At 52.6% G+C, this 115,343-nt stretch carries 106 protein-coding genes (2 of these 106 running past the window's edge); 49 read left to right on the top strand and 57 right to left on the bottom strand.

Going from position 1 to position 115,343, the window contains the following annotated elements:
- The 4 genes in view from secD to efp are tightly spaced (at most 57 nt apart) and all read right to left on the bottom strand, a layout consistent with a single transcriptional unit that may run on beyond the window.
- Positions 1-147, bottom strand: the 5' end (the start) of a protein-coding gene (gene secD / locus L3K52_12605) for a protein translocase subunit SecD (protein UOG91037.1). Its footprint begins 1,707 nt before the window's first position; only the first 147 of its 1,854 coding nucleotides appear in the window; its start codon is at positions 145-147; the stop codon falls past the left edge of the window.
- Positions 148-204: 57 nt separating this feature from the next.
- Positions 205-504 (bottom strand): preprotein translocase subunit YajC, encoded by a 300-nt coding sequence (gene yajC, locus L3K52_12600; protein ID UOG91036.1) that lies wholly within the window; start codon positions 502-504, stop codon positions 205-207.
- 39 nt (positions 505-543) lie between these two features.
- Positions 544-1,464 (bottom strand): EF-P lysine aminoacylase GenX, encoded by a 921-nt coding sequence (genX, locus tag L3K52_12595; protein UOG91035.1) that lies wholly within the window; start codon positions 1,462-1,464, stop codon positions 544-546.
- The gene (efp, locus tag L3K52_12590) at positions 1,461-2,030 is read right to left on the bottom strand and encodes an elongation factor P (protein ID UOG91034.1); all 570 of its coding nucleotides are present in this window, start codon (positions 2,028-2,030) and stop codon (positions 1,461-1,463) included. Before efp ends, genX begins: the two co-directional genes overlap by 4 nt.
- A gap of 146 nt (positions 2,031-2,176) precedes the next feature.
- Between efp and L3K52_12585 the strand changes: the two genes are divergently transcribed.
- The 3 genes from L3K52_12585 to epmB are packed head-to-tail and all read left to right on the top strand — an operon-like array spanning position 2,177 to position 3,808.
- On the top strand, positions 2,177-2,437 hold the full coding sequence (locus L3K52_12585) for a type II toxin-antitoxin system VapB family antitoxin (protein UOG91033.1): 261 nt from the start codon (positions 2,177-2,179) through the stop codon (positions 2,435-2,437).
- Positions 2,431-2,823, top strand: a complete 393-nt coding sequence (locus tag L3K52_12580) for a type II toxin-antitoxin system VapC family toxin (protein UOG91032.1) — start codon at positions 2,431-2,433, stop codon at positions 2,821-2,823. Before L3K52_12585 ends, L3K52_12580 begins: the two co-directional genes overlap by 7 nt.
- Positions 2,810-3,808: an EF-P beta-lysylation protein EpmB gene (gene epmB, locus L3K52_12575; GenBank protein UOG91031.1), complete on the top strand. Its 999-nt coding sequence runs from the start codon at positions 2,810-2,812 to the stop codon at positions 3,806-3,808. Before L3K52_12580 ends, epmB begins: the two co-directional genes overlap by 14 nt.
- Before the next feature lie 6 nt (positions 3,809-3,814).
- Here epmB and L3K52_12570 read toward each other — a convergent pair whose 3' ends face one another.
- Positions 3,815-4,372 carry a thermonuclease family protein gene (locus L3K52_12570; protein ID UOG91030.1) on the bottom strand — a complete coding sequence of 186 codons (558 nt, stop codon included), beginning with the start codon at positions 4,370-4,372 and terminating at the stop codon, positions 3,815-3,817.
- Positions 4,373-4,420: 48 nt separating this feature from the next.
- Here L3K52_12570 and L3K52_12565 point away from each other — a divergent pair, with 48 nt between their 5' ends.
- Entirely contained in the window at positions 4,421-5,029 is a 609-nt protein-coding gene (locus L3K52_12565; GenBank protein UOG91029.1) for a class I SAM-dependent methyltransferase, read from the top strand.
- The gene (locus tag L3K52_12560) at positions 5,026-6,033 is read left to right on the top strand and encodes a hypothetical protein (GenBank protein UOG91028.1); all 1,008 of its coding nucleotides are present in this window, start codon (positions 5,026-5,028) and stop codon (positions 6,031-6,033) included. Before L3K52_12565 ends, L3K52_12560 begins: the two co-directional genes overlap by 4 nt.
- Here L3K52_12560 and xseA read toward each other — a convergent pair.
- Together xseA and L3K52_12550 are read right to left on the bottom strand one after the other, a co-directional pair.
- Entirely contained in the window at positions 6,017-7,354 is a 1,338-nt protein-coding gene (xseA, locus tag L3K52_12555; protein UOG91027.1) for an exodeoxyribonuclease VII large subunit, read from the bottom strand. The genes L3K52_12560 and xseA overlap by 17 nt on opposite strands.
- A 69-nt stretch (positions 7,355-7,423) precedes the next feature.
- Positions 7,424-7,834 (bottom strand): hypothetical protein, encoded by a 411-nt coding sequence (locus L3K52_12550; GenBank protein ID UOG91026.1) that lies wholly within the window; start codon positions 7,832-7,834, stop codon positions 7,424-7,426.
- A gap of 146 nt (positions 7,835-7,980) precedes the next feature.
- Here L3K52_12550 and guaB point away from each other — a divergent pair, with 146 nt between their 5' ends.
- The 4 genes from guaB (at position 7,981) to L3K52_12530 (ending at position 12,136) form a co-directional block, all read left to right on the top strand.
- Positions 7,981-9,441: an IMP dehydrogenase gene (gene guaB / locus L3K52_12545; GenBank protein UOG91025.1), complete on the top strand. Its 1,461-nt coding sequence runs from the start codon at positions 7,981-7,983 to the stop codon at positions 9,439-9,441.
- Positions 9,442-9,444: 3 nt separating this feature from the next.
- Positions 9,445-11,022 (top strand): glutamine-hydrolyzing GMP synthase, encoded by a 1,578-nt coding sequence (guaA, locus tag L3K52_12540; GenBank protein ID UOG91024.1) that lies wholly within the window; start codon positions 9,445-9,447, stop codon positions 11,020-11,022.
- 163 nt (positions 11,023-11,185) lie between these two features.
- Entirely contained in the window at positions 11,186-11,518 is a 333-nt protein-coding gene (locus tag L3K52_12535; GenBank protein ID UOG91023.1) for a hypothetical protein, read from the top strand.
- A 15-nt stretch (positions 11,519-11,533) separates the two neighbouring features.
- Positions 11,534-12,136 (top strand): serine protease, encoded by a 603-nt coding sequence (locus tag L3K52_12530; protein UOG91022.1) that lies wholly within the window; start codon positions 11,534-11,536, stop codon positions 12,134-12,136.
- Between the two features lie 26 nt (positions 12,137-12,162).
- On the opposite strand, the gene L3K52_12525 is transcribed toward L3K52_12530, so the two are convergent.
- Positions 12,163-12,540, bottom strand: a complete 378-nt coding sequence (locus tag L3K52_12525; GenBank protein ID UOG94005.1) for a transposase family protein — start codon at positions 12,538-12,540, stop codon at positions 12,163-12,165.
- Entirely contained in the window at positions 12,528-13,073 is a 546-nt protein-coding gene (locus L3K52_12520; GenBank protein UOG91021.1) for a transposase, read from the bottom strand. The genes L3K52_12525 and L3K52_12520 overlap by 13 nt, the downstream gene beginning before the upstream one ends.
- 175 nt (positions 13,074-13,248) lie before the next feature.
- Between L3K52_12520 and L3K52_12515 the strand changes: the two genes are divergently transcribed.
- The 7 genes from L3K52_12515 (at position 13,249) to L3K52_12485 (ending at position 25,617) form a co-directional block, all read left to right on the top strand.
- A complete protein-coding gene (locus L3K52_12515) occupies positions 13,249-14,103 on the top strand; it encodes a hypothetical protein (protein UOG91020.1) in 855 nt (284 codons plus the stop codon).
- Positions 14,096-15,172, top strand: a complete 1,077-nt coding sequence (locus L3K52_12510) for an AAA family ATPase (protein ID UOG91019.1) — start codon at positions 14,096-14,098, stop codon at positions 15,170-15,172. Before L3K52_12515 ends, L3K52_12510 begins: the two co-directional genes overlap by 8 nt.
- Positions 15,173-15,175: 3 nt before the next feature.
- A complete protein-coding gene (locus L3K52_12505; protein UOG91018.1) occupies positions 15,176-18,115 on the top strand; it encodes a formylglycine-generating enzyme family protein in 2,940 nt (979 codons plus the stop codon).
- 84 nt (positions 18,116-18,199) lie between these two features.
- Positions 18,200-18,658 (top strand): endonuclease domain-containing protein, encoded by a 459-nt coding sequence (locus L3K52_12500; protein UOG91017.1) that lies wholly within the window; start codon positions 18,200-18,202, stop codon positions 18,656-18,658.
- The gene (locus L3K52_12495; GenBank protein UOG91016.1) at positions 18,655-19,545 is read left to right on the top strand and encodes a formylglycine-generating enzyme family protein; all 891 of its coding nucleotides are present in this window, start codon (positions 18,655-18,657) and stop codon (positions 19,543-19,545) included. The genes L3K52_12500 and L3K52_12495 overlap by 4 nt, the downstream gene beginning before the upstream one ends.
- Before the next feature lie 126 nt (positions 19,546-19,671).
- Positions 19,672-21,360: an ATP-binding protein gene (locus L3K52_12490; GenBank protein UOG91015.1), complete on the top strand. Its 1,689-nt coding sequence runs from the start codon at positions 19,672-19,674 to the stop codon at positions 21,358-21,360.
- A 42-nt stretch (positions 21,361-21,402) separates the two neighbouring features.
- Complete coding sequence (locus L3K52_12485; protein ID UOG91014.1) at positions 21,403-25,617, top strand: hypothetical protein; 4,215 nt, start codon at positions 21,403-21,405, stop codon at positions 25,615-25,617.
- Here the strand turns inward: L3K52_12485 and L3K52_12480 are convergent.
- A complete protein-coding gene (locus L3K52_12480) occupies positions 25,527-26,375 on the bottom strand; it encodes a transglutaminase family protein (protein ID UOG91013.1) in 849 nt (282 codons plus the stop codon). The genes L3K52_12485 and L3K52_12480 overlap by 91 nt on opposite strands.
- A gap of 264 nt (positions 26,376-26,639) precedes the next feature.
- On the opposite strand from L3K52_12480, the gene L3K52_12475 reads away from it, so the two are divergent.
- Positions 26,640-26,984 (top strand): hypothetical protein, encoded by a 345-nt coding sequence (locus tag L3K52_12475; GenBank protein ID UOG91012.1) that lies wholly within the window; start codon positions 26,640-26,642, stop codon positions 26,982-26,984.
- A gap of 28 nt (positions 26,985-27,012) precedes the next feature.
- On the opposite strand, the gene L3K52_12470 is transcribed toward L3K52_12475, so the two are convergent.
- A protein-coding gene (locus tag L3K52_12470; protein UOG91011.1) for an IS3 family transposase occupies positions 27,013-28,181 on the bottom strand; the annotation gives its coding sequence in 2 pieces (ribosomal slippage) (positions 27,013-27,906 and positions 27,909-28,181; 1,167 coding nt in all).
- Positions 28,182-28,244: 63 nt separating this feature from the next.
- Between L3K52_12470 and L3K52_12465 the strand changes: the two genes are divergently transcribed.
- Positions 28,245-28,841 carry a toll/interleukin-1 receptor domain-containing protein gene (locus tag L3K52_12465; GenBank protein UOG91010.1) on the top strand — a complete coding sequence of 199 codons (597 nt, stop codon included), beginning with the start codon at positions 28,245-28,247 and terminating at the stop codon, positions 28,839-28,841.
- Between the two features lie 50 nt (positions 28,842-28,891).
- Here L3K52_12465 and L3K52_12460 read toward each other — a convergent pair whose 3' ends face one another.
- The 3 genes from L3K52_12460 to L3K52_12450 are packed head-to-tail and all read right to left on the bottom strand — an operon-like array spanning position 28,892 to position 32,725.
- Positions 28,892-31,258 (bottom strand): phosphoketolase family protein, encoded by a 2,367-nt coding sequence (locus L3K52_12460; GenBank protein ID UOG91009.1) that lies wholly within the window; start codon positions 31,256-31,258, stop codon positions 28,892-28,894.
- Positions 31,259-31,271: 13 nt separating this feature from the next.
- The gene (gene tal, locus L3K52_12455; GenBank protein ID UOG91008.1) at positions 31,272-32,363 is read right to left on the bottom strand and encodes a transaldolase; all 1,092 of its coding nucleotides are present in this window, start codon (positions 32,361-32,363) and stop codon (positions 31,272-31,274) included.
- Complete coding sequence (locus L3K52_12450) at positions 32,360-32,725, bottom strand: TusE/DsrC/DsvC family sulfur relay protein (protein UOG91007.1); 366 nt, start codon at positions 32,723-32,725, stop codon at positions 32,360-32,362. The genes tal and L3K52_12450 overlap by 4 nt, the downstream gene beginning before the upstream one ends.
- Before the next feature lie 241 nt (positions 32,726-32,966).
- Between L3K52_12450 and L3K52_12445 the strand changes: the two genes are divergently transcribed.
- From L3K52_12445 to L3K52_12435, 3 genes are all read left to right on the top strand, one after another.
- Positions 32,967-33,542 carry a hypothetical protein gene (locus L3K52_12445; protein UOG91006.1) on the top strand — a complete coding sequence of 192 codons (576 nt, stop codon included), beginning with the start codon at positions 32,967-32,969 and terminating at the stop codon, positions 33,540-33,542.
- 68 nt (positions 33,543-33,610) lie between these two features.
- On the top strand, positions 33,611-34,498 hold the full coding sequence (locus L3K52_12440; GenBank protein UOG91005.1) for a DnaJ domain-containing protein: 888 nt from the start codon (positions 33,611-33,613) through the stop codon (positions 34,496-34,498).
- A 3-nt stretch (positions 34,499-34,501) separates the two neighbouring features.
- Positions 34,502-34,813: a chaperone modulator CbpM gene (locus L3K52_12435; protein UOG91004.1), complete on the top strand. Its 312-nt coding sequence runs from the start codon at positions 34,502-34,504 to the stop codon at positions 34,811-34,813.
- Here the strand turns inward: L3K52_12435 and L3K52_12430 are convergent.
- A complete protein-coding gene (locus L3K52_12430) occupies positions 34,779-37,289 on the bottom strand; it encodes a cation-translocating P-type ATPase (GenBank protein ID UOG91003.1) in 2,511 nt (836 codons plus the stop codon). The two genes, L3K52_12435 and L3K52_12430, sit on opposite strands and share 35 nt — an antisense overlap.
- Positions 37,290-37,428: 139 nt before the next feature.
- Here L3K52_12430 and L3K52_12425 point away from each other — a divergent pair, with 139 nt between their 5' ends.
- Positions 37,429-39,216 (top strand): ATP-binding protein, encoded by a 1,788-nt coding sequence (locus L3K52_12425; GenBank protein ID UOG91002.1) that lies wholly within the window; start codon positions 37,429-37,431, stop codon positions 39,214-39,216.
- On the opposite strand, the gene L3K52_12420 is transcribed toward L3K52_12425, so the two are convergent.
- From L3K52_12420 to L3K52_12330, 19 genes are all read right to left on the bottom strand, one after another.
- A complete protein-coding gene (locus L3K52_12420; GenBank protein ID UOG91001.1) occupies positions 39,213-39,929 on the bottom strand; it encodes an ABC transporter ATP-binding protein in 717 nt (238 codons plus the stop codon). The genes L3K52_12425 and L3K52_12420 overlap by 4 nt on opposite strands.
- A complete protein-coding gene (locus L3K52_12415; GenBank protein ID UOG91000.1) occupies positions 39,922-41,136 on the bottom strand; it encodes an ABC transporter permease in 1,215 nt (404 codons plus the stop codon). The genes L3K52_12420 and L3K52_12415 overlap by 8 nt, the downstream gene beginning before the upstream one ends.
- A gap of 8 nt (positions 41,137-41,144) precedes the next feature.
- Complete coding sequence (locus tag L3K52_12410; protein ID UOG90999.1) at positions 41,145-42,350, bottom strand: efflux RND transporter periplasmic adaptor subunit; 1,206 nt, start codon at positions 42,348-42,350, stop codon at positions 41,145-41,147.
- 222 nt (positions 42,351-42,572) lie between these two features.
- Positions 42,573-42,785 (bottom strand): glycine zipper 2TM domain-containing protein, encoded by a 213-nt coding sequence (locus tag L3K52_12405; GenBank protein UOG90998.1) that lies wholly within the window; start codon positions 42,783-42,785, stop codon positions 42,573-42,575.
- Between the two features lie 58 nt (positions 42,786-42,843).
- A complete protein-coding gene (locus tag L3K52_12400) occupies positions 42,844-44,016 on the bottom strand; it encodes a DUF481 domain-containing protein (protein ID UOG90997.1) in 1,173 nt (390 codons plus the stop codon).
- Between the two features lie 68 nt (positions 44,017-44,084).
- Positions 44,085-44,372, bottom strand: coding sequence for a hypothetical protein (locus L3K52_12395; protein ID UOG90996.1), 288 nt, complete (start codon positions 44,370-44,372; stop codon positions 44,085-44,087).
- Between the two features lie 17 nt (positions 44,373-44,389).
- Positions 44,390-44,614: a CsbD family protein gene (locus L3K52_12390; GenBank protein ID UOG90995.1), complete on the bottom strand. Its 225-nt coding sequence runs from the start codon at positions 44,612-44,614 to the stop codon at positions 44,390-44,392.
- A gap of 149 nt (positions 44,615-44,763) precedes the next feature.
- Positions 44,764-45,054, bottom strand: a complete 291-nt coding sequence (locus L3K52_12385) for a hypothetical protein (protein UOG90994.1) — start codon at positions 45,052-45,054, stop codon at positions 44,764-44,766.
- Positions 45,055-45,218: 164 nt separating this feature from the next.
- A complete protein-coding gene (locus L3K52_12380; GenBank protein ID UOG90993.1) occupies positions 45,219-53,873 on the bottom strand; it encodes a hypothetical protein in 8,655 nt (2,884 codons plus the stop codon).
- Positions 53,870-54,901 carry an AI-2E family transporter gene (locus tag L3K52_12375; protein UOG90992.1) on the bottom strand — a complete coding sequence of 344 codons (1,032 nt, stop codon included), beginning with the start codon at positions 54,899-54,901 and terminating at the stop codon, positions 53,870-53,872. Before L3K52_12375 ends, L3K52_12380 begins: the two co-directional genes overlap by 4 nt.
- Positions 54,902-54,916: 15 nt before the next feature.
- Positions 54,917-55,135 carry a hypothetical protein gene (locus L3K52_12370; GenBank protein ID UOG90991.1) on the bottom strand — a complete coding sequence of 73 codons (219 nt, stop codon included), beginning with the start codon at positions 55,133-55,135 and terminating at the stop codon, positions 54,917-54,919.
- Positions 55,102-55,383 (bottom strand): hypothetical protein, encoded by a 282-nt coding sequence (locus L3K52_12365; protein UOG90990.1) that lies wholly within the window; start codon positions 55,381-55,383, stop codon positions 55,102-55,104. Before L3K52_12365 ends, L3K52_12370 begins: the two co-directional genes overlap by 34 nt.
- A 4-nt stretch (positions 55,384-55,387) precedes the next feature.
- On the bottom strand, positions 55,388-55,708 hold the full coding sequence (locus tag L3K52_12360) for a hypothetical protein (protein ID UOG90989.1): 321 nt from the start codon (positions 55,706-55,708) through the stop codon (positions 55,388-55,390).
- Positions 55,709-55,745: 37 nt separating this feature from the next.
- Positions 55,746-55,892, bottom strand: a complete 147-nt coding sequence (locus L3K52_12355) for a lmo0937 family membrane protein (protein UOG90988.1) — start codon at positions 55,890-55,892, stop codon at positions 55,746-55,748.
- Between the two features lie 246 nt (positions 55,893-56,138).
- Positions 56,139-57,317 (bottom strand): glutathionylspermidine synthase family protein, encoded by a 1,179-nt coding sequence (locus L3K52_12350; GenBank protein ID UOG90987.1) that lies wholly within the window; start codon positions 57,315-57,317, stop codon positions 56,139-56,141.
- Positions 57,318-57,320: 3 nt separating this feature from the next.
- Positions 57,321-57,992 carry a hypothetical protein gene (locus tag L3K52_12345; protein UOG90986.1) on the bottom strand — a complete coding sequence of 224 codons (672 nt, stop codon included), beginning with the start codon at positions 57,990-57,992 and terminating at the stop codon, positions 57,321-57,323.
- A gap of 65 nt (positions 57,993-58,057) precedes the next feature.
- Positions 58,058-59,311, bottom strand: coding sequence for a DASH family cryptochrome (locus L3K52_12340; GenBank protein UOG90985.1), 1,254 nt, complete (start codon positions 59,309-59,311; stop codon positions 58,058-58,060).
- Positions 59,308-60,042: an SDR family NAD(P)-dependent oxidoreductase gene (locus tag L3K52_12335; GenBank protein UOG90984.1), complete on the bottom strand. Its 735-nt coding sequence runs from the start codon at positions 60,040-60,042 to the stop codon at positions 59,308-59,310. Before L3K52_12335 ends, L3K52_12340 begins: the two co-directional genes overlap by 4 nt.
- Position 60,043: 1 nt before the next feature.
- Positions 60,044-60,262, bottom strand: a complete 219-nt coding sequence (locus L3K52_12330; protein UOG90983.1) for a hypothetical protein — start codon at positions 60,260-60,262, stop codon at positions 60,044-60,046.
- Between the two features lie 155 nt (positions 60,263-60,417).
- On the opposite strand from L3K52_12330, the gene L3K52_12325 reads away from it, so the two are divergent.
- Positions 60,418-61,341, top strand: a complete 924-nt coding sequence (locus L3K52_12325; protein UOG90982.1) for an NAD(P)H-binding protein — start codon at positions 60,418-60,420, stop codon at positions 61,339-61,341.
- Positions 61,342-61,346: 5 nt separating this feature from the next.
- Here the strand turns inward: L3K52_12325 and L3K52_12320 are convergent, their stop codons facing one another.
- The 3 genes from L3K52_12320 to L3K52_12310 are packed head-to-tail and all read right to left on the bottom strand — an operon-like array spanning position 61,347 to position 63,203.
- Positions 61,347-61,688 (bottom strand): alkylphosphonate utilization protein, encoded by a 342-nt coding sequence (locus L3K52_12320; GenBank protein UOG90981.1) that lies wholly within the window; start codon positions 61,686-61,688, stop codon positions 61,347-61,349.
- 12 nt (positions 61,689-61,700) lie between these two features.
- On the bottom strand, positions 61,701-63,017 hold the full coding sequence (locus L3K52_12315; protein ID UOG90980.1) for a hypothetical protein: 1,317 nt from the start codon (positions 63,015-63,017) through the stop codon (positions 61,701-61,703).
- A gap of 24 nt (positions 63,018-63,041) precedes the next feature.
- Positions 63,042-63,203: a hypothetical protein gene (locus L3K52_12310; protein ID UOG90979.1), complete on the bottom strand. Its 162-nt coding sequence runs from the start codon at positions 63,201-63,203 to the stop codon at positions 63,042-63,044.
- A gap of 15 nt (positions 63,204-63,218) precedes the next feature.
- On the opposite strand from L3K52_12310, the gene L3K52_12305 reads away from it, so the two are divergent.
- Positions 63,219-64,919, top strand: coding sequence for an AAA family ATPase (locus tag L3K52_12305; protein UOG90978.1), 1,701 nt, complete (start codon positions 63,219-63,221; stop codon positions 64,917-64,919).
- Positions 64,912-65,274 carry a dinitrogenase iron-molybdenum cofactor biosynthesis protein gene (locus L3K52_12300; protein UOG90977.1) on the top strand — a complete coding sequence of 121 codons (363 nt, stop codon included), beginning with the start codon at positions 64,912-64,914 and terminating at the stop codon, positions 65,272-65,274. The genes L3K52_12305 and L3K52_12300 overlap by 8 nt, the downstream gene beginning before the upstream one ends.
- On the opposite strand, the gene L3K52_12295 is transcribed toward L3K52_12300, so the two are convergent.
- Positions 65,232-66,680 (bottom strand): McrC family protein, encoded by a 1,449-nt coding sequence (locus L3K52_12295; GenBank protein ID UOG90976.1) that lies wholly within the window; start codon positions 66,678-66,680, stop codon positions 65,232-65,234. The genes L3K52_12300 and L3K52_12295 overlap by 43 nt on opposite strands.
- A 6-nt stretch (positions 66,681-66,686) precedes the next feature.
- Positions 66,687-68,810: an AAA family ATPase gene (locus tag L3K52_12290; GenBank protein ID UOG90975.1), complete on the bottom strand. Its 2,124-nt coding sequence runs from the start codon at positions 68,808-68,810 to the stop codon at positions 66,687-66,689.
- 190 nt (positions 68,811-69,000) lie between these two features.
- Here L3K52_12290 and L3K52_12285 point away from each other — a divergent pair, with 190 nt between their 5' ends.
- The 8 genes from L3K52_12285 (at position 69,001) to atzF (ending at position 79,669) form a co-directional block, all read left to right on the top strand.
- Entirely contained in the window at positions 69,001-69,783 is a 783-nt protein-coding gene (locus L3K52_12285; protein UOG90974.1) for an ankyrin repeat domain-containing protein, read from the top strand.
- A gap of 341 nt (positions 69,784-70,124) precedes the next feature.
- Complete coding sequence (locus L3K52_12280; protein UOG90973.1) at positions 70,125-71,189, top strand: putative urea ABC transporter substrate-binding protein; 1,065 nt, start codon at positions 70,125-70,127, stop codon at positions 71,187-71,189.
- Between the two features lie 24 nt (positions 71,190-71,213).
- Positions 71,214-72,035 (top strand): ABC transporter permease, encoded by an 822-nt coding sequence (locus L3K52_12275; GenBank protein UOG90972.1) that lies wholly within the window; start codon positions 71,214-71,216, stop codon positions 72,033-72,035.
- A complete protein-coding gene (locus tag L3K52_12270; protein UOG90971.1) occupies positions 72,032-72,805 on the top strand; it encodes an ABC transporter ATP-binding protein in 774 nt (257 codons plus the stop codon). Before L3K52_12275 ends, L3K52_12270 begins: the two co-directional genes overlap by 4 nt.
- On the top strand, positions 72,798-73,553 hold the full coding sequence (locus L3K52_12265) for an urea carboxylase-associated family protein (protein ID UOG90970.1): 756 nt from the start codon (positions 72,798-72,800) through the stop codon (positions 73,551-73,553). Before L3K52_12270 ends, L3K52_12265 begins: the two co-directional genes overlap by 8 nt.
- A 10-nt stretch (positions 73,554-73,563) precedes the next feature.
- Positions 73,564-74,202: an urea carboxylase-associated family protein gene (locus tag L3K52_12260; protein ID UOG90969.1), complete on the top strand. Its 639-nt coding sequence runs from the start codon at positions 73,564-73,566 to the stop codon at positions 74,200-74,202.
- A gap of 18 nt (positions 74,203-74,220) precedes the next feature.
- Complete coding sequence (gene uca / locus L3K52_12255; GenBank protein UOG90968.1) at positions 74,221-77,865, top strand: urea carboxylase; 3,645 nt, start codon at positions 74,221-74,223, stop codon at positions 77,863-77,865.
- Between the two features lies 1 nt (position 77,866).
- Complete coding sequence (atzF, locus tag L3K52_12250; GenBank protein UOG90967.1) at positions 77,867-79,669, top strand: allophanate hydrolase; 1,803 nt, start codon at positions 77,867-77,869, stop codon at positions 79,667-79,669.
- Here the strand turns inward: atzF and L3K52_12245 are convergent, their stop codons facing one another.
- Positions 79,670-80,632, bottom strand: a complete 963-nt coding sequence (locus L3K52_12245) for a PDC sensor domain-containing protein (protein UOG90966.1) — start codon at positions 80,630-80,632, stop codon at positions 79,670-79,672. It abuts the gene before it with no gap.
- A 92-nt stretch (positions 80,633-80,724) separates the two neighbouring features.
- On the opposite strand from L3K52_12245, the gene L3K52_12240 reads away from it, so the two are divergent.
- From L3K52_12240 to modC, 9 genes are all read left to right on the top strand, one after another.
- The gene (locus L3K52_12240) at positions 80,725-81,075 is read left to right on the top strand and encodes a LysR family transcriptional regulator (GenBank protein UOG90965.1); all 351 of its coding nucleotides are present in this window, start codon (positions 80,725-80,727) and stop codon (positions 81,073-81,075) included.
- Between the two features lie 40 nt (positions 81,076-81,115).
- Positions 81,116-81,574 (top strand): hypothetical protein, encoded by a 459-nt coding sequence (locus L3K52_12235; protein ID UOG90964.1) that lies wholly within the window; start codon positions 81,116-81,118, stop codon positions 81,572-81,574.
- Positions 81,571-82,827 carry a molybdopterin molybdotransferase MoeA gene (locus tag L3K52_12230; GenBank protein ID UOG90963.1) on the top strand — a complete coding sequence of 419 codons (1,257 nt, stop codon included), beginning with the start codon at positions 81,571-81,573 and terminating at the stop codon, positions 82,825-82,827. The genes L3K52_12235 and L3K52_12230 overlap by 4 nt, the downstream gene beginning before the upstream one ends.
- Positions 82,828-83,064: 237 nt before the next feature.
- Positions 83,065-83,502 (top strand): hypothetical protein, encoded by a 438-nt coding sequence (locus tag L3K52_12225; protein ID UOG90962.1) that lies wholly within the window; start codon positions 83,065-83,067, stop codon positions 83,500-83,502.
- The gene (gene modD, locus L3K52_12220; protein UOG90961.1) at positions 83,499-84,347 is read left to right on the top strand and encodes a ModD protein; all 849 of its coding nucleotides are present in this window, start codon (positions 83,499-83,501) and stop codon (positions 84,345-84,347) included. Before L3K52_12225 ends, modD begins: the two co-directional genes overlap by 4 nt.
- Positions 84,348-84,355: 8 nt before the next feature.
- Complete coding sequence (locus tag L3K52_12215) at positions 84,356-85,156, top strand: TOBE domain-containing protein (protein ID UOG90960.1); 801 nt, start codon at positions 84,356-84,358, stop codon at positions 85,154-85,156.
- 43 nt (positions 85,157-85,199) lie between these two features.
- Complete coding sequence (gene modA / locus L3K52_12210) at positions 85,200-85,973, top strand: molybdate ABC transporter substrate-binding protein (GenBank protein UOG90959.1); 774 nt, start codon at positions 85,200-85,202, stop codon at positions 85,971-85,973.
- 3 nt (positions 85,974-85,976) lie between these two features.
- Complete coding sequence (modB, locus tag L3K52_12205) at positions 85,977-86,657, top strand: molybdate ABC transporter permease subunit (GenBank protein UOG90958.1); 681 nt, start codon at positions 85,977-85,979, stop codon at positions 86,655-86,657.
- Positions 86,654-87,745 carry a molybdenum ABC transporter ATP-binding protein gene (modC, locus tag L3K52_12200; GenBank protein UOG90957.1) on the top strand — a complete coding sequence of 364 codons (1,092 nt, stop codon included), beginning with the start codon at positions 86,654-86,656 and terminating at the stop codon, positions 87,743-87,745. The genes modB and modC overlap by 4 nt, the downstream gene beginning before the upstream one ends.
- Positions 87,746-87,765: 20 nt before the next feature.
- On the opposite strand, the gene L3K52_12195 is transcribed toward modC, so the two are convergent.
- Both L3K52_12195 and L3K52_12190 read right to left on the bottom strand, forming a co-directional pair.
- Complete coding sequence (locus L3K52_12195; protein ID UOG90956.1) at positions 87,766-90,084, bottom strand: hypothetical protein; 2,319 nt, start codon at positions 90,082-90,084, stop codon at positions 87,766-87,768.
- 81 nt (positions 90,085-90,165) lie between these two features.
- On the bottom strand, positions 90,166-90,456 hold the full coding sequence (locus tag L3K52_12190) for a DUF333 domain-containing protein (GenBank protein UOG90955.1): 291 nt from the start codon (positions 90,454-90,456) through the stop codon (positions 90,166-90,168).
- Positions 90,457-90,544: 88 nt separating this feature from the next.
- Here L3K52_12190 and L3K52_12185 point away from each other — a divergent pair, with 88 nt between their 5' ends.
- On the top strand, positions 90,545-90,979 hold the full coding sequence (locus L3K52_12185) for a hypothetical protein (protein ID UOG90954.1): 435 nt from the start codon (positions 90,545-90,547) through the stop codon (positions 90,977-90,979).
- On the opposite strand, the gene L3K52_12180 is transcribed toward L3K52_12185, so the two are convergent.
- Positions 90,957-92,324, bottom strand: a complete 1,368-nt coding sequence (locus tag L3K52_12180; protein ID UOG90953.1) for a HAMP domain-containing histidine kinase — start codon at positions 92,322-92,324, stop codon at positions 90,957-90,959. The two genes, L3K52_12185 and L3K52_12180, sit on opposite strands and share 23 nt — an antisense overlap.
- The gene (locus L3K52_12175; protein ID UOG94004.1) at positions 92,305-92,988 is read right to left on the bottom strand and encodes a response regulator transcription factor; all 684 of its coding nucleotides are present in this window, start codon (positions 92,986-92,988) and stop codon (positions 92,305-92,307) included. Before L3K52_12175 ends, L3K52_12180 begins: the two co-directional genes overlap by 20 nt.
- Positions 92,989-93,115: 127 nt before the next feature.
- Here L3K52_12175 and L3K52_12170 point away from each other — a divergent pair, with 127 nt between their 5' ends.
- Both L3K52_12170 and L3K52_12165 read left to right on the top strand, forming a co-directional pair.
- Positions 93,116-94,600 carry a DegQ family serine endoprotease gene (locus L3K52_12170; GenBank protein UOG90952.1) on the top strand — a complete coding sequence of 495 codons (1,485 nt, stop codon included), beginning with the start codon at positions 93,116-93,118 and terminating at the stop codon, positions 94,598-94,600.
- 181 nt (positions 94,601-94,781) lie between these two features.
- On the top strand, positions 94,782-95,366 hold the full coding sequence (locus L3K52_12165) for a hypothetical protein (protein ID UOG90951.1): 585 nt from the start codon (positions 94,782-94,784) through the stop codon (positions 95,364-95,366).
- Here the strand turns inward: L3K52_12165 and L3K52_12160 are convergent.
- From L3K52_12160 to L3K52_12150, 3 genes are all read right to left on the bottom strand, one after another.
- Positions 95,356-96,801 carry an FAD-binding oxidoreductase gene (locus tag L3K52_12160; protein ID UOG90950.1) on the bottom strand — a complete coding sequence of 482 codons (1,446 nt, stop codon included), beginning with the start codon at positions 96,799-96,801 and terminating at the stop codon, positions 95,356-95,358. The genes L3K52_12165 and L3K52_12160 overlap by 11 nt on opposite strands.
- Positions 96,798-96,932 carry a heavy metal-binding domain-containing protein gene (locus tag L3K52_12155; protein ID UOG90949.1) on the bottom strand — a complete coding sequence of 45 codons (135 nt, stop codon included), beginning with the start codon at positions 96,930-96,932 and terminating at the stop codon, positions 96,798-96,800. The genes L3K52_12160 and L3K52_12155 overlap by 4 nt, the downstream gene beginning before the upstream one ends.
- Positions 96,933-97,041: 109 nt before the next feature.
- Entirely contained in the window at positions 97,042-98,037 is a 996-nt protein-coding gene (locus L3K52_12150; GenBank protein UOG90948.1) for an IS30 family transposase, read from the bottom strand.
- Positions 98,038-98,189: 152 nt separating this feature from the next.
- On the opposite strand from L3K52_12150, the gene L3K52_12145 reads away from it, so the two are divergent.
- Positions 98,190-98,411, top strand: a complete 222-nt coding sequence (locus tag L3K52_12145) for a DUF2281 domain-containing protein (protein UOG90947.1) — start codon at positions 98,190-98,192, stop codon at positions 98,409-98,411.
- Between the two features lie 195 nt (positions 98,412-98,606).
- Here L3K52_12145 and L3K52_12140 read toward each other — a convergent pair whose 3' ends face one another.
- Positions 98,607-98,861: a hypothetical protein gene (locus L3K52_12140; protein UOG90946.1), complete on the bottom strand. Its 255-nt coding sequence runs from the start codon at positions 98,859-98,861 to the stop codon at positions 98,607-98,609.
- A gap of 158 nt (positions 98,862-99,019) precedes the next feature.
- On the opposite strand from L3K52_12140, the gene L3K52_12135 reads away from it, so the two are divergent.
- A complete protein-coding gene (locus L3K52_12135; protein ID UOG90945.1) occupies positions 99,020-99,358 on the top strand; it encodes a helix-turn-helix domain-containing protein in 339 nt (112 codons plus the stop codon).
- 14 nt (positions 99,359-99,372) lie between these two features.
- Here L3K52_12135 and L3K52_12130 read toward each other — a convergent pair whose 3' ends face one another.
- The 3 genes from L3K52_12130 to L3K52_12120 all read right to left on the bottom strand — a co-directional run bounded on the left by L3K52_12130 (position 99,373) and on the right by L3K52_12120 (position 103,885).
- Positions 99,373-101,616: a VWA domain-containing protein gene (locus tag L3K52_12130; protein UOG90944.1), complete on the bottom strand. Its 2,244-nt coding sequence runs from the start codon at positions 101,614-101,616 to the stop codon at positions 99,373-99,375.
- A gap of 5 nt (positions 101,617-101,621) precedes the next feature.
- Positions 101,622-102,425: a CbbQ/NirQ/NorQ/GpvN family protein gene (locus L3K52_12125; protein ID UOG90943.1), complete on the bottom strand. Its 804-nt coding sequence runs from the start codon at positions 102,423-102,425 to the stop codon at positions 101,622-101,624.
- 80 nt (positions 102,426-102,505) lie between these two features.
- A complete protein-coding gene (locus L3K52_12120) occupies positions 102,506-103,885 on the bottom strand; it encodes a ribulose-bisphosphate carboxylase (protein UOG90942.1) in 1,380 nt (459 codons plus the stop codon).
- A 120-nt stretch (positions 103,886-104,005) separates the two neighbouring features.
- Here L3K52_12120 and L3K52_12115 point away from each other — a divergent pair, with 120 nt between their 5' ends.
- Positions 104,006-104,977, top strand: a complete 972-nt coding sequence (locus L3K52_12115) for a LysR family transcriptional regulator (GenBank protein UOG90941.1) — start codon at positions 104,006-104,008, stop codon at positions 104,975-104,977.
- 29 nt (positions 104,978-105,006) lie between these two features.
- Positions 105,007-105,888 carry an SH3 domain-containing protein gene (locus L3K52_12110; protein ID UOG90940.1) on the top strand — a complete coding sequence of 294 codons (882 nt, stop codon included), beginning with the start codon at positions 105,007-105,009 and terminating at the stop codon, positions 105,886-105,888.
- 299 nt (positions 105,889-106,187) lie between these two features.
- Here L3K52_12110 and metH read toward each other — a convergent pair whose 3' ends face one another.
- From metH to L3K52_12080, 6 genes are all read right to left on the bottom strand, one after another.
- Complete coding sequence (gene metH / locus L3K52_12105) at positions 106,188-109,913, bottom strand: methionine synthase (protein ID UOG90939.1); 3,726 nt, start codon at positions 109,911-109,913, stop codon at positions 106,188-106,190.
- 72 nt (positions 109,914-109,985) lie between these two features.
- Entirely contained in the window at positions 109,986-111,293 is a 1,308-nt protein-coding gene (locus L3K52_12100; GenBank protein ID UOG90938.1) for a DUF58 domain-containing protein, read from the bottom strand.
- Positions 111,290-112,264, bottom strand: a complete 975-nt coding sequence (locus tag L3K52_12095) for a MoxR family ATPase (GenBank protein UOG90937.1) — start codon at positions 112,262-112,264, stop codon at positions 111,290-111,292. The genes L3K52_12100 and L3K52_12095 overlap by 4 nt, the downstream gene beginning before the upstream one ends.
- A complete protein-coding gene (locus L3K52_12090; GenBank protein UOG90936.1) occupies positions 112,239-113,264 on the bottom strand; it encodes a DUF4350 domain-containing protein in 1,026 nt (341 codons plus the stop codon). The genes L3K52_12095 and L3K52_12090 overlap by 26 nt, the downstream gene beginning before the upstream one ends.
- Positions 113,261-114,784, bottom strand: coding sequence for a hypothetical protein (locus L3K52_12085; protein ID UOG90935.1), 1,524 nt, complete (start codon positions 114,782-114,784; stop codon positions 113,261-113,263). The genes L3K52_12090 and L3K52_12085 overlap by 4 nt, the downstream gene beginning before the upstream one ends.
- Positions 114,774-115,343, bottom strand: partial view of a stage II sporulation protein M gene (locus L3K52_12080; protein UOG90934.1) — the 3' portion only. 429 nt of this gene lie beyond the right edge of the window; 570 of the gene's 999 nt are visible here — the last part of the coding sequence; the start codon falls outside the window, past its right edge; it ends in the stop codon at positions 114,774-114,776. Before L3K52_12080 ends, L3K52_12085 begins: the two co-directional genes overlap by 11 nt.

Genomic DNA, 115,343 nt, shown 5'->3' with positions numbered 1-115,343 from the left:
CATGGTTGCCGGGTCGATAGCCTGTTCGGTTTTAGGGCTTAATTGCACCGCCAGTTCGGAGGGAAAAAAGTTGGGAACAGAGTAGATAACCCCGATCAGCAGCACGGCTGCGATCATGAGGTACTTCCAGAGTGGATAGCGATTCATTGTTATAGGATTCCGTGTGGGGTTGGAGGTGAGGGGGAAAATCCCCCCACTTACCGTTTACGCGCCTTTCATCGTGCCTTTGGGCAGGACAGAAGCAACAGCCTGTTTTTGTACCTTAATGGTTACATTGTCAGCAATAGTCAGTTCGACAAAGTTATCATTAATGCCAGCAACTTTACCGAGTACGCCGCCGCCGGTGACGATTTCATCGCCTTTGCTCAAAGCTTCCAGCATCAACTTGTGTTCTTTGGCGCGCTTTTGCTGCGGGCGAATAATCATGAAATACATAATGGCGAAAAATACGCCCATCATCAGCAGCATTTCAATGCCACTACCGGATTGTGCATTAGCACCCATAGCAATCTCCTAAAAATATAATCCATTAAATGGCAGCTATTATGCCACCTCCCATGAAAAAGCGATAACCTGTTTCAGGTCATTCACTTGCATCCTGCACATCAGAATCCGGTCAATGCCGAGAGCAACGCCTGCGCATTCTGGCAAGCCGTGTTCGAGTGCCGCAAGAAAACGTTCATCCACGGGAATGTCATGCCCGCGCGTGTGCGCATCTTGTACCAGAATTAAGCGATTCTGCGCTGAATCGGTTTGTTCCTGATAACCGTTGCCAAGCTCCAAGGTACCCAAATACACCTCGAAGCGTTCCGCCACTGCCTGCCCAGCCACCTGCTGTATCGTTGCCAGCGCAGATTGACTCGCAGGGTAATGGTACAGAAACGTCAATTGGTCGGTAGGAAATTGCGGTTCCACACAATGGGTTAGTAGCAAATCCCGCCAAGCTTGCACCGGCATGTCACCGCTGATGGCGATGCCGTGAGCCTTGGCACAAGCCGACAATTCAGCTTCTGTGGCAAGATGGGGATCAAGCTGCACGCTTTCAAGGAATGCCTCACGATAACTGCAAAAACGCGGGGGTTTTTGCAGGTGCGGAATCAGCGTGTGCAATAAATCAGCGACTTCGTGCATCAATTGTTGCCAAGTGAAACCGAGCCGATACCATTCTAACAGCGTGAATTCGGGGTTATGGCGTTTGCCGCTTTCATCACGCCGCCACACTTTGCAGAGTTGGTAAATATCACCCGCACCTTCCACCAGCAAGCGTTTCATCGGGTATTCCGGGGAGGTATGTAAATAACGCAAACCGTGTGGTGTGTTGACGCTGAAGCTGTCAATGAACGGGTCGGTATTACCCGCTTGCGAGAGTGCTGGCGTTTCGACTTCCAGCACATCGCGTTCGGCAAAAAAAACGCGCACCTGCTGGTTCAGGGATGCGCGTTCGTGCAAAGCCGTTAGATTCACGCTTTGACGCGGGAAACGTATTCGCCAGTGCGGGTGTCGATTTTGAGGATTTCGCCTTCTTCCATGTAAAGCGGTACTTTCACGACTGCGCCGGTTTCCAGCGTGGCAGGTTTGGTGCCGCCAGTCGCCGTATCACCACGGACACCTGGGTCGGTTTGGGTGATTTTCAATTCGGCAAAGTTAGGGGTGGTAACTTGAAGCGGCACGCCGTTCCACAAGGTGACGACGCATTTTTCATTGCCTTTCAGCCATTTGACGGCATCAGCCATCGCTGCTTCACCGGCTTCGAGCTGTTCAAAAGAGCTGCTATCCATGAATGTCCACACACTGCCGTCGGTGTAGAGGTATTCCATGTCGCGGTCTTCCACATCAGCGCCTTCGTGGGTTTCGGTGGATTTGAAGGTTTGTTCAATGGTACGCCCGGTTTTGAGGTTGCGGACGCGGGCGCGGGTGAAGGCTTGACCTTTACCGGGTTTTACAAAGTCGCTGTCCACGACAGTGTAAGGGTCGCCATTGAGGATAATCTTCACACCAACTCTTAAATCATTGCTACCATAGGTGGCCATTAGTCCGTCTCCAAAATCATCTAAACGTAAATAGCCCGCTATGATAACCGGAATCCAAGTAAAAAATCAGGTAGAAATTGGCATGAAGTCGCATAATGCCGTATTGTATATATAATTATTCATATTCAATACAACGGTGGTGTGACATGGCACTCAGCATTCGCAACGAACGCGCCGAACAGTTAGCCCGCGAAATCGCGCAATTGACGGGTTACAACATGACTTCCGCGATTATTATAGCTTTAGAAGAAAAATTAGAGCGTCTGCAACGTTTCCGCCGAGTGAACAGCAAGCTGGATGAAATTATGGTCATTTCGCGGCGGTGTAGTGCCTTGCCCGATCTGGATACGCGCAGTGCTGACGACATCCTCGGTTATGACGAACACGGGGTAAATACCCTGTGGTAATTGATACGTCTGCCATTATCGCTATTTTATTGGGCGAACCAGAAGCTGAAGCCCTTTCCAATGCCATTTTAGATGACCCCAAGCGTTTGATGAGTGCTTTTTCCTTGTTGGAATGCAGCATTGTGATTGAGAGTCGCAAAGGCGAAGCGGGCGGGCGCGAGTTGGATCTGCTGCTGTACCGCTTGCAGATTGACATTGTGGACATGAACGAGGAACAGACGCAACTTGTCCGCGCAGGCTGGCGGCAGTTTGGTAAAGGTCGTCATCGTGCCGCATTGAATATCGGTGATTGTTGTTCGTATGCGCTGGCAAAGTACGCGGGTGAGCCGCTGTTGTTCAAATGTGATGATTTCAACCATTCGGATATTCCCTATGTTGCTTTATAAACAAACGCCGGTAGCGGTTTGGCAGCGTGAATTGGCGGGTGCAGTGCGCGATCCGTTGGTGTTGATGCAAGCGTTGAAGCTGGAAGGGGGAGGTGTGAGCACGGATGCTGCTCGGCAGTTTCGCCTGCTAGTTCCTCACAGTTACGTCGCTCGGATGAAACACGGTGATTGGAACGACCCGCTGTTACGCCAAGTGCTACCTTTGGATGATGAGTTGCAAATGGTGGAAGGTTTCAACCACGATCCGGTCGGCGATCAGCACGCGCTGGTAGCGGATGGGGTGTTGCACAAGTATCACGGGCGGGTATTGCTGGTAACGACGGGCGCGTGTGCGGTGCATTGCCGTTATTGTTTCCGGCGGCATTTTCCGTACAGTGAGTCGAATCCGGTGAAGGGCGAGTGGGAAGGGGCGTTGGCGTATATCCGTGCCAATCCCGATGTGTGCGAAGTGATTTTGAGTGGCGGTGATCCGCTAACGCTTGCTGATGAGCGTTTGGAGTTGTTTTTCAGGCAGTTGAACGGTATTTCTCATGTGAAACGGGTGCGTTTTCATACCCGTTTGCCGGTGGTGTTGCCCTCGCGGATTGATGCGGGATTCTTGCAGATGTTGGCAACTATTCGTCAGCAAGTGGCGATGGTGATTCACGCCAATCACGCGCAAGAGTTGGCGGCGGACGATGTGCGTCACGCTTTAGCCGCTTTGCATTCGGCGGGTGTGACGTTGTTGAATCAGGCGGTGTTATTGCGCGGGGTGAATGACAGTGTGCAGGCACAGGTGGCGTTGAGCGAAGCGTTGTTTGCCGCGCGCGTTTTGCCGTATTACTTGCACGTATTGGATCGGGTGGCAGGGGCGGCACATTTTGAGGTGGCAGAAGCCGAGGCAATCCGCATGGTGGATGACATGCGTCAACAATTGCCCGGTTTCCTGATGCCAAAATTGGTGCGCGAAGTGGCGGGGGAAAAAGCCAAAACGCCGCTTTTCTAGCTGCACTTACTGTTGTTTGCGGAAATCCCACGGGGCTTGCGGTTGTTTGTCGCGCCATAAGCCGCGTTTGGCTTTGCGGGCTTGTTTTTCCGCAGCGGCATACGCGGCTTGATCGTCAGCGCTTTGTTCTTTGGCATAGGCGGTATAATGCCAGCCGCAACCGGCGTTGATTTGTTCCAACGCCACATCCTTGCCTTCTACCGTGACTTTGCCGATGACGCGCCCGTAACGGTCGAGTTTGTACGCTTCGACTTCGGCGGTGAGGTTGACAGCGCGGGTCATGAGCATTTCTTTGCATTTTTGCCCGTGTGCTTGCTTGGTTTCGGGCGCGTCAATCCCTTGCAAGCGAATTTTGTAAGTGCGCTTGTTGCTGGCTAACACGGTCAAGGTGTCGCCATCGCTAACGCCGACTACGCGCCCTTGCGCCAACATTGTGCCGTCGTTGGTAATGCGTGCGCCCGGTGGCAATTGCGCTTGCAGTTTGTCGTCGGGCTGCGCGTCGAAACGGTCGAGACAGCCTGTCAATAGTAGGGTAGTTAGGATAACGGGTAGGTATTTTTTCATAATGGTTACGCCATGGATAAGCGCGTAATTCTAACCTGAGGATGTCCGATGATGACAGCAAAACCCTTTTCTGAAGCTTGTGAAGAAAATAAAGCGCCGATTTTAGCCGTGATTCAGCCGTTATTGCAGGATTGCGCTGCGGTGTTGGAAATCGGCAGTGGCACGGGGCAACACGCGGTGCATTTTGCTGCACAGATGCCGCATTTGCTTTGGCACACCAGCGATGTACGCGAGCATCATGCGGGTATTCAGTGTTGGTTGGATGAGGCGAATTTGCCGAATACCCGCAACCCCGTGTCGCTGGATGTGACGCATGACCCTTGGCCTGAAGTAAACGTGCAGGCGGTGTATTCCGCGAATACCGTGCATATTATGGAGTGGGATGCAGTTGAGGCATTGTTTGCCGGAGTCGGTAAGTTATTGCCGAATAAAGGTTTGTTTATGCTCTACGGCCCGTTTAATTATAATGGGCAATATACCAGCGAGAGCAATGCGCGATTTGATCAATGGTTGCAGATGCGTGACCCGCGCAGTGGAATTCGCGATTTTGCCGATTTGAATCGGTTAGCAGAACAGGCGGGAATGTACCTGCAACAGGATTACACGATGCCGGTGAATAACCGTTTATTGGTGTGGCAGCGGCGTATGCAGGCATGATTAAGCTGCATTTTTACCTGCCCGGTTTATTCCAGCCGCTGAATTTGTGGTGCAAAGACTTTGCCTTTCAACCCGCCGCCAGCAATCTATTACGTTTGTGTGCTAATAGCAGCATCACCACCGCGCCGGTGCAGGGTTTGGAAGCGACGCTGTTTCACGATTGCGGGCAAGCTTCGGCTGGTGAAATTCCGTTCGCTTATCACCGTTATTGCGCCGATTTTGGTGTGCTACCGCCAACCGCGTTGTTGTGTGCGGATCCGGTATGGCTGAAAAGCGGGTTGGATAGCGTGGTGATGCAACCGCAATTGCCATCATTGACGCCGGGTGAGGTGACGCGCTTACTGGCGGTGCTGAATAGGCATTTGCAGGAAGACGGTTTGCAATTGGTCGCCAAACATCCGCAGCGTTGGTACTTGCTGGGGGAACGGGTGCAAGCTGATGCAACCTTGCGTACCGTGCCGCTGTCGCAAGCCTTGGGGCAAAGCATTTTTGCGTTGCTGCCACAAGGCGATAAACGTTATTGGCATCGTCTACTCAATGAAATTCAGATGTTATTGCATACGTGTGAAAGTCCTGCGGTGAATGCGTTGTGGCTGTGGGGGGCGGCAAATCCTGCTTCTATTGTTCCCGTGCCCGCAAACGCATTCGACGGATTTATTGGTACAACGCTGACCAGTCAGGTGATGGCATTGGCAAGCAATACGCCACATCAAGCGCCAACCACACTGTCGGAAGCTGGGTTGGAAACTGGCAAAACTTACGCGCTGATTCTGGATGCTTTGCACGTACCGAGTGTGAGTGATGACATGCAAAGCTGGCAACAAACACTTGATTTAATGGATGAACACTGGTTTGCACCGGCATTGGCGGGGCTGCAATCCGGTAAGTTTTCAGTCAGCTTGACGGCTTGCGATGGGCGTACCTTGCATTGCCAGCCCACGCCTGCTTGGAAGTTTTGGCAAACCCGCAGGGCTACGTGGGAACAGCTTAGGGAACGCGGGTAACGATGCTTTCAAAACTGCCGTCGGGCAGTTGCGTGGCAACGGTTTGCCCTAAACGTAGAGCGGTGGTGCTACGCACGACTTGTCCGGTTTCTTGATGGCGCACAATGCCATAGCCGCGTTCCAGCGTTGCTAATGGACTCAGGGCGTGTAATTGCCCCGCTTGCATTTGCAGTCGGTTACGCGCTTTTTCCAAACGTTGTTGGATTAACACGTGCAGATACTGTTGCCAGCGTGACAATTGCACTTGCTGCTGTTGTATTTGGCGTTGCGGGGATTGCAACTGTAAGCGCGAGGATAGATTTGTCACGCGCCGTTGCTGGCTTTGCAAATAACGTTGGAGGGCGGTTTGTAAGCGCATGTCGAGTTCATCCAATCGCTGCACTTTCTGTTGTAAGCGATTGGTCGGGCGTTGGTTTTCTAAGCGTTGTTGCAAACGTTTTAGGTGTTCGCTGGCAATCTGTAAGCGGCGTTGCTGATGGCGTTGGAGTTGGAATAGCAGCCGTTGTACGTGGGTTTGCAGCGCTGCCATGTCGGGGCTGACCAATTCAGCGGCTGCTGATGGCGTAGGTGCGCGGACATCTGCCACGAAATCTGCAATCGTGAAGTCGATTTCATGCCCCACCCCGCTGATAATGGGCAGGGAACAGGCGTAAATCGCGTGTGCCACCACTTCCTCATTAAACGACCACAAGTCTTCGATCGAGCCGCCGCCGCGCGTCAAAATCAGCACATCGCAACGGTGTTCGCGGTCAGCTTGACGGATGGCGTTGACAATTTGGTCTTTAGCACCTTCGCCTTGTACCAGTACCGGATAAACCATCACTGGAATTTGCGGGCAACGCCGTTTCAATACGTTGAGGATGTCGCGAATCGCCGCCCCTGTCGGTGAGGTAATTACCCCAATACAACGCGGAAACGCGGGCAGGGTTTGTTTGTGTTCGGGGGCGAATAAGCCTTGTGCCTGCAAGCGCTGTTTGAGTTCTTCAAATTGGCGTTGCAATGCGCCAACCCCGGCATCTTCCATGTGCTCGATAATGAATTGGTATTCGCCGCGTGGTTCGTACAGGCCAACTTTGCCGCGCACCAACACTTTCAAACCGTTTTTGGGAATAAGTTTCAGGCTGGAGGTGCGCCCTTTGAACATGGCGCAGCGCACTTGCGCTCCGGCATCTTTCAGGCTGAGGTACAAATGCCCAGAGCTCGCACGGGTAAAGTTGGAAATTTCGCCTTCCACCCACAGAGCAGGGAAGCCTTGGGACAGGCGTTGCCCGACTTCGGCGTTGAGTTGAGAGACACTGAAAGTGATTCGTTCGGTTTGCATCGGCTAACTGTATAAAAAAAGCCGAGACATTGCTCGGCTTTTTCAAGATTGGCTGGTTGCAATCAGCGTTTAGCTTTTTGCACCGGGAGCCGCAGGACCAGCCGTTTTAGCTTTTTCTGCTTGTTCTTGACCTTGTACGCCAGCGGTTTCAACGGCTTTAGCAATCTTCATGGCGTCGTCGTTTTTACCATCGTTGGCTGCTTTGATAGCCGCCTCTAGATGCTTACTGGCAGCTTTTCCATCCCAGTACCATTCAAAACCGGCTTTTTTCGCTGCATCATTGGCCGTTTTCGCGGTTTCGATGGCGGTTTTGACTTTGGCGTCAACGCTGTCTTTCAGCGTAACGGTCTCTTCTTTTTTCGCGGCGGCTGGCTTTGCGTCTTTTGCTTCGGCAGCTTCTGCTTTTTTGTCTTCAGCGGCGAAAGCAACCGATGCCATCAGGGACAGTGCGAGTGCTGCGAATAATGTTTTTACGTTCATCAATGAGTTCCTCCTCTCCTAAAAAATACGTCAATGAGATATATCAAATTACGTGAAATATTTCAGTGCGTATTGATAGCAGTTTACCGACTGGAGGTCAAACCCTATAATGAGGTGCTTCTTTCCCACAGACGGACATAAGCCCCATGCGTATCCTTCAGGAAGCCCTTACCTTCGACGACGTTCTATTAGTACCTGCTCATTCCACGGTATTGCCTGCCGATGCTAACCTCCAAACCCCGCTGACCCGTGCGATTACTTTAAACATTCCATTGCTGTCAGCGGCGATGGATACGGTAACAGAAGCACGTTTGGCGATTGCCCTTGCCCAAGAAGGTGGCATGGGAATTATTCATAAAAACATGAGCATCCAAGCGCAAGCGGATCAAGTGCGTAATGTAAAAAAATACGAAAGTGGCATTATTAAAAATCCCATTACAGTATCGCCGGAGGCAACGATTCGTGATGTATTGGCGCTAACGCGTGCCAACAATATCTCTGGCGTGCCGGTCGTGAATGGCGAAGATTTGGTCGGCATTGTGACCGGACGCGACTTGCGTTTTGAAACACAACTGGATCAGCCGGTTAGCACCATCATGACGCCGAAAGAGCGGCTGGTGACGGTGGAAGAGGGCGCGAGCAAAGGCCAAATCCGCAAATTGTTGCACATTCACCGCATTGAAAAAGTGTTGGTGATTAACGATAAATTCCAGTTGCGCGGTTTGATTACGGTAAAAGACATTCAAAAATCCACCGATTTCCCGAATGCGTGCAAAGACGATCAAGGGCAATTATTGGTCGGTGCTGCCATCGGTGTCGGTTACGGTACCGAAGAGCGGGTACGGGCGCTGGTGGAAGCTGGCGTGGACGTGATTATTGTCGATACCGCGCACGGGCATTCGCAAGGCGTGTTGGATCGGGTGAAATGGGTTAAGGACAACTTCCCGCAAGTGCAGGTCATCGGCGGCAATATTGCCACGGGTGAAGCGGCACTGGCGCTGGTGGCAGCGGGTGCGGATGGCGTGAAAGTGGGGATCGGCCCCGGTTCGATTTGCACGACTCGTATTGTTGCGGGTGTCGGTGTGCCGCAAATTTCGGCGGTGATGAATATCGCCAAAGCACTGGAAGGTACGGGCGTGCCGTTGATTGCGGACGGCGGTATCCGTTATTCCGGCGACATTGCCAAAGCGTTGGCAGCGGGGGCGCATACCGTGATGTTGGGCGGGATGTTCGCGGGGACGGAAGAAGCACCGGGTGAGGTGGAATTGTTCCAAGGGCGTTCGTACAAGTCTTACCGTGGCATGGGTTCACTGGGGGCGATGGCGAAGGGTTCTAGCGACCGTTACTTCCAGGATGGTTCGGAAAATGCGGCGGATAAGCTCGTGCCAGAAGGGATTGAGGGACGTGTGCCGTACAAAGGGCCGCTTGCACCGATTATTCACCAGATGATGGGCGGTTTGCGTTCCAGCATGGGGTATGTGGGCTGCAAGGATTTGGAAGAAATGCGTACCAAGCCGCAATTTGTGCGGATTTCCAGCGCGGGTATGCGTGAATCGCACGTTCATGACGTGACTATTACGAAAGAATCGCCAAACTACCGGGTGTAATTGATGACACAGAATATTCATGCGGATCGTGTACTGATCCTCGATTTCGGTTCGCAATATACGCAGTTGATTGCACGGCGTGTGCGCGAGGTTGGGGTTTATTGTGAGATTTACCCGTGGGATGTGGAGGCTGAAGCGGTTGCTGCATTCGGTGCGAAGGGCATTATTTTGTCCGGTGGCCCTGAATCGGTGACGGATGCTGAACCGCCGAAAGCGCCTGAGAATGTGTTTACGCTGGGTGTGCCGGTGCTGGGCATTTGCTACGGGATGCAGACGATGGCGGTGCAACTTGGTGGGGCGGTGGAATCGTCCAGCCATTGCGAGTTTGGCTATGCGCAAGTGCGGGCGCGTGGGCACACCGAATTGTTGCGTGAAATCGAAGACCATGTGACCGCTGACGGTTTCGGCTTGCTGGATGTGTGGATGTCGCATGGCGATAAAGTCACCGCGATGCCGGAAGGCTTTAAGCTAATGGCAAGCACCGATTCCGCGCCGATTGCGGGGATGGCGGATGAAGCGCGGCATTTCTACGCGCTGCAATTCCACCCGGAAGTGACCCATACCAAGCAAGGCAAGCGCATTTTGCAACGCTTTGTGCAGGGCATTTGCGGTTGTGCAGGGTTGTGGACGACGGCGAATATTATTGACGAAAACATTCGTACCGTTCGTGAGAAAGTGGGTTCGGATGAAGTCATCCTCGGTTTGTCCGGCGGGGTAGATTCGTCGGTGGTGGCGGCGTTGTTGCACAAGGCGATTGGTACGCAATTGACCTGCGTATTCGTGGACACTGGCTTGTTACGTTATCGTGAAGGCGATCAGGTGATGGCGATGTTCGCCGAACACATGGGCGTGAAAGTGATCCGGGTGGATGCGGAGGAACGCTTCCTGTCAGCCCTTGCGGGTGTGACTGACCCGGAGAAGAAGCGCAAGATCATTGGCGGGTTGTTCATTGATATTTTCGATGAGGAATCCTCCAAGCTGACTTCGGCGAAATGGTTGGCGCAAGGCACGATTTATCCCGATGTGATTGAATCGGCGGGGGCGAAAACGGGCAAGGCGCATTTGATCAAGTCACACCATAACGTCGGCGGTTTGCCGGAAAATATGAAGATGGGGCTGGTTGAGCCGTTACGCGAATTGTTTAAGGACGAAGTGCGCGTGATGGGGGTGGAACTGGGTTTGCCGCCGGAAATGGTGTATCGCCATCCGTTCCCAGGTCCCGGTTTGGGTGTGCGGATTTTGGGTGAGGTGAAGAAGGAATACGCGGATTTGTTGCGTTTGGCTGATCACATTTTCATTGAAGAACTGCGCAAACATGATTTGTATGACAAGACCTCGCAGGCGTTTGCGGTGTTTTTGCCGGTGAAATCGGTAGGCGTGACCGGCGATGGGCGGCGTTACGATTACGTGATTGCGTTGCGGGCGGTGGAGACGATTGACTTTATGACCGCGCGTTGGGCGCATTTGCCGTATGAGTTGTTGGATCTGTTGTCGCGGCGGATTATCAATGAGATACGCGGGGTTTCTCGTGTGGTTTATGATATTTCGGGGAAACCTCCGGCTACGATTGAGTGGGAGTGAAGACCCTCACCCCCCAGCCCCCTCTCCCGGAGGCAGAGGGGGAGTAGGAATGTAGTCGTGAGCTTCTGTTGTAGGAGCTTGCCCTGCAAGCGATTCTTTCCTTGCGCATCCTTTGTTCAGCCGCTATAAAGAAAAATAATTTTTACGGGCTGGAGAAATCAAAATGGCACAGAAATTGGAACTGGCAGAGGTCATTAAGGCGTTGCGCGAGGAGTTAAATCTTGCCAAGCGTGATGGAGAAGGGCAAGGCATCCGTTTTAACATCAACAATGTAGACATCGAACTGCAAACCGTGGTTGAACGTAAAGTGGATGCTGGTGTGTCTGGCAAAGTGCGCTTCTGGGTGATTGATGCGGATGCGAAAGCCAACGGTGAACTGAAAGATGCAGTGACCCAGAAAATCAAACTCAGTTTGCAGGTGGTCGATACGACCAAAACGGCTGAAGAAATCGCAGCAACAGGTTCTAATGCGATGACAATCAACGATAAAGCCTGACCATGAGGGTGCATTATGCTCAATGCCGATTGGTTGGTGCAGGTTTATGCTCACGATAAAGACGGTGATCCTTGCATTGGTACGGGATATTCCATTGGAAATGGGTTAGTTCTAACTGCTCGTCATGTGGTGCGTTTTGACAAGCGTGCAGACAATCCCCAATTGAAACTGGTATGGCCTGAACAAGACAAACATGAAATGCTGTTTGCGGATGCGGATATTGTGTTTGATGGATTTGCTTGTGAGCCAAATATCGACGTTGCAGTTATTCGTTGCCCCCAAGCAACACCATTCAAACCACCTCAGGTAGACTGGTTGCTTACTGCTCCTGTGCCAACTACTGCGTGGTCAGGTCGGGGTTTTCCACGAGCAGCTAAAGAGCCAACGATTCGCGATGATTTGGGCATGTCGGGCACAGTGGCAGGTTTGAAAAAGCATGTGGTCGAATTGGCAACGGATGTTGATGCGATAGAAGCCAATGGTTGGGCTGGCTTTTCAGGCTCTCCGGTGTTTATTGGTCAGCAATTGGCTGCGGTGATTACCCATGACTATTCGTCGTTAGAAGGCTACTTCAAAGCCGTTTCAATTCCGTGGCTATTAGACATTATCTATAAATAATTTTTATCTAAAAGTTTTTAAAACTTTCAATAGATGGGATTTCTCATGGAGTTTCTCAGGTTGTGTAGTCCGCAAGCAATTTCCATAATCTGGTCATCAAAGTCATCTTTTAAATTACGGTACACATCTTTCAGGCATCGGCAGCGTTTAATACCACTGATGATATGTTCAACGACTACCCTGCGGGCAGAAATTTGACGGTTTTCTTCTTTTTCTTGCGGGGTCAGGCATTTATTCCGTGGCTTCTTTTTTGGCTCAATGACGGTGACACCTTTTCCCATGTCAGCCCCCTTGAAGCCTAAATCACGTAAAATCACAGAACCCTCCGGTAATCGGGTCTGCTCCTCATCGGCAATTTTCTTGTCATGCTTCTTGCCTGAGTGGGTATTCCCTAAGTATTTGATATGTCTGTCAGCACAGCCAACGATGACATTGTTTTTAACCGTATGGGATTTTTTTTACCACTATAGTATTCACGCTGGACATCATTATCCACGGGGCGCTGGATTCTCCGCTCTGTTCCGTCAATAACCAATTCCTGTTGCCCTTCTTCTGCTAGCCGTCCCATTAATTCTGAGCATAGTCGAATGGGCTTATGTCCCATCTTATCCAATGCACTTTGTAATACCGGGCATAAGCGGTGTATCCAGTGGTTTGCCACACTTTGGGGAAGATCAAATGAATGCGCCAGCACTTCTTGTAAAGGATAGGTCTTCAGGTAAAACAGAATGAAAAACAGTTTGTCTTCTATTAATGCCAGTTTCCCATCAGAACGACCCCGCGTCTCATCAACACGTTTGCCCCGTGCGTGTAGGTCAGTTTGGTAAGCTGCGCTGAACAGTTCGAGCAAACCCAAAAACTCCTTGACGTTGAGACTGGTCATGGCAACAAATGCCTTTTCATTGGATTTCAATGCGTTAAAGCTGTACTCCGCCATGCCGTTAGTCCCTACTCTAGGCTGTTATTACTGTTAGGAATTTACGCTCTGGATGTGCATTTTGCCATTTATAATTATTATCTATATATTTTATTTTTTTTATAGATAATGTCTATTGCACAATGAAAAATTATTTCGTGAAATCGTTAAGCCTGCCAGGCAGGTAACAGCTCAATTGCACACCAAGGTAAAAGCCGAAGCAACGCGCATTCTGGATGGACAACTCGTGCTGCGCGAGAAATTGAAAGCCGTCTTGAAGCTGGATTCCTGTGCTATCGCGGCTGACATCGCAGCACACCTTGTTGAAAAGCAAGAGGTTAGTCAGGCAGTTGGAGTACTCGCTCAAATCTCGTTGGAGCTAGATAAGAAAAAGCCGGAGTCACTCAAGGAGCGCTGGGAAGATTATCTAACCCATGTTGAGCAATTGTGCGGCTGGTTGTTGATCAATAGCGTTGACCCTGAATGGTGGCTTCAACACGAAGCCAGTTTGCAAAGCACCGCGCAAGACAGCGTTACCCGTAGTCTATCTCTGGATACGCAAGCCTATGTGGAAGTCATCATTTCGCGCAGTTTATTACAGCAAGCCCGCTATGATCTTGATGAATACGGTGATCCCATACCCGCCAGCAGCATTCATGACCCGATGGTGTTTGATGGGCATACGGCGGGCGCATCCGATATTCAGATATTGAGTGAGATTTTTAAGCAATTGCGACGAGTCGACAGCGCACCGCAAGATGTTGATAGGCTTCTGGCTGATATACAAAAAACTGCCCGTGCCTTATCGAAACGCCAAGGTGGTAAACCGATCTATTACATCGTTTCTAATGCTTATTTGGAGATGTTAGAGGATTTGGCTTGTTACCCGAAGCTGAAAGAAAAACTAGCAGGATGTGTACAGTTCATCTGTTGTGTGCAAACGAGTCTTGATGAGTTGTCGCCTTGTCGTGAAGATCAAAGTTCGTTGCTGGAAGATCTAGCCGTTATACTCCGACTCAAGAACCCCAAGCGAGTAGCTGCCCATGTCTAAACAAGAAGTGCCTAAGCTCAAAGATTTTATCCCTCCCAATTTTACCGTTTCCAATTCGGGGCGGAGGTTACACCACGTTTTCAACGAAGAGGATTGCTACGCACTGTGGGCGGCGTATTCCGCAGGGCGACCTTTGTTGGTGAGGGGAAAACCGGGGACGGGTAAGAGCCAGATGGCAAAAGCGATAGCCGAACAATTGGGCTGGGCATTTGTTAGTGAAGTCATACACGGCAGTACCGAACTTAGCGATTTGCATTGCCACTTTGATGCGATAGGGCGTTTAGGTGAAGCGCAAGCACGTAGTATGGGTAACGCTTCACCCTCAGCATCAGGTTGCAGCGCGATCCAAGATAGGCTTAATCCGCTGAACTTCCTTTCGCCCGGTGTATTCTGGTGGGCTTATGATTGGCAGGCTGCCGCGTATCAGTATCAAGCCTGTTATACTCGCTTACGCCCTGAACCGTTAAAGCCCGACAGCACAACCCCGCAAGGTAAAACATGGCAGCCACCAACAGGCGGTGTTGTGTTGCTCTTGGATGAAATTGATAAAGCCGAGCCTGATTTGCCTAATGGTTTATTGGAAACTTTAGGGCAATACCGTTTTAGTGTTCCTTACCTACATGATACCCAGCAGGCAGATGCGAACAGTGTATTGAATAACCCTGTACAGGCTGATCCTGTGCGGGTGCTGGTGGTGATTACCACGAATGAGGAGCGTGAATTGCCCTCTGCCTTCGTGCGCCGCTGTTTTGTACACACCTTGAAAATGGAAGAGTCCCCCGAAAAAATAACGGTGACATGGCATGATGAGACTGTTGAAAAACGTCATGCGTGGTTGGTGGAACGCGGTCAATTGCATTTTGGTAGCCGTATTGCGGATGCTGTCTATTTGCAGGCGGCTAAACAGCTATGGGCAGATAGGGAAGGGGATAGCCAAAACCGTTATCCACCGGGATTAGCGGAATACATCGACTTGCTGAGTGCTTTGCAATCGTTAGAGAAAACGGAACAACAAACCCGGCTTGATAAAATAGCCCGTTATGCCCTGAAAAAAGAAGTGGACGGTTAAACAATGGCATGGGGGCGGTTGGCACTGCTACAAGCGGCGGGGGAAGAGGATGCCAATCTGCAAAAAATGGCGACTGTGTTTGGTTATGTCAAACAGTCTGCGCCAGAACCGCTTACCGTTGATGATGCCGATACCGCTTCACACCACACCACTTCAACATTGATACCGTTTGAAACGACACCAGACGTAGCCATTCCACAACGCCCGCCAGCCCGTTTTTTGCGGGTCAATAAAATCACCCGTGTAACAGAGCCTGACAAACAAGCGTCGGACTATCTGCATGACCCCGCCATGCGTTTATTGCCTAATGCAAACAGCACGGATTCATACCATTTTGCACCGCCACCACCCTTATTGCCGCTCTCACGCCTTATTCCGTTTTTGTTGAATAGCCTTGGGGTGTCTCGTACCAGCAAACGTTTGGATCAGCAACGACTGGCACGCCAAGTGGCATTGGGTAAAGCGTTGCAGCGTTTACCGCAGATGTCGCGCCAACATTGGGCGCAACGTTTGCATATTATTGTGGATGCAGGGCTGCATTTAGAACCGTATTGGGGCGATTTTGCGCGTGTCATCCAACAATTCAAGGCGTTGTTGGGTGAGGATGCCGTTGAAGCTATCCGTTTTGAGGATACGGCTTGGTCTGGGGAAATACCTGATTGCATCCCGTGGCCGGGGCAGGCGGATGACGAGTGGCAACAGTGGCAACTCCCACCAGCGGATGTGCCGATTTTGGTCTTGGGGGATTTGGGGGTAACAGCCGATAACGTCAATGCCAGTGCCAACTGGTCACGCTTGCTCAAGGCATTGCGTTCGCATCCTGCACCACTATTGACGCTCAGCCCGGTGATGCGCTCCCCGCGCCAGCGGTGGCTATGCCGCACATTCAAGCCGCACCCCTTAAATGATGCTTATCGGTTGCCGCGTCATCCGGGGCAAAGTGGCTTTGCGTTGACGGCAGCTTCGCCTGTTCCCATTAGTGAGATTCTGGCTTTATTATCATGTTTGCCTGTGGTGGATGCAGGGTTATTGCGGCGTTTGCGTATGGCATTGCATTGGGGCGGTAGTGAGCGGGAAGGCGAAATCTGGAATCACCCTGACATCCGCCGGATTGGGTTGGGTATCCGTTTAGATGAGCGGGTAGCGGAACGTTACCGCCAAGACTATCAAGCGCATTTCGCCGGTTCGCAGCAAGCAGAAACATTGTGGCAGCTTGTGCAGGCGCATCATGTCGGTGCTTTTGAGGGGTTGCGGCAACTGGAAAAACTGAATCAGTGTGTGTTGGAGCAACGTGATGATGCCGCGTTACGCGATTATCTCCAACGCTTGTGTGCCACTGTTATCCAAGAAGTGCAAGGTTCAACACGGCATAAAACCTTGGTGATGCAATGCCGCACTATTCTGGCTTCTAAACCAGAAAGTATCTGGCGCAGTGAGCATAATGAGTTGGCGTATCACTTGTTTGGGGTGGCTTATGCAGAAGAAATTCGGGCGGGTAAGTGGCCTGAGCAATTGGAAAAAGACTTTGATCTGGCACGATTTCAGTGGGTGCTGGATGCAAAAGCGCGGGGAGAATGGGTTCAGTGGCAGGTAGTGCAAGTCGGTGATCAGGGTCAATTTAAGCTACAACAAGCACAACGGGCAGATTGGTTGGCAATAACACCTGTTGCGGAATTCAGTGCGTTGCGTGGTTTGCCGCCGACGGTATTGTTTGCTCCTATTGATGGTGGTCAGCATTCTATCGCAGTGGACGGGGCTGTTTATCAAGCCGAACAGGGATTGGTTGGAATCGAATCAGCTACCCATTGGATTGAATTGCAAAATATCACTAAGCCGAGTTGGACAAATAAAATTTGGCGTGACCAAACAGGATTGCAAGCAGAAGTTGTTTTTGTGGGTAAGGTATATACCGTCCTATGGAAGGAGGCAACCGATGCAATTATCAGTCATTGGGAATGGCCTAAACCTTTTGGGCAAGAGGTACTGAGTGATATTAATAGCTATCAGAATGGTTTGGGTCTTTATGCTGACCTTGAGATAAAAGGCATCCCTCAACGCTTCCGCTGGATCGAACCCGGCACATTCCTCATGGGTTCACCCGAATCCGAAGCAGGACGCTACGACGATGAAGTTCAACACCAAGTCACCCTAACCCAAGGCTTCTGGTTGGCAGATACCACCGTTACCCAATCGCTATGGCAAGCGGTTATGGGCAACAACCCCAGCCGTTTCAACGACAACCCTAACAACCCCGTTGAGCGAGTAAGCTGGAATGACATTCAGGACTTCATCAAAAAACTCAATGCCCTTATTCCCAATCTACAAGCCAAACTCCCCACCGAAGCCCAATGGGAATATGCCTGTCGCTCTGGCACGACCACGCCGTTTTCGTTCGGTGATAACATTACCCCAGAACAGGTGAATTACAACGGTAATAATCCCTACGCAGGTGGCAAAAAAGGTCTATATAGAGAAAAGACTGTTCCTGTCAAATCCCTTCCAGCCAACCCGTGGGGTTTGTATGAAATGCACGGCAACGTGTGGGAATGGTGTCAGGATGTGTGGCAAGAAAAATTACTGGCTTCGCCGGTTACAGACCCGGAGGGTGTCGCCGGAGGCGACCAAGCAGGCGTTGAGCGCGTCGTTCGCGGCGGCGCTTGGCTCTACGACGGCGTGTTCTGCCGTTCTGCCTACCGTTACAGGTACGAGCCTGATGACCGTTACAACGACCTTGGTTTCCGTTTGCTTTTAGGTCATTTTGAGCTAAGGTCAGGGCAGGGCGGCGGAGCCGCAGGGAGCAGAGCGACCAACGATAGAGCGGACGGGAATGACGCGGACAGACGTGGCGCGGGCGACACGGCAGGTCGTGGCAGTGCCGGGAGCGGTGGTTTAGTAGAGAAAATTTTCAAAGGATTGAAAAACCCTTTCAGGAAGAAAAAATGAAACAGAAATTTTTCAAAATCCCCGCCGAAGAGCCCTCACCCCAACCCCTCTCCCAGAGGTAGAGGGGCTGAGAAGTAGAGTGCCATGACAATAATAAATCGTGAGAAATCGCGTCTGCTTCGGCAACAGCAAACACCCGCAGAGCAGTGCTTGTGGCAGCAATTGCGCAATCGCCAACTGGATGGTTACAAGTTTCATCGCCAGTATGCTATCGGTCACTACATCGTGGATTTTGTCTGCCGAGCGGAAAAGCTTATTGTGGAACTGGACGGTATCCATCATGCAGAAGTCGATCAGGCAGAATATGACCAAATCCGTACCCAATTTCTCATCGCACAGGGCTACCATGTCTTACGTTTCTGGAACCGTGACATTGAAGCATCCATGCCAAGTGTTTTAGATAAAATTCATTCAGTGTTGAAGACCCTCACCCCCCAGCCCCCTCTCCCGGAGGTAGAGGGGGAGCAAGATGCCGACCCAAATTCTTCCCTCTTAAGCCCCTCTACCTCTGGGAGAGGGGTTGGGGTGAGGGTCTTCCCATGACCTACCGCAATCACCTCTCCCCACCCACATTCCCCTACGCTTGGGCATCCGACTGGGGCGAAGACCGCTACGGCCTGTGGCAAGCCTTCACCTACAAAGACGTGCGCCACGCCTTCCGTTGGATACAACCCGGCACGTTCATGATGGGTTCACCCGACGGGAGTGGAGAAGAAGGCGCTGAAGAAGGCCGTTGGGAAGATGAAACCTTACACCAAGTCACCCTCAGTAAAGGCTTCTGGCTTGCCGAAACCACCGTCCCCCAACGCTTGTGGCAAACTACTATGGGCGAAAATCCCAGCCACTTTAAAGGCGATAATCGTCCTGTCGAAACCGTAAACTGGGACGACGCTCAAGCCTTCATCGACAAACTCAACCAAATCCACCCCGATTTAACTGTGCGCCTGCCGTGGGAAGCCGAATGGGAATACGCCTGCCGCGCCGGAACACAAACCCCGTTCAACTTCGGCACAGAATTGACGCTGGACAACGTGAACTATTCGGGTAAATGGAGTGAGTCTGGCTATGATGATAAAGCTAAAAAATCAACGGCTGACGTAAAAACTTACCCCTGCAACGCTTGGGGCTTATACGAAATGCACGGTAACGTCTGGGAATGGTGTCAGGATGTGTGGCAAGAAAAATTACCGGCTTCGCCGGTTATAGACCCGGAGGGTATCGCCGGAGGCGATAAAGCAGGCGTCAAGCGCGTCGTTCGCGGTGGTTCGTGGCGCTACTACGGCAGGTACGTGCGTTCTGCCATCCGTTACAGGTACGTTCCCGGCGACCGTTACGACTTCATTGGCTTCCGGCTTGCCCTAGGTCTTGAGCTCAGGCCAAGTCAGGGCGGCGGAGCCGCAGGGCGCGGTGCGCCCCAAAGGAAGAAGTAAGCGCACGGCTCTGACGCGGGCAGGCGTGGCGGGACGCCGCGACAGACCGTGGCAGTGCCGGGAGCGGGCAAGTCATTTCACGCTTGTGCTAAACTCCCCCTAACCGCGCAACCCCATGAGTACCCGATGAAAATCCCCTACGGCCTGAGCAATTTCAAACAAGTCATCACCGATGGCTACGCCTACGTAGACAAAACCGACTACATCGCCAAGCTGGAAGACAGCGGTCGCCACATTATCCTGTTACGCCCCCGCCGTTTCGGTAAAAGCCTACTGCTTTCCGCGATGGAATATTACTACGACACCCAACACGCGGCTGAATTCGATACCCTATTCGGTAACTTGTACCTCGGCAAGCACCCAACCCCGCTCAAAAACAGTTACCAAGTGCTGTTCATGGAATTCAGCGGTATTGGCATTGAAGGCGGTCACGCGCAGGTTTATCAAGACTTTGACCGTGAAGTGGCGAATGCCCTGAAACGTTTTTTGCAGCGTTATGCTTACCCTGCCGAAACACTAGCCGTCATTGAGGCAGAACCCTCTCCCCACAGCAAAATGAAAGCCTTTTGGCGCTTGGTGGAAGGGCAAAAACTCCTACTACTGATCGACGAATACGACCACTTCGCCAACGCCATCCTCGCCGCAGACATGCAACTGTTCCAACGTGTCGTTGGTAAAGGTGGTTTCGTGCGCAGCTTCTACGAAACCCTTAAAACCGCCACCCAACGCGGCACAGTAGACCGTTTGTTTGTCACAGGCGTAACTCCCATTATGCTCGATAGCATGACCAGCGGTTTCAATATTGGCGAAAACCTATCATTTCACGAAGACTTCAACGAAGCCGTCGGTTTCACCAAAACAGAAGTCGCGAGCTTGCTCCAGCCTTTGGTGGAAATCTGCAACCTTCACCCTGATGCTTTATTGGCAGACGTAACCCGCTGGTACAACGGCTACCGTTTCGCGTCAGCGGCGGACACCGTGTACAACGCGAACATGGTGTTGTATTTTATCAAAAATTTCCGCAGCAAAGACTGTTCCTATCCCAAGCCCATGCTGGATGAAAACATTGCCTCCGATTACGGCAAAATTCTCGGCATGTTCAGCATCGGCAACCGCGACGAAAACTTCGCCGTGTTGGATGAACTGATCAGCATGGGGGAAGTGACCGCCCAACAACGCCGTAAATTCGATTTTGAAAAAGGCTTTGACCGCGACGACTTCATCAGCTTGTTGGCGTATATGGGCTTTGTGTCTTTGGTACGCACTAGTTTGTCGGGGGAAGTGTTCGGTATCCCTAACTACGTGGTGCGTGAACTCTATTTCCAGTATTTCAAAGTGGAATTGGAACGCCGCAACCAAATGACGATTTCCAACCGTGCGATTGCGTTGGCGGTGGAAGTGTTGGCGTTACAAGACGACATCCAACCATTGATCACCGAAATGGAACGGGCGCTGCAATTGCTCTCCAACCGCGATGCAATGGGGATGGATGAAAAGCACGTTAAAGTGCTGTTACTCACTTTGCTATACCAAACCTCGGTGTATTTCATTCAGAGTGAGCGGGAAATGAACCGTAAATACCCCGACATCATGCTGCTGGAACGTAGCCCGATTGTGGTGGATCACCAACATTTGATCGAACTGAAATACAGCAAACAATCCGATGGTGAGACGGGTTGGGTAGCTAAACGCCAAGCCGGTATTACCCAAGTAGAGGGATATTTGCAGTTACCTGATATTGCCGTACTTCCCAAACTGAGTGCGTGGCTACTCGTCAGCGATGGTGTGCGTGTGGAAGTGGTGAAGTTAAAATGATACAGGTATAATTCAAAACAATAAAAATCCAAAGGCACTGCCATGTTACATTTTCTGCGCCTCCTCTCCCTCTGGCTATTCTTGCTAACCACCGCACACGCCAACCCGCTTGCCCCCGAACAAGTCCCCGACCCGCTTAAACCGTGGATAGGCTGGGTGTTAGATGGGTACAAAGACCTGCAATGCCCCTACCTCTTCAACGCCGAAGAACGCCAATGCGCTTGGCCGGGACGCTTAGATTTGCAACTCACCACCACCGGCGGCACGTTCACCCAACACTGGGAAGTCTACGGCGAAACCCAAGTACGCCTGCCCGGTGATGCGCAACACTGGCCGCAGCAAGTGCAAAACAGCACCAACACCCTCTTGGCAGTGCTGGAAAAAGACGGCTATCCGGTTGTCACCCTCCCCGCAGGCAGCCACGATCTCAGCGGGCAATTCGTCTGGGATAAACTCCCCGAAGCGCTCTTCGTTGCCCCGACCAGCGGCTTGGTGCAACTCAGTGTCAATGGCGCAAACATCGCCACTCCCGAATTCAACGCCGCTGGCAGTTTATGGCTCAGCCAAACCAACCAAGAAGCCAGCGAAGACAACCTCGAAGTGCAAGTATTCCGCAAAGTGTTGGATTCGCACCCGCTCGAAGTCACTACCCACATTCAATTGCGTGTCGCAGGCAAGCAACGCTACGCCGAATTCACCCCGGTATTGCTGGACGGTTTTATCCCGCTGCACCTCGATAGTCCCTTACCCACGCGCATGGGGCAGGATGGCAAGCTGCAAGTGCAACTGCGCCCCGGCGAATGGACGCTCAAACTCACCGGACGCGCCCTCGCCAATGTCACCGAATTAGCCTTGCCCGCGAGTTCTACCCCCTGGCCCAGCGAAGAGGTTTGGGTATTTGAAGCCGACCCGACGATGCGCCAAGTGCAGGTCGAAGGCGTGAATAGCGTTGACCCCAGCCAAACCCGCTTGCCGGATACTTGGGCAAGTTTGCCAGCCTATCTGCTCACCAGTGGCAGCAAAATGACCTTGGCAGAACAACATCGCGGCATGGCAGACAGCCCCGCACAACTCAATTTAACCCGCCAATTGTGGCTGGATTTCGACGGCAACGGTTACACCCTGCAAGACCAGTTGACGGGAACATTGGCGCAACAGTCACGGCTGGAAGTGCTGCCCGATATTCACCTTGGCAGAGTCAGCATTGACGGCACACCGCAATTGATTACCCAACAAGCCGCCGGGCAAGCCGCTGGTGTGGAAGTGCGCCAGCGCAATCTGGCACTCGAAGCCGATAGCCGTTACGTCGCTGCGCGTTCCAGCCCGCCAGTCAGCGGTTGGCAACAGGAATTGCAGCAAGTCAGCACCACCTTGCACTTGCCGCCCGGCTGGTTGCTGTTTGCGGCGAGTGGCACGGATAATTTGCCGATGACCTGGTTGCAGCAATGGAGCTTGCTGGATTTGTTTCTGGTATTGCTGACCACGGTGGCAACCGGCTATTTATTCGGCTGGCAATGGGGCGCGGTGGCAGGGCTTGCATTGTTGCTGACTTGGCATCAACCGGATGCGCCGCGCTTGCTGTGGTTGAATCTGTTGGCGGTCACAGCGTTGCTGCGTTCCGTGCCGGAAGGGGCGATTCAGCGTTGGTTGGGGCGTTACCGCTGGCTGAGCTTGCTGGGATTGGTGCTGGTGATTTTGCCATATACCATTGATACGGTGCGTTTGGCGCTGTACCCGCAGTTGGAATACAGCACCAGTGGCGGTATGAGTGGCGTGGTCTATACCTCAGCCGCCGCACCTGCCGCTGAGGAAGCGATGGGTGCAGATGCGGCAATGATGGCAGAACAAGCCGCTATGCCTGCCGCTCCAGCGCCTGCTCCCATGATGAAATCGGAGAATTATGCGCGTGAGAAAATGAGTAGCTTGGCAAACATTGGCACGTATCCTGAGGCGCGACCCGCCCCAAAGCAGGTCAATCTGCGTGAAATCGACCCGAATAGCATGATTCAAACCGGCCCCGGTTTACCCACATGGCAATGGAATCAAGTGCGTCTGGAATGGTCAGGCGTGATTCAACCCGACGAACGCATGGGCTTGTGGCTGATTTCGCCGGTAGCGCATTCGCTGCTCAAAGTGTTAGGGGTGATTATTATGCTGATTTTGGCGGCACGTTTGGCGCTGGTTTCCGGCAAATTGATGGCACTGTGGCAAGCGGCACAATCCGCCAAACGCAGTTTGTCCGTGGCGTTGTTACTGGCGATGACCGTACCGTGGGTAATAGTAACACTGCCGCAAACTGCCTTGGCAGAATCGCCTGCTATTGCCGCCATGCCCGTTGCACCCGCCAGCAATACACCCGACCCCAGCTTGTTGGAAACCTTGCAAGAGCGTTTGCTGCGTGCGCCGGAGTGTTTGCCGAACTGTGCGCAAATCGAGCAAATGAACCTCAATGTGGGGAATGATGGTTTGCAAATTCGGTTGCGGGTACACACGGCTACCGCCGTTGCCGTGCCATTGCCGGGCAGCCAAAGCACGTGGTTGCCACAAACCGTCTTGGTGGATACGCAACCGACGCAAGCCTTGCGCCGTGATGCTGAGCAACAATTGTGGGTGGTCTTGGCGCAAGGTCAGCACGAGGTATTGTTGCAAGGTGCAATTCCCACGCGCAGCAGCATCGCGTTGCCTTTGCCGCTGAAACCGCATCGTGTGACCTGGCAGGGCGAAGGCTGGCAGGTGGACGGTATCCGCGACAACGGTGTACCCGAAGCGCAGCTTCAACTGAACCGCACCACCGCCAGCAGCGATAACACCGTGCAAGACATGCCGACCTTGCCTGCGTTTGTCAAAATTTCGCGGCGCTTGGATTTGGGGCTGGATTGGTATGTCACCACCACCGTCAGCCGCGTGTCTGACAGTGCCGCGCCGATCAGCTTGGCGATTCCGTTGCTGGCGGGCGAACAGCCGTTGAGTGAGCAATTCACCCTCAAAGATCAGGCGCTGCAAATCAATCTCAAACCGCAGCAAAACACGCTGGAATGGACATCGCGGCTGCCGCAGACCGCAGCATTGCAGCTTACTGCCAGTCAAAACAACGCTTGGTTGGAAGAATGGCGCATTGCTGCCAGCCCGGTATGGCACGTCGATACCACCGGTTTGCCTGCCAATGCTTATGAAGAAGCCGACGCACAAGGCACGTTATTGTGGAAACCGTGGGCAGGCGAAACCCTGAGCTTGGCGATTAACCGTCCGCAAGGCACTGCCGGACAAACCGTGACGCTGCTCGCCAGCCAGATGCAGGTCGAGATTGGCAAACGCGCCCGTGATGTCAGCTTGCGCCTGAATTTGCACAGTAGCCGTGGTTCGCAACACAGCATTAGCCTGCCGGAAAACGCGGTGGTGCAAAGCTTGACGATTGATGGCACCAAACAAGCGATTCAACAGCAAGCGGGCAAGGTGATCCTGCCGTTATTGCCGCGCAAACAAGAGGCGGTGCTGGAATGGCAGGAAAACGGCGCATTGCCTTTGCATTACACCTTCCCGGCGGTGGATTTGGGTTTGCCGAGTGTTAATAGCGAATCACGTTTGCAAGTGCCGCAAGACCGTTGGGTATTGTGGGCGCATGGACCATTGCTGGGGCCTGCGGTGCTGTTCTGGGGCATGGTCGTGGTGTTGCTGGTGTTTGCGCTGGTGTTGGGGCGTTCAAAAATCACCCCGTTGAAAAGCTGGCAATGGTTCTTGCTGGGCATTGGTTTGAGCCAGAGTACGCCGTTTTTGATGGTGTTAATGGCATTTTGGCTGATTGCTTTGGCGTTGCGCAGCAAAGTGTCACGCGCTGACTGGGCGCGACCGTACTGGCAATTTAATCTGATGCAAGTGGGCTTGGCAGGCTTGACCGTGGTGGCGTTAGCGACCTTGGTGGGGGCGGTTGCCAATGGCTTGCTGGGGTCGCCGGATATGCAAATCACTGGCAACGGTTCATGGGCGCAACAATTGCAATGGTATCAAGATCGCGTGGCAGGGTTATTGCCACAGGCAGGCGTGATTAGTGTGCCGATTTTGTATTACCGCTTGCTGATGTTGGCTTGGGCGTTGTGGTTAGCTGTCGCGCTGCTCGGTTGGTTGCGTTGGGGCTGGACTGCCATTAACCATGGCGGTTTGTGGCAGCCTCATATTTCTGTTACCCAAACGCCTACCGTCAGCGTTGCGCCCGCAGGCCCGATGAATGCGCCTGCCACGGGCGGTACGGATTCGGGTTGACGGGCGACGGCGACGGCAATGTGGTCGGTTCCCACGATCGTGCCGATGGTGGGGTCGAAGCCTTTCCAGCCTGCGCCGGGTAGGAACACTTCTGCCCAGGCATGGGTTGCGCCGAAATCGGTGGGGGCAAGTTGTGCGTGCAGGTAGCCGCTCACAAAACGGGCGGCGAAACCTAAACGCCGTGCCGTTTCCATGAACAGATACGCCGAGTCACGGCACGACCCCGTGCCACGGGTGAGCGTGTCGGTCACGGATTGCACACCCGGCTCTTCACGTAATTGATACTTCAAGGTTTGCTGGATGCGTTCGGCGAGGCGTTGCAGCAAGCTGTACGTCTGAATTTTTTCGCCCGGTTGCCAGAGGCTTGCTACCCAGCGTTCCAGCAAGGCACTGGGTGGATCGCCTGCTTGTCGGTAGGGGGCTAATACGGCTTGATCATCCGGCAGGTAGGCAAATGGGTAATAGGTGGCGTAATCGGCGACCAGAAAATCCAGCGGGGCTTCGTTGTATTGCTGGATGATGATGGTGCTTTCGATCACCAGTTGTGTGGTCGGGGTTTTGAAGGTGGCGATGGCGACCGAATTGTCTTCCACGTCACGATGCCAGCGCAGGGTGGCGGCAGGCGTGATGTTTAAGCTGGAGGATTCGATGCGCAGTTCGTAGCCTTCGCGGGGGCGCAGGCGCAAGACGTGCGGTTCAAGGCGCACAATGCCGGGGAAGTTGTAGTAGGTGCGGTGTAGGATTTTATAGCGTTGCATAAAGGTGATGCTCTAACTGATGATTCAGAAGTGAAATGACACAATGCAGCATAACACTTACGATCTTGTTGAGGGTGCACACAATTTAATGTCATGGCACATGATCCACGCGCTGTCGGCAGATTTTGCTAGAATGAATCAATATCGTAGAAAAACTACAGTGTGTTAATGCTGAATTTGTCGATGGATGAACTGGAGGCAGACCTCGCCAATGCTTGAAATGTCGTCGAATTCGCACGTAAACATAACGCTTGATGGTTACTGATGAAAGCTTTAGATCGAATTGATTTAATTGATAAAATTGGACGTTCCTTACAAGCTCGAATGGGGTATGAAGATATTTCAGCATATCTCAAGGCTCATGGTGTCAATAAATTCACACGAAGAGTTAATAGTAAGTGGATCTACACGAAAGCCTTGCTTACAGGTGAACCTGATGCGGTTGTGCTGAAAATTGCCGATGAGCTAGGCATACCTCACACCTATACTGTCATCGCAGATAAAAATACTGCGGAAGCAACTTTTTGGGAGGCTGGTCACTTCCGACTTTTTCTAAGCCATCTTTCGACATTCAAGGATACAACAGAAACTTTGAAGACGGCTCTATAAGGTACTCCCCATTGTCAAGACCACAATCTCAAGAAATTAAGATAACCGCTGGTTGATAAAAATCTGTCTTCCTTTGCCTATCCTGCCGTCCTGCAAAATACACAGTAGCCGGTGTGCGGTAGTCGAGGGACTGATGCAAGCGTTGGTGGTTGTAGAACTGGAAGTAGTCCCGCAAGCCTGTTCTTGCCTCCTGTACCGTTTGTATATCCTGCAAATAAACATGTTCATATTTGACTGTCCGCCACAGCCGTTCAATAAAAATATTGTGCAGTGCGCGTCCTCGCCCGTCCATACTGACACGGATGCCTTTGTTGAGCAGCGGTGCAGTGAAACGTGGTGTCGTGAACTGTGCGCCTTGGTCGGTATTGAAGATTTCACACGACCCGCTGTCCAGTAACTCACCAACTGCTTCAATGCAAAAATCAGCTTCCAACGTGGTACTGATTGCCCAACCCAGTACATAACGGCTATACCAGTCAATCACTGCCATCAGGTAGACAAAGCCGTGTGCCAGCCTGATGTACGTGATGTCAGTACTCCACACTTGATCGCAGCGGTCAATCACCAAACCCCGTAGCAAGTAAGGGAAAATCTCATGTTCAGGGTTGGGTTTGCTGGTGTTGGGCTTTTGGTAAACCGCTTCCAGACCCATCGTGCGCAATAGCCGCCTCACCCGCTTTTCGTTCACCCTATGCCCCAAGGTACGCAAATGCGCTGTCATTTTGAGTACCCCATAGTACGGTGTTTGGGTGTATTGCTCATCCAATAAGCGCATCAACAACAGGTTTTCCTCGCTTTCACCTTGCGGCTGGTAGTACAAACTGGAGCGGTTGATGCCCAGCAATCCACACTGCTGCCGTAAGCTAAACGCCGCATTTGCGGGTTCAACCAACGCTTTCCTGATGGCTAACGGATACCCGATGACTTTTTTTTCAGCCAATCACGCTCGGCAACGACTTGCCCCAGTTGGCGGTATAACTCGTCAATCTCCGCTTGCTGGTTATGTTGCTCACGGTCTCTTTTACTGGAAAAAGCCAACGGGATGGCGGCTAGTGCCTGTTTTTTCCAAGTGCTGATTTGAGCCGCTTGGATAGCGTATGCAGCGATCAGTTCGTTTGTGGTTTTCTGTTGCCGAATGGCCTCCAGTGCTACTTTTGCTTTGAACTCCGCTGTATGATGTTTGCGCACATTTGCCATGTAATGCCTCCTTTCGCTGCTATCCTCTTATCTTAGTCAGTGGTCTAGAATATGGGGAGTATCATGCTAAAGCGATTTGGCATTTCAGCTTTTGTGGCACACGTTGACATTGAACCTACCAAAGAATGGCAAGATGAAATTGAAGCAGGCTTATTTTCTATGGATGCCTTGGCTGCGATCTTGATGCAGGGTTTCAAGGAAAGTAATTGGACAGACCAAGAAGTTGGTATCGCTATTGGGCGCGGTGTTTTGGTTATCCCTATCGTTAAAGGCGTAACCCCTTACGGATTTATTGAAAAATACCAAGGCTTAAATGTAGGGAATGGTAATAAAACAATCATGCAGGTCGCCAAGGAAATTTTTGGAATCTTGGTTGCTTCGCCGAAAAGTCGAACCAAAATGCTGACATGCTTCGTTGACACTATCTTGCAAACCAATGAAGAAAAGGAAGTGTTGGTAAAACTAACGTATTTGAACGACATACGTGATTTGCCCATAGCTTATCTTGAAAAGTTGAGAGAAGGGGCTGCTTCAGCAACGGTGTTTGCTGAAGGGCAGAGTTTGGTTAAACTAAATCAGCTTTTGGTGAAGAATGGGTTACAAAAAGTTGTCCATAAATCCCATGATGCCTTTGATTTTGAAGACGATATTCCGTTTTAGAAATTGGGTGTAATGTTAAAGCGTCCTTCACTGATTGTAGATACTTCCGGTTAGGTCTTTTCCCACACCCAATTCCGAATTTCCGGCATATCCCGCCCATACTGGTTAATATATTGCCGATGTTCCACTAATTTGTCCTTAAGCTGCTGCTTCAAGTAGCTACCTTGGTCAGCCGTTTGCGGCAAGCGGTCAATGGCATCCATCACCAAATGGAAGCGGTCGAGATCATTCACCACCGTCATGTCGAACGGCGTACTAATCGTGCCTTCTTCCTTGTAGCCACGCACATAGAAATTCTCATGGTTGGTACGCCGATAAGTGAGCCGATGGATTAGCCACGGGTAGGCATGAAAAGCGAAAATCACCGGCTTGTCCTTGGTGAAAATCGTGTCGAAATCGGCATCGCTCAAGCCGTGCGGATGCTCGCTTTGCGGTTGCAGTTTCATCAAATCGACGATATTGACCACGCGGACTTTCAAATCGGGCAAATGTTCACGCAAGATCGACACCGCCGCCAACGTTTCCAGCGTCGGCACATCGCCACAACACGCCATGACTACATCAGTTTCCGCCTCTTGGTCGTTACTTGCCCATTGCCAGATGCTGATACCTTGGGTGCAATGCTTGACGGCGGCATCCATCGACAACCATTGCGGGGCAGGGTGTTTGCCCGCAATCACCACGTTGACGTAGTGGCAGCTGCGTAAGCAATGATCCATCACCGACAGCAAGCAATTGGCATCCGGCGGAAAATACACCCGCACGACTTCGGCTTTCTTGTTCACCACATGGTCGATGAAACCGGGGTCTTGGTGGGTAAAACCGTTGGCAGTTTGCCGCCAGACGTGCGAAGTCAGCAGGTAATTCAACGAGGCAATCTTGCGCCGCCAGGGTAGATGCGCGGTGACTTTCAGCCACTTGGCGTGCTGGTTGAACATCGAATCAATGATGTGGATGAAAGCTTCGTAGCAAGTGAATAGCCCGTGCCGCCCGGTTAGCAAATAACCTTCCAGCCAGCCTTCGCATTGATGTTCGCTGAGCATCGAATCCAGCACTCGCCCGCTGGGGGCGAGAAATTCGTCATTTGCTACCGTTGCAGCATCCCATTGACGTTGGGTGACTTCAAACAGGGCTTCGAGGCCGTTGGACAGTGTTTCATCGGGAGCGAAGATGCGAAAATTGCGTTGTTCATCGTTTAGCGTTACCACATCGCGTAAAAAACGTCCCAGTACGCGGGTATCGCCGATGCCGCGCACACCGGGCGTGGTTACGTCCACCGCGTAATCTTGGAAATCCGGCATCCGCAAATCGCGCAGCAACATGCCGCCGTTGGCGTGAGGATTTGCACCCATACGCCGCTCACCCGTGGGCGCAAGTTCTGCCAGTTCTGCTAGCAATCGTCCGTGTTTATCGAAAAGCTCATCGGGGCGATAGCTTTTGAGCCAATCTTCCAGCAATTGGAGGTGTTCGGGATGGGCAGCGGGGTTGGAAAGTGGCACTTGATGCGCCCGGAACGTGCCTTCGATTTGCACGCCATCGACGATCTTTGGCCCCGTCCAGCCTTTGGGGGATACCAGCACGATCATCGGCCAGCGAGGACGGGTCAAATCGCCGTGGACACGCGCTGCTTGCTGGATGGCTTTAATTTGCGCCATCACCGTGTCGAGCGTTGCTGCCATTGCGGCGTGCATCAGCTCCGGTTCGTGACCTTCGACGAAATAGGGTGTCCAGCCGTAGCCGCGCAATAACTGTTCCAGTTCCTCGCGGCTGATGCGGGCAAGCACGGTCGGGTTGGCAATCTTGTAGCCGTTGAGGTGCAGGATCGGCAACACCACCCCATCCGTCACCGGATCAAGGAACTTGTTGGAATGCCATGACGTTGCCAGCGGCCCCGTTTCAGCCTCGCCATCGCCGACCACGCACGCCACCACCAGATCGGGATTGTCGAATACTGCGCCGAACGCATGGCTCAGTGAATAGCCCAGTTCGCCGCCTTCGTGGATTGAGCCGGGGCATTCCGGCGATGCATGGCTGGGAATGCCGCCGGGAAACGAAAATTGCAGGAACAGCTTTTGCAACCCAGCCTCATCTTGGCTGATGTCGGGGTAGATTTCGCTGTACGTGCCTTCGAGGTAGGTATTGCTCACCACCGCTGGCCCGCCGTGTCCGGGGCCGGAGATGTAGAGCATACTGAGGTCGTATTGTTTGATAATGCGATTTAAATGCACGTAAATGAAGTTCTGTCCCGGCGTTGTACCCCAATGCCCCAGCAGAGTGTGTTTCACATCCGCCAGTGTCAGTGGGCGTTTGAGCAGCGGGTTGTCGAACAGGTAAATCTGTCCGACGGAGAGGTAATTAGCGGCACGCCAGTAAGCGTCCATCCGACCTAGCAGTTCGGGGGAGAGTGGAGTGGTCATGGTTTGACATTCCTTATTCGGCATTACGTTGCGCCAATATTGTTAGCAGCTTGTCGAACGGTTTATTGAATTTTTCGACACCTTCGTCTTCAAGCTGTTGGGTTAATTGGTTAAGGTCGATGCCCAGCGTGGGCAGTTGTGCCAATACCTGACGGGCTTCGGCGACACCTTGTTCGAGCTGCGCTTGCGGTTCGCCGTGGTCGCGGTAGGCGTTAAGGGTTTCCAGCGGCAAGGTGTTGACTGTATCCGCACCGATCAAGGCTTCGACGTATTTTACATCGCTGAACGCGGGATTTTTGCTGCTGGTGCTTGCCCATAACAGCTGTTGGACGTTTGCGCCTTGCGCTTCCAAGGCTTCAAAGCGTTCACTGTTGAAGGTTTCTTGGTAGATTTGGTATGCAATTTTCGCGCTGGCAACCGCCACTTGTCCGCCTAACGCTTGTGCCGCTGGGGTTTCTAACAGCGGGTCTAGCAGCGCATCAATGCGGCTAACAAAGAAACTGGCGACGGAGGCGACTTGCTGCACGGATTCGCCTTGCGCGAGGCGAGTTTCAATGCCTGCGATGTAAGCCTCGGCGACTTGCCGATAGCGCGGCAAGCCAAACAGCAGGGTGACGTTGACGTTAATGCCTTCGCTGATAAGTCGCTGGATGGCGGGCAATCCGGCGGTAGTCGCGGGGATTTTGATGAAGACATTCGGGCGGTTCAAGGCTGCCCACAAGCGGCGTGCTTCCTGCAATGTGCCGTCGGTATTGTGCGCAAGGTGCGGGTTGACTTCCAAACTAACGTAACCATCTTTGCCGTTGGTGCGGTCGTAAAGTGGGCGGAATGCGTCAGCGGCACTTTGCACGTCTTGCTGGCTGAGGGTTTCGTAGATGGCTTCGGCACTGTTGCCTTGCTGTGCCAGCGCGTGAATGGCAGCATCGTAAGCGTGGCTGTCGGTGATGGCTTTCTCGAAAATGGCGGGGTTGGAGGTGATGCCACGTAAGTCATCGTCCTCAATCAAACGTTGCAGTTCGCCGCTAGTTATCAGGTCACGCCGAATATAATCCAGCCAGATGGATTGCCCGAAGGTGGCTAAATGGTTCAAAGGATTGTGGTTCATAACGCTGTCCCCAAGCCTTTATCGACATCCATTTGCAATGGGGGCAAACCCGCCAAAGCATGGATGGTGCGGATCACACCTTGTCCGCTCGGAAACAGTTCTTCCAAATACTTGCTACCACCTTTATGGGCAAAAGCCTGATCGAGGAAACGCACCGCGTTGTGAATCTGCTGACTTTGGTCATTGTTGGTATTTTCCTGATAATGCTTGAACAGGGTGTCCACCACTTCAAGCACTGCGGTGCTTGGGGTCATATTCAGGGAAGCGGCATTTTGCTTTACCCGCTGGTGAATTTCTGTCAGTGATACGTCTTCAATGGCGTGGTACAGAAGCCTTTCATTTTTTAGTCCAAGATTTGACATGACAACACCTTTTTAAACGGTATTTTTGAACATAATAATGTTCTATGATTTGCGATAAAAACACATGGGTTTTTATACTGAATGCCAGATGGTTTTTTAGATAATAATAAAAACTAAGTTCGATTTCATTAGGCGCTAAATTTGCTTATGTTGCAAGCTTCTGTCATTATTAATACAAGATTTGTCTATGCTAATCAAATAAATATTTCCGTAACATAATAATCATTACAGGGAGAAAGTGATGGACACTGCTAATTCTGAGTCTCATGCCAATCCGTCCGTAGCAGAATCCAGTGCTACATTTAAACAAGTTTTAAAAGTGGATGCTGCGTTGTTTATCGGCATTGTGTTTCTGGCTTTGTTGGGCGTGGGTATTACCAATTACCGCGTAGACAATGCCTACAGCTACTGGAGCTATATGTTGGTATTTCTGGCACTGACGACAACGGTATGGGGAAGCTGGCGTTCCAAAAAGCTGGGGTTATTGCATAGTGGTAAGCTATTGTATCAGCAAGCTATTTTGTGGGGTGCGGCACTGGTTGCCGTGGCGGTCATTTACCGACTGCTGGAGGCAGGGCGTATCAATGTGGATACGATGGGTTTACTGGTGTTATTGATGCTGACTTTCGCGACGTTTGTCGATGGAATGTTGGTGTCATGGAAATTGTACGTGGTGGGGGCGTTGTTACTGTTGACGCTATTAATGGCTGCTTACGTTGGACAATTTCTGTGGATTATTCTATTAGCCGCTGTTGTATTAATCGCATTGGTGCTGGTTTTTGTGGTATGGAAAATACGTTCTTATAGTAATGATTGATTTAAAACATACAATACGACCATATTATGGTGATAGATGATTAATCCTATTAAACGGCAGAGTGTGTGATGGAATACAAGGATTATTACCAAGTTCTGGGTTTGACCAAAGAAGCCACGCAGGATGACATCAAGCGTGTCTACCGCAAACTGGCGCGTAAATACCACCCTGACATCAGCAAGGAAGTGAATGCCGAGGAGCAGTTCAAAGAAGTGGGCGAAGCCTACGAAGTCTTGAAAGACCCGGAAAAACGCGCTGCCTATGATCAGTTGGGCGAAGACTTGAAAGCCCAGCGTGATTTCCGTCCGCCACCATCCAATGGTGCTGCGGGAACGGGTCAGTCTGCCGATTTTGATGATTTCCTTACCAACTTGTTTGGTCAACGCGGGCGGGGTGGTGCAGGGCGGACACAATCCATGCAGGGTGAAGACAGTCATTTCAATGTGTCGATTGATTTGGAAGATGCTTACCGAGGGGCGACGCGCAGCTTGAATTTGCGTGCTGCCCAGCAAGAACGCACCCTCAATGTCAAAATTCCCAAAGGGGTCAAGCAAGGTCAGCACATTCGTTTGCAAGGACAGGGCAGCTCCGGCATTAACGGTGGGGCAGCGGGCGATTTGTATTTGGAAATCGCTTTCAACCCGCATCCGCTGTATCGCGTTGAGGCGCTGGATGTGTATCTGGAATTGCCGCTTGCGCCGTGGGAAGCCGCGTTGGGTGGTAACATCAAAGTGCCCACCCCGGATAGTGCGGTGGATATGAAAATTCCGCCCAATTCATCCACAGGGCGCAAATTACGCTTGAAAGGGCGCGGCATTCCCGCGCAAACACCGGGCGATTTTTACGTCACCTTGAAAGTGGTGTTGCCCGATACCCTCAGCGACAAAGCCAAGGCGTTGTACAGTGAATTGGCGTTGGAACAAGCCTTTAATCCGCGTGCCGGAATGGGAGTCTGAGTGATGCAAACCGCTATAAATGAAATCATCGGCAGAATTTTGGAAGACGATGCACTGTTTTCGCTGGAAGATCTGTGCCGTTCTTGCAGTCTGCTACCTGAACAACTTGTGGAAATGGTGGACGAGGGGATTATCGAACCCATCGACTACCAGCAAACCACCACGAGTTGGCAGTTTGCTGGCAATAGCCTGGTAAGGGTGCGTACCGTGATCCGGCTTCAGCGCGATTTGGGTGTCAATCTGGCAGGTGCTGCTTTGGCGGTGGAATTGCTGGATGAAATCAAGGTTTTGCGGGGTAACGTGCCCCGTTGCTAGTCGTTTTGCCACTGACCCAACGCAAAACTTCCAGAGACACACCAATCCCCAGCACCAAGCCCATGCCCGCCAGCAGTTGGGGAGTACTCATGACGCTAAACCCCATAATCTCGCGCAGCACGGGGATGGTAAACACCACCACAAGCAATAATCCCACCGCGCCAAACATCCGCCAAATCCACGGATTACTTGCTGTCAAACCATGCAACAACGTCCGCGCTACATTGCGATTGGCAAGAATGAGCAGGCACAATCCCAGCACCAAGCCCATGAACATTGCCCCGCGTATGTCTGTTGCCTGAAAGCCTTGCCCATCCATCAGCCAATACCCCAACAGCAACACTTCCGCCACCGCAATGCCTTGTAGCAACGGGTAAAGCAGCGTGCTAAACGCAAACGGCGAATCGCTTAGTTTGCGCGGTCGGCGCGTCATAATGTCGCTGGCTTCTGGTTCAGCCTCGAACACAATCGAACAGGCGGGGTCGATCAGCAATTCCAGCAACACGATATGCACCGGCAACAACAATATCGGCCAATGCAATAACGCCGGAATCAACGCCAACACAATAATCGGCATGTGTACCGCGAAGGTGAACGCGGTGGCCTTGGTGATATTGTCGTAAATGCGCCGCCCTTGGCGAATCGCGGCGACAATGCTGGCAAAACTGTCATCCAACAGCACCAAGGCAGCGGCTTCGCGGGCAACATCCGTGCCGCGTTCGCCCATCGCAATGCCAATATTGGCGGCTTTGAGGGCGGGTGCGTCGTTAACGCCATCGCCGGTCATGGCGACCACTTCACCGTTTTGTTGCAGTATCTGCACCAGCCGCAGTTTTTGTTCGGGTTGCAAGCGGGTGAACATATCCACTTGCTGCAATTGTGTGTGCAATTCGGCATCGCTGAGTGCCGCCACTTCGGCGCCCGTCATCACCGCCGTGCGGGTACTCAGGTTGACTTGTTGCGCAATCGCCCGCGCGGTGGCGGGGTGATCGCCTGTCATCATGATAATGCGCACCCCAGCGGCACGGCATTCGGCAATCGCGGCGGGTACTTCTGCTCGTGGTGGGTCAACAAACCCGACCAACCCCAGAAAGGTAAAGCTGAAATCGTGCTGGCTGGGCGGCAATTCCTTGCCTTGCCATTGACCTTTGGCAACGCCTAACACGCGCAAGCCACGCTCTGCCATGCTTAACACTTGCTGGTGGATAATGTCGCGTTCGGCAGCGGGCAAATGGCACAAATCCGCCACGGCTTCGGGCGCACCTTTGCACGCCAGCAAATGCTGGGTGGGATCATTGCTGGAAAATACCTGCGTCATCGCCAGTATTTCGGCTGACAGGTCATACTGAAATTCCGGTGCTTGTGAATGCCAATGTTCCGTGTCCTTTAACCATTGCTGGGCGAAGGTCTGAATGGCTTTTTCCATCGGGTCGAAAGGGTCGAGCGGCGTGGCTAACAGGGTGAATTCGGCGAGTTCGTGAAAAGTTTCCGGCAGGGCGTTTGCGCCTTCATTGCGGAAGGTTGTATCCGCTGCCACCAGTTCTTCCATCTTCATGCGGTTTTGGGTGAGCGTGCCGGTTTTGTCCACCGCCAGTACCGTGATTGCGCCCAAGGCTTCGACCGCTGACACGCGCCGCGTCAACACCTTTTGCTTGGAAATGCGCCATGCACCCAGCGCCAGAAACACGGTCAGGATGACGGGAATTTCTTCCGGCAAAATCGCCATTGCCAGTGCAATGCCCGACAACAAACTGTCCAGAAACGCCCGTCCGTCCCACAGCCAGCCCAGCAATACTAGCAGGGTGGCAAAGGTCAAACCTACGATGGTTAGGACGATAATCAGCTTGCGCGAGGCTTGTTGCAGACCGGAGGGGGCTTCCAGCGTCGAGGCTAAGGCTTGCCCGATACGCCCGACAGCGGTATTCACGCCGATGGTGCTGACTTCCGCCATTCCCACGCCTTTGGTGACGACAGTGCTGGCATACAGGGCGGTCGAAGGCGATTTGTTGACCGGCACGGCTTCACCCGTGAGCAGCGATTCATCCACGCTCAACTGCCCATCCAGCAGCAAGGCATCGGCAGGGATGCGGTCGCCTTCGTGCAATACCAGCACATCGCCGCGTACCACTTCGCGCCCCGGAATGCGGATTTCCTGTCCGTCACGTACCACCAAGGCACGCGGCGCAGAAAGGTCACGCAAGGATTCCAGCGCACGTTGCGTCTTGCGTTCTTGCGCCAGGGTAATGCCAATCACGACGAATACGAAACCGAGCAGGAATGAGGCTTCGGCACGACTCCCCAGCGCGAGGTAGATGCCGCCCGCGCCTAACAGCATCAGGAACATGGGTTCGGTAAACACGCTCAAGGCAATGGCAAACAGGGATTTGGGGATACTGCCGGGGAGCATGTTTTCGCCGTCGGCTGCCAAACGGCGGGCGGCTTCGGTTTGGGTAAGACCAGTTAAGTTTTTGTTCATAGTCTTGTTATACACCTGTCGGGTGATATATGGAAATCAATAAGTTATTAAGTTTTGTGCTTTTGCAAGCGTATCAATCGTGCCTTGTGCTTGCTCATGCTAAACTAGCCACATATATCAACCTAAATGTTGCAGCCCTATGATCCAGTTTCCCTACGGTATCAGTGATTTCCAGCGTATTCGCTCCCAAGGCATGTTGTACTTTGACCGCACCGCGCACATTCCCGCGATAGAAGCCGCTGGGGATCAGTTGGTGTTCTTGCGCCCGCGTCGGTTCGGGAAATCCCTGCTGTTGTCAACGCTGGCGAATTACTACGACCGTCACACGGCAGATGAATTTCCCGCGCTATTTGGCGATCTTGCCATCGGCAAAAATCCTACCGCCGAACGCAACCAGTACCTGATCCTGCGTTGGGATTTTTCCAAAGTGTCGGGGCAGGGTGATATTGAACAGATTAAGCGCAATTTGTTTGAGCATATCAACGTGGCGATTGAGGAGTTTGTGGAAAAGTACCGCCATACCCTGACCTCTGCGGTAACGGTTTTGCCTCACAATGCGATTGCTTCCTTTGAATCCTTGGCAGGCGTAGTCAAAAACAGCGGGCATACCGTCTACCTGCTGATTGACGAATACGACAATTTTGCCAATGAAATCCTCACCAGTGACCCACGTGATCGGGTACGTTACCACGACTTGCTGGAAGGTGAGGGCGTGTTGAAAACCTTGTTCAAAGTGATCAAGGCGAGTGCGTCCGAGGGCAAAATTTCGCGGGTATTCATTACGGGCGTTTCCCCTGTAGTGTTGAGCGATATGACCAGCGGCTACAATGTCGCCACCAGCATTTATTTGGATGAGCGTTTCAATGCCTTGTGTGGGGTGACGCAAGACGAACTGACGTTGTTATTGCAGCAAATTCTGCAAGCCCATCAGCAGGATACTTGTAAAGTTGCGGGTATTCTGGATGTGATGCGGCGATTCTATAACGGCTACCGTTTTTGCGAAGTGTTGACGTTGCCGCTGGTGTATAACCCTACCTTGAGCTTTTACTTTTTGCGCCATTACCAGCAGAACGGCGATATGCCGCGCCAAATGCTCGACGGCAATCTGGCGATGGATGCGGGGCGCATCCGCTACATTGCCAACCTGCCAGCAGGCGCGGCAGTGATTGACCAAATTTTGGATGAAACCTGCACCACCCCCCTGCGGCAATTGGAAACCCGTTTCGGGGTAGAGCAATTGCAACGGGTGCAACACGACCCGACCTACATGCTCTCCCTGCTGTATTTTTTTGGCGTGCTGACCATAGCGGACGTGGATGGCATGGGGCGGCTGGTGCTGGCAATCCCCAATTTGGTGATCCGTGGCGTGTACGTTGAGCAACTCAAAGAACAAACCTTGCCGCGCTTTGAAGACCAGCAAACCGCACAACACTTGGCAGAAAACTTCTACCAGACGGCTGATTTGCAACCCGTGGTCGAATTCGTTGAGAACAAATATTTTGCTGTATTCAGCAACCGTGATTACCGCTGGAGTAACGAACTCACAGTGAAAACCGCCTTCATGACGCTGCTGTTCAACGATTTGTATTACATTATGGATTCGGAAGCGGTGATTCAGCGGCGTTATTCTGACCTGCTGATGATCATCCGCCCGAATATGCGGCGTTTTCCACTGCTGAAAGACATCGTGCTGGAATTCAAATACGTGTCGCTGGCAGATGCCAAACTCACGGCAGAACAAGTGCGCGGTCAATCACGCGAAACGTTGGCAGCGTTGCCGGTGGTGCAAACAGCGATGCAGGCGGCATTGACCCAGTTGCGGGATTACCGCCAAGCATTGGAAACCAAATACCAGCAACCTGAGCGTTTGCACTGTTTGGCGGTGGTGGCACTGGGGTTTGAGCGGGTGTTGTGGGAAGCGTGCTAACGTGCGCGAGCATTGGCTTTATCCGAATCAATGTGCCCGTCCACCAGTTCAATAATGCGGTCACACCGTTGCGCCAAACGCGGGTCGTGGGTGACGATTAAAAAGCTGGTATCGCTGGCTTCATTCACACGGCGCAGCAAATCAAACACATTGTCGGCGGCTTTGGTATCGAGGTTGCCGGTTGGTTCGTCCGCCAGCACCAGCGCGGGTTGCATCACTAAAGCGCGGGCAATGGCAACGCGCTGTTGTTGCCCACCGGATAAATCATTGCTCATGTGCTTGCCAACACTGGCCAGCCCCACTTGCTCAATCAATTCGGCAGCACGTAAACGCATCGCTTCATCGGGGCGACCCCTTGCCGCCAGCAACGGCAACATCACATTTTCCAGCGCGGTAAATTCGGGCAGTAAATTGTGGAACTGGAACACAAAACCGATAGCCTTGGCACGCAGCAGCGTCAGTTCCCGATCCTGCAATTGCGTCGTCGGTTGCCCCGTAATCAACAATTCACCCGCCGTCGGTTTGTCGAGCAAGCCAATCAGGTTCAGCAAGGTACTTTTGCCCGAACCGGACGGACCAATCAGTGCCACGAATTCGCCGCGTGCAAGGGTTAAATCCAGCCCGTGCAGCACTTCGGTTTCCGCAGGCAAACCCACGTTGTAGGCTTTGCGGATGCCCTTGAGTTGCAGGGTAATGGCGTTAAAGTCAGCCACGAATCGCCACCGCTGGGTCAAGCCGCGCTGCTTGCAGGGCAGGGAACAAGGCAGCGAGTATCCCCACCAGCGTTGCGCCCACGGCTGCGTACACAAGTAACATTGGATCAAACGTAATGGGGAAAAGCTGCGTGCCATCGGCGTTAATAGCGATATTGCGCCACGCATTTAAAAACAGCCAACCCCCCAGCGCACCCAACAGCGAACCGATCAAACCCGTCAACGCGCCTTGCAGCAAAAACAGCCGCAGGATCTGTTGCCGCGATGTACCCGTCGCCCGCAAGATGCCAATCGCTTTGGATTTTTGCACCACCGACACTACCAACACGCTGGCAATGCCCAACGCGGCAGTCAGTCCGACGAAAAAGCGGATCACGGTGTTGGACATGGATTGTGCTTCCAACGCGCTGAAAAACTGGGAGTTGGTGGCAATCCAACTGTCAACTTTCAAGCCGGTTTGCGCCTGAATGGTTTGCGCCACGGTTTCGGCAGTAAATGGCGCGTCCAGATTCACGCCGATGCTGGTCACACCGCCCGCTAAATCGAGCAGGCTTTGCGCAGTGCGCAGCGCGACGTACACCGAACGTAAATTTAACTCGCTATTGCCGTAATCGAAAATGCCGCGAATGCTCAAGGTTGCCGTGCCGCCGGATGCGGTTTGCAGATTGAGTTTATCGCCTGTCCACACGCCCAAATCTTTCGCCAAATCCAAGCCGATCAGCATATCCGTGCCGGTGATATTGGCTGTGCCTGCGATGATTTTACTGTTGAGGGCGATGAGTTGCAGGTAGGTTTCTGGCTCAATGCCGGTCAAGCCGACGGCTTTGTTAGCTTCGCCGCGCACGATAAAACCCGCACCTGATACCACCGGAGCAACGATGCTCACCCCATCCATTTTGGCGACTTGCGCGAGGACGGTTTGCCATTGATCGACCGACTGCAAGCGTTGCGCCCGTGGTTGCACCAGCGTGGCAAGCATTCCACCGTCCGGTTTGTGGAGAGGACGCGACACTTCTTTGGGCGGCAGAATCACGATTTGCGCTTGAAAATCCAAGGTACGTTTGAACAAATTGCTTTGCAGCCCGCTGATCAAGGCAGAAATAAACACAATTACCGACACGCCGAGCGCCACACCCGCCATGATCAGCAAGGTTTGCATTCGTGCTTGACGCATGAAGCGAATCGCTAAAATCCATTCAAAGGGCATGGCTGAATTCATGGCGGCAGTGTCACCCGCACCCGCTGATCGGCTTTGATCAGGGCTAAATTCGCCGGAATCACCGCTTCACCGGCGGTCAGACCGTTTAACACTTCCACGTTTTCATCACCGCGCAAGCCGAGCGTGACGGTTTGTTTTACCGTGCGGTTATTGCGCACCACCAGCACCCACGGCGCATCGCTGCTGGGTTCGTGCAGCGCACCCGTGGGGATTACCAGCGCATCCGGCTTTTTGGCAGTTTCTATATCGACTGAAACGGTCATGTCTTGGCGCAAATAATCCGGCGGTTCTTTGACCCGCAATTTCACCTCTACCGCGCCGCGTGTCGCATCCACGCCGGGGTTGATGTAGGCAACTTCGGCATTAAAACGCTGTTGCGGGAAGGCATCGGCGGAACTCAGCGCGACTTGTCCGACGGCGAGTTTGCCGAGGTTTTTTTCGTCGATTTGCACTTCAATCTGGGTTTCGCCTTGCGCTGCCAACACCATGAAGGCTTTGCCAGCGGTGGCAATATCGCCCGGTTCAATGCTGCGGCTGATCAGCGTGCCGTCGGCGGGGGCGAGGATGGTGGTTTGCGCTAACTTGACTTGCGTGAGTTGCAAGGATGCGCGTGCTTGATTTAAGGCGGTGGTGGCAAGTAATGCATCGCTGCCTTTGGGCTGGTTGCTTTGCACTTGTAATTGGGCTGCTTCCAGTTTGCTGTTGGCAACATCCAGATTGCGTTGGGCGGTGTCCAGTTCGGTTTTGCTGATGTATTTCTGGTTGTTGAGCGAGCGGATGCGGGTGAGTTGTTGGCGGGTTTGTTCGACATCGGCTTGGGCTTGGCGCAGTGCTTCTTGCGCGGTAGGTAGCGCGACTTCGCGTTGCTGACGCAGTTTGGCTTCGGCGAGTGCTACGGCGGTGGTGGCTTGGGTGAGGCTGGCGCGTTCAGTGCTGTCTGCAAGCTGGATGAGCAAATCGCCGCGTTTGACCGCTTGACCTTCTTTGACGGGAATGTGAGTGACGCGCCCGGTGATTTCTGCCGCGACGGAAATGCGCTGCGGCCATGTGACGCGCCCGCTGGCAACGACGGTTTGGCGCAATTCGCTTTTAACGACGGTTTGCGCTTCAACCGGCGTGCCGAAGAGTAGATTCTGTGCGAAATAGCCACTGATGAGCAGTGCAAGTGCGATCGCAAGGGCGGGGCGGTAGAAGCGTTTCATTAAACAATGTATCCATGCACAGTATTTTGTTGCTCCTTGAGTAGGCACTCGCTATCCGGTTGATTTCCAAAGAAGCCGGAGTTGAGTGGACACGTGGATGGCGGTTTCCAACCCTGAGTTGGTTCAGATTCAGGCAGTGTGGAACAAGCCGCTATACCGAATAATATAGCCATTAAAATGGCTGCTCGCGCAGCCAATAAAGGTGAAATTATCATCTTTTTATTAACGCACGCCGTTACCAATGATTCCACCGACCGCCGCACCACCGATGGTTCCAGCAGTCGAACCACCCGTTACGGCGCTACCGGCAACAGCACCAACGCCCGCGCCTACAGCGGTATTTTTCTCGCGGGTGGTCATCCCCGAACACGCTGTTAAACTTAGTAAAACAGCAAAGATTACTGCGTTAGCCGTTAATGAATGTAACATTTTCATCGTCATACTCCGTGCCCTTTAAACAAGGGCAACTGTTAAATCAATTAAGCAAACAATATTATTTCAAGCGATAAGTCACACCCATAAACAATGAATTATCGATTTCATCATTACCATTGTCAGCAATATCATCACTGACTTTGGATAATGCGGCTACCGTGTCAAATGCCAGTTTGTTGCTAATATAATAACGGTAGGTAGAACTCACCGCATTGGTTGTTGTATCAGCGCTGGTAACATCATTGTGATCGTAATTCATCGCCCAGCTATTTAACCAATCCACGCGGTCAGTTAATTCATGCGTCAAACTCATGGCATTTTTAGCAGTATAGCTACTGTCGCTATCTTCCAAAATCGCAGAAGCTGATGCTTCATTGGAAAACTGGGTTTGATTATTCAACGGGTGATGGTATTCCGCACCCACATCCAATGCCGGTTTGGTATCACTGCCATCATAGTCTTTAAACACCTCGCTAACGCCCACTTTGGCTAACCAGCCGTATTTGCGGGTAGAAATGCGTTCGTTGACCAACACATCACGTGCTCTGAGAATACCGATGGCGCCAAGTTCACCTGCCGTTTTACCTGTCGCTTGCAGAACTTTTTCAATATCCGCCATCCAGTTCTGCTGATAATCGACTGCGCCGTATTTAGTGCGGTATTCACTCTCGCGTGCAATAATGTTTGCAACTTGGTTATATTCTGCTTTAGTTAAACTACCTGTCAGGCGCTGTTTCTCAGTCAATGCTTCGACTAAACGAATGGCTTGTGCCATCGGTGTCACATTGACGACACGACCATAGCCTACACCGACGCCTGCTTTAATACGTGGGTCATCAGCACCTTTTTTAATGCCGATTTCGCCATCAGTATACCAAAAAGCGCCTTTGCTATTGGGCTTGAAGTATTTGTTCATGCCTACTGAGCCGGTGCCCAAATAGTTTTCTTGCGTGTCATCGTCAGCATTCGGGCCGCGTTTGGATGAGCCTTGCAAATCCCCGTTGAGCTTTATATCGCGATCGGGAGAGCTGAAAACCTTTTCATAATTCATGTCCAGATTCAAATCATGGCTGGTTTGATCTTGATTGCCGCTATTGATATTCAACCGCCCAGAAACATACGCATCTTCATACGCGCTGGTAGGTTGTTCGTAATCAAACAGAGTGATGTCTTCCGCTATCGCAGGCGCTGTTACACTCAATAGTGCAGACGCAACTGCGAAGGCTAGCATTTGTGTTTTCATTGTATTTACATCCGTAAAAAATCGTTAAAACGCACTAAGGAAAATCCTTTAGGGTTTTACTTTTTTAAGGCTTCTTCTTTTTTCATTGCATCTTCAGCTTCTTGCTTTGCGCGTTCTGCTTTAGCCTTATCAATTTGCTCTTGCATCGCATCGGCAGCATCTTCGGCTTTTTCTTTTACAGCATCTGCGGCATCTTTCATGTTTTCGTTAGCGTCATGCGCTGCGTCTTTCATGGTCTCATTTGCATTGTGGGCAGCATCAGCCGCTTTCTGCTCAGTGCTATTGTCACAGCCCAGCAATGTTGCTGCGAGTAATAACGGTAATAACATAATATTGATTTTCATAAAAACTCCGGTATGTGTTAAATATTGGTTTCTAGTTTCATGCCTTCGGCATCAATTTTTAAGCCAGTGACGGCGGCTTCTGCTTCTTCAAGGCTCATGTCGTAATATTCTTGTAATTTGCCCACGAGAACTTCGATTTTGCCACCGACTTCAAGCAAATCATCATCGGTCAATTTGCCGAACTGCTCGCGTACTGCGCCCTTGATTTGATGCCAATGAGCTGATAGATAGTTGGTATCCATGAAATTGATCCTTTAAAGCGCATCTTGGCTTCATTTGGGAGGAGTTAAAAAGTAAGGCAGCCCACCTTTTGGGGGAGGTAAAGTCAATAGACTGCCCTAAAATGCTAGTGTGTTAGCAAAACTGATTGGAAAGGGGAAAGAGAGCAGGGTTAAGCTTTGAATTTAGCCGTAGCGTCTTTAACGGAATTGCTTAATGAATGCCAAGCGCTTTCTACGCCATCTTTCATATTTTCCCATGCGCCATCACTGGCTTCGCCAAACTCTTTTAATTTCGCTTTGGCTACGTCAAACTTCTTCTCCATGTCATGCATGTGTTCGTCATAGCTAATACGGGTATCGGCTGAAGCCATCTTTGCACGCGCTTGAAACTCGGCTAATTTGGCTTGGGCTAAGGCTAACTCGCCTTCGATCTTTTGTTTATAATTTTCTTGAGTGCTCATAATATATCTCCTTTATCTGTGATGGAATTAATTTTTTCTAAAAACTCTATAGGTTCATTAAGCGCTACATTGACTAATATAGCAAGGTAAATCACAAAATAGATTTTAAAAACAGCGATTTATCAACAATAAAAATAGACCTGATTGTTTAAACCGATAACGGATTAATAATCCCGCGCTATTTTAACTTGAACGTCATGTTTAATGTGGTCATCTAGCAACAAAATAATGCCGTTGAGCTGATTAACACCGTCAAGTGTTACGTTATTTTTACCTTCCTGGGCATTTAACTGCGAAACCACAATATAATAAAGGGTTTCCCGATAACGGTAGTGCATCTTGAATCCCGCCCACTCTGGTGGTAAACACGGCTCAAAGCGCAAACTGTCGCCTTCGCGCCGCAATCCCAGCAACGATTCGGTAATCAGCCGGTACATCCAGCTTGCCGAGCCGGTATACCAGGTCCAGCCGCCACGTCCGGTATGCGGGGCAACGCCGTACACGTCGGCGGCAATCACATACGGCTCGACCTTGTACGTTGCCACCGCTTGCGGTGAGTTGGCGTGGTTGATCGGGTTAATCATGCCCAGTAATTCCCACGCGCGTGCGCTGTCGCCCAAACGCGCAAACGCCATCGCTGCCCAAATCGCCGCATGGGTATATTGCCCGCCGTTTTCGCGCACCCCCGGCACGTAGCCACGGATATAACCGGGATTCAAGTCGGAGGTATTGAACGGCGGGTCTAACAATTGCACCAGCGCGTGATCGCGGCGCACCAAATGCGTATTCAGCGATTGCATTGCCTGCGCCGTGCGTTCAGGTGAGCCGACCCCTGAAAGTACCGACCAGCTTTGCGCAATCGAATCAATCTGGCATTCCGGGTTGCTGCTCGAACCCAGCGGTGTGCCGTCGTCGAAGTAGGCGCGGCGATACCATGCGCCATCCCAGCCGTGGCGTTCGAGGTTTTGGCGCAATTGGTAACGTTCTTGCTGGCAGCGTTCGGCAAAGGGGATGTCATTACGCTGCTTTGCTAACTCGGCAAATTGCCCCAACACTTCGCAGAGGAAAAAGCCCAGCCAGATGCTTTCGCCTTTGCCTTCGATGCCGACCAGATTCATGCCATCGTTCCAGTCGCCCGACCCCATCAGCGGCAAACCGTGTTCACCAAAGCGCAAGCCGTGCAAAATGGCGCGGACGCAATGCTGGTACAGGCTGGCAGCTTCAGCAGAATGCCCCGGCAAGTCGTAGTACGAATCTTCCCCGGCATTCACCGCCCGCCCGCTGAGGAAACCGCGTTGCTCATCCAGCACCGCCATGTCACCCGTGGTCAGGATGTAGCGGCATGTCACTAACGGCAACCACAAGTAATCATCGGAACATTGGGTGCGCACGCCCCGGTCGGACGGCGGATGCCACCAATGTTGCACATCGCCTTCCGCAAACTGATGCCCTGCACACAGCAGCAAATGTTCGCGGACTTTGTGCGGTTCGGCATGAACCAACGCCATCACGTCCTGCAATTGGTCGCGGAAACCGAATGCGCCGCCGGACTGGTAATAACCGCTGCGTCCCCACAAGCGGCAACCCAGCGTTTGGTACAGCAGCCAGCCATTGGCGAGCATGTTCACCGTCGGATCAGGCGTTTCCACCTGCACCGTACTCAAGGTTTGTACCCAATAATCCTGCACCCGTTTGAGCGCGTCGAGTGTCGCCGCCATGCCACGGAAACGTTGCACCAAGGCTTGGGCATCGTGCATATCACGCGCTGCACCCAGCTTGAAGACAATCACCCGCTCGCGTCCCGCCGCCAATTCAAACGGCACTTGGATAGCGGCGCATGGGTCAAGTGCTGCGCCAACTTTGCCGGACAGGTATGCCCGTTGCAGTGCCGCCGGATCACGCAACGAACCATTGCGCCCGATGAATTCGGCACGGTCGCCCGTGACAGTGCGATTGTTATCATCCACCGCGAAGAACGCTACCCGTTCCGCAAACTCCATGCTGTAAGGGTTGCGGGCGAATAATGCGCCTTGTGGGGCAGTGCATTCGGTAATCACATGCGGGGCGGATTTCGGGGTCAAATCGCCCAGCACCCATTCCACGTAACCTGTGGCAGAAAGCTGGCGGGTGCGCCCGGAGGCGTTGCGTACTTTTAGCACCGAGAATTTGACCGACGCATCCAGTGCCACAAACACCGTGAGTTCCGAGTAAATGCCGTTTTCATTGTGTTCAAACACGCTGTAGCCGAAACCGTGGCGGCTGATGGTCGCGCCCGTTCCCGGACACGGTAGCGGCGTGGGCGACCAGAACTCGCCGCTGTCTTCGTCGCGCAAATACAGGGCTTCGCCGCTTAAATCGCTGACGGGATCGTTATGCCACGGGGTTAATCGGTATTCGTGGGCATTTTCGCCCCATGTATAGGCTTGCCCGCTTTCGGAAATGATCGTGCCAAAATGAGGATTTGCCAGCACATTGACCCACGGCGCAGGCGTGGTCTGATCGTTGGTTGGGGTAATCACGTATTCGCGCCCGTCAGCGGTAAATCCGCCCAAGCCATTGAACAGAATCAGGTCGTCACGCGGCAACAAACTGCCCACGGTTGACGGAACAGGCAAAGGGTAACGGCTGGGTTTGAAAGGCGGTACGCGCACGTCCAGCAAGCCGCGTCGATTGACTTGATCGGTCAGCGAACCTTTGCTGTCGGTGATAATGACACGGGCAACCGACTGGATCAGGATGCGGTCTTCGCTGGAAATCTGGTCGGCATGGCGTACAAAAATACCACCGGGGCGGTCGATGACGTGCGCTTCTACGCCCCACGCAATCAGCCCCATGATTTGTTCTTGCAGCAATTGGCGGTAGCCTTCGCGGTCTTCGTTCCAGATCACCAGATCCACCGTCAAGCCTTTCAAACGCCAGTAGGCATGGGCCTTGACCAGTTGGCGTACCAGTTCGATATTGTCCAGATCCTTGATTTGTAACAGCACAATGGGTAAATCGCCGGAAATGGCGTGCGCCCACAAGCCGGATTGCCCGCGATGATTGCTGATCAGGGTACTGGCATCCGCCCGCAGCAAAGCGTGGGAATAGATCACCGAATTGGCAAGTCGCCCGTAGAGTTGTGCTTCGGCTTCGCTGGCATTGAGCTGGCGCAATACCACCTGGCTGTGCGTCCATGCCAGATCGAATACGCGGTCAGCGAGGCGGCGGTCACGGTATTTTTCCACCAGTTGCAAGCTGGCTTCGCGGGTATCGGCGATGCCGATGACCATATCGAGCGTGACCGAGGCTTCGGGTTCGAGCGTAATGCGGTGGCGAATGGCGACGATGGGGTCAAGCACTGCGCCGACACTGTTGGACAGGTGATCGGTAGCGGTCATGGCGTGCGGGGCAACGAGGGTATTGCCGCGCCCGATGAATTGCGCCCGATCGGTTTCATACGAAATGCCGCTGGAATCGCCTTCATGTACCGCCATCAAATGGAAAAGCCACGGGCTGTGTTCATCGAGAGCGCGGGGGCGGCGCGTACACAAAATGGCTTGCAGCGGGTCGATGATTTCGGTTTGCACAAACAGCTTGCTGAATGCTGGGTGCAAAGTGTCAGAGGCAGGCGAAGCCAGCACCACTTCGGCGTAACTGGTGACTTCGATGGTACGGCGCAGCGGTGAATCGTTGGTGATGCGCACGCGGCGCAATTCGATGTCGTCTTCCGGCGACACCACGATGTCGATGTGCGTATCAAAATTGTGATCACGGCGGCGGAATTCCGCACGACCTTCCGAGAAAATCGCTTCGTAATGGTCGGCGGGGGTGAGCGTGGGTTGATGCGCGGTTGACCAGAATTCGCCACTGGCTACGTCGCGGATGTAGCAGAATGTACCCCAATGGTCGCGGGTACTGTCTTCCTGCCAGCGCGTGACGGCAAAATCCTTGCAGCGGCTGTAACCGCCACCGGCATTCGTTATCATCACGTTGTAACGCCCGTTGGAGAGCAACTGCACTTCGGGAATCAGCGTATTCGGGTTTTTGAGTACGCGGATCGGGATTTGCGGTTCGCTGGAAGCCAGCAATACTTCTGCCACTTCCGCCGCTTGGGTATAGAACGCGGTGGCTTTGGGAATGCGCTCTTGCAGCAATAACAGCGTCGCCTGAAATTGCGGGTTCGCGGCAAAACGCCGTTGCATCGGGCGATCCAGCAGCAAATACGCCAGCGCCAGCAAACTCATGCCCTGATGGTGCGCCATGAAGGACTGGATGACGACCCGCGCTTCTCCGCGCCGTTGCCGTGAGGGGGTGTAATCGACCGCCTCATAAAAGCCAAATTTGCCCACCACACCATCAGCAGCGAGGCGTTGCAAGTTTTGGCAGGCGGCTTCGGGGTCAACCATCAGCGCGAGTGCCGAGGCATACGGGGCGATCACCAAATCTTCCGCCAGCCCGCGTTTCAGCCCCAAACCGGGGACACCAAAGGCGCGGTATTGGTAATTGAGATGCACATCGACGGTGTTATAACCCGATTCCGACGTACCCCACGGCACATTGCGCTGTTTGCCATAAGCAATCTGGCGTTGCACCACCGCATGGTAGGTTTGGTCGATCAGGGTATTGGTATAGGTCGGCATGACCAGCAAGGGCATCAGGTATTCAAACATCGAGCCGCTCCACGACAGCAGCGTTGGTTCGCCATCGGTGGTAATCAGCAAGCGCCCTAGGGCAAACCAGCTTTCTTGCGGCACTTGTTCCTGCGCAATCGTCACGAAATTGCACAACCGCGCTTCGGATGCCAGCAAGTCGTAGTAACTCGCATCGCGGTGACGTTCGGTCACGTTGTAGCCAATCGCAAACAAGCGGCGCGGCTTGTCGTAGAGGAAATCGTATTGCATACACGCGAGTTCGCTGGCTTGCCACGCCAGTTGTTCGAGCGCCGTAATCCGCTCCTGCGCCCGCCGACTGCTTGCCGGAATCAACAACAATTCCCGCAAAGTCGGAATGCCTTCAACGTTATTCTCTGTTCCATCCGGCACAAGGAAACGCAATTCATCCAAATGCCCCCGACACTGCCGCACCAACGCAACTCCCCAATCGCTCTCGTCAGAAGAAACCCCTCCCCGCCTCCCCTTATCAGGGAAGGAGCGAAGAGACACCGCCGTTTCTTGTCCCTCCCCTGATAAGGGGAGGTTAGGAGGGGTTTCTTCGTCTGCTGCAAGCGCAATCAAATGTTCGAGGCAATGTTTCACCGCTACCAACGTCGTAGGGCGTGTAGTAGCCGCAACATTCAGCGCAGTTTGCAATGCAATCCAGTGCGTCTTATCCGCCGTACTTTCCAGCATAATCCCGAACGTATCCTGCAACCCTTCCAACCAATGCGCCGCCAAAATCGGCTGATCCGGCAACGCCAGCAACCCCGGCTGCAAGGTCAGCAAATGCCCACCCAGATTGCCGCTATCCACCGTAGACACATACATCGGCAACAACGGTTGCAACGACAGCGTGTCATACCAGTTGTAAAAATGCCCGTGGTAACGTTCCAGACGCTCCATCGTGCGCAAGGTATTCGCAGTACGCTCAATCAGCTCGCCCAGCGGCAAGTAGCCAAAATCGTAAGCCGCCAAATTCGCCAGCAATGCCATGCCCATATTGGTCGGCGAAGTCCGATGCGCCACGCCGACATCACGGTAGACCTGATAATTATCCGGCGGCAGCCAGTTATCTTGCACCCCAACCAAGTTCTCAAAGTAAGCCCACGTCTTGCGGGCAGTCTTGCGTAGAAACACGGTTTGGTCGGGCGTTAGCTTGCTGGTACGCCGAGCCAGTGGTTCACTGACCCACCAAATAATCGCAGGTGCTAACCACCACAATAGCAGGATAGGTGCTGCGATCAGCAAGGTTTCCGGGCGTATCATCACCAGATAAAAACCCGTGACCACAGCAATGAACGGCGCAATCCACATTGCCCGGTAAGCGGCGGACAGGTTCGGGCTATGATGGTTGGTTTCACTCGATGGATTCCATTCCAATAGACGTTGCTTGGAAACCGCCATCCGCCAGACCGTGCGGATAATCGCATCCAGACTGAAATACGCCTCGTAAGGCAGGCAAATCAGCGTCAAGGCGGCTTGGGTAAAATGCCCTTCCGCCGCCCGCATTTCTGCCGCCAGATGTTGCCGCAGCAACAAATCGGTAGGTTTACGCACCAGACTCAATAAGGACGCACTGACCGACGGAATCAGCAAAATCGCCAACACTGCCAGCGTCCAGAAACCCGCCATTGGCAACACTGTCCAGCCCAACAGCTGCAACAGCGTCAATGCCGCAGCGGTAAGACTGCGCCGCAAGTTATCGAAAATCTTCCAACGTGACAGCCACGACAGCGGGTTTTTCTGGCGTTCTTTCCCAGCTCCCGGCACAGAGGGCAACAACCAGCCCAGCAATTGCCAGTCGCCACGAATCCAGCGATGCCGACGGCTGACATCGGCGCTGTAACGCACGGGGTATTCTTCATACAACTGCACATCACTGAGCAGCCCTGCCCGTGCATAACAGCCTTCCAGCAAGTCATGGCTGAGGATGCAGTTTTCCGGCAAACGTTCATGCAGTGCTTGCTCGAACGCATCCACGTCGTAAATGCCTTTGCCGATGAACGAGCCTTCGTTGAACACATCCTGATACACGTCGGAAACGGCGCGGGTGTAAGGGTCGATGCCCGATTCCCCACCGTACAAGCGTGCATAGCGCGATAAGTTTGGTGCGGAAAGGCTGACGCTGACACGGGGTTGCAGGATGCCATAACCTTGCGTAACCCTCTGCTTAGCGGGGTCGTAAACCGCGTGGTTCAGTGGATGCGCCAGCGTACCGACAAACTGGCGGGCAGCGTCACGCGGAAGTTGGGTATCGGTATCGAGGGTGATCACGTATTTCACCCTGGCAAGCGGCGTGGTGTCGCCCACGATCAGCGCGAAAGCGTCCTTTGCACCGTGTAGCAGCGCATTCAAATCCGCCAGCTTGCCGCGCTTGCGTTCGTAGCCCATCCACACTTGCGCTTGCGGATTCCAGCGGCGCGGGCGGTGAAACAGGAAGAAAATGTCACCCGATTCGCCGGGATATTTGGTGTTCAGATGGTCGATGCCTGCGTGTGCGAGCTGCAACAATGCAGCATCACCCTTCAATGTTTCCAGCGGCGCATCCAAGAAATCGGTTAATAAGCCGAAATGCAGGTGCGTATCGCGATTGGCGAGGAAACGCACTTCCAGCGTTTCCATCATGCTTTCAATACCGTGGATGTTAGTGAGCATGGTCGGCACGATGACCAAGGTGCGTGATGGCGCGGGAATGCCTTCGGAAAAGTCCATGCGCGGCAAGGCATACGGCGTAGTCAGCAAGGTTGCCAGCCAATTCACCAGTGCCACCGACAGGTAGCTTGTACCGAGTGCCAACACGATGCCCAGCAATGCCAGCGACCAGCCCTGTACGCCTTCAGCGTGGGCTTGCAGCAGTAAGCCGCCAGTAAACAGCACGGTTAGCAGCGCGATGCCGCCGAGAAAGGAGAACAGGGGTAAGCAGCAAGCGGTTCGGTGGAGTTTTGTGAGCAGCGGTAGCCGTGCTTGCGCCGCTTGTTCGAGTGGGTGCAAGCCGTCGTCGATCAGGTAAAAACCAACGTGTGCGGTGCGGTCGTCATTGCCATGCTTTTCCGCGCCTGCTTGCGCCAGTTGCACGGCTAATTGTGCGACTTCGCCTTCGGAATAGCGGGTGTATTTGGCAGTTTTTTCCACGACATGGCGGTAACGGTCACGGGTAGCAAACGTCATCTCGCCGTATGCACCCGCCGGATCGTCGAGCAGGGTTTGTTCGACCACGCTCATATTTTCGACGAATTCTTCCCAATCCATCGAACCTAGGAAGCGCAGACTGCCGATGCTGTTGCCAATGGAGACTTGATCAGCGGCTTGTTGCTGGCTTTCGATCTGCACCAATTGTTCGATGGTCAGGTGTGATTCCGCCAGCAATTGCTCGATCCAGCTCAACGGCAAGCCCAGCGCGGCGCTTTGCCATTGCAGGCGGCGTACCAGTTCTGCGACAAACGGCGTAGTCATCGGCGGGTTGGAACGTGCCATGTCAGCAATGACCAGAATCAGGCTTTTGGGGTCTTGTTCCGCCGCTTCGACCATGCGGTTTGCCCAGGTATCGGCAAGGTCTTGGTCAATTTTGTCGGTGGTAATGCGTGCCGCAATACGCCGCAGGTTTTCGATCAATGCTAGGCGCAACATGATGGGAATAGCCCACAATTCGCCCAGCTTCAACGGTGTGACTGTCTGGTAAGCGGTGACGAAACGGCTGAGGCTGTCGGGGTCAACGCGCCCATCGCCGTGCGCAATATTTTCCAGTGCAATGTCATACACACGCGGTAAGCCGTTGGATGCGCCGTCCGCCAAGCGCGGTAGTTCGCGGCTGTAACCTTGCGGCAAGTGGCGTTTGGCGGTGCGGATTTGCTCGTCGATCAGGTAGAAATTATCCAGCAACCATTCGCCAGCGGGAGTGAGGCGGTGGTTGGAACTCACCTTAGCGGTTAATACGCGGGAACATTTCACTAAGACGGCTTCATTGTCGGAGAGGCGGTCGAGAAGCTGATCACGCGGGAAGGTTTGGCTGAGTTGGTGGGTGTCGGCGAGCGTTCTGCCGTGGCGTTCCATTTGGTCGGCGCTAAAGAGTTCGGCGCGTAACGGTTGCGCTTCTTGGGTACGATCGTGTACCGCATTGACCCGGAAAGAGTGCGCTCCCCAGGCACGGATATTGTTTAATAAGGTTTTTGGGGGTTCTTTCATACGATCTCTCTTGCTTGGGTTTGGTCAAATACGATTTTTATGATCATCAATAAGGGTACCGCCATGAAAATACCGGCCATGCCCCAGAGCCATCCCAGAAACAGGATAAACAGAAAAATCAGAATAGGGTTGATGGTGAATACTTTGCCCACGAATAGGGGCAGTACAAATTCTTCCAGCAGGTTCAGCAACACCAGCACCAAGGGCGGCAACAATATTTGTCCAATATGGTTGAAGGTCAGTGAGGAAACCAAGGTGATAATCACGATATTAATCGCTACCCCAACATAGGGTATGTAGTTGAGGATGGTGGCGGATGCTCCCCACACAATCGGGTTGGGCATCCCCAATCCCCACATGGTCAGGGCGACCAATACACCAAGGCTGACGTTGATGGCAGTGATCAGCAGCAAGTAGTGACCGACTTGCTGTTGTGCCGTTGTAACAATGCGGATAACCATGGCGCTGGATTCTTGGCTGCCCCAATAGCGGTTAGCACTGTTGATGATTGAGTCACCAAACGCCAACAGAAAGTACAGCAGCAGCGCAAAGGAGATGATCGACACCAAAAAAGATTGGGTATTATCCAGCAGGGTAAACAATATGTTCGACCCACCAACCATCACGTCATGCATCGGGGGATTATTCCCCGCCACCATGATTGTTGCGGATCTATCCGTCATTGCCCACATATCCGTGATAGCGCTTTTGAATAGGATTAATTTACCTTCCATATACCGCAATTCGGCAGGTAAACGCTCCACCCAAACACTCACCGGATCGGCAAGGTAATTAATCGCCGTTAACAGTAAAGTGAAAAACAACAGCAATATTAGAAAACTGCTAACCGTGCTGGGAATACGGAATTTTTGCAGGTAGTTGACGGCTGGAGTCAGCAAAAACGAGGCAATAACTGCCAATGTCATTGGAATAAGAATGGCTTTGGCAACGTAGAGAACCACGCCCATGCTGATGATGAAAATTCCCCATGCAGGAATTTTCAGGGTGTTGGCAGCGTTGCCTTCCATAGTATTTATCCAATTTCAAACGCGCTTTAATAACTGCATAATCAGTCCCAATAAACTGGGCGATAACTGACCTTTATTTAACGTTCCCACTAAAACACCAGCCAGCAACGATGCTCCTGCTGATTCAAGGGGATGCTTTTTAATGAAGCCAAAATATTCAGTATTGGCAAAGGCGGTGCGTAATTGCTGTTTGGCTTCGGTTACTGTTGGCTGCTGGTATACCTCACGAACCATATCAATACTCCTGCCAGCAACAGGCACATTATTCCTATGATGAATAAAGCGCCCGCTGACGGTAAATAAAGGCTTAATATTTGATAACTGGCAGTCAGCAAAAGTCCGGCTGCCAAGCTGAAAAACAAGGCGGCAACGATCAGCAGTAAAATACGGCTGGTTGTCTGTAACACTTGGCTTTGCAGCACCCGACCTTCGGCTTCAGCCAGTTCAAACAGGCTAATAATGGCGTCGGTCAAGGCTTTCACGGCTTTACTTACCTTGCCCTAACACCTTGAAAATAGTGTAACCAACCCCGAAGGCGATTAGCATACTGGCAACAGGATTTTTACGGATATGCTCGCCCACATCATTTAAGCCAGCATTACCGGCGGCGTAGGCGTCATGCAATTTTTGTTCAGCTTTGTCTTGGTAATGCTCTACTTTGCTTTCGATATTCTCACCCAAAGTAGCAGAGGTAGCTTCGGTTTTGTTTTTTAGGGATTTTAGTAATTCATTGACTTGAGTACGGAGGGTGTCGAACTCTACGCGGAAGTCGATTTCTGTTTCGGTGGTTTTGCTGTGTTGCATCATATTCTCCTTATTGAATTTACTGTGGCGTTGTTGTGGTTTATAAACGACGGCCTTGAATGACGCGCATTAAAATGACCACGACCGCAACAATTAATAGGATGTGAATAAATCCACCCATGGTATATGAGGTGACAAAACCCAATAACCAAAGGACGATTAAGACGATTGCAAGTGTTTCGAGCATAAAAATTCTCACTTCGCCATGATTTGGCAAATCTCGAATTAAAATATAATGTCGCTTAACGTAAAATAATTTACGTGTTAGTGCTCAAATCGCTTGAGACAAACGGCATTACTAAAATCTTTATTAACTTAATAGGGGTTTGTATTAAGGGTTGCTACATGTCGTAAAATAACGTATTAATAAAGATCATCTCTATTAAGCGCTCTATTCTTTATAATAGCAAGGTAAATCACTTTTACGTGACGTTTACTTGACCCGATGCGCCACAAATTTGCTGAGATTATCAAGGATTTCACCGCCGCGTCGAAAACCTAAACCACAGCCTTCCCACGCAAAAAATACCCCTGCCTGATAACTGCGCCCTTGTGCGTCTTTAGGGTATTCGGCGAATGCTTGGTAAACGGTTTGGTAGCGGTCGTATTCGCCAGAGGTTTGCGTGAGGAGTTTGCCCGTTGCGTCGTAAATGCTGACATTCGCACCTTCGCGCCCGAACAGTTTTTTCGCCACTTGCTGTTTGCCGTGCAGCTTTTCACTGCGGGTTTCCAGCAAATAGGGGGAGTAGGGGAATAGTTCGTACAACACTTTCAGAATGCCCTTGCTTTGGAATAACAGGGTGTACGCGGGGTTGAGGATGACGGTCGCGGTGTTGCGGGTAATGTCGTCGAGAATGCCGTTGATGCCGTCCGTTTGCAGCGCAATGTCTTCCCACGGGTAAAGCTTAAACCAGTAGTCGAAACGGGTTTGTTGCGGGTTGAAAATGCCTTGCTCTTCGAGAAAGCCGACTTCATCCATGTAGCAAAAATCGGTCTGAAACCCAGCGTCATTGGCGAGGTGCTGTAAAAAGCGCACGGTTTGTTCGTCTTCCAGCAGGCCGCGAATGCTGGAAAACAGGATGTTTTGATAGCGGTAATACTCGCCAAAACGGTCGGGGTCGTTCTCGCCCGTCACTAAGCGGCGAAAGTTTTTCACGAGGCTGGCGTAGACAGTGTTGAATTGTGCCGCTTCATTCATGCCATTGGCTTTGAGCAGCGCCCATTGCACGATGGCGGTTTCAAACAAGCTGGTGGGGGTGTCGGCGTTGAATTCGATCAGTTTAATGGGCAAGCCGTCAACACCGCCTGCGAAATCGAAACGCCCGTAGAGGTGGCGATGGTCGTGTTCCCAACTGCGGCGGATGTGGTCGACCAGATTGTAAGGAATGTCGAGTTCCAGAAAACGGTCATGGTCGATGACGTGTTGGGCGGCGGCGACGTACATATCGTAGAGTTCGTTGGCAGCGGTGTAATAAGCTTCGGCTTCCGCTTCGGTGACGACGACGATTTCAGCGGCAACATAGGGTTGTCCATCGGGGTCGGTGTGCCAAGTCATGCCAACTTCTTCCATGAGCGCGGGGCTGATGGGGTTGACAGTTTCGAGTTGAATCATGATTTAGCCCCCTACCGAGCCGCCGCCAAAGGAACTGCCACCGGTGCTACCAGAGCGGTTGCTGGGGTTGGCGTTATTATTATTGCCGAAAAAGCCGGATTTGGGTTGTTGCGCTTGATTGGGGTTGACCGCACGGGTGTCGGTGCGTGCGGCGGGGCGGCTGATGCTGCTTTGGGCTTTGCTGGCTTGTTGTTGCTGGTGCTGCTGATAATTGGCATTGCCCATGAGTTTGTTGGCAAGCATTCCGCCAATGAGCGCCCCGGCTGCGGCGGCGAGCACCGTTTCGCCCAAGCTCAAGCCTTGGTTTTGTGCCACGGGTTGGGTGAGGGCAGACGTACCGTCTTCGACCTTTTTGGCTTCGGCTTCTGCCATTGCTTTGAGTTCGGCTTCGGTGAGTATGCGTTCGTTGCCTTGCATGTCTTTGAGGATGGCGCGGGTTTGGCTGGCGGGGTATTTTTCCACCAGTTCATAGGTGTCAGGGTTTGCGCCAGTTTGCTGAATGACCATGAACATGGCTTCGCCTTTGGCGGCTTCAGAAATCGTGCCCGCGCCTGCATTGGGCGGCGGCGCGGGCGGTTGATCGTCACCGCACCCTTGCAGACTGGCGAGGATGGTAATGCCAAGGCTGCCTACCAACGAATAGGAACTGATGAGTTTGAGGTAGGGCTTATGCATTGGAGTTCTCTCAGGCGGCAGTTTGTAACACTAATTTTAATACCATTGTGACAAGTCTTATTTTTTCAAGAGGTGCGCTGTGCATGACGGTGTGAATATTTCCCCACAAACACGCCCGTCGGATCGTATTCGCGTTGTTGTTTGCCAATATTGAATTCGCGCCGCCCACGCGGATCGGTGCCGACGCCCGCAAGGTATTGCCAGTTGCCCCAATTGCTGGCGGGGTCGTAATCAATCAATTGCGCTTCAAACCATGCGGCTCCGTCGCGCCAATCCACCCCCAATTGGTTGATCAGGTAGCTGGCGACGATTTGCCGCCCGCGATTCGACATCCAGCCGGTATTGCGCAATTGGTGCATGAAGGCATTCACGAATGGTGCGGCGGTTTTGCCTTCACACCAGCCTGCTAAGGCTTTGGGGTTTTTGCTCAGCAACGGGTCTTGATTGCGGATGCCGCGTAACAGGTATAAACGGTTGCCGTAGCGGTAATGCAGCCATTGGAAATATTCGCGCCACAGCAGTTCAAAATACAGCCAGTAGGTGGAATCGTTCGCGCCGTATTGTGCTTCGTAGTCCTGCAATTCCGCCACAATCTGCCGAGGGGATACACAGCCTTGCGCCAGCCAAGGGGAAAGTTTCGAGGAAAAATCCCAGCCATCCAAACCGTTACGGGTCAATTTGTAGCGGCTGACTTGGCGGGTATCGTGCAAGTAATAGCGCACTTGCGCCAAGCCTGCGGTTTCGCCACCGCTGAACGGCAGCGTGTTGGAATCCGCTTCGGGGGTGCTGAATTCGGGCAGCGGGTCGGAGGCACTCGGCAAGGGCGCAGGAAGACGCTGGGGGCGCGGCAATGGTTGCGCGACGGCAATTTGTTCCACTTGCTTGCGAAAAGGGGTGAAGCTGTCGGGCAACTTATTCACGTTAAAAGGCAATTGCCGCGCGTCAAACAGGGTGAAACTTTCAGTTTCCACCCACTGGCATTGCGGACACGTTTGCTTCACATTGGTCAATTGACGTTGTTCATACGTTGCGGGAACGGGGGTTGCGCCTGCGATTTGAATGCCGTGCGTTTGGATGAGTTCGCTGATAATTGCGTCAGGTTGCCCGACACGGATCACCAGCGTTTGCCCCAATGCTGTTAATTGTTGCTGCAAATCAGCGAGGGATTCGCGGATAAATTGCCAGCGGAATGCGCCCATGGATGCTTGTGTATCCACCACATAAACACACACCAATTGCTCGCATTGCTGCGCGAGTTTGAGCAAAGCAGGGTTATCATGCAGACGCAAGTCGTAGCGAAACCAGAATAAACCGTTCATGGGGCAAAGCGTATTCCTAAGAAATCAAACAGTTCCCCCGAATCTTCGGGGCGCAAATGTTGCATCACCTTGAGCAAATGGCTGGCGGTGAATTCAGGTGTTTGCAGATGATCCGGTGGCACGTTGCGCTTGAATGGTTCAGACAGCGCGGTGTCGGTCGTGCCGGGTTGCAAACCGACGATAATGGTGGGGCGTTTCATGCGCTGCAATTCGATGGCAAAGTTTTTGATCAGCATATTCAGCGCGGCTTTGCTGGCGCGGTAGGAATGCCAGCCGCCGAGCCGGTTGTCGCTAATGCTGCCGACGCGAGCGGATAAAATGCCAATGGTCGTTGGGTATTTGGGGTTGAGCTTTGCCAGCAAGTGTTTGACCAGCAACGCGGGGCCAACCGCATTGAGGGTGTAGGAACGTAGCAGGTGATCGGCGTCCAAACTGCGCCAAGTTTTTTCCGGTTGCAGCGTGTCGTCGTGTAACCAGCCGGTGGCGATGAAAACCCAGTCCAGTTCAGCTTTGTCGGGCAGGGCTTGCACCGCGCTAATGATGTTGGCTTCGTCGGTCAAATCGAAGCGTATGTCCTGAGTGGTAATATCCAGCGCTGGCAACGCTGCGGTATTGCGTGCCAACCGGATGATCTGAATGTCGGGAAATTGCGCAGCGAGTTGTTGGCAAAACGCTTGCCCGATACCGCCGGATGCGCCCGCTACCAAGACCTTGCGAGGTGTCGTGGTCATCTTAATTGATGCTGCCGGTAATGGGGCAGTCGGCAATGTCATCGAAAATCTTTTTCAAGCCGGGGCTGTTTTCGCCGGTATGCATCGGAATATCGAGGTATTCGGCTTTGTTGGCTTCGGACTGGAAGTAAATTTTCAGATCGCCATCCATAATGAACGGGGCATTTTCAAGGTCAGTCACGTCTTCAAGCGTAATGGGGTCAAGTGTGCTGATGCGCATTATAATATCCTCCTAGCGGTTCAGTTTTTGAGTCTGGCCATCATGAGCATGACTTGCAATTAATCTTGCTCTGCCTCCGGTATTTATACAAGAGTGTGACAAGACTGCACATTACGGTGATAATTATTTAACTTCAGATGAACAAGGACTTGGGTATGAAGATCAGCCTAATTGGTGGAACAGGTTTCGTTGGCACGTATGTGATTGATGCTTTATTGCAAGCAGGGCATACGCCGCGTGTGCTGGTGCGCCCCGGCAGTGAAGGTAAATTAGCCGCTGCTGCGCAATGTGAAACCGTTCCCGGTGATATTCGCGACACGGCGGCGCTGGATGCGTGTTTGCAAGGTGCGGATGCGGTGATTTACCTGATCGGCATTTTGCGCGAATTTCCGGCGAAAGGCATCACTTACGAAGAAAGCCAATTCAACGGCGTCGAGCGCACCGTCGCAGCGGCACAACGTCAGGGCGTGAAACATTTCATTCTGATGAGTGCCAATGGCGTGAAGGCGGGCGGTACGAAATACCAAGACACCAAGTTTCGGGCGGAACAATGCGTGCAAGCGTCGGGGTTGGCCTGGACGATATTCCGGCCTTCGGTGGTTTTCGGTGATCCGCGTGGCAAGGCGGAATTCTGCACGCAATTGCAAAAGGAGTTGGTATTGCCGCCAATCCCTGCGCCGCTATTTTTTGGCGGGGTGAATATTTTGCAAGCGGGCAAATTCGAGATGCAGCCGGTGCATGTGGAAGACGTGGCGCAAGCGTTTGCCGCAGCGGTGGATAATCCGGCGGCATTGGGCAAAACCTTCGCACTGTGTGGGCCGGATGCGGTGAATTGGAAAGCGATTATTCAAACCTTGGCGCAAGCGTCGGGGCGTAGCGGTAAATTGGCAGTGCCTGCCCCCGCTGAAATCATGAAAATCGTGGCGGGTGTATTGGACAAACAAGCGTGGTTTCCGATTACCCGTGACCAGATTGTGATGTTGCTGGAAGGCAATACCTGTAGCGATGATTCGGCCTGGCAAACGTTTGGGATTGCGCCCAAACGCTTTGCGCTGGAGAATTTGGGGTATCTGGCTTGAGATGATCAAACCTTCCTGACGAATTCCGATTTCAGGCTCATTGCGCCGATGCCGTCAATTTTGCAATCAATATCGTGGTCGCCATCGACCAAGCGAATATTTTTCACCTTGGTGCCGACTTTGACAACCAGCGATGAGCCTTTCAGCTTCAAGTCTTTGATAACGGTGACGGTATCGCCGTCTTGCAGTACCGTGCCGTTGGAATCTTTGATGACGCGCTCACCTTCCGCTTCGCCGGTGGCGGCGACTTGAGGCCATTCGTGGGCGCATTCGGGGCAGACAAACATTGCGCCGTCTTCGTAGCTGTATTCAGAACCGCATTTAGGGCAGGGAGGGATCGTACTCATTAAAATATTACCTTAGTGTTGTTGCTCAATGTTTTTTCTGAAACGCTGCAATTGTTTTTCACGCACTTGCTGCATATCCAGTCGATAAATGTCATAGGGAAATAAAAATTCGGTCACGCCGGAGTCGAACAAGCGCCGGACTTCGTATTCGTCGTGAGACGTGCCGCGTTGGTAGCGGTAGTTGAGGTAGCTTTGATTGGTGTGAATAATGAATTCGACGCGCATTCCCCCCATGCGGGCAAAGAATTTCAGCATTTGGGTTTTGCTGCTGCTGCCGACTGAGGTGGCGGTGTAATGGCTGCCTGCCAGCGTGTCGGAAATGTCTTCGAGCATCATGATCGAACCGGCTTTGACGGCGGAGCGGGTCAGGTGCCGCACGAAGCGTTTGACGTGGCTGACGTTATCCAGCACCGCCATTAGCCCCAGTTCGTCATCGACGGCGACGGCGGGATTTTTCTCGTTTTTACGTAATAGTTTTAGCACTTTGGCGGCGGAATCCTTTTTGCGAACCGTCACGTAGACCGGCACTTCCTGCCCGTTGGCTTGAAATAAGCGGCGTTTGACCAGCGTGAGTTTTTCGTTTTCGGCGAATTCATGCAGGTGGCGGGCGGCTTCTGCGTCGATCACCGCGACTTCGCTGCAACTGAAATCGTTACTGTCGTGGCGGCTGTGCAAGTAGGCAATGTCCAATTCGCCGATCTTGAGTTGCGGACTCCACACGTATTGGTTGAGAAAATTCAGGAAGGTCGCAAACTTGTTTTCAATATCGGTTTCGCGTTCACGCTGGTCGATAGAGCCAGCCAAACCCATCAATACCAACTTGCGCTTGGCCTCGAAGCGGATTTTTTGATGGTAGCGGTCGTCGAAAATCATTAGCAATAAATCCACCGGATTTTTGGCGGTCTCGATTTCATTGCTGATTTCGATGTGTGAGCCGTAAGCCGCCAGTACTTTGCCCCGCAACATCCCGATGACGGCATCGGCGGTATTCATGTATTCGTGGATTTTGCTGCGAATTGCTGCCAGATCGCCGCTGATACCGAACAAATTGCCCAATAATCGGTAGGCTTGGGCGCTGCGTTGCTCGCGCAATGCCGCGTTTTGGATGAGAGCGGGAATTTCATCAAAACGCTGAATCTGCAATAGATCGAACAATTGGTCGCGTACTGCGCGGTACTTGGTGGTCATTTGCCTATTTTGCTGGAAAGTTTTGACCCACAAGCGATTTTGCGCTGAAAACGGATGGGCGCAGGAGGCGTGTGAGTGGATAGCGAACGGCCCATCCTGTTTCATGGCGATAAAGATGGATTTTTCGTCTACAACACTCATGGCGGCATCCGTTTTAGGAAGGATTCAAAGCGCATAGCCTAGCATATTGAGCGTTATAAATATTCCTCTGTCGGTCGTGCGGGCATGTTGTTGCAAAGCCAACAAAGCCTCAATGATACTGACGAGAAAAATCAATGTGTTAAAGAATGGCACACACCTTGCAACAGCTTCCAAATGTTCAGCCATGCGTGATATGCCGCCATGAAACTCCAAATCGAACGCCCCTACGTCGAAGCCTTAGTCCGCGAATTCCCTGAGCTTGCACCGCTGCAAGAGCAACTCAAATTCGGCAACAAAGCCGAGTTGCCTTGCCAGCAGCTTTCTGCACCCCAGCTCGATTTCCTGCATAGCCTGTACGCAGCGGCGGGTGCTGCCATGCAAGGGCGGGCTGCCCAGCTTGCCACCTTGCAACGCGCCCTGCACGGCGACGGTAAACGCTATCAGGAAGGCGAACTGGAACGCCTTGTGCCCGACATTACCGAATTCCTGATCCGTGACGGCATCCGGGGCTGGCTGTTCAAGGCCAATAATGCAGGTAAGCCGCTGGCCTTCTTGCTGGCACGGATTGATTTTACCCCACCGGGCGAAGAAGAAGCCGGGCGCATCCTGCTTGACCTCAAAGCCAACAGCATGGCGAAAGTTGCCACGGTCAACCTGATGATCCGCGAACGCGACATGATCGGGCAAACCATCCCCGAAATGCTCGCCGCCAAAGGCTTCTTCAAGGAAACCCCGGAACTGATCGCCGCTTACGACCGCTCCGCCGAGCGTTATTTTGCGTGGCGTGCCGATTATGGGCGGCAGTTCTCCGGGCGGGGTACAGGCATTGTTGCCGAAGACCCCACCGCCACCCACCGCAATACCGACTGGGCACGCAAAAACGTGGTGGTGCTGTCCTCCGGTGGTGGCTGGGCGCGGCTGGTCAATGACGAAGCCATCATCAAGGAACGGGTGCTGACGCTGGATGCTTCCGGCGACATTCTCGGCAAATACTTGCGCAAGGCAGGGCGCAGCAACAACTACAACAGCAAGGTCGAAAACGCTACCGAAGCCTTGCAAACCGACATTCCGCACGGGCTGTTCACCGAATTGCCAGTGCATGGCTACATCCTCGCCTTCCACCTCGAACTGCACCACCATTTGTGGGTACACGTCGATGATATGCAGCCTTATGTGTACCAGCCCGAACTCAAGGACAAGCTGATCCTGCCACCCGAACAGACCGACCTGATCGACATCCTCACCGCCGAAATGGACGTGCTGATGGATGACATTGTGGAAGGCAAATCCGGCGGCACGACCGTGCTGTGCGCCGGGCCACCGGGGGTTGGCAAGACCCTCACCGCCGAAGTCTATTCTGAAATCATCAAACGCCCGCTCTACCGGGTGCATTCCGGGCAACTGGGTTTGAATGTGGGGGAAATGGAAACTGCGCTGAAAAACACCCTGACGCGGGCGCAACGCTGGGGGGCGGTGATGCTGATCGACGAAGCCGACGTGTACATCAAACGCCGTCAGGACAATATCGCTGCCAATGCCGTGGTCGGGGTGTTTTTGCGGGTGCTGGAATACTTCAACGGCTTGCTATTCCTCACCACCAACCGGGTGGATGACATCGACGAAGCCATCATTTCGCGCTGCATTGCCCTGATTAAATACCATCCGCCCGGCCTCGAAGACCGCCGCAAAATCTGGCGCGTGATGACCGAACAATTCGGGCTGGCGATTGATACCGACCTGATCCACCAGCTTGCGGAACTGTTCCCGGATGCCAGCGGGCGCGACATCAAGGGCTTGGCGAAACTGGTTGCCAAATACTGCCACCACAAAGCCGTGCCGCCGACGCTGGAGGTGTTCAAGCGGTGCAGTATGTTCCGTGGCTTGGAGCTGACACATGACTGAAACCCGACAACTCGCGGTGGCGACCAAAGACGGCATCAGCATTAACGAACACTTCGGGCACGCCAAACAATTCTGGATTTACGCCGTCACTGCCGACACCTGCCAATTGCTGGAAAAGCGCGAAGTCGAACACTACTGCCTCGGCAACTATTCCAGCAAAACCGCGATGGCAAAAATCCTCGAAACCATCAAGGACTGCGAAGCGGTGTTCGTCGCCAAAATCGGCGATGGGCCGATTGAAAAACTCGCCGCGATTGGCGTGCAGGCAGTCGCCGACTACGCTTATGAAGCCATCGAAGATTCCTTGCTCGATTACGTGCGCAAGCCTGCCGGGGTGGTGTTTGTTCTTTCCTGATTTATTGTTTGGTTTGTGTCTAAAATAAGTTTGATTCGTTCAATGAATTGCTCTTCTTTTTGTATCAGTTCTGCCATTGATGACTTTTCATTTACATAAATCCCATCAATAATGAATTTTATTTTATTGTTCATTGCGCCAAAAAGTGAATCAGAATGAGCTTTTTTAGTATCAATCTCTCTTGATAGTGGATAAAGTAAACCACCGGCAATTACTTCACTATGATAATATCCGATATAAGAGTGTATTTGGTGTAAGTCATTTCTATCTACATCATTATTATACATCTCCATGTTTTTAAATTTCGCATCAAAAATAGCAACCTTGTTGCTATCTCTATGTTTCATTACAATATCTGGAAACATTGATCGTTTGTAGAAAGTGTTTTGATAGAGATATATGTTTTCTTGTGCATTTACCGACCAGTCATTAAAGTTTCTACTAAGCAATTTTTCGATATATAATTCAAAAAGCTCTGCAATATCAAATAAATATCCTGTTGTCTCCATTGAACTATTTGCATCATTAGGTATTAGGTCTTTATCCAGCAAGATTATTTCAGCATATTCTAGTACTTGTTTAAATCTGCCATATAGAGAGTTGCTAATAACTTTGTGCGCTTTTGCTTTTTTAATTGTTTCATAAGTAAAATGTCTTCCTGAGTAATGCTGTTTTAGTAACTGATTTATGCCAAGAAGTCTGTTATGAATCTCTTTTCCGAAATAACGTTCTAATTTCTTTACGGTAAAATATAATACATCAATGATTTCTTGTACATAACAACGCTCTTTAAATATAGATGTTAGTTTTCCCTGAAAAGGAATATCTTGTTTCAAATAAGAATTGAAATCTATCGTTCCTCTTACCTTATGAGTTCGTTCTTGTTGTCTTTTGTATTCTTGTGGCAATCCTAATATTGCTGCTTTTTCAATTGCTTGAATAAAAAGATGAGCGATGATGAATAAAAATTGATTTTCATGTTCATCTTTTTTTGCTTTTACTTGCTCATTATCAATGTAAATATCATTCACAAAATTCAGCATTCTTGTTAGAAAAGAATCACCGTATTTTGAAGTGATGTTTATTTTACATCCTTTGTAATACAATGTGCCTGCATATAGTCCAGTTTGTATGAAGTATCTTTTCTCTGTTCCGGGCAGATCTTTTGAATACAACTTCAGTATTAAGCGTTCATTGTCAGGTTCAAAATAACTTCTTTTTTTAAAGCTAAGAATTTTAATGTTCTTTGATTTTTCTGTTCCGAGTTTTAACTCATAAACAGAAGAAAATAAATTTTGTATGTTTTTAATGCCAGATTTCTTCAAGCTAAAAGCGTCACACAAGTCCGATTCCAGAATAGGGGAATTCTCGTGAAAATTATGATTCACTGGTATTGTGATTTTCATTGTTTTTTACTTTATAGAATTTTTAAAGATGCTAAGTGAATCAATTAACTTGTTATCTAACTCGCTCTCGGCAAATACTGACCTCAAGTATTCTTTTAGCGTTGGTCGTAAGTGTAAGTTAAAAAGAACCTCCATGTTATTAGGAGTAATTTCTTTTCGCTTTGCAATATTCTTCATCTTCATAAAGAATGAGTGTCCAAATTCATAAGATTTTCCCAGCCCTAAATCAGTTGAAATATAATTATTCATCCGTTCACAAGCCATTCTGTAATTATTTATGTTTTTAAACTCTTCGCTATTCTTGAATTTGGTTTCTTCTTCAATAACGTCGTAATCGCAGTCTTTTCTTATCCATTTGAATCTTCTACGAAGGGCTAAGTCAAAAGCATCTATGCTCTTATCAACATCATTCATCATGCCAATAAAAAATATATTATTCGGCACGCCAAATTTTGCTTCACCATTTTCTAAGTAGTATGCCAAGTCTTTGTATTTACTATCTTCTTTAATAAGCTCACTTATTAATGCAGAGTATTGAGTTTTGATAAGGTTTTTTGAATTGTTTTCTATAGAAACATCGTGCCTGTAATCTTTTTCTAGCAACGATAATGTTTCTCCAAAAACTGCCGAGAGGTTGGCGCGATTAATTTCATCCACTACAAAATAATATGTTTTTCTTGGATTGTTTTTGGCTCTAATGCAAAAGTTTTTAAAAATTCCGTTTACCAATTCAAAACGAATATTTCCATCTTTTGATACTCCTTTTGGTTTAATGCCTTCTATAAAGTCCTCATAGGTAAAGGAAGGGTGGAATTGAAGTATTTCATAGCGTGAACTGTCTCCCTGACAAACAAAATCAAGATTATTTACTACGGCATAAGTCTTTCCTGTTCCGGGTGATCCGTACATAATAACATTGGGGTTATTTTCATCTGCTATTGCCTGTGCAGTTGAGTATTGCCACAAAAAACTAGACAGCAATATTAATTCGCTCTTGTCATTTTTATCTATATTGAGAAGATTTTTGAGTACTGTACATACTTGATGATTCTTTGAAAAAATGCTACTTTCCTCTCCATCTATAAATTCCTCATACAAATTGTTTAAAATAGTTTCAGAATAGATGTAAAGAAAATCATTCAAGTTATCTAATACTGCCAGCTTCATAAGAATCTGCTTTGCACTGTAACTCGATGCTTCTACCATATTTACTTTTTTCAAAGGGTCTTTTTCAGATATGATTGATCTTAATAATTCCCTGATGTTGTTATTGAAATGGTTTTCCGCATCTTGTTTATTCGCCTTCTCTTTCTTTTCACTCTTGATATAATAAGTACTATTGTCGTTGTTGAGTTTTACTTCAAAATTTTCTGCATTGCCAGGTTTTGATGATCCTAAAACTGTCCTTGTGGTTCTTTCTAGGAAATTACACAAATAACCGCCAGGCATTGAGTTTGATCGAGAGATGTTACTTAAAGTATTGGTATAGTCGTCTAAGATAAATGTATCATTTATTAATTTCTCACGATATAGATTCCATTGCTCAGTAAGGGAATCTATTTCCTTTGCCTTGAGGTTTTTATCTTCTTCTTTTATTTTTGATTTGAACTTATTCCATAGGAATTTTATTTGATCTTGGCGCTCTGTGTTTAATTTTATATTTTTCATAAGTAATTCAACTCTTTTTTTGGTGATGGCATCTAACAACGCAGTGGTAATTCTTAAATCATTGGTATTTTCCCATGGCTTTAATTTATATAGTGCTGGTATTCTGTCAGCTTCACCATAAGCACATCCATTAAAATTAAGTTTTAATGAAGAAATTTCTGATTCACTTAGTGTATAAACTAATTCTCGCCTTTGTGCATATCCAGGTGTTCCTTCTTCTTCTCCTGATATAGCAGAACTATTAACAATTCCACATAAATAACAGTGCTTATTTCTATTAGCACCCTGAGCCACTAATATTATGTCGCCTTCTTTTACTTGGTTGAAAAAAGTACTTCCTGTTGAGTCATCAGGCCCGAATCCAATATATGCATTTTGTCTTTCAATAATTATATCTTTCCACCGCTGCACTGAAGCATCGTTATGTACATTTGGTGATATTACCCAGTAATTTATACTCATTTTTGCCTATCAGTGACTATTTATTGTTCATAGTATAGCCCAGCATATCGGTTGTTACAAATTTTACTTGTCGCAAAACCAACAACTCTAAAGATTAAAGTAACTTGAAAATCAATGCTTTGAGAAATGGCACACACCTTGCAACGGAACCCACCATTATCGGGTAAATGTTGGAAGAAGAAGTTTGACCATGAGTTATGAATCGCTATTGGCAGAGCAAGTGCCTGAATTGCTGGAACAAGCCGACGTGGTAGTACTGGATACCCGCGACCCGCACAGCTTTGCCCAAGGGCATTTGCCGAATGCCAAACCCGCTGACGAGGCGAACATTGCCCGCCTGATCCGGGGCAGGAACAAGGCGCAGCCGGTGCTGGTCTATTGCTACCACGGCAATAGCAGCCGCGACTTGTGCCGCTTGCTGGGTGGTTTCGGTTACACCCAGGTCTACAATCTGGAAGGCGGCTGGCAGGCATGGGCAAGCTACCGCGATCGTCAGGAAGCGAACCTGTCAGCCAGCACCGCTGCATGGTTAAGCCAGTTCGGGTTTGAGGCGAATAACCTGCACAGCCGGGTCGGTAACGGTATGTCGGCCTTGATGGTTGCCGCCCATGAAGCGCGGGCAGACATCGTGGAAGAACTGCTTCAGGCCGGTGCTGACCCCAACCACCGCAATGATGACGGCAATGCTGCTTTGTGGTTTGCCTGCGTCAGCAATGCCCCGACGATTATCCAGCGTCTAGCCGCGCAAGGTGCAAACCTCAATAACCAGAACGTCAATGGTGCAAGCTGCCTGATCTATGCCGCCTCGGCGGGCAGGCTGGAGGCAGTCAAAACCTTGGTGAGTGCCGGGGCTGACCTTTCCCTGCAAACACTGGACGGTTTTAATGCGCTGGATTCTGCCGCGACCTTGGCGATCCTCAAATACCTGAAACCCTGTTATGCCACCCTGACAACGGCGGGGGCTGCACTCTGACAGGGCAAACACCCCGCTGCACTCACGCCAATAGTGCATCCAACCTCATTTTATCCGTGCAAATTCCTTAGAAACGGTCATTCCACGCATGGCACAACACTTGCATTGTCTTTTCCATGCGCGAGAGTATTCAGTCACCTTAATCATTGAGCCGCTCGCATGACAATTTGGCAATAGGTCGCTAGAGTTCCGGTTGGCAAGCAATAGCTTGGCGATGCTGGTCCGAGAGCAACCGACCTTCACAGCAAGGTTACACGGCGGGATAAAAGCCCGGGAGGTTATCGTTATGGATACTCTCGCGTGCCGTATTTATCTTGAACCGAAACTGTGGAGATACTCTGATGACTGGTCATTTCCGTAACAAACTCAGCGCCTTGCTGCTCATACCCGCCCTCCTGTTCAGCCTCAACGCCCACGCTGAAACCAAAGATTCCTTCAAAATTGCCTGGTCGATCTACGCAGGCTGGATGCCGTGGGATTACGCCGACAGTTCCGGCATCATGAAAAAATGGGCGGACAAATACGGCATCAGCGTCGATATTGTGCAAATCAACGATTACGTCGAATCCATCAACCAGTACACCGCTGGTGGCTTTGATGGCTGTGTCATGACCAATATGGATGCGCTGACCATTCCGGCGGCGGGTGGGGTCGATTCCACTGCGCTGATTGTGGGCGACTTTTCCAATGGCAACGACGGGGTAGTCCTCAAGGGCAAAGACAAGAAGCTGGCTGACATCAAGGGGCAGAAAGTCAATCTGGTGGAACTCTCGGTTTCGCACTACCTGTTGGCACGCGGTCTGGAAAAAAGCGGCTTGTCGGAAAAAGACATTACCGTGGTCAATACCTCGGATGCGGATATGGTCGCCACCTTCAGCTCCAGCGATGTGACTTCTGCGGTGACTTGGAACCCCTTGCTGTCTGAAATTGCCGCGCTGCCGGATACCAGCAAGGTGTTCGATTCCAGCGAAATTCCCGGCGAAATCATCGACCTGATGGTGGTCAACAGCGATACCCTCAAAGACAACCCCAAACTCGGCAAAGCTTTGGTCGGTGCATGGTATGAAATCATGGGCTTGATGAAACAAGGCGACGAAACCGCGCTGACAGCAATGGCGAAAGCCTCCGGCACGGATTTGGCAGGCTACAAGGCACAACTGGACGCGACCAAAATGTTCTACGCCCCAGCGGATGCGGTGGCTTTCACCGACAGCGCGGAACTGCCCAAGACCATGCAACTGGTCAGCCAGTTCTCGTTTGACCACGGCTTGCTGGGCAGCGGGGCAAAAGATGCCGGTACAGTGGGCATGGCGTTCAGTGGCGACAACATTACCGGCGACAAGGCCAATGTCAAACTGCGCTTTGATAGCACCTACATGAAAATGGCAGCAGACAGTAGCCTGTAAGCAGACGCACAGGGGAACCGTGCCATGAAAAGACTCATTAACCAGCGTCCATCCCGCGCCGCGCAGGTGCTGCTGGGGATTTTACCCTTTGCCTTGCTGTTGCTCGCCTATGTGTGGGCATCGGAACTGCGGCTGGCAGCCAACCCGAACGACAAACTGTTGCCCGCTTTCAGCAGCATTGGCGAAGCGATCTGGAGCATGGCGTTTGAAGCCGACAAGCGCAGCGGCAACTACCTGTTGTGGGTCGATACCCTCGCCAGCTTGCAACGGCTGGGTCTGGGTGTATTGCTGAGTGCCGTGATGGGGCTGGTAATTGGGGTGGCCAATGGCGCGGTTCCACTGTTTCGGGCAGGGCTTTCGCCGCTGGTGATGGCGCTGTCGCTGATTCCACCAATGGCGATTTTGCCGGTGCTGTTCATTGTGTTCGGTTTGGGGGAAGTCTCCAAGGTGGCGCTGATTACGATTGGCATTGCGCCCTTCCTGATCCGTGACATGCAGCAACGGGTGCTGGAATTGCCGGAAGAACAGTTCATCAAGGCGCAAACCCTGGGGGCGAGTAGCTGGCAATTGATCTTGCGGGTGATTTTGCCGCAAGTATTGCCGCGCTTGCTGGATGCGGTGCGCTTGAGTCTGGGCTCGGCGTGGCTGTTTTTGATTGCTGCCGAAGCGATTGCTGCCACTGAAGGCTTGGGCTACCGGATTTTTCTGGTGCGCCGCTACCTGTCGATGGATGTGATCCTGCCCTATGTGTTGTGGATTACCTTGCTGGCCTTCCTCACCGATTACCTGTTGCGGGTGCTGACCCGGCGCAGCTTCCCTTGGTATTACCACGGAGGCAAACCATGAACGTCATCGAAGCCCGCCACTTGTGGAAAGAGTACGGCGACAATGTGGTGCTGGAAAATGTCAGTCTGACGGTCAAGGCCGGGGAGTTCATTACCGTGGTCGGCACGTCTGGCTGTGGCAAAACCACCTTCCTGAAACTGTTGCTGGGGGTGGAAACCGCTACCCGTGGCGAGTTGCTGCTGGATGGCAAGCCCTTGCCGGATGAACCCAATGCGGATCGCGGCATTGTGTTCCAGCGTTATTCGGTGTTTCCGCATTTGAATGTGTTGGAAAACGTCATGCTGGGTGCGGAACTGGCAGCCTCGCCGTTCTGGGGGCGCACCTTTGGCAAACGCCGCCGCGCTATCCGTGAGCAAGCAGTGGCGATGCTGGAATCAGTGGGTTTGGGGGCAGCCTTGCTTAAATACCCGTCGGAATTGTCCGGTGGGATGCAGCAACGCTTGGCTCTCGCCCAAGCCCTGATCAAAAAGCCGCGCATCCTGTTGCTGGATGAACCGTTCGGCGCACTCGACCCCGGTATCCGTGCCGATATGCACCAGTTGATCCTCTCCATCTGGCGGCAGACCGGCCTGACCATTTTCATGATTACCCACGACCTCAAGGAAGGCTTTTACCTTGGCACGCGCCTGTGGGTATTCGACAAACGGCGGCACGACCCGCAAGCCCCCAACCGCTTTGGAGCCACCATTACCTACGACATTCCGCTTGGGCATACCGACCGGACGACCTTGCACACCATCCAACAATCGCTGGGAGCCAACCATGACTGAAACCTCTTCCCCCTCTACCTTGTTGTATGAAGACCGCATCCCCGGTGGCGCACACTGGTCATTGCTGCTACGGCAGGGAACCAGCCTGCGCCTGATTGACCTGGAAGGTGGCGCGAATGTCGGCATGTTGTTCTACAACCCGCTGGAAAAGCTGGAACGCTACAATGCCCCGGACACCCTCAAATGCCAGCACACTTTCAAACTGACCCGTGGGCATTGCCTGTATTCCGACATGGGGCGGATTTTTTGCTCCATCGTTGCCGATAGCGTCGGCTGGCACGATACCGTCGGCGGCAACCTGAGTACCGCCGCGTTGCAACGCAAATGGGGCGTGAAAACCTATCAGGATTTTCGCAATGACTGGACCATCAGCGGCGAACAAGCCTTTCTGGTGGAACTGGCAAAATACGGCCTCAACCGCCGCGACATGGCCGCCAACCTCAACCTGTTCAGCAAGGTTGCACCGGATGATGACGGCAACCTGCATTTCATCCCCGATCACAGTCAGGCAGGCGATAGCGTTGAACTGCGCTTTGAAATGGATACGCTAGTGCTGTTCCACACCTGCCCGCACCCGCTGAACCCGGCGGCGGAATACCCCAAAAAGCCGGTTGCTTACCAGCTATATGCGGCTGCACCCATCGCCGAGGACGATTACTGCATGAACTTCCGCCCGGAAAACCAGCGCGGATTCCAGAACAACCACATCTACCATTTGCAGGGCAAGCACCCGCACGGCTGCTGTTGAGGAGGCACGCATGATCAAGGAAAGTCTGTTACAGGCAGCCACTGCCAGTTACCGCGCAACCGTTCCGGCGGGTGATTACTGGATGCAGGTGGTCAAGGCGGGGCAAACCCTGCGCATTCTCGATCGGGAAGGCAATCAGGCTGCCGATACCCTGTTTTACAACGCGGCTGACCCCTCGGAGCGTTATTCAGCGGTGGATACCATCCGTGAACAGGGCAATGTGTACCTGACGGCGGGTACGCCTTTGCTGTCGAATCTTGGCAATGTGATGCTGGAAATCACCGCCGATACCTGCGGGCGGCACGATACCTTGGGTGGGGCGTGTGCCACCGAATCCAACACCGTGCGTTACGCGCTGGAAAAAAAGTGTATGCACGCCTGCCGCGATAGCTGGATGCTGGCAGTGGCTTCCCACCCCGAATTCGGCATGAGCAAGCGCGACATTACCCACAATATCAATTTTTTCATGAATGTGCCGGTCACGCCTGACGGGGGTTTGAGCTTTGCCGATGGCATTTCGGATGCAGGCAAATACGTGGAAATGCGGGCGCACATGGACGTGATTGTGCTGATTTCCAACTGCCCGCAGCTCAATAACCCGTGCAATGCCTACAACCCGACCCCTATCGACGTGCTGATCTGGAATTAATCCAGCGGGAAGACTGCCATGTTCAACAAAGTCCTGATTGCCAATCGCGGCGCGATTGCCGTGCGTATTATCCGTACCCTGCGTGCGCTGGGGGTCAAGGCGGTAGCGGTGTATGCCGAAGCCGACCGCGATTCCCTGCATGTCCAGTACGCTGACGAAGCCTGGTCACTGGGCGAAGGTTCGGCGGCGGAAACCTATCTGAACCAACCGCGTTTGCTGGAAATCATCGCTACCAGTGGCGCACAGGCTGTGCATCCGGGTTACGGTTTCCTGAGTGAAAACACCGCGTTTGCGCAACGCTGCGAAGCCGCAGGCATCGTGTTTCTGGGGCCAACCCCGGCGCAAATGGAAGCGTTTGGCCTGAAACACCGCGCCCGCGAACTGGCCTTGCACAATCAGGTGCCGCTGCTGCCCGGTTCGGATTTGCTCGACTCGCTTGACGCTGCCCTTGCCGCAGCCGAAAGCATTGGCTACCCGCTAATGCTCAAATCCACTGCCGGGGGCGGCGGTATCGGGATGCAACGCTGTGACAATGCTGCTGAACTCAGTGCCGCGTATGAATCGGTACGGCGTTTGGGGGCAAACAATTTCGCCAACAGTGGCGTATTCCTCGAAAAATTTATTACCCACGCCCGCCATATTGAAGTGCAAGTGTTCGGCGATGGGCAGGGGCAAGTGCTGGCTTTGGGTGAACGCGACTGTTCCGCGCAACGCCGCAACCAGAAGGTGATTGAGGAAACCCCAGCGCCCAACTTGCCGGGTGCGGTGCGTCAAGAATTGCAAGCCGTAGCGGTGCGGCTGATGAGCGCGGTGCAATACCGCAGCGCAGGTACGGTGGAATATGTCTACGACCAGCAAACCGCTGCGTTCTACTTTCTGGAGGTGAACACGCGCTTGCAGGTGGAACACGGTGTCACCGAACAGGTGTATGGCGTGGACATTGTGCGCTGGATGCTGCAACTGGGCGCGGGCGAATTCGTGTTCCCGACTGAAGCGTTACGCGCCAACGGACACGCCATCCAGACCCGTGTGTATGCCGAAGACCCCAACAAGCAATTCCAGCCCTGTGCCGGGTTGCTCAGCCATGTGGCATTTCCGCAGACAGCGGGTTTGCGCATTGACCACTGGATTGAAGCGGGTATGACGGTTTCGCCGTTTTTCGACCCGATGCTCGCCAAGATTATCTGCTACGCGCCGGATCGGGCGACTGCCTGTGAGCAACTGGATGCTGCACTCGCCGCCACCGAGATTTACGGCATTGAAACCAATATCGCCTACGTGCGGCAAGTGCTGGCAACCGACACTTTCCGTGCCGGACACATCACCACCCGTTACCTCAATAGTCTGGCATGGCAGCCGCACAGCGTGGATGTGCTTGCCCCCGGCACACAAACCAGTGTGCAGGATTATCCGGGGCGGCAAGGGTATTGGGATATTGGCGTGCCACCTTCGGGGCCTTTCGACGCTTGGTCATTCCTACTCGGCAACCGTTTGCTGGGCAATGCGCCGGAGTGTGCGGGGCTGGAAATCACCTTGAGTGGCCCGACCTTGCGCTTCAACACGGCTACCCGCGTGGTGCTGGCGGGGGCGCAGATGGAAGCGACGCTGGATGGCGTTACTATCCCATTCTGGCAAGTCATCACCGTAGCCGCAGGCAGCACCCTGAAACTGGGCAAGGTGCAAGCCTCTGGCACGCGGGCGTATTTGCTGCTGCAAGGCGGGGTGCAATGCCCGCACTATCTGGGGTCACGCGCCACTTTCACGCTGGGACAATTTGGCGGACACGCCGGACGGGTATTGCGCAGCGGTGATGTATTGCACCTGCCGACACTACCGGGGCTGTTGCCGGAAATTGCAACCTTGCCCGCCAGCCTGTTGCCAGAGATAAGCAATGACTGGGAAATCAAGGTGATCTACGGCCCGCACGGTGCGCCGGATTTTTTCACCGCACGGGACATCGACACCTTTTTTGCCACCGACTGGGAAGTGCATTACAACTCCAGCCGTACCGGCATCCGCCTGATTGGTCCCAAACCGCAATGGGCGCGTTCCGATGGCGGCGAAGCGGGGATGCACCCGTCCAACCTGCACGACAATGCCTACGCGGTCGGCACGATTGATTTTACTGGCGACATGCCAGTGATTCTGGGGCCGGATGGGCCTTCCCTCGGCGGATTTGTCTGCCCTGCCACCGTGATTACCGCCGACCTATGGAAACTGGGGCAATTACGCGCAGGCGACAAGGTGCGGTTTGTGCCGGTGTCGCTGGCAGAAGCGGTAGCGTTGGAGCGGGCGCAACAGCAAGCGATTTTGCAACTCAATCCCTCACCCCCTCACCCCCGCACCCAGCCCCTTGCAGGGTCGTCCCTCAAGGGGCGAGGGGGAACAAAAGAAGATTCTTTCTTAGCCCCTCTCCCCTTGAGGGAGAGGGGTTGGGGTGAGGGGACTCCCCTTGTCACCTACCGCCCCTGCGGCGACCACTACCTGCTGGTCGAATACGGCGCAATGGTGCTGGACATCAACCTGCGCTTCCGTGTCCACGCGCTGATGTTGTGGTTGCAGGAACAGCAGATCGAAGGTGTGCGCGAACTCACCCCCGGCATCCGTTCGCTGCAAGTGCATTACGATAGCCAAACCTTGTCCGTTGAGGCGTTGCTGGCATGGCTGGAGCAGGCGGAACAAGCCCTGCAAGGCATTGAGGATATGCAAGTGCCTGCCCGTATCGTGCATCTGCCCTTGTCGTGGGATGACATTGCCTGCCGTGAAGCCATTGCCAAATACCAGCAGTCGGTGCGCAAGGATGCGCCCTGGTGTCCGAGCAATATCGAATTCATCCGCCGTATCAATGGGCTGGCATCCATTGAGGAGGTCAGGCGCATTGTGTTCGAGGCGAGTTATCTGGTGATGGGCTTGGGGGATGTGTATCTGGGTGCGCCGGTTGCCACACCACTTGACCCGCGTCATCGGCTGGTGACGACCAAATACAACCCGGCTCGCACATGGACAGCGGAAAATTCGGTGGGTATCGGCGGCTCTTACCTGTGCGTCTACGGCATGGAAGGCCCCGGAGGCTACCAGTTTGTCGGGCGTACTTTGCAAATGTGGAACCGTTACCGCCAGCCCCGCGAGTTTACCCAGCCTTGGTTGCTGCGCTTTTTCGACCAAATCCGTTTCTATGAGGTCAGCCACGAGGAATTGCAGCAAATCCGCCAAGATTTCCCGCAAGGCCGTTACCCGCTGCGCATTGAGGAAACCACCTTCAGCCTGCGTGACTACAATGCCTTGCTGGAACAAAACCGCGCTGACATTGCCACTTTTACTGCGCAACGGCAGGCGGCGTTTGACACCGAATTGCAGCACTGGATCGACAGCGGGCAATTCCATTTTGAAAGCGAATCGCAAGCCGGAAACGCCGAAGCCGAACGCGAAACCCTCGATGACCACCACACTGCGGTGGATAGCCCGCTGGCCTGTTCCATCTGGCAAGTGCTGGTCGAGCCGGGAATGGCGGTCAAGGCTGGCGATACCTTGCTGATACTGGAGGCGATGAAAATGGAAATTAAACTGGAAGCACCCTGCGATGGCGTGGTGTTATCCCTGCAACGCCAAGCCGGGGCGCAAGTGGCGGCAGGCGAACGTTTACTGGTGCTGGAGGTGCAATAATATGGCAATGCCGACACTCAACCTGACGATTCCGGCACTGCATACGGCTTATCGCAGCGGCACATTAACGCCTGCGCAATTGCTGGATGAACTGCTGCTTCGTTGTGACAGCTATGCTGAGCACAATATCTGGATCACGCGCCTGAGCCGGGCGCAGCTTCAGCCTTATCTGGAGGCGCTGGCAGGGCATAGCCCGGATACCTTGCCCTTGTATGGCGTGCCGTTTGTGATCAAGGACAATATCGACCTTGCCGCGATTCCGACCACGGCGGGGTGCGCCGAGTTTGCTTACGTGCCATCCGAGGATGCGTTTGTGGTGGCGCAATTGCTAAAAGCGGGGGCGATTCCGTTGGGGAAAACCAATCTGGATCAGTTTGCGACTGGCTTGGTGGGGGTACGTTCGCCGTGGGGGGCGTGCCGCAACAGTTTCAACCCGGACTACCTGTCTGGCGGGTCGAGTTCTGGTTCGGCGGTGGCAGTAGCGTTGGGGCTGGTAACGTTTGCCTTGGGGACGGATACCGCCGGTTCGGGGCGAGTGCCTGCGGCATTCAACAATATTGTGGGGCTGAAACCCAGCAAGGGTTTGCTGAGTACGCGCGGGGTTGTGCCAGCCTGCCGCAGTCTGGATTGTGTGAGTATTTTTGCCACCACCACCGATGATGCGGCGCAAGTGTTGGGGCTGGCTACCCAGTTTGATGCACAAGATGCCTATGCCCGCCAGAATGTGGATAGCAATCGGCGCAATTACGGTGTGCCTGCCAAACCCACGTTCCGTTTTGCCGTTCCGTTGGCAGAGCAATTGCAATTCTTTGGCAATGCCAGTGCGCAAGCCTGTTTTGCGGCGGCGGTGGAGCAATTGAAAAATCTGGGCGGCGAATGCCAGCGGCTGGATTTTACCCCTTTCCTGCAAGCGGCAAAGCTGCTGTATGAAGGCCCGTGGGTGGCGGAACGGCGTATTGCTACCGCAGACGTTGATCCTGCGGCAATGTTGCCTGTCATCCGTGAGATTTTGGCTGGTCAGGTCGATGCGAAGGCGGAAGACCTATTCGGGGCGCAATACCAGTTGCAAGCCTACATCCAGCAGGTGACGCCGATTCTGGCGCATTTCGATTGCCTGCTGACGCCGACTGCCGGAACGCTGTACACCATTGCTGAAGTGGAAGCCGACCCGATCCGCCTCAACAGCCATCTGGGGTATTACACCAATTTCATGAATTTGCTGGATTGTGCAGCGGTGGCGCTGCCTGCGGGCTTTATGGAAAACGGTTTGCCGTTTGGCGTGACCTTGTTTGCGCGGGCGTTTAGCGACAACCGCTTGCTAAGTCTTGCCAATTGTTGGCAGCAAGCTTTGCAACTGCCCTTGGGGGCAACGGGTCTGGCATTGCCAGCTTCAACCGCGCCTGTGGCGGGTGTCGATGACCGGGTTGAGGTGGTGGTTTGTGGCGCACACTTGCAAGGTTTGCCGCTGAACTGGCAGTTGACCGAGCGCGGTGGCGAGTTGGTGGCGAAAACGTACAGCGCGGCCTGTTACCGCCTGTATGCCTTGGCAGGTGGCCCGCCATTCCGCCCCGGCATGGTCAGGGATGAAGCGGATGGCAGGGCGATTGAGGTGGAAATCTGGCGTTTGCCCACCGCGCAATTCGGCTCGTTTGTGGCGGGTATCCCCGCACCGCTGGGGATAGGCAAGGTGGAACTGGCTGATGGGCGCTGGTACAGCGGGTTTATTTGCGAGCCGTATGCGCTGGCAAGTGCGACCGATATTACGCAATTGGGGGGCTGGCGGGCGTATATGGCGGCTGGCTGATTAATCCAGCTTATTCTGGCGCAATTCCACCATCGCCTTTTCCGCCTTTGCGCCCAAGAACACATACACACCCAGCGCGACCAGCAAACCTGCTGCCGAAAACATCATTTCCACCGCGCCTGCCAACATGTGCCCGTCGCCCAGCACCGATTTAAACATCAGCAGCAATGCCTCAATCGACACCGCAATCAGGATAGCCGACATAAAGCGCGTAATGGTGCGGCGGGTGGAGCTGTGGCGGAAAATGTCCTTGTGCATCAACACTTCCTCTTCCAGCGTGGTTTTGGCGAGGTCGAAAATTGCCAGTGCCAGCGTCAGGTAAACAATAATCCCGAATGGCTTGGTGTAATGCAGCTCGTGTTCGCCTGTTTCCGGTATGAATACTGACCACAATTCTTCCAGCGAAAAATAGAACAGCAGCCCGACCACGCTGAACAAGCCCAGCGCAATCGCGGCGTAGATGCTCTTAAACAGCACACTGAACTTACGCCGCTGCGAATCGCCCATCAAAAATTCGATGGTGCGTGACAAATCAATGTCCAGCACGATGTAACCCAGCAATACATCGGTGGCAGAACGCACCTCCACCGCCGCTGAAATGCACAAACTGCGGCTGGCAACCGACAAATACGGTGCAGTAACGATGGTGGCACGGCTGTCTTTGGCTTGCAGAAAATACGGGCGATGGCTGCGGTCTTTGCCCACGCCACCTTGCTGATCAGCCAAGGTGTTGCCGGGGGCGACATTGTGGCTGAGTTGCTGCCCGCTGGGGTCGAGGGTGTAGAGCAAGTCCACAAACGGGTAACTTTCCATAAGGCAATCAATGGCTTTCTGTTGGCGAGCCTCATCTTGAAACAAGGTTTCGTCGTTGATGCCGCTGAGGATAGACCCCATCAGCTCGTTGATCGAGGCGGTGTGTTGGTGGTAATGCTCGATGATCTGGATGTAGCTCATTTCGGACATAGCTTAGCTCCCTTTCTCAGGTTATTTTGTGCAGTTGCAGCAATATCCATGCCATTGCATTGCCGTTATGTTTTATGATACATAACGAAACCATGAATACAGTACCCAACATCTACCACCTACGCGGACGCTTTTGGATCGAAAGTCCCCAAGGAACATTTCTCGGTCAAGGCCGTGTTGCCTTGCTGGAACGTATCCGCGAACACGGCTCAATCAGCGCAGCGGCGCGTTCGATCGAAATGTCCTACCGCCAAGCATGGGCACTCGTCAATTCAATGAACACATACAGCCACACGCCGCTGGTCAGCAGTGCCACGGGCGGGAAAGGTGGCGGCGGTGCACGTTTGACCGAAACGGGCGAAAAAGCCATTGCGCTTTACCATGCTGTCCGCGCTGATTTTGACGCTTTTCTGGCAAAACGTTCCGAATCCCTGACCCTGTAAAATTTTTTGCCACTCGTTATGTTTTTTTAGGAATAGCGAAATGAATGCACCACTGATTAACATTGCCATTAACCCGGTTAACGCCGCGCCAATGGATGTAACGCCAACCACGACGATGGAAATGTATGGTTTGGGGCTGGCTTGCCTGATCGACATCCGCCAAGGGTTTGAGCTGGAGATCAAGGGCGAAATTCCACGCGCCACCCATATCCCGTTTTTCAACGTCAAGCAATTCTTTGGCTTCCAACTCAGCGAAGATGAACAGGAAATCCTCGATGCCGATGAACCCAACGATCTGGACATCCGCTCGTTCATCAAAGCCATCAACACCCTCAAACAAAGCTGGGATTGTACCTTCCTGATCGTGTGCAACAGCGGCAAACGCAGTGTTTGTGCCACCAAATTGCTGCGCGAACTTGGCTATCCCAAAACGTTTTCGGTGCAAGGCGGCTTCATTGCCCTGAAACCCTTACTACCCATGCCCGGAGTCAGTGCATGAGTAACACCCTGAAACCAGCCATTTCCTGTGACACCATGCCGCAAGGCACACTCAGTGTTGAACAAGCGCAAGCACGGATACTGGAAAGCATTACGCCACTGCATGACACTGAAACGGTAGCGTTGCTGCAAGCGGGTGGACGTATGCTTGCCCAGCCCGTCTATGCGCAGATGAATGTCCCGCCCCATACCAATTCCGCGATGGATGGTTATGCCCTGCGCCATGCCGATCTTGCGGAAGGCGCGTGGTTGAAGATTTTCGGTAGCTCTTTCGCGGGTCGTCCCTTTGCTGGTGTGGTGCAGGCGGGCGAATGTGTACGCATCATGACAGGCGCGGTTTTGCCCGCTGGCGCAGATACTGTGGTCATGCAGGAAAATGTGCAGTGTGAAGATCATGCCATCCACGTTTCTGGCAAGCTCTCTGTCGGTGAAAACGTCCGCCATGCCGGGGAAGACAGCAAGGTTGGTGATCTGCTGCTGGTTGCCAGGCATAAACTGAATGCCGCTGACATTGGCTTGCTGGCTTCCCAAGGGATTGCCAATGTTGCGGTGATCCGCCATCTGCGCGTGGCGTTCTGCTCCACGGGCGACGAACTCAAAATCCTTGGTGATACCCTGCAACCCGGCGATATTTACGATAGTAACCGCTATATCCTCCACACCTTGCTGCAAAAGCTGGATGTGGAAATGTTCAATCTGGGTGTGGTGCGCGATACACGCGAATCCGTGGAAATGGTTTTCCGCCATGCACGCGATATGGCAGATGTCTTTATCACCAGTGGTGGCGTATCTGTTGGCGAAGCGGATTATGTCACCGACACTCTGAAAAGCATGGGGCAAGTCAATTTCTGGAAAATCGCCTTCAAACCGGGCAAACCGCTGGCATTTGGCACATTGGGCAATTGCCTGTTCTTCGGCTTGCCGGGGAATCCCGTGTTGGTAATGGCGACCTTCCTGCTGTTCGTGCGCCCTGCCATTCTCGCTTTGCGCGGGGAAACCGTGTCACTCGTGCCGGAATACACCGCTATTTGCGATACGCCACTGAAAAAAGAACCGGGGCGCAAAGATTACCAACGCGGCATTTGTGAGCGTGACAGCAGCGGGCAATGGCACGTCCGCACCACGGGCAACCAAGGTTCGCATGTGTTGCGTTCCATGAGCCAAGCCAACTGTTTTATTGTCTTGCCGCTTGAGTGGGGCAATGTGGAAGCGGGAACAGCGGTCACGATTATCCCGTTCGAGGGGCTGATGTGATTGGTTATGTACTCCTACAACATAACGTAGCAAAACCGACAGGATAGGTGGAATTGTAGTAAACACGACAGGATCGAATTTTTATAAATAATTGATTATATTGTTTTTATTTAATGGCACGGGTTTTGCTAATTCGTTATGGAACAGATGACGGGTGTCTGTTATCTAGCGTTATGCAGTAACAGGTTATAACCCTTTTTCATCCATCAGCTTTCGTGTTAGAGGAGTAATGACAGCATGAATCAAGAGGCAGGCTCTCTGACAACGGGCTGGCGGCAAATTTTGTTTCCGGCCATAGCGCGACAATTCAGGGGGCAACGCTGGTTTGATATTGGTCTGCGTAGCATCCATCTGGTTGGCATCGTTGGGCTAGGGGGCGGATTCCTGTTCCACCTGCCCAGTGAACAGTATGAGCTGTTCTGGTTGGTGACACTATTATCCGGCGGACTGTTGATGTTGATTAACGTATGGTCAAGTGCCGTATGGTTATTGCAAGTCAAGGGGCAAGCCATCCTGCTTAAACTTGTCATGCTTTACTTTGCTGGAATACTGCCGGAATGGAGCAGTCTGTTGTTTATCCTGATTATTTTATTGTCGGGAGTAGTCGCTCATGCACCGGGCAAAATCCGTGGGTTTTGCCTGTTCTCCAGCAACCAAAGGAATATTTGCTCATGATGTATTTCAGTGACGACGAACTAGACCACCTCATCCGCGAAGACGTGCCGTTTCTGGATTTGACCACGCACGTCACCGGCATTGGCGCAGCAAAGGGAAGCATCCGTTATATCACCCGCGAGCCAACGGTCATTTGTTGCACCGAAGAAGCACTGCGCATCTTCCAGAAACTTGGCTTGTTCACCCTCAGTCTATTGCCTTCGGGCAGTGTTGTTCCCGCCGGGACGGTGGTGATGGAAGCCCAAGGCAGTGCGCAAGCCATCCACGCGGCATGGCGGGTTGCGCTTAACCTGCTGGAATACGCCTCTGGCATTGCCACCCGTACCCATAAAATGGTGGAACGGGTTCAGCAGGTTGCGCCCCACGTTTCAGTGGTGACGACCCGCAAAAGTACCCCTTGGGCAAAGAAAATGACACTCAAAGCCATCCTCAGTGGTGGTGCATTGCCACATCGACTGGGCTTGTCTGAAACCGTACTGGTGTTTGATGAACATATCCGCTTCATGGCGGACTTCGACACTTTCCTGTCTCAGGTCAGCATCCTGAAAGCGCGTCTGGGCGAAAAAATGGTGGTGGCGGAAGCACACACTCACGATACCGCCCTCAAACTGGCTCAAGCAGGGGTTGACATGGTTCAACTGGACAAATTGGACATTGAAGAAACCCGGCGTGTAACGGCTGCCATTAAAACCGCTTGCCCACAAGTCAAAGTGGCGATTGCGGGCGGTATCCATCTGGACAACGCCGCAGCCTACGCCGCCACGGGCGTGGACATGCTGGTGACTTCATCCTTGTATTTCGGCAAACCCGCCGACATCAAGGCCGACATCCAGAAAATCAACTAGGAGGCTGTATGAAAACCATCACCATGCAAATGCAACAACTGATGGCAACCCCACTGCGCCACGGGCGACGCTGGGACTATCTGGAATTACTGGAACGCATTGATGCCACTGGCTCGATCTCCGCCGCTTCCAAAGCGATGGGCATGAGCTACAAAGCCGCGTGGGAAGCGGTGTTAATGGTCAACAACCTGTCAGAAGAACCCGTGGTCGAGCGGCAAGCTGGCGGACAACACGGCGGCGGAACCAACCTGACGGCTTACGGGCGGCGCATGGTGATGGTTTACCGCCACATGGAAAAAGAACACGCCCGCATCCTCTCCCAATTAGGGCAGGTGGCGGACAATTTCGAGCAATATTTTCAACTGATCAGGAGATTCGATATGCAAACTAGCAGCCGTAACCAATTCTTAGGCACTGTTACCCACGTAACCAACGGGCCGGTCAATTCCGAAGTTATCCTCGACATCGGCGGCGGTGACGAACTCGTTGCCGTTATTACCCATAACAGTGTTGAGCACCTTGGCCTTGCGCCCGGCGTGCAAGCCTACGCGCTGGTCAAAGCCCCGTGGGTGATCCTCACCAAAGACGATGGCAAGATCAAAACCAGCGCCCGCAACCATTTGCGCGGCACGATCGTCAGCTTGCAGGAAGGCGCGGTCAATGCCGAAGTCATCATTGAATTACCCGGTGGCAAAACCGTCACCGCGATTATTACCAACGACAGCGTGCAGGATATGGAGCTGAAAGTCGGGGACAAAGCCAGTGCCCTGATCAAGGCATCGCACATTATCCTTGCTGTATCCAACTAATAACCAACGGATTTTCCCTCACTAGCCATTTAAGGAACTCACCATGAAACTGTTCAAACAAACTCTGCTTACCGCCGTTATCGCTTGCAGCACTGCCAGTGCGTGGGCGGATGAAGTGCAAGTCGCCGTTGCTTCCAACTTCACCAAGCCGCTGGAAGCCATTGCGGAAAAATTCAAAGCTGCCAGCGGGCATGAATTGAAAATCTCCGCAGGTGCAACGGGCAAGCTGTACGCCCAGATCGAAAACGGCGCACCGTTTGAAGTATTCATTTCCGCCGACAGCAAGACCCCGAAAAAGCTGGTTGAAGCCAAAATGGCAGAAGCTGATAGCCAGTTCACCTATGCTTTCGGCACGCTGGTCGTGTGGAGTAGCAAGGAAGGCTATGTGGACGACAAGGGTGACGTGCTAAAAAAGGGCGAATTCCAGCATCTGGCGATTGCCAACCCCAAAACGGCCCCTTACGGTGAAGCGGGCATGGCGGTGATGGAAAAGCTGGGGCTGACTGCTGCCATCACGCCTAAACTGGTGACGGGCGAAAACATTACCCAGACGTATGATTTCGTTTCCACTGGCAATGCGGAACTGGGTTTTGTTGCCCTGTCACAGGTATCCAAAGCCAACAAACTCAAGTCCGGTTCTGCTTGGGTTGTGCCACAGGAAATGTACAAACCCTTGTCGCAAGATGCTGTCCTGTTAAGCAAAGGCAAGGATAGCGCCGCTGCCAAAGCCCTGCTGGAATTCCTCAAAGGGGATGATGCACAGGCGATCATGACCAGCTATGGTTACGCCTTACCGAAAAAAGACGAGGTGAAATAAACCATGCTATCCCCCAGCGATTGGTCAGCCGTTTGGCTGACCTTCAAACTTGCCAGCCTCACGACCCTGATTCTGTTGCTGATTGGTACGCCGTTGGCATGGCATCTGGCGCGTACCCGCCGCTGGTGGAAAGCCCCTTTGAGTGCGGTGGTGGCTTTACCGATTGTATTGCCGCCTACCGTGCTGGGTTTTTACCTGCTGATCACAATGGGGCCAAAAGGCCCGATTGGGCAGTTGACCAGTGCTTTGGGGTTGGGGACATTACCGTTTACTTTTACTGGCTTGCTGGTGGCTTCGGTGTTCTATTCGTTGCCGTTTGTGGTGCAACCCATCCAGAATGCGTTTGAAACGCTGGATATGCGGCTGATGGAGGCGGCAAGCACGCTGCGGGCAAAACCGTTAGATGCGTTTTTCAGCGTGGCATTACCGATGGCGCGACCCGGTTTTCTCACCGCTTGTATTCTGGGATTTGCGCATACCGTGGGCGAATTCGGTGTGGTGTTAATGATTGGTGGCAATATTCCCGACAAAACCCGCGTGGTATCAGTACAGATTTATGACCATGTGGAGTCGATGGAATACGCGCAAGCGCATTGGCTGGCAGGCGGCATGGTGGTGTTTTCCTTCATCGTGTTGTTGTTGATGTATACGCTTAACCGTGGAATCAGGATGTCAAAAATATGAGTAATACACCGCACGACAACCTACACGCGCGTTTCCAACTGGCTTTCAGTGGCTTCCAGTTGGAAACCGATTTGCAATTGCCGGGGCGGGGCGTAACCGCATTGTTCGGGCATTCCGGCTCTGGCAAAACCACCTTGCTGCGCTGCATTGCCGGGTTGCAACGCCCGGACAGTGGTTTCCTGCAAGTGCGCGGGCAGGTGTGGCAAGACAGCGCGAAGGGCGTGTTTTTGCCGACGCACCAACGCCCATTGGGGTACGTGTTTCAGGAGGCCAGCCTGTTTCCGCATCTGACCGCTCGCAAGAACATTGATTATGGGCGCAAACGTGCCGCGCAATCCGCCAATGATGCCGAATTGGCAGCGATTGTGGAGATGTTGGGGATTGAACATTTGCTGGACAAAATCCCCGCGCAACTCTCCGGCGGTGAACGCCAGCGGGTCGGCATTGCCCGCGCCCTTGCCCTCAAGCCGCAAGTGTTGCTGATGGATGAACCACTTGCTGCGCTCGACCTCAAGCGCAAGCAGGAAATTCTGCCGTTTCTGGAACGCTTGCACCGCGAACTCGACATTCCGATTTTGTACGTAACGCATTCGCCGCAGGAAGTGACCCAGCTTGCCGACCATCTGGTGGTGCTGGAAGCGGGCAAGGTGGTGGCTTCGGGCGCATTGGCGGAGGTGTTGACGCGGCTGGATTCGCCGATGGCGCAAGGCAAAGAAGCCTCCAGCGTGTTGCAGGTGAAAGTGTGGGATCATGAGCCGGAATTTCACCTCAGTCACGTCGGTTTTGCGGGGGGCGTGATCAGCTTGCCTTACCAGCAGGCAACCGCCGTGGGTACACCGTTGCGCTTGCGCATTGATGCCCGCGATGTCAGTTTGACGCTGCAACAACCGGCGCAAACCAGCATCCTTAACGTGTTGCCCGCCAGTATTACCGGCATGGCGCAACCCGTGGCGGGGCAGGTGATGGTGCGTTTGAACCTGGGTGGCGTGCCATTGCTGGCACACATTACCCAGAAATCAGCGGTGCAACTGGGGTTGAAGGTGGGAATGGCGGTGTTTGCGCAGATCAAGGCCACCGCGATTGTGTGAGCGCCCGCGTCACCCGCCGATTAACACCCGCTCCACCAACATTTACCCTGACTCTCCTGAAATTTCATGGCGGCATCGTATTTGGGCGCACTGCTACGTGGTTGATTCAGGCTTTCTTTAATGCCGAAACTGCCGTATTGACTGAAGGTGTGCGGCACGCTAAACAGCATAAACGTCTGTCCACCCGCTGCTTTCCACATTTTCAACAGCCGTTGATAACGTTCGCCCATGCGCGGGTCACGGTTGGCGGCGTGGAGCAAGTCAACCATGTTTTGTCGGCGCTCAGCGGCGATTTCACCGCCAATCGTTAGGTGCTGCCCGCCTTCGTAAGCGTACAAGGCTTTGCCATACTTTTGTGCGACGGCTGCTTGCTTGGCAAACTGGTTTTTAAGACCTTCCAGCCCGAACGGGTCGTTGATGTTATCCATCGCGGCAAAAATATCATCAACAGACGTAGCATTCACCAGCGGTTTGGGGATTTTGTTGCGGTCATTGCAGGCAGGCAGTTTGGCATCGTCATTGCGCCAACATGCGTAAAAATAGCCGCCGGTGGCAATCGCATCCACGTACTGGCGCGTATCGCTGTAGGCCAACATGCTTTCGGTGCGGTTCGCGTCATTCTGGTATGTCCCCAACAGGCGCACGAGGCGTTGCGTGCCACCAAATTCATCTTCCCAGATTTGAAAGACTTTGCTGGCTTGTTTGGTATAGTAATAAACCCCACGCCAGTTCCATTCCCGTTCATCGGTGGGGCTGCTCAGATCTTCGCCTTTTTTGAGCACGTAGTAATACGCCCAGAAAATGCCATTCCAAGTTTCATTGCTGTATTCGACATGGGCTTTTAACCCGGTGTTGAGGTGCGCTTCGACGTAGCGGGCAAATTCCCTGATGTACGTTTCGGAGGCATTGTGCGGAATATTGAACCACGGGTGCGCGTTTAATTGGTTGGCGAGTTCGACTTGCACTTCAATCGGCACGCCGCGCCCGTAACGTTCCAGACGCGCGATATTGCCGGACGCGCCCCAAACGGCATCAGCGAGTTTGCTGCGCTGCTCCCAGCGGAATTCTTGCACCAAGCAAGTTTGGTCGAAGATCAGATTGCCATCGGCATCGCGGATGAAACTGTTGGGTTTGCCGGGTTCGGTTTGCGCACAGGTGAGGTAGCTGGGGCTGGCTTCCATCAGGTTCATCATGCGCACCACGCGGAAGTCTTTGAGGAAATTCAAATAACTGGGGTTGAAAACAATCGCATTGCGATCAGCCCGCAAGGTGTCTTCAAAGCTGCGGTATTGCCCAGCAGGGCAATTTGCCGCGCCATCGACGCGCGTGAAGGGCTGGCCTTCACAAATGCCACCGGGCATGACAATGCGGATATTTTTGACCGTACCGCTGGTGATTCTTATCTCGATACGGTTATTAGTGGCGACACTATCCAATTTGACCGGTAGGGTCACGTCGATTTCATCGCGCCCTGGTGTGCTGTTCACCCGTTTGGCGTAACCGAAATATTTCAGCTCGCCGGTGCCCTCGTATAACACGGTGTAACGTCCATTAGGAACTTGGCCTTGCACGGCGCTATCCAGCAAGAAGGTGCGAATAATGCAAGTGGCGCTGGGTGGCGTGGTTGCCCAGCCGTTTTCATCATAAGCGACGTCTTTACACGAATATTCACGCAATGGGCGTGCAACGCGGAAAATGTCGGCAAAGGGTACGGGGGACGAGATGCTGTTTTGTTCGGCTTGCGGTGCTTCGCTATTGATGCCTAACGACGGTTGGAACAAGGCGGCGGGTGCTTGCCCGTAGATGGCGAGTTGTTGGGCTAACACGTTTTCAAATTGATCGAGCGAAACGTTCCACGCCAAATTCAGGCTGTTGGCGTTTGCGCCCAGTTGAATGCCGTTGCTGGCGTTGCGATCGCTGTCGAGGCTGAGGAAAAAGCGTTCCAGATTTTTACGCGCATGGTAAGTGCAAGCGCTGAGATCGGCATTGCCACTGCATACGGCGGCTGCCATGTCGTGTTGCGTTAAGCTGGTTTTGCCGAGTACGGGCAGTTGCGTGGTGCTGCCTAAGTGCAAGGATAGGTTGCTGGAGGGGGCGCTGAAACCGCCATCCGCACCACTGACATTGCCCGCATTGAGGTATTGCAAACCACTAATGGGCGTCTCGGCGTTGTTGCGGGTGGGGTCGAGCAAGACTAAGCGCCCGCTGCTGGCAACTGCCGCAGTGGGGGGCTCACTTTCAGTGCCGCTGCCGCAACCCGCCAGTAGCAACAACATAGCGATGAGCAAACCCGTGAAGCGGGTCGGCAGTGTGTTAGCCCAGTTAATTCTGGTGTTCATAAAGTGGCCTTGTGTTGAGTTCTTCTCAGGTTTTTATCAGCTTGCGATAATTAGATGCCGATTATGGCGCAAAATTCCCGATTAGAAGCTAAAAATACCATTGGCGTTAACGGTACGGGTCGGGCAATTGCCCCGGAACATTTCCCACTCGTCGCAACGTTTACCGCTGGGTAGTAAGCAGTCGGTTCTGTCGCCTTCTGGGGTGCGGTGTGTTTCTAATTTGCCGTGATTTTGCAAGCAATTAAGTGACGCAGGGTTGGCGGCTCGTGCCGCTTGCGGTGTAACGTTCATGGGCGCTGGAGCGCTGCTACAGGCGTAGAGTGTTAGCATCAGGCTGATGATAAAGCCCACTCTCAACTTCACTTCGTACATGTTTTCTGTTCTCATTGGATTTTAAAAAGCTGATGATAACGCATTGTCGGGTTTCCGGCATAAAGCAGTGCAACACGGGAGTTAAAAAATGCGCAAATGGATAATCGTCGCTGTCACTGGAATTTTAAGTGCTTGTACGGGCGGGCATAATTTGGATTCACCGCTTAAAACTTGTAAGGCTGTCACGGTCGCGTTAGCCGGTGATAAGGGCGTGGTGTGGCACAGTGAGCAGCAAACCGAACAAACCGGCGTGCAGTTACAAGTCACCTTGGAATTCGTGCTGGAAGGGCAGCCGGGTAATGAGGTGTCACAAGCGGTGTGCATTTATGGCCTGAGCAGCCCGGATATGGATTACCGCAATGCCATGGGTGAATACGCCAATACCCCAACGGAAATGATGATCAACGGCATGGCGATTCCTGCCGGTGATTTGGTGCAAGCCATCAACCTTGCTACCGCTAATACTGCCAAAGCAATTGGTCAGAAAGCGGTCGAGCAAATCAACGAGAAATCAGGATACTAGCTTTCAGGCCGGGGTGATTGTCGTGCAATTGCACGGTGGCATTGTGCAATTCTGCCACGGCTTTCACCAGACTTAACCCTAGCCCGTTGCCGGGCGTGCTGCGGGCATTATCCAAGCGGGTGAAACGTTTGAAGACTTGTTCGCGTTGTGCTTCAGGAATGCCCGGCCCGTTATCGGCCACCGTAATCGTAATATTACCCATCTGTTGCGTCGCGGCTAGGTGGATTTCACCACCGGCTGGGGTGTATTTCACCGCATTATCCAATAAATTGGTGATGGCTTGCGCTAACAATTGGCGATTGCCGTGTATCTGTAAGCCGGTGGCCGCGTGATAGCTCAGGGTGAGGTTTTGCTCTTCTGCCACGGCGGTGTAGAGGTCGGCGAGTTCTTCGATCAGTAGCGTTAGATCGACTTCTGCCCAGTCTTGGCGTTGAGCGCTGGATTCGATTTGCGCAATGCTCAACAGCGCGTTGAACGTTTTAATCAGTTCGTCAACTTCGACAATGGTGTCTTGGATCAACTGTGGGTAATCGGTGGGTTTGGATGGCTGAAATTGGCTGGTTTCCAAACGGTTCCGCAAGCGATTGAGCGGGTTGCGTAAATCGTGTGCGAGGTTGTCGGTGACATCGCGCATACTTTGCATCAGGTGTTCGATACGTGTCAGCATGGTGTTGAGGACATGACCGAGGCTATCGAATTCGTCATTGCGCCCGGTGACTGGCATTCGCCGCCCCAAGTCGCCGCTCATAATATCATTGGCGGTGCGGCTGACTGCATTAATACGGCGTTGCACGTTATGGCTCATGAAGATGCCGCCCGCCAAGGCTAATGCCACAATAATGCCAATCGCCGCTAAAACGGTTTGCAGCAAACGGTCTTGCAGGGTGTGTTGTTCTTTAAGATCGGTCACCACCAAGAGTTGATAGCCCCCCGGTAACAGTGTCAGCATCATGCGTGCAGGCTCAGAATGGCGCTTTTCGCCGGTAATCAAACTGAACGGTAAGCTGGCAACAATCTGTTTGGAACGTTGGGTGTCTTGATTAAACTTGAGGTCGCGCGTCAAATCCTGTTGGCTGCGGTGAATCAGCCGCGAAATCAAATAACGTGAGCCGTTTTCACTGTTGCGCATGGTGATTGCGCCGGTCAAACCTTCGACGGCAAGGCTGCGGTATAAATTGAGCAAGGCATCGGTTTCGAGCTGCAAGCGGGCATCGGTTTGCTGCTCCATTTGCCCTTTTGCCATCCAGTAAATGTAGCCCAGTCCGCCCGCTGCCACGGTGCTAAACAGCAAGGCGTACACCAATGATAGCCGGAAAACCGAGGTGTTAAGCAGATTGCGGGTCATGCAATAAATACCCCGCACCCCGAATGGTGTGTAGCAATGGTGTGTCAAAATCCTTGTCTATTTTGCCGCGCAACCGGCTAATATGTACGTCGATGACATTGGTCTGCGGGTCGAAATGGTAATCCCAGACTTTTTCCAGCAACATGGTGCGGGTGACGACTTGCCCGGCGTGACGCATCAGGTATTCGAGCAGGTTGAACTCGCGCGGTTGCAGCGGAATGACCGTGCCGCCACGGGTAACGCGGCGTTTGAGCAAGTCCATTTCCAAATCGCGTACCCTCAGCGTGGTGTATTCCTGCGCGGGTTGGGTACGGCGCAATAACGCCTGCAAACGTGCCAGCAATTCGCTGAAAGCGTAAGGTTTCACCAAATAATCATCGCCACCGGCACGCAAGCCTTCGACGCGGTGATCGACATCGCCTAAGGCACTCAAGATGAGCACGGGCGTTTGCATTCCTTGCGCACGCAGGATTTGGATCAAGGAAAGACCATCGCGTTTGGGCAACATTCGATCGACAATCAACACGTCGTAGTTGCCTTGCAGGGCAAGGTGCAGGCCATCCTCGCCATCAGCAGCGTGATCAACAATGTAGCCACTTTCCGTCAAGCCTTTTTGGATAAAACTGGCGGTTTGGCGATCATCTTCAACGATTAGGATATTCATCGAACAAGCATAAAACACTTCCCGAAATCTAAACATGACAATTCCGTAACTTTCCCGCAAACCCTTGGTAATGTTCGTGCTGTCACTATATTGGCTATACACAGAATATTGCAGGAGTAAGCGATTCATGTTCACACGTAAGCAGCGGGTATTAGGCGCAGGTTTGCTGATGAGTTCAGCATTGGTGTTGGGTAGCATGTTGCCGGTATTGGCGGAAACGGCTACTACGTTTCCTTTGCAGCAAGCCCCAGCCGCCGCTCCTCTGATTGCCGCGCCAGCCGCCGCCTCGACTGGGGGTGCGTTGCCGGAATTGACCACCTTGATCAAACAAAATAGCCCCGCCGTGGTCAATATCAGCGTGGAAGCGTCAGCATCCTCTAAGCGCAATAGCGGTTTAGAAGGCTTACCACCGGAACTGGAACGCTTTTTCCGAGGCTTACCCGAAGGTGATGACGAGCCAGAATCAGGTCGTGCCAGAGCGTCCGGGTCAGGGTTTATTATTTCAGCGGATGGCTATGTCGTTACCAATGCGCACGTCGTGGAAGACGCCAAATCCATTACGGTGGGGTTGAATGATCGCCGTGATTTGCCTGCTGAAGTCATTGGCGTTGATACCCTCAGTGACATTGCGGTGCTCAAAGTTAAGGCTGAAAACTTGCCGACCGTGCAACTCGGCGATTCCAACGGTTTGGAAGTCGGGCAGTGGGTAGTCGCGATTGGTGCGCCGTTTGGCTTGGATTTGACTGCAACCCAAGGCATTGTCAGCGCCTTGTCACGGAGCTTGCCCGACGGCACGTATGTACCGTTCATTCAAACCGATGTGGCGGTGAATCCCGGTAATTCCGGCGGCCCGCTGTTTGATTTGAGCGGGCGCGTGGTCGGGGTCAATTCGCAAATTTACAGCCGTAGCGGTGGCTACATGGGAATTTCGTTTGCAATTCCGGTAAACGTGGCAAAAACCGTTATCGAGCAACTCAAGAGCAAAGGCAAAGTTGACCGGGGTTGGTTAGGCGTGGCGATTCAAGACATGAGCCAAGATTTAGCCAGCTCTTTCAATTTGAATCAGCCGGATGGCGCACTCGTTTCCAATGTTCAGCTCGGTAGCCCCGCCGCTGAAGCGGGCGTACTGGCGGGTGACGTTATCGTCGGTTTTGGGGATGGCAAGGTACGATCTTCCTCCGATTTGCCTTTGCTGGTCGGCAATACCCCGGTGGGGGCGCAAGTTCCGCTCAAGCTGTTGCGAGCAGGGGTAGAGAAAACCTTGAATGTCACGATTGCTAAACTCGGCGATGACAAAGAAGCAGCCTCGCCGATCGCGAAAACTCAAGGCGAAAGCGGCATGTTAGGGCTGGGCGTCGCGACTTTAAGCAGTGATGAATTGAAATCCCGCAAGCTGGATAACGGCGTGGTGGTCGAACAAGTCTTAGCCGATGGCCCCGCTGAGCAAGCCGGTTTAACCGTGGGGGATGTGATTGTTTCGGTCAACAATCAGCCCGTGAACTCGGCGGCGGATTTGAAAACAGCGGTGCAAGCTGCCCCTAGTGGCAAACCGATTGCGATGTTGATTATGCAGGGTGAACAATCGCGCTTTATTGCGGTCAATAAACCTTAAGACACTTCACTAAACTTGGCACACTCCAAGCACTTTCCCCGTCAATGGATACGCACCTTGGCGGGGATTTTTTTATCAGCTTGCCGATTATCTGAAGATCACGGGGGTCTATAAACCCCGATACAGACAATGGCACTCGAATCCAAGACCATGGTGGAATTAATCACTGAGGAGTTTCCCAATGTCTGATGATAGCGAAGCCTATACCGCACCCGTTGCAGAACCTGCTGCGCCAGAAACAGAAATGCCGGAAACAGAAGTGACTGAAGTGGTCTCTGAACCGCCGCCTGCTCCCCCGACTCCCGCAAACGGTGTGGTGTTAGCGTCTTCCTTGAGTGTTTACCAACAACTGCTGACGCAACTCGACACCAATAGGCAAACCATCCACGACAATCGTCATGAACTTGCCGCCATTCGCCAGCAAATCCGTGAACTTTCCGCACTCAGCAAACGTGACCCGCGTATGGAAGACGATGCGGATAGCCACGGCCTGCACACCAGCAAGGTTGCCGCGCAATACGACGACTGCGGTAGCATTATCGCGTATGCCGAACAAGTCCGGCGGCATGTTTACGACAATATTAGTGAAGCCGAAGAGTTGTTATCCCCGATGACGCAAAGCATGGACTTGCTCAAATTGCGCGTGCGCCATATCCGTTTGCTGGAAGGATTGTTAGCGGCACAAGAAAACGGCTTGCGGATGGAAATTCAGCAACGCAATGCCGATGCGTGTATCTGGCAATTGGCCGACATCCTCAAAGTTTGACGCTTTGCGGGTGGCGAATCAGGTTATCCGGGTCGAATTGGCGCTTTAATGCCTGCAAGCGCGGGTAGGACTTGCCGTAATACGCGGTTTCCCAGTTAGGCAATTCGGCATCCGGGTAATTGCGGTAATGCGCTTTAATCCCGCTTGCCGTTAGCTTTCCTTGAATATCGCGCACAATCTGCTCTGCCTGTTTGGTTTGCGTGGCTTTGTCGTAATAGGTTTGCAATTCACCGAGGTAGCCGAAGGCGCGGTGGGGGTAAGCCGCCGTCGCTTCCAACGCGGGGTTATTAATCGCGCCGCCCAAGGTGTTGATTTGCAAAATAGTGGTGAGTTTGGCAGCGCCAATTTGCTGGCAAATCGTGGGTAACAACGCTTTTATGTCACTGAACCCGTTGTAATAGCCAGCGGAAACATTCTTAAAATACATCGGTTCAACCCCGCCTTTGTAGCGCTGGATACCGCGTAGAAACGCATCCTTGCGGGGTGTCATGACTTCGGTTGCGCCCGCTTTGAGTTTGGCGAGAATGGCTTTCAATGCGGCTGATGGGGTGCTGCTGGTATCGGTCACGATGACGGTAACGTGCTTGCCATTCAATACCCATGAGGAATAGGCGGTGTTGGGTAAGGTTTTCATCCATTCAAACCAGCGTTCCGCCAATTGCGTAGCGCTCGCGGGTGTCAAATTGCGGTATTTGTAACGGTGGCTGCTGAAATGGGTCGGGGCAGGGTGGGTCTTAAACTCCAACTCGGTAATAATGCCGAAATTGCCATTACCGCCGCCTTTGCAGGCCCATAACAGTTCGGGATTGGTGCTGGAATCGTGGAGTTTGCCTTTGCCATCCACCATGCGTACCCGCTGCAAGCTGTCGCAGGTTAACCCCAATTGCCGTGCAAAAAAGCCATAGCCGCCACCTAGCGTTAGCCCCGCTACGCCAACGCCCGCACAAGAACCGGCAGGAATCATACGTCCGTATTGGTGCAAATATTCATACACCTTACCCAGTTTTGCGCCCGGTTGAATGGTTAAACGCTTGGTGATTTTATCGTACTTCGGCTTGTTCATGCCCGACAAATCGAGCATTAAGCCGCCGTCATTGGTGGAAAAACCTTCAAAACTGTGTCCGCCACTTTTAACGGCGATGGGTAATTTGGCCTGTTGCGCGTAAGCAATCGCGGCTTGCACGCCTTTTTCATTGGTACACACCGCAATGATTTTGGGCATCGCGGTAATACGTTTGTTGAAAATCTGGCGGTGTTTGGCGTAATCGGCGTCATTGCGTAATAAAAAACGCACGTTGGCGTTGGATGCGGGGGCGTTGCTATCTGCGGTGGCGGTCAGTGGAAAGTAAAAAGCGGGGATGCTGCTGGCGGCAAGTGTTAAGGCATTGCGTAGGAAGCGGCGACGGCTGGGGTTGGTGGTGGCTGGTGGGTTCATTGGACGTTTACCGCTGTGCCGCTGACCGTGACCATTAACATGCCACCGCTTAGGATGGCTTCGCCGGTGACGACGCCGTGGTATTGGGTGATGCGTTTGCCTTCGATGCTGTGGGTGGTGGATTGGATCATGGGTGTGCTCCTGTTTTGCAGCGATTCTTTGCGGAGATGATACAACAATTGTTGGATGGGGTAAGGTTGCTACATAAGGCGATGCGTTAGTAAAATGAAACAGGTGAATTCAAGTAATAAGTGCATAACCCACCAACTTTTCAGCATCCATGCCGGATAGCTCGCGGAACACCTCGTAAGGTGTCTTGAACCCCAGACATTTCCTTGGTCTGTTGTTGAGTTTATGTACAGCCTCCAACACCTGTCGAGTCGTCACGTCCAACAATCCCATTGCTTTGGGGAAGTATTGGCGTAACAGCCCATTGGCGTTCTCATTTTGCCCGCGCTCCCACGAATGGTAGGGCTTGGCGAAATACGTTTTGCACCCAATGGCTTGGGCAACTTGCTCATGTTTGGCAAACTCTTTGCCGTTATCGAAGGTGAGCGTGTGTACCCACTCCTTGAAGCCGGACAGCAAGGTGATAATGCTGCACGTCACCGCTTCAGCAGTCTTGTTCGCTACTGGGAACGCCAGACGTAGCTTGGATTTGCGTTCGTCCAGTGTCACTAATGCGCCTTGGTGTCCCTTGCCAATCATGGTGTCCGCTTCCCAGTCGCCTAGCCGTTCACGCTGATTGACCACCTCTGGGCGTTCGTCAATGTCCACCCGGTTGGGGATGCCTTTGACACTGCCCGTGGTGCTGCCATAACGCTTACGGTAGGTCTTCGCATGGCGGCGCAGGTTCAGGTACAGCTTGCCGCCCGCACGCTTGTCCTTCAGGACATGCTGGTAAATGGCTTCATGGCAAACACACACCTTGCCTTCTCCTTTTAGTCTGCCGCTGATCTGTTCAGGACTCCATTGCTGTTCCAGCAGGCTATCAATGCTGAGCGTCAGTGCCGGGGTTAACTTGACCGCTTTCGGCTTCTCTGCATGGCGGCACTGAGCATTGTTGTGCGCTTGCTTGTGACGGTAGCCACGTTGACCTCGGTTACGACCCAGTTCACGACTAATCGTCGATTGGCTGCGTCCCAGTGCTAACGCTATTGCCGTGGTGGAATCCTCCATCTTGTGCCGTGTTTCGATATAATGCCTCTCTTCAGAGGTAAGATGTCCGTATGCCATAAGGCTCTCCCGTTAGTGGTTTTTCGGGATGCTTTTTACCACATCTTGCCTCTGACCTTATGAGGAAAGCCGCACCCCGTCTCGATTAACGGGTTATGCACTTATGATACGAATTCGCCACATCTTATTTTCTTGTACACAGGTGAAACACCATGATCCCTAACGCCGTACTACAGGATTTTGAAACACTACCCTCAGATGCGCAACAGCAGGTTATTGATTTCATTGATTTTATCAAGGAGCGTTACCAAGCAAGGGCAACAAAACAACCCCAGCGTACGCTGGAAAGCTCTTTCGGCAGCATCAATGTGAAGAAAAAAGTGACCTTGGAACAAATGGATGAAGCTATCCGTCAACATGGGGCAATACTTTGATTGCGGTCGATACCAACATACTGGTTCGGATTCTGACAAAAATCAATGTAGGGTATCCCCATTGATTTCTAAGCTTTTTATAGGGGCTACTTTTTCCAAGGAGGTGTTGGTACTGTCGGTGGTAATTGCCCAGGGAATCCAGCGTGTAAAGTTTTCATGAAAGGTCTCCGGTTATCGTTTGATGAAGCTAAGAATTTAATCTTTAAACCATTTGTAGATTCCGTAAGCTGCTGCTCCAACAGCTATCGGTGCAGCACAAGTAATGGCTAAACCTGTAGCCATGCCGCCGCCTGCAACAGCGCCAATAGCAGCTAATCCAGAAGTAATTCCTGTCGCACCTAAGCCTGCAACCGTGCCTGCTGCTGCAACTGTGCCTACGCTACCCGCTGCACCAGCCACTGCACCGCCAGCCGCTACTTTTCCTGAATGATCGTTGTCACATTTGCTCATTGTATTTCTCCTTAATGCCCTTGATTGGAAACCTGCGAGACAGGTTTCCGATATATAACGGAGTTGATGTTGCGTAAGTGATAAATTAATCAACTCTGTCAATTAATTCTACGAATTTCGTAGAGACGGCGCAAGCTCTAATTTACGAATATCGTAGGATGATTAAACATCCTCAATCACTGTTCGGTTCTCGTTTGCGTGCTGCTCGCGTCCGTGCGGGTTTGCCACAAGATCGGCTAGGCGTGTTGATTGGATTAGATGAGGGTTGTAGTAGTGCGCGGATTAGCCGCTACGAAACAGGCACACATGCGCCGCCTTTCGAGATTGCCCAAAGTCTCGCGGCAGTGCTGAATGTTCCGGTTGCTTATTTTTACTGCCCACAAGAAACGTTGGCAGAAGTGCTGGTTGAACTGTATGGATTGGCTGAAGCCGAATTACAGTTGGTGCTTGAAGAATTACGGGTGATTTTGCGTGAAAAAGTTGATGGGCGGGCGTAGGATGCGCGTGACGCTCACCCCGTCAACGTAACGAACACCTGCGTCATCCTTTCCGGCAACCGCTGCACATTATCCACCACGGTAACGCGCTTGCCGAAAATATCCCGCACATACTCATCCGCTCGCGGATCAAGGCTAATGCAATAGCTGTAAATGCCTTTCTGATCCAATTCTTTCACCGCTTGCCGCGTATCTTGCGTCAATAATTGCGGGTCATCCACGTCAATATCCGACGGTTCGCCATCGGTTAAAATCAGCAGCAGTTTTTTATCCGCCGGTTGATGCTCCAGATAATGCGCCGCATGACGCACCGCCGCGCCCATCCGCGTCGAATACCCCGCCTGCATTGCCGCCAGCCGCCCCTTCACCTCATCGTTCCAATGTTCCTTGAAACCCTTGATGTGCTGGTAACGCACCTCGTGCCGCGTATTGGACGCAAACCCCGCAATCGCAAACGGATCGCCCAACGCCTCAATCGCATACGCCAGCAACGACACCGCCTCCTGACTCAGTTCCAGAATGCTTTGGGTCGCGCCTTCCGGCACTTCGCTGATCGAAGCCGACAAATCCAGCAACAGCATCACCGCGATATTACGCCCGTCGTGCTTGTGGCTCATATTGATGCGCGGATCAGGGTTCGCCCCGCCCTTGAAATCAATCAACGAACGGATCGCTACATCCAAATCCAGCTCGCTGCCTTCTTCCTGATAGCGTACTCGCGTATAATTTTGCGGCTTCAACAAGTCCACAATCTGCTTCAACCGCTTCGCCAACGCCGCGTGTTTCTGCAACAGCGCATCAATCACCGCCGGATTACCTGCCGGATGCAAACTTTCATACACGCTCGTCCAATCCGGTCGATACGTCTGCGTGCTGTAATCCCACTCAGGGTAATGGCGCGGCGGCAAGCCCGATTGCTCATTCTGTTGCGCGGTTTGTTTGTGTTCGTCGAAGAATTCTTCGTCGTCGCTTTCCTCGATGTACTGCCACAAATGGCGGTTATCATCGCGGTAAGGAATGGCGGTATTGTTGAAATACACGCTCGGCAACTGGTCAGTTTGCAAGCGCGTTTGCGCCACAAACGAAATCGCCAGTTGCACCATATCCGCCGTGGTCGCGTTGCCTTGCAGCATTTTTGCGTGGAACTTGCCCGCAAACTCATTGATCTTCGCGTTCTGATAGCCATGCGCCGGATTCAGAATCGCCCAAGACAACATCGCCAACCGATGCCGGAAACACGATTCCGTCTTGGAATCGCACTCGTTTTCCAGCGGTACTGGGTGTAATGCCGTGAAAATCCGCCGCAAACCGGGGTATTCCTGCATCGCCAGATATTCCACCCGACTGTCTTCCAGCCGTTCAATGGCAATGCGCTGTTGTGGGCTGAAATTATCCGCTACCACTTTGCGCGTCCAGCGTTGATGCGCCGCCATGTGCGCCAATACCGCACGGTAACGATCAATCCCCGTTACCCCATGCGCATCATCAAATACGTCAGGAATACGCATCCCGTATTCGTCAAAATACGGCTGCTGCTCACGCATATCGCGGAAATCCACCGAATACGGCACGAGGTATTCATGACTTTCCCAGCAGGCTTGCAAATACAAATTCAGCTTGCGCTCGTGGTGCGTAAACAGCGTGCCGTGGCGTTCGTGCTGCAACATCGCTTTAGCATCAGCGGATTCGAGGTTGAAATATTCCTCTTGCCGGTGCGGATGCTTGCCGTAGTTGCGGATGCCGTATTCGATCCAGTTCTTCAAGCCTCCCAATGCCAACTGGCTCATTAAATAAGGCATTTGCGCCAGCAATTTGGGCAGGCCGGGGCTAGGAATGGTGGTGTGGAAACCGTGGATCGATCCCGTGGTACGCTCCATCATCTCGAACAACAGGGTGATGTAATGCCCAACCAGTTCCTCACTGTCGAGGCGGCGGCATACGTCGGGCAAGGTCTGTAAAAATGCAGGAATAATGCGCCCGTTGGGGGTGCGGCTGATTTTCCAAACCGCTGCGCTAACGCGGGTCAACATACCTTCGCCGAGCTTGTACGCGATAACCGGCATTTCTTCCAGATAGGTCAGCACGGGGTCGAAACCGCGCCCGATTTTGCACACCAACGACGCACCGTCGAGGTAATCCTTGATGCCTTCCTCGCTCAATAGCGCGAGCGCGTCCTGCATACAGGCGGCGAAGGCTTCATCAAGCTGCTTGAAATTGCAGCTTAGTTGGGCGCGGTAACGGGCGATGGTGTCTTCCATGCTATTTATCCGAAGATCGCGTCAATCGCGTGGTTCAGCGTGCTGCGAATATCCGCATCATCGGTAATCGGGCTGACCAGTGCCATGCGGCAAGCGTCACCCGCTGCAATGCCGTCGCGCATCAGGTTGGCAGCGTACACCAGCAAACGGGTAGAAATGCCTTCATCCAGCCCATGCCCTTTCAGGTTACGTGCAGTGTGGGCAATCTTCACCAACTTATCTGCCATTGCCGCGTCCACGTTGGCTTCTTGCTGCAAAATGGTGGATTCCACATCAGCGGCAGGGTAGTCAAAATCAAATGCCACAAAGCGTTGCTTGGTGGATTGTTTCAAATCTTTCATCAGGCTTTGATAGCCCGGATTGTAGGAAATCACCAACTGAAAATCGGGATGTGCGTTCACCAACTCGCCTTTTTTATCCAGCGGCAAAGTGCGGCGGTGATCCGTCAGCGGGTGAATGACTACGGTAGTATCTTGGCGTGCCTCAACGATTTCGTCGAGGTAGCAAATCGCGCCAATGCGGGCGGCGGTGGTCAATGGGCCATCCAACCAGCGTGTGCCATTGGCTTCGAGTAAATAGCGTCCGACCAGATCGGAGGCGGTCATGTCTTCGTTACAAGCGACTGTGATCAGTGGCTTGCCGAGTTTCCATGCCATGTGTTCGACGAAACGCGATTTACCGCAACCCGTCGGGCCTTTCACCATCACCGGCAAGCGGGAACGGTACGCAGCTTGGTACAGTTCGACTTCGCGTCCGGTGGCTTGGTAGAAGGGTTCGTGTTGGATGGTGTATTGGGAAGCGTCGGTCATGGGTGGGATTCCTGACAGAGAAATGGGGAGAAGTGGGCAGTGCGAATGCACCACCCACCTTTACTGTGGTCGCTTGCGGCTTACTTGTGTACGCCCAGCTTTTCGCGCCAGCCTGGGTAGATCTTGTCAGCATCGCCAGGGAATGACTCGAATGCGCGAGCAAATTCTTTGTGCTCTTTCGCAAATTCGATGGGGTCAGCACCCGCTTTCCAGCACTCATACGATTGACGCAGGGAGATTGCGCCAGCCGCTGGGCTGTCAATGTGACCGTAAGAACCACCACCGGAGGTGTTGATAACGTTACCGTGACCCAAGTTCTCGAAGAAGCCCGGCAGACGCAGCGCGTTCATACCGCCAGAGATGATTGGCGTGGTTGGCTTCATGCCGTACCACTTCTGGTTGTAGACTGGGCCTTGGCACTCGTCACGCTCGATCATGTACGCGATCAGCTTGTCGCTGTTTTCGCCTTCCATTTTGCCGTAGCCCATTGTGCCGACGTGGATACCGGAAGCACCTTGCAGACGTGACAGTTTCGCCAATACAAACGCGGTGTAACCACGCAGTGCAGACGGGGAAGTGATCATGCCGTGACCTGCGCGGTGATAATGCAGGTACTGGTTAGGGTACTGGCGACGCGCGGTAGTGATCATGCCAGGGCCGCCGACGAAACCGTCAACCAAGAACGCAACTTTGTCCGCATCCGGGCCAAACGCTTCGAGGATGAAGTCAGCACGAGCGCACATTTCGTAATGGTCGTCAGCGGTGATGTTCGCAGAGAACAGTTTCGCTTGACCGGTTTCGTCTTGCGCACGCTTCATTGCGTCGTATACGAGTGGGTAAACTTTTTTCGCTGGGCAGAAAACTTGGTTGCCTTGCGGTTCATCGTTCTTGATGAAGTCGCCGCCAAGCCAGAACTGGTATGCAGCCGCCGCGAATGGCTCAGGGCGCAGACCCAGTTTAGGCTTGATGATTGTACCCGCGATGTAACCACCGTTGACCACTGGACGACCCAGAATACGCCACATGTCAGAGATGTCTTTGGATGGACCATCGAACAATTGGATAGCACGCTCAGGCACGTAGAAGTCATGGATTTTGGCGTGTTTGATGTCGCCCATGCCTTGGTTGTTGCCGATAATCAGCGTCAACATAGACACGACCATCATACGACCATCGGTGATGTTGCGGTCAAACAAGTCCAATGGATACGCGATACGCATGTCTTCAGTGGCTTCGTCGATGTAGTACACCAGCGCGTCAACGCCTTTGGTGAAATCATCGGTGGTAGACACTTCAACGTTAGTACCCGTAGAAGATTCTGCTGCAAAGTGAGCAGCCGCTTCCAAATAGCCGTGACCCGGCTGTGGCATCATTTTGTAAGCAACCAGAATGTGCTTGCCACCTGCGATCAGGTCTTCTTCTTTCAGGCTAAGATCCGCGTAACGTCCAGATTGGTCCATGACTCTCTCCTCGTGAATAAAAAGGGTGCAATAACTTTTGATGGGCGCAAGTATAAGCAATGCTTAAGATAAGGGAAAGTCATTTATTCTTACTTAAACATCAGACTTGATTATGTTAAGATGTTAGCAAGAAACCCTGAATTTCCGAGTGAATCCGTCAACATGCACATTTCGTTTCGCCAGATCCAGATCTTCCAGACCGTTGCTCAAACGGAAAATTTTACTCGCGCCGCTGAATTGTTGCACATGACGCAACCTGCAATATCCATGCAGGTCAAACAATTGGAAGAAAACGTGGGTTTGTCGTTATTTGAACGCCAAGGCAAGCGCATTGTGCTGACGGCGGCGGGGCGGGCAATGCACATCTATACCTGCGAGATTTCCGCTAAATATCAGGGCATGGTGGAAACGCTGGAAGAGTTAAAGGATGTGCATCAGGGCGTTATCAATGTGTCGGCGGCGAATACCTCGATTTACTTCATTACGCGGATGTTGGCGGGATTTTCGCAGCAGAATGAGGGGATTACAGTTTCCCTTAATATCACCAACCGCAAGACGCTGGTAGAACAGTTGCAGAATTATGAGGCGGATTTGGTGGTGATGGGCGAGCCGCCGTCAAATCTGGATTTGCACTCGCAACGCCTGATGTGCAATCCGCTGGTGTTGATTGCGCCTGCGAATCATCCGTTGGCAGGGCAGAAAGATATTCCGGTGTCGGCGATTATTGGCGAAAAGTTTGTGGTGCGCGAACCGGGGTCAGGGACACGCGCAGCGATTGAGCGGTTTTTTGCGGAGCACGGGCATACCTTCACCAGTACGCTGGAAATGGGTAGCAATGAGTCGATCAAGTATTCAGTGATTGCGGGATTGGGCTTGGGGATTGTATCGTTACACAGTATTCGACTGGAGTTGGAAACGCATTCGTTGGTGATTTTGGATGTGCAGAATTTCCCGATCCAACGCTATTGGCATATCGTGACGCGGGAGGGGAAGTGGCTTTCCCCAGCGGCACAGGCGTTTCAGGCGTATGTGATTGCGGAAGCATCAAGCTATTCGCAAGATTATCAACAGCTTTTGTCGGTATTAACGTGAAACATTTGGCGGATGATCGAGGGCATATAATGATGATGAAAATGACACAAGGTTTATTGGTCGTGGTGGCGTTATTACTACCACTGCATGGCTACGCGGCTAGTTTTGACTGTACTAAAGCCAAAACCTGGGCAGAGAAAACCGTTTGTAGCACCAAGCAATTATCCAGTTTGGATGAGTTGTTGGCCGCTTCTTTCCAAAAAGCGCTTGCCAGTACGGATGACAAGGCTGCGCTGAAAACCGAGCAAGTGGCGTGGCTGACTGCCGAACGTGATGTTTGTACCGATGTTGCTTGCTTGAAAGCGGCTTACACATCCCGATTGGCGGCATTGAATGAGATGATCGCCATCGCGGAGGAACCCACCGAGCTGGATAGTGAAGAGGCGGGTAGCTGGTATAAAGCCACTGCGAAACCTAACCTGACGGTGCGCGACAGTGCCGCTGTGACCGGCAAAAAGTTGGGCAATGTTCCCTATGATGGCAAAGTTAAGGTGTTGGCGCTGACCGATAAAACCGATTCGATTGGCGGGCGCGATGGCACTTGGGTCAAAATCGAATGGCAAGGCAAAACCGCTTATACCTTCGACGCTTTTCTGGAAAAGCTGGCGGTTGATAACAAGCAGCCTGACGAACCTGAAACTGACACCACAGGTAAAACCTTGGTAGGCGTGATTGCGTCGTATGAGTGTGGTGATAACTGCTACTTGACCATTACCGACAAGCAAGGCGTGCCGCATTCGGGTTTGTGTTCGGCACCATTGTGTGATGCTTGGAATGAGGTGGCGGAAATGCCCGCCAAGTTTAAAAACAAAAAGGTGAAAGCGACGGTGGGTACTGGAACACAGTATGACGGTAGCGGCAATGTGATGGGTGAGATGGATGCGTTTGAAACGCTTACGCTGCTGAAATAGCGGTGGAGACTTGTCGATAGAGTTTATCGGAGATTCTGAAACCGTTAACTGCCTGATCCAGCATGGATTAGGCAGTTAACGGGATTAATGATTATTTCAAATGTTGCACATAACAACTTGACATAAATTAAAAACATAGTTACGTATTAATTATTAATATTTTATTTTTCAAATGGTTAATGTGTTTTTCTATGAGTTTTTATTTACGTAGTAATACATAATTAGTTTCTGGCTAGAGCAGGAGAATATTCAGCAATGCCGAGATTTATGGAATCCCGGCTACTTGCTGATGGGCTGATTTACGCCTCATACCCCAACACCGGAGCCAACCACCGCTCCGCTTCCGCCAACGTCATTCCCTTACGCTTGGCATAATCCTCGACCTGATCCCGCGCAATCCGCCCAATGCCGAAATACCGCGAATCCGGGTGGCTGAAATACCAGCCCGACACCGAAGCCGCCGGATACATCGCAAACGATTCGGTAATGATCATCCCGGTATTCGCCCCAACATCCAGCAACGTCCACAACGTGCCTTTTTCGGTATGGTCAGGGCAAGCCGGATAACCGGGGGCAGGGCGAATCCCCTGATATTTCTCGGCAATCATCGCGTTATTATCCAGCGTTTCATCCGCCGCATAACCCCAGAACTCCTTGCGCACGCGCTCGTGCATCCGCTCTGCTAAGGCTTCCGCCAGACGGTCACACAAGGCTTCCAGCATGATCGCGCTGTAATCGTCGTGCTTTTCGCGGAAGGCTTTCAAATGCGGCTCAATCCCAAACCCGGTACTCACCGCAAATGCCCCGATCCAGTCGTTTCGACTACGCTCAACGACCGTGGCATCCGTTCCCTGAGCGAAGTCGAAGGGAACAGCAGGTGCAATGAAGTCTGCTAAACAGAAATTCGGCTGCTGCCCATTCCGCTCCATCTGCATCCGCAAATTATGCAACACGCTCAAAGTTTGCGTGCGGCTCTCATCGGTATACAGCACCACGTCATCGCCTTGCGCATTCGCCGGGAAGAACCCAACCACCGCTTTAGCCTGCACCCACTTTTCCGCCACCATCTGCTGCAACATCGCCAGCGCATCCGCATACAACTTGGTGCATTCCTCACCCACCACCTCATCTGTCAGAATGGCAGGGAACTTACCCGCCAATTCCCAACTGCGGAAAAACGGCGTCCAGTCAATGCGCTCCACCAGTTCATCCAACGGATAATCATTGAAGACCAGCGGGGTGAGAGTGTTCGGTTTAGGCGGCGTGTAATTCGCCCAATCCACCTGAAACTTATTCGCCCTTGCCGCAGCAATGCTTATCAACTTGCGCTCGGTTTGATTTGCCGCCCGTTTTACGCGCACTTGCTCGTATTCGGCTCGAATATTGGCAACGTAATTAGGCTTCTGCTCCTTGGACAGCAGCGCACTCGCGACGCCCACTGCCCGCGACGCGTCTTGCACGTACACCACGATGTCATTTTTATACTGCGGCTCAATCTTCACCGCCGTATGAATTTTGGACGTAGTAGCCCCGCCAATCAGCAACGGCACATGGAAATTCTGCCGTTGCATTTCTTTCGCCACATGCACCATTTCATCCAGCGACGGCGTAATCAAACCGGACAAGCCGATAATGTCGACCTTTTCATCCCGTGCCACTTGCAGGATTCTCTCGGCAGAGACCATTACGCCAATGTCGATGACTTCGTAGCTATTGCACTGCAACACCACGCCGACGATGTTCTTGCCGATGTCATGCACGTCGCCTTTCACGGTCGCCATCAGGATTTTGCCGTTGGCTTGCACCTCGCAACCGGCTTTTTCCAGTTCCATGAACGGGTCGAGGTAGGCCACCGATTTTTTCATCACGCGAGCGGATTTGACCACTTGCGGGAGGAACATTTTGCCTGCACCAAACAAGTCGCCGACCACGTTCATGCCGTCCATCAATGGGCCTTCGATGACCAGCAGCGGACGCCCCAGTTTCACCCGTGCCTCTTCGGTGTCTTCGTTGACGAAGGCATCAATGCCTTTTACCAGCGCGTGTTCGAGGCGTTTCTCAACCGGCCATGAACGCCATTCGAGGTCTTCTTTCTTCACTTCTGCCGAACCATCGCCTTTGTATTTTGCAGCAATGTCGAGCAAGCGTTCGGTCGCACCCGCGTCCTTGTTTTGAATCACGTCTTCGACCGCATCACGCAATTCCGCCGGAATATCGTCGTAAATCGCCATTTGCCCCGCGTTCACAATCCCCATGTCCATGCCCGCTTTGATTGCATGGTAGAGGAACACGCTGTGGATGGCTTCGCGCACCGGATTATTGCCTCGGAACGAGAACGAGACGTTGGAAACTCCGCCGGAAATGTGCGCGTGCGGCAGGTTCTGTCGAATCCAGCGCGTGGCTTCGATAAAGTCCACCGCGTAATTATTGTGTTCGTCGATGCCTGTGGCGACCGCAAATACGTTCGGGTCAAAAATAATGTCTTCCGGTGGAAAACCGACTTGTTCGGTGAGAATCTTGTAAGCGCGAGTGCAAATTTGAATTTTTCGTGCTTGTGTATCCGCTTGCCCCTGTTCATCAAATGCCATCACGATCACTGCTGCCCCGTAGCGGCGTACCAGCTTGGCTTGCGCGATGAATTTTGCTTCACCTTCTTTCATCGAAATCGAATTAACAATGCCTTTGCCTTGGATGCATTTCAGACCGGCTTCGATAACTTCCCACTTAGACGAGTCAACCATCACCGGCACGCGGGCAATGTCTGGCTCAGATGCGATCAGATTGAGGAAGCGCGTCATTTCCTTTTCGGCATCCAACAAACCTTCGTCCATGTTCACGTCGATGATTTGTGCGCCACTTTCGACTTGTTCTAACGCGACTTCGAGGGCTTCGGTGTAATTGCCTTCTTTGATCAAGCGCTTGAATTTGATTGAACCCGTCACATTGGTGCGTTCGCCCACGTTCACAAACAGGCTATTTGCGCCGATATTAAATGGCTCTAAGCCAGATAAACGCATTGTTGGCGGTAAATCAGGCAGTGCACGCGGTGAAATACCCGCGACGGCATCGGCAATGGATTTGATGTGCGCAGGCGAGGTGCCGCAACAGCCGCCAACGATATTCAAAAAGCCGCTTTGCGCCCATTCGCGGATGTGAACCGCCATTTCCGCGCCATCCATGTCGTATTCGCCCATTTCATTCGGCAATCCCGCATTAGGGTGCGCGGAGACGTGGCTGGCGCAGATGCGTGACATTTCTTCGACATATTGACGCAGCAGGTCAGGGCCGAGAGCGCAATTTAGCCCGAAAGAAATCGCCTCCGCGTGTGCCAGCGCGTTGTAGAACGCTTCGGTGGTTTGCCCAGAAAGTGTACGCCCAGATGCATCGGTAATCGTGCCGGAAATCATGATCGGCAGTTCGATACCGTCTTCGTCGAACACTTGCTTGACCGCGAACACGGCCGCTTTGGCATTGAGCGTGTCGAAAATGGTTTCGATCAGGATAATGTCCGCACCGCCTTCGATTAGACCACGGGTGGATTCCATGTAAGCTGTGACCAGCGCATCGAAGGTGACATTGCGGAAACCGGGGTCGTTGACATCGGGGGAAATGCTGCAAGTGCGGCTAGTCGGCCCCAACACGCCTGCAACGAAGCGTGGTTTGTCGGGTGTGCTGTATTCGTCGGCAACAGAACGCGCCAGTTTTGCCGCTGCCACGTTGATTTCATACGACAATTCTTGCATGTCGTAGTCGTGCATCGAAATGGTGGTGGCGTTGAAGGTATTGGTTTCGAGAATGTCCGCACCAGCGGCGAGGTATTCCCCGTGAATCGTGCGGATGACTTCTGGTTTGGTCAGCACCAACAGGTCGTTATTACCCTTGATGTCTTTGTGCCAATCGGCAAAGCGGGTGCCGCGATAATCGGCTTCTTCCAGCTTGTAACGTTGGATCATGGTGCCCATCGCCCCGTCAAGAATCAGGATGCGGTCGGCAAGCGCGGCGTGCAATTGGTTGGTACGGTTCATGGTTAAGTCATCGGCAGTTCAGGAAGTTGCGTATCGTACCAGAATCTAGCGTTCAGAACATAAACCGTCTTATTACAGCAGGCCGCTGCGCTTAATATCGAGGTAATGATTAATCAGATTCACCGATAATTCCGGGGGCGGCACATCCATACAACGAATACCCGCCGCCCGTACCCGATCCAAGGTCGCTTCGCGGCTTGCCAGATAATGTTGCACGGCGGCGGTATGCAAAGCATCTTCTTGATTATCCACTGGCGCAGCTAACGCTTGATCAAGCGCCTGTTCCCGCATACTTGCGAGTAGCACGACATGCCGTTTGCGCAGAATGTGCAGCGCTGGCAATAAATCATCCAAATCCTCATCGCGCAAATTGGTGAGCAACACAATCAGTGCCCGTTTTTTCTGACGCACCAGCAATTCGGTAGCAGCTTGCACATAATCCGGTGCGTGCGTGGTCGGCTGCAAATCGTACAAGGCATTCAACATCTGTTGCACTTGGTGTTGCCCCTTGTGCGCAGGCAACCAGCGGTTTTGCCCCGCGAAACTGCCCAAGCCCACCGAATCCCCTTGGCGTAGCGCCACATAAGTCAGTAACAAAATGGCATTCAAGGTGTGATCAAAGTGCGACAGCGCGTCGTCTTGCGCCAGCATCCGATGCCCGCAATCCAACATAAAAATGATTTCTTGATCGCGTTCGTCTTGGTATTCGCGGGAAATGGGCTTGCGCATCCGTGAACTCGCTTTCCAGTCGATTTGGCGCAAACTATCCCCGGCGCGGTATTCGCGTAATTGGTGGAAATCCTGACCTTCACCGCGACGGCGTTTTTTCATAATTCCCATGTGGCTGAGGTGGTGATCCGTCGCCATCAGTGCGTATTGCGCGACAGCGGCAAAATTGGGGTAAACCTTGGTTTCAGAAACTACCGGCAGTTTCAAGTCATGCCACCATAATTGCAGCGGCGACAGAATGCGTACCTGCAAACAGGGGAAATTCAGCTTGCCGCGTTCAATCGCCGTCACTTCATACAGTGGCTCGGCAAATGTGCCAATAGCCAGCCCCAAACGCAGCGGAAAGCCGGTGGCTTGCACTTGTAGCGGAAAATGATCGAATATTTCCACCGTAAGCGGACGCTTACCCGTGTTATGCAGACGCAGCCGCACCGTGCGTTTCACCCCTAATGGCAAAGAATGTGGCACGAAACGTTCACCGCGCGGCGCAGGTTCTGTCACCACCAGCAATAAATCGGCAAACGCCACCAACAGGCTGATTCCAACTGTGACATACCAGAAGCCGATAAAGTCGGGCAACACGCTGGCAACTAAAGCAACGACAGCATTTGCACCAACGGCATAGAAACTGCGGCGAGCGGGTAAAATCATGAGCGCGGCGCTTCGGTCTTGTCGAGAATAGCGCGTAGCAAATGGTCGGCATGATAGCCTTCCAGCTCCATTTCCGGCGACAAGGAAACCCGATGGCGTAACACCGGCAGGCAAACCTGCTTAATGTCATCAGGGTGTACAAAGTCGCGCCCCGCCAGCAACGCATTCGCCCGTGCTGCTCGAATCAGCGCAATGCTCCCGCGCGGTCCTGCGCCAAAGCGCAAACCTTGCCAGTGACGAGTAGCGCGGGTAATGCGCACAGCGTAATCCAATACCGCCACATCCACTGCAATCTCAGCCGTGACGGTTTGCATCGCCATGACCTGTGCGGGCGTCGCAATCGCTTGCAAATTATTGAGGTTGAAGCGGTCGCCGATTTGTTTGTCGGTGACGATCATGACCATTTCGGATTCTTCTTCTAATTCTGGGTAGTCGATGAACACTTTCAGCAGGAAACGATCCAGTTGCGCTTCGGGTAGCGGGTACGTGCCTTCTTGTTCCAGTGGATTTTGGGTGGCGAGTGTCATGAACGGCAGTGGCACGGGTAAGGCTTTGCCTTCGATGGTCACTTGCTGTTCCTGCATGACTTCCAGTAACGCTGATTGGGTTTTGGCGGGAGCGCGGTTAATTTCGTCTGCCAGCAACAGGTTGGTGAACACCGGGCCTTTGCGCACATTGAAGCTTTGATTTTGCATGTCAAATAGCACATGCCCGCTGATGTCGGCGGGCATCAAGTCGGGGGTGAATTGAATGCGGGCAAATTGCCCAGAGATGGTGCGGGCGAGGGCGCGAACCAGCAAGGTTTTACCCAAGCCGGGAACACCTTCGATCAAAACGTGTCCGCCTGCGAGTAGGGCGATGAGGGTTTCGCGCACGACTTGCTTTTGCCCAATCACAGCTTTGCTGATTTCGTGGCGGATGGCGTCGGCTAAATGGCTGGCTTGTTCAAGCGTCAGGGTTGCTGTTGTCATGTTGTTTCCTTGTGCTCGGCAGAAGTTGGGTAACGCGGGCGGCGAACCCGGCGTATTGGGTATCAGCGTGTTTGCGGTGACGTTGCCACATAAACAAGCCGCTGGCGTGGATGTGTTCCAGAATGCGGCGGCGTTCGGGGGCAGGTTTGGGAATCAGTGGGCCAAAGCGCGGGCTGAGCGCGAGAATGGTCAGCGGAATAAATACCGCCAAGGTCAGCACCAATGCCCAAGCATGTTCCCACAATAAGGTCGATAAGGCGGGCATATCGTCGCTGTGTATCAGCCAGACCGATTGTGGTGTGTCGTGCAAGCCGTGCAGCATGTGCCAGAAAAATTCGGCATGGTCGTGATCATCAAGGGCTGAATTTTCGATGAAATCAAGATTGGCAGCCCAAGTGATTAAGCCATTGCCGTGTTCTATTTCCAGCAACCAAGCCGCGTCGTTGTATTTCTGTGGGTAAGCTGGCGTGGCGGCGGTGTTCAATGCGTAGAAAAACTCGGGATCAACGTGCAGTGGGCTGCTCATATTGGACAGTTCGGCGTCCAGCGGTAAATCATCATCTTCGGGAATAATGTGTTCGCCTCTGGTGATGCCTAACGCGAGTTGCAGCGGGTCATGATCGCTTGCGTTGGTTTCTTCGGTATTTTCAGCATCTGGATCACTGGCGAGGTAACGGGTACGGGTAATTACGTGTCCGCCATTGGCTACCCACGCCAATAGTGCCTCACTTTTTTGGCGTGACAGCGTGTAACGGTCGGTATCAATCACCAACACGGTATCCGTATCAGGCAGGGTTTGCAGGCTGGTGTGGCGTTCGCTGGGAATCCCCATGCGCTTTAGAAATAAGCGGGCAGCAAACAGGGGATTTTCACGCGCTTCGCCTTGAAAGCCGGTGTATTCATCCACTTCTTTGTATTCGTAAGCATCCAAAAACCAAAATACGCCAGCGGTGGTGACTAAGGCGACAAACAAACCGATCAGAATGGATTGGAGCCTCATACGCGCTCCTGCATTGCGCTGAAGGTGTGCCAGCCTTGCCAAAGGGGAATGAGGGTGTGCGTATCGGGCGAGCGGTGCGCGTAAGCAATGGCTTGCCAAGCCTGCGTGGTCGCTTGCAACCATGCCAGCCGTTCGGTATTCAGGTGCGGCTGTGCCAAATGCAGGATGTCGCCCTCGGTGTGGCTGGCTTGCACATTGAGATGATCATGGCGGGTTAAACGCATTAATGCGCCGCGATACAACAGGCTGAGTGCTTCGCGCTGTTGACCGGATTCCCATAAGCGTTGGCTGGCAGTCGCAATGTCATCGGGTAAGGATTCGGGGCGAATATCCATGCCGAACAATACATCCGGCGGCGTGACTGCGGGCGTTTTGCGGCGCGTGCGTTTTAGCAGAGCCAAAATTTGCTTACGGTACACCAATGCCATGATCAGCAAGCCAATGACGGCGATCCACAAGGCGAGTTTGGCGATGTTAGCAAACAGCACTTGCAGGGATTTGGCGATTTCGATGGGGTCTTCCGCTGTGTCTTCCTTTGGATTGCGTAATACCCATTGGTATTGCGTGCGCATTCCGGCGAGTTCCTCGCGTTGCATTACTTCACTGATTTGGGCGGCGGCGGCTTCCGGCGGTAAGCGTTCCGGTGCGAGGTATTCATTCGCGCCAATCACTGCTGCCCACGTTGGTTGCGGTGTAATTGCGGGTAAACCTACCAGCAATGCTCCTGCTAACAACAGGCTTAGCGGTGTACGTGCCAGTTGGTTTAAGCGTGTTCCCAAGTTGCGGAAAGCAAGTTCAATATCCCACGCTTCCAGTTGGGTGCGGCGGTTGAGGTATAAGCTGAAACTCGCTGCGACATAAAAAGGCTCAATGGCTAACACTGTCAGGCTATACAACAGTAAATACAATAAGTTGCCCCAATATTGTGTATCAGCATCAAATATTTCGGTAAAAGCACCTGTCATGTAATACCACGCGCTGTCTGTTGGGTCGAGCAGCAGAATCAGCACATACAAGCTGGCCAGCACCACGTATTCCAAATGCACACAAGCAATCGTTAAACCGACAGCGTGCGAATGCGCTTGCAAGTGCAACAACGCTTGGCGCTCTGCCCGTGGTTTGCCGCGTAATTGTTCCAATTGCCAGATGGGTAAATTAAAACCGCGTGACGACGACAAACGCCGCCAGGTCAATGCGCCCAATAATCCCGTCTGCCAAATCAGCGTTGGTAAAGCACTGATGATTTCCGCCGTGGATAAGCGCTGATTAAACATCTGGTGGCTGAGGATATGCAGTAACACCCGATCATACAGCGGCTTGAACCACCACAACACGATAGGAATATAGGCTTTGTAAGCATCTGGCGTTAGCACCCACAAAATCAGTGCGAAACTTCCCAGCAACAATGCCCAAGCCGGAAAAATCCACCGCGCATGGTGTTGCACCAAGGCAAAGCCCAGATCAACCGCTTCCCACGGGGAGCGCAGACGGATATTGGCGCTCAGCTCGTCAAGTTTCATCCGCTGCCGCCTCCCGCCCTAAGAATACAAAATACCCGATGACCAGCAACCACAAGGCAATACCCACAGCGTATTTGACCAACACCGGAATCCAAGTTTGCGACGACCAAAACGCTTCCACAAACGCCGCCATAATGAACAGTGTTGCCGCGCCGTAAACGATTAGAATCGCCTCTTGCGCATTGTCGCGTAATGCCAGTGATCGCGCTTTACGCCCCGGCATAATCAAGGCGGCTGCCAATTTAAACCCTGCCGCACCCGATAACACAATCGCGGTCAACTCGAAGGCGCTATGCCCGGCTACAAACCCCCAAAAGGTTTCGATATAACCGATTTGAGTCAAATGCCCCGCCGCCGCGCCAATGTATAAGCCATTGAACAACAAAAAGAACACGCTGCCCAAGCCGTATAACAAGCCGCCTGCAAACACTTGAAAGCCAATCCCGGTATTGTTTTTAATGTAAAACCCGAACATGTACACATCACTATCGGCTTCGCGTTCGCGCCCAAAGCGAGAAGCGCGTTGCGGGTCATACATGTCTTCCATATTGGCCACGCT

This window comes from Candidatus Thiothrix sulfatifontis (assembly GCA_022828425.1).
Lineage (GTDB): Bacteria > Pseudomonadota > Gammaproteobacteria > Thiotrichales > Thiotrichaceae > Thiothrix > Thiothrix sulfatifontis.
This window is presented reverse-complemented; position numbering and strand designations above follow the sequence as displayed.

Bases quoted from the DNA above. Each gene is read 5' to 3' on its own strand.
- modB (UOG90958.1), top strand. From the start codon at position 85,977: ATGCTATCCCCCAGCGATTGGTCAGCCGTTTGGCTGACCTTCAAACTT.
- epmB (UOG91031.1), top strand. From the start codon at position 2,810: ATGTTGCTTTATAAACAAACGCCGGTAGCGGTTTGGCAGCGTGAATTG.
- L3K52_12305 (UOG90978.1), top strand. From the start codon at position 63,219: ATGAAACTCCAAATCGAACGCCCCTACGTCGAAGCCTTAGTCCGCGAA.
- L3K52_12495 (UOG91016.1), top strand. From the start codon at position 18,655: ATGACCTACCGCAATCACCTCTCCCCACCCACATTCCCCTACGCTTGG.
- L3K52_12095 (UOG90937.1), bottom strand. From the start codon at position 112,264: ATGACAACAGCAACCCTGACGCTTGAACAAGCCAGCCATTTAGCCGAC.
- modA (UOG90959.1), top strand. From the start codon at position 85,200: ATGAAACTGTTCAAACAAACTCTGCTTACCGCCGTTATCGCTTGCAGC.
- L3K52_12370 (UOG90991.1), bottom strand. From the start codon at position 55,135: ATGGTTCGTGAGGTATACCAGCAGCCAACAGTAACCGAAGCCAAACAG.
- L3K52_12185 (UOG90954.1), top strand. From the start codon at position 90,545: ATGCGCAAATGGATAATCGTCGCTGTCACTGGAATTTTAAGTGCTTGT.
- L3K52_12310 (UOG90979.1), bottom strand. From the start codon at position 63,203: ATGGCTGAACATTTGGAAGCTGTTGCAAGGTGTGTGCCATTCTTTAAC.
- L3K52_12500 (UOG91017.1), top strand. From the start codon at position 18,200: ATGACAATAATAAATCGTGAGAAATCGCGTCTGCTTCGGCAACAGCAA.
- xseA (UOG91027.1), bottom strand. From the start codon at position 7,354: ATGCAAACCGAACGAATCACTTTCAGTGTCTCTCAACTCAACGCCGAA.
- L3K52_12150 (UOG90948.1), bottom strand. From the start codon at position 98,037: ATGGCATACGGACATCTTACCTCTGAAGAGAGGCATTATATCGAAACA.
- efp (UOG91034.1), bottom strand. From the start codon at position 2,030: ATGGCCACCTATGGTAGCAATGATTTAAGAGTTGGTGTGAAGATTATC.
- L3K52_12415 (UOG91000.1), bottom strand. From the start codon at position 41,136: ATGCCCTTTGAATGGATTTTAGCGATTCGCTTCATGCGTCAAGCACGA.
- L3K52_12280 (UOG90973.1), top strand. From the start codon at position 70,125: ATGACTGGTCATTTCCGTAACAAACTCAGCGCCTTGCTGCTCATACCC.
- L3K52_12290 (UOG90975.1), bottom strand. From the start codon at position 68,810: ATGAGTATAAATTACTGGGTAATATCACCAAATGTACATAACGATGCT.
- L3K52_12245 (UOG90966.1), bottom strand. From the start codon at position 80,632: ATGTCCGAAATGAGCTACATCCAGATCATCGAGCATTACCACCAACAC.
- L3K52_12355 (UOG90988.1), bottom strand. From the start codon at position 55,892: ATGCTCGAAACACTTGCAATCGTCTTAATCGTCCTTTGGTTATTGGGT.
- L3K52_12260 (UOG90969.1), top strand. From the start codon at position 73,564: ATGATCAAGGAAAGTCTGTTACAGGCAGCCACTGCCAGTTACCGCGCA.
- L3K52_12135 (UOG90945.1), top strand. From the start codon at position 99,020: ATGATTAAACATCCTCAATCACTGTTCGGTTCTCGTTTGCGTGCTGCT.
- L3K52_12335 (UOG90984.1), bottom strand. From the start codon at position 60,042: ATGACCACGACACCTCGCAAGGTCTTGGTAGCGGGCGCATCCGGCGGT.
- tal (UOG91008.1), bottom strand. From the start codon at position 32,363: ATGAACCACAATCCTTTGAACCATTTAGCCACCTTCGGGCAATCCATC.
- L3K52_12505 (UOG91018.1), top strand. From the start codon at position 15,176: ATGGCATGGGGGCGGTTGGCACTGCTACAAGCGGCGGGGGAAGAGGAT.
- L3K52_12300 (UOG90977.1), top strand. From the start codon at position 64,912: ATGACTGAAACCCGACAACTCGCGGTGGCGACCAAAGACGGCATCAGC.
- L3K52_12375 (UOG90992.1), bottom strand. From the start codon at position 54,901: ATGGAAGGCAACGCTGCCAACACCCTGAAAATTCCTGCATGGGGAATT.
- L3K52_12330 (UOG90983.1), bottom strand. From the start codon at position 60,262: ATGCGCATCAGCACACTTGACCCCATTACGCTTGAAGACGTGACTGAC.
- L3K52_12320 (UOG90981.1), bottom strand. From the start codon at position 61,688: ATGAGTACGATCCCTCCCTGCCCTAAATGCGGTTCTGAATACAGCTAC.
- L3K52_12265 (UOG90970.1), top strand. From the start codon at position 72,798: ATGACTGAAACCTCTTCCCCCTCTACCTTGTTGTATGAAGACCGCATC.
- L3K52_12490 (UOG91015.1), top strand. From the start codon at position 19,672: ATGAAAATCCCCTACGGCCTGAGCAATTTCAAACAAGTCATCACCGAT.
- L3K52_12270 (UOG90971.1), top strand. From the start codon at position 72,032: ATGAACGTCATCGAAGCCCGCCACTTGTGGAAAGAGTACGGCGACAAT.
- L3K52_12120 (UOG90942.1), bottom strand. From the start codon at position 103,885: ATGGACCAATCTGGACGTTACGCGGATCTTAGCCTGAAAGAAGAAGAC.
- L3K52_12145 (UOG90947.1), top strand. From the start codon at position 98,190: ATGATCCCTAACGCCGTACTACAGGATTTTGAAACACTACCCTCAGAT.
- L3K52_12170 (UOG90952.1), top strand. From the start codon at position 93,116: ATGTTCACACGTAAGCAGCGGGTATTAGGCGCAGGTTTGCTGATGAGT.
- L3K52_12390 (UOG90995.1), bottom strand. From the start codon at position 44,614: ATGGATACCAACTATCTATCAGCTCATTGGCATCAAATCAAGGGCGCA.
- L3K52_12115 (UOG90941.1), top strand. From the start codon at position 104,006: ATGTTAGCAAGAAACCCTGAATTTCCGAGTGAATCCGTCAACATGCAC.
- L3K52_12215 (UOG90960.1), top strand. From the start codon at position 84,356: ATGAAAACCATCACCATGCAAATGCAACAACTGATGGCAACCCCACTG.
- L3K52_12125 (UOG90943.1), bottom strand. From the start codon at position 102,425: ATGACCGACGCTTCCCAATACACCATCCAACACGAACCCTTCTACCAA.
- L3K52_12570 (UOG91030.1), bottom strand. From the start codon at position 4,372: ATGAAAAAATACCTACCCGTTATCCTAACTACCCTACTATTGACAGGC.
- L3K52_12225 (UOG90962.1), top strand. From the start codon at position 83,065: ATGAATCAAGAGGCAGGCTCTCTGACAACGGGCTGGCGGCAAATTTTG.
- L3K52_12475 (UOG91012.1), top strand. From the start codon at position 26,640: ATGAAAGCTTTAGATCGAATTGATTTAATTGATAAAATTGGACGTTCC.
- L3K52_12285 (UOG90974.1), top strand. From the start codon at position 69,001: ATGAGTTATGAATCGCTATTGGCAGAGCAAGTGCCTGAATTGCTGGAA.
- L3K52_12530 (UOG91022.1), top strand. From the start codon at position 11,534: ATGCTCAATGCCGATTGGTTGGTGCAGGTTTATGCTCACGATAAAGAC.
- L3K52_12410 (UOG90999.1), bottom strand. From the start codon at position 42,350: ATGAAACGCTTCTACCGCCCCGCCCTTGCGATCGCACTTGCACTGCTC.
- L3K52_12520 (UOG91021.1), bottom strand. From the start codon at position 13,073: ATGGCGGAGTACAGCTTTAACGCATTGAAATCCAATGAAAAGGCATTT.
- L3K52_12295 (UOG90976.1), bottom strand. From the start codon at position 66,680: ATGAAAATCACAATACCAGTGAATCATAATTTTCACGAGAATTCCCCT.
- L3K52_12400 (UOG90997.1), bottom strand. From the start codon at position 44,016: ATGCTAGCCTTCGCAGTTGCGTCTGCACTATTGAGTGTAACAGCGCCT.
- L3K52_12465 (UOG91010.1), top strand. From the start codon at position 28,245: ATGCTAAAGCGATTTGGCATTTCAGCTTTTGTGGCACACGTTGACATT.
- yajC (UOG91036.1), bottom strand. From the start codon at position 504: ATGGGTGCTAATGCACAATCCGGTAGTGGCATTGAAATGCTGCTGATG.
- L3K52_12480 (UOG91013.1), bottom strand. From the start codon at position 26,375: ATGCAACGCTATAAAATCCTACACCGCACCTACTACAACTTCCCCGGC.
- L3K52_12315 (UOG90980.1), bottom strand. From the start codon at position 63,017: ATGAGTGTTGTAGACGAAAAATCCATCTTTATCGCCATGAAACAGGAT.
- L3K52_12085 (UOG90935.1), bottom strand. From the start codon at position 114,784: ATGAAACTTGACGAGCTGAGCGCCAATATCCGTCTGCGCTCCCCGTGG.
- L3K52_12180 (UOG90953.1), bottom strand. From the start codon at position 92,324: ATGACCCGCAATCTGCTTAACACCTCGGTTTTCCGGCTATCATTGGTG.
- L3K52_12160 (UOG90950.1), bottom strand. From the start codon at position 96,801: ATGAACCCACCAGCCACCACCAACCCCAGCCGTCGCCGCTTCCTACGC.
- L3K52_12275 (UOG90972.1), top strand. From the start codon at position 71,214: ATGAAAAGACTCATTAACCAGCGTCCATCCCGCGCCGCGCAGGTGCTG.
- L3K52_12550 (UOG91026.1), bottom strand. From the start codon at position 7,834: ATGAACGTAAAAACATTATTCGCAGCACTCGCACTGTCCCTGATGGCA.
- L3K52_12440 (UOG91005.1), top strand. From the start codon at position 33,611: ATGGAATACAAGGATTATTACCAAGTTCTGGGTTTGACCAAAGAAGCC.
- L3K52_12450 (UOG91007.1), bottom strand. From the start codon at position 32,725: ATGTCAAATCTTGGACTAAAAAATGAAAGGCTTCTGTACCACGCCATT.
- L3K52_12360 (UOG90989.1), bottom strand. From the start codon at position 55,708: ATGATGCAACACAGCAAAACCACCGAAACAGAAATCGACTTCCGCGTA.
- L3K52_12130 (UOG90944.1), bottom strand. From the start codon at position 101,616: ATGGAAGACACCATCGCCCGTTACCGCGCCCAACTAAGCTGCAATTTC.
- uca (UOG90968.1), top strand. From the start codon at position 74,221: ATGTTCAACAAAGTCCTGATTGCCAATCGCGGCGCGATTGCCGTGCGT.
- atzF (UOG90967.1), top strand. From the start codon at position 77,867: ATGGCAATGCCGACACTCAACCTGACGATTCCGGCACTGCATACGGCT.
- L3K52_12090 (UOG90936.1), bottom strand. From the start codon at position 113,264: ATGAGGCTCCAATCCATTCTGATCGGTTTGTTTGTCGCCTTAGTCACC.
- guaA (UOG91024.1), top strand. From the start codon at position 9,445: ATGACACAGAATATTCATGCGGATCGTGTACTGATCCTCGATTTCGGT.
- modC (UOG90957.1), top strand. From the start codon at position 86,654: ATGAGTAATACACCGCACGACAACCTACACGCGCGTTTCCAACTGGCT.
- L3K52_12175 (UOG94004.1), bottom strand. From the start codon at position 92,988: ATGAATATCCTAATCGTTGAAGATGATCGCCAAACCGCCAGTTTTATC.
- L3K52_12460 (UOG91009.1), bottom strand. From the start codon at position 31,258: ATGACCACTCCACTCTCCCCCGAACTGCTAGGTCGGATGGACGCTTAC.
- L3K52_12565 (UOG91029.1), top strand. From the start codon at position 4,421: ATGATGACAGCAAAACCCTTTTCTGAAGCTTGTGAAGAAAATAAAGCG.
- L3K52_12140 (UOG90946.1), bottom strand. From the start codon at position 98,861: ATGAGCAAATGTGACAACGATCATTCAGGAAAAGTAGCGGCTGGCGGT.
- L3K52_12165 (UOG90951.1), top strand. From the start codon at position 94,782: ATGTCTGATGATAGCGAAGCCTATACCGCACCCGTTGCAGAACCTGCT.
- L3K52_12235 (UOG90964.1), top strand. From the start codon at position 81,116: ATGAATGCACCACTGATTAACATTGCCATTAACCCGGTTAACGCCGCG.
- L3K52_12240 (UOG90965.1), top strand. From the start codon at position 80,725: ATGAATACAGTACCCAACATCTACCACCTACGCGGACGCTTTTGGATC.
- L3K52_12195 (UOG90956.1), bottom strand. From the start codon at position 90,084: ATGAACACCAGAATTAACTGGGCTAACACACTGCCGACCCGCTTCACG.
- L3K52_12395 (UOG90996.1), bottom strand. From the start codon at position 44,372: ATGAAAATCAATATTATGTTATTACCGTTATTACTCGCAGCAACATTG.
- L3K52_12100 (UOG90938.1), bottom strand. From the start codon at position 111,293: ATGATTTTACCCGCTCGCCGCAGTTTCTATGCCGTTGGTGCAAATGCT.
- L3K52_12585 (UOG91033.1), top strand. From the start codon at position 2,177: ATGGCACTCAGCATTCGCAACGAACGCGCCGAACAGTTAGCCCGCGAA.
- guaB (UOG91025.1), top strand. From the start codon at position 7,981: ATGCGTATCCTTCAGGAAGCCCTTACCTTCGACGACGTTCTATTAGTA.
- L3K52_12435 (UOG91004.1), top strand. From the start codon at position 34,502: ATGCAAACCGCTATAAATGAAATCATCGGCAGAATTTTGGAAGACGAT.
- L3K52_12190 (UOG90955.1), bottom strand. From the start codon at position 90,456: ATGTACGAAGTGAAGTTGAGAGTGGGCTTTATCATCAGCCTGATGCTA.
- L3K52_12405 (UOG90998.1), bottom strand. From the start codon at position 42,785: ATGAAAATGTTACATTCATTAACGGCTAACGCAGTAATCTTTGCTGTT.
- L3K52_12380 (UOG90993.1), bottom strand. From the start codon at position 53,873: ATGAAAGAACCCCCAAAAACCTTATTAAACAATATCCGTGCCTGGGGA.
- L3K52_12445 (UOG91006.1), top strand. From the start codon at position 32,967: ATGGACACTGCTAATTCTGAGTCTCATGCCAATCCGTCCGTAGCAGAA.
- L3K52_12485 (UOG91014.1), top strand. From the start codon at position 21,403: ATGTTACATTTTCTGCGCCTCCTCTCCCTCTGGCTATTCTTGCTAACC.
- L3K52_12535 (UOG91023.1), top strand. From the start codon at position 11,186: ATGGCACAGAAATTGGAACTGGCAGAGGTCATTAAGGCGTTGCGCGAG.
- L3K52_12155 (UOG90949.1), bottom strand. From the start codon at position 96,932: ATGATCCAATCCACCACCCACAGCATCGAAGGCAAACGCATCACCCAA.
- metH (UOG90939.1), bottom strand. From the start codon at position 109,913: ATGAACCGTACCAACCAATTGCACGCCGCGCTTGCCGACCGCATCCTG.
- L3K52_12385 (UOG90994.1), bottom strand. From the start codon at position 45,054: ATGAGCACTCAAGAAAATTATAAACAAAAGATCGAAGGCGAGTTAGCC.
- L3K52_12345 (UOG90986.1), bottom strand. From the start codon at position 57,992: ATGCATAAGCCCTACCTCAAACTCATCAGTTCCTATTCGTTGGTAGGC.
- L3K52_12560 (UOG91028.1), top strand. From the start codon at position 5,026: ATGATTAAGCTGCATTTTTACCTGCCCGGTTTATTCCAGCCGCTGAAT.
- L3K52_12110 (UOG90940.1), top strand. From the start codon at position 105,007: ATGATGATGAAAATGACACAAGGTTTATTGGTCGTGGTGGCGTTATTA.
- L3K52_12325 (UOG90982.1), top strand. From the start codon at position 60,418: ATGAAGATCAGCCTAATTGGTGGAACAGGTTTCGTTGGCACGTATGTG.
- L3K52_12425 (UOG91002.1), top strand. From the start codon at position 37,429: ATGATCCAGTTTCCCTACGGTATCAGTGATTTCCAGCGTATTCGCTCC.
- L3K52_12350 (UOG90987.1), bottom strand. From the start codon at position 57,317: ATGATTCAACTCGAAACTGTCAACCCCATCAGCCCCGCGCTCATGGAA.
- L3K52_12430 (UOG91003.1), bottom strand. From the start codon at position 37,289: ATGAACAAAAACTTAACTGGTCTTACCCAAACCGAAGCCGCCCGCCGT.
- modD (UOG90961.1), top strand. From the start codon at position 83,499: ATGATGTATTTCAGTGACGACGAACTAGACCACCTCATCCGCGAAGAC.
- L3K52_12340 (UOG90985.1), bottom strand. From the start codon at position 59,311: ATGAACGGTTTATTCTGGTTTCGCTACGACTTGCGTCTGCATGATAAC.
- L3K52_12510 (UOG91019.1), top strand. From the start codon at position 14,096: ATGTCTAAACAAGAAGTGCCTAAGCTCAAAGATTTTATCCCTCCCAAT.
- L3K52_12230 (UOG90963.1), top strand. From the start codon at position 81,571: ATGAGTAACACCCTGAAACCAGCCATTTCCTGTGACACCATGCCGCAA.